Genomic DNA, 113,793 nt, shown 5'->3' on the forward strand with positions numbered 1-113,793 from the left:
GGGCAGGGGGACCGATGAGTCCCTCCTCCCTCCCCGGTCGGAAGCGTCAGACCCGCGCGGGACCGTGCGGGCACCCGACTCGGGAGCAGGGGGTGGGGCACGTGACCGCGTACGTCGGTGATGCGGCGCCGGTCGGTGGGCGGGCGCCCGGGAGCGACGGGGTCCCGGCGATCGAGGCCGTGGGCCTGGTCAAGCGCTTCGGCACCACGACGGCGGTCGCCGGGGTCGACCTGCTGATCCCGCGGGGCGGCGTGCACGGCTTCCTCGGCCCCAACGGGGCCGGCAAGACGACGACGATCCGCATGCTGGCCACCCTGCTCCCGCCCGACGGCGGCACCGCCCGGGTGTTCGGCCACGACGTCGTCACCGACGCCGACGCCGTCCGCGGGCGGGTGAGCCTGACCGGCCAGTTCGCCTCCCTGGACGAGGTGCTCAGCGGCGCGGAGAACCTGCTGCTGCTCGCCCGGCTGCTCGGCTACTCGCGGGCCGCCGCCCGCCAGCGCACCGACCAGCTGCTGTCGGCGTTCGGCCTCACCGAGGCCGCGGGCAAGCAGGTGAAGAACTACTCCGGCGGCATGCGGCGGCGGATCGACATCGCCGCGAGCATCGTCGTCCGGCCGGACCTGATCTTCCTCGACGAGCCGACCACCGGCCTGGACCCGCGCAGCCGCAACCAGGTGTGGGACGTCGTGCGGGCACTGGTCCGCGGCGGGACGACGGTGCTGCTGACCACCCAGTACCTCGACGAGGCCGACCAGCTCGCCGACCGCATCTCCGTCATCGACGCCGGCCGCGTCATCGCCGAGGGCACGCCGGGTGAGCTGAAAGCGTCGGTGGGGTCGGGCACGCTGCACGTGCGGGTCGGCGACCCGGCCCGCCGGGGCGCGGCCCGCGAGCTGCTCGAGCGGGTGCTGGCCGTGCCGGTGACCGAGGACGGCGACCCGGCGGCCCTCACCGCCGCCGTGCCCGACGCCGGGCCGGCCGCCCGGGCGCTCACCGAGCTGGAGGCCGCCGGCATCCCGCTGGCCCAGTTCGCCCTCGGGCAGCCGAGCCTCGACGAGGTCTTCCTCGCCCTCACCGGCCGGCCCGCCGAGACCGCCGCTCCGTCCGCCCCCGACCCGGAGGACCCGCGATGACCACCCTCGACAGCCCGTCGGCGGCGACTGCCTCCGCCGAGGTCACGGCCCCGGACACCGACGCGGTCCTCGCCGCCCTCGGCTCCGCGGAGCGCCCGCGGCCGCAGGGCCCGCTGGCGGCGTCGGCGACCTTCGGCCGGCGCACCCTGCTGCGGATCAAGTACGTCCCGGAGCAGCTGTTCGACGTCACCGTCTTCCCGGTGATGCTCACGCTGATCTTCACGTACCTGTTCGGCGGCGCCCTGGCCGGCTCGGTCGACCGCTACCTGCAGTTCTTCCTGCCCGGGATCCTCGTGCAGAGCATCCTCATGATCACGATGTACACCGGGGTGGCGCTCAACACCGACATCGAGAAGGGCGTCTTCGACCGCATCCGCTCGCTGCCGGTCTGGCGGCCCAGCGCGCTGGTCGGCGCGCTGCTCGGCGACGTCGTCCGGTTCACCCTGGCCTCGGCGGTGGTCGTCGGCCTGGGCCTCGCGCTCGGGTTCCGGCCGCAGGGCGGGCCGGGCGGGGTGCTGGCGGCCGTGGCGCTGCTGCTGGTCTTCGCCTTCGCGCTCGGCTGGATCTGGACCTACCTGGCGCTGGTCGTGCGCACGCCGAACGCGGTCATGGGCTGGAGCATGCTGGTCATCACGCCGCTGACGTTCGGCAGCAACATCTTCGTCGACCCCGCCACGATGCCCGGCTGGCTGCAGGCCGTCGTCGAGGTCAACCCGGTCAGCCACCTGGTCAGCGCGGTGCGCGGGCTGGTGCACGGCGAGGTCGCCGGCTCCGACGTCGTCCTCGTGCTGGTGTGGGCGGCCGCGCTGGTCGCCGTCCTCGGCCCGCTGACGATGCGCCGCTACCGCACCCGAAACTGACGTCGGCTACAACGGGAGGGTGCCCGACTCGCAGCCGATCCTCCGCACCGCACCCTTCGCCGAGCTCACCCCGTTCGAGGTGTACGCCCTCTGCCGGTTGCGGGTCGACGTCTTCGTCGTCGAGCAGGAGTGCCCGTACCCCGAGCTCGACGGCCGGGACACCGAGCCGGCCACGCGCCACCTGTGGTTCGAGGAGGACGGCGAGGTGCTGGCCACGATCCGCGTCCTCGACGACGGCGCGAGCCGGGCGATCGGCCGGGTCGCCACCGCCGCCTCCGCGCGCGGGCGAGGACTGGCCGCGCGGCTGATCGAGGCCGGGATCGAGCTGTGCGCGGGCGCCCCGATCACGCTGGGCGCGCAGGCGCACCTGCAGGGCTGGTACGAGCGCTTCGGCTTCCGGCTCAGCGGGCCCGGCTACGTCGAGGACGGCATCCCGCACGTGCCGATGCGCCGCGAGCCGGCCTGACCCGCGCTCAGACCGCCGTCGCCGGTGCCAGGTCGGCGGCACCGAACGCGGCGTCGAACCGGTCGCACCAGATGACGACGCTCGTCCAGCCGGTCGCGTCGACCCCCGCGGGCACGGCGTAGTTCTGGTCGCCGACGTTGCCCTTGAGCGGCCCCAGGTCGACGAACTCCGCGTCGAAGGCGGTCTCCTCGCCGGTGGCCGGGTTCTGCGACAGGTACACGTACAGCGCCGGGCCGTTGGAGGTCTCGAAGCCCTCCAGCCGGACGACGACCTGCCCGTCGGGGAGCCGCACCACCCGCGCGGTGCCGACGGTCTCGTGCTCGCGGGAGACGAACGTGCCGGTGGCGAGGTCGACCGGCCCGGGCGGCGCCACGGTGACGACCGCTCCCCCGCCGCCGGTCCCCGGGGTCTCCGCCGCGGCCGCCGACGGCAGGCTCTCGTCCACCCGGTCGTCGTAGAAGAGCTTCTGCGGCTGGAACCAGACGAGCGTGACGGCGGCCAGCGCCACCACCACGACCGCCGCCGCCAGCCAGATCCAGGTCCTCCGCCGCGCTGCCACGGCGGCGGACCCTAGCCGCGGCCCCGCCGACCGTGGGGCTCCGCGGGCGTGGCTGCCCGGTGAGCGGGTACCGCGCGCCCCATGGCAGACGACGGGACCCCCGGCGGGTTCGCCGGACGGCTCGGTGCGACGGTGGAGGACGCCGGCGACGGCGCCGCGACGCTGGCGTTCGAGGTCCGCGACGAGCACCTGAACCCGGCGGGCACGCTGCACGGCGGCGTCGTCGCGACGCTGGTGGACACGGTGATGGGCCAGGCGGTGCGCAGCACCACCGGCGACGGCGAGGTGCCCGCGACCAGTCAGCTCACCGTCACCTACCTGCGCCCGGGCAGGCCCGGCCCGCTCGAGGTCCGCGGCCGGGTGCGCACGCGCGGCGAGCACCTGACCATCTGCGAGGCCGACGTCGAGCAGGAGGGCAGGGCGCTGGCGCACGCCGTCGCGACGTTCGCGCTGCTCGAGCGCTGAGAACGCACGAGCGCCCCGCCGGCCGGGCCGGCGGGGCGCTCGCGTGGGGAGCTCGGATCAGGCGACGGGCTCGAGGCAGTAGACCGTGCCCTCGTCGCCGGTGTTGCCGTACCAGAGCGCCTCGGTGGCCGAGGCGAAGTCGATGCAGGTGTCGGGGTCGGCGAGGTACTCGCTCTCCGTCTGCTCCTCCTCCTCGACGCCGACCACCCGGAGCTCGGCCGCCGGGTCGTCGCAGTCGACGACGTCGACCTCCGACGAGCCGGTGGACTGGACGCAGTCGCCGACCTCGGGGGCGCCGAAGTCGACGAAGCGGAACGCGGCGATGCCGCCCGCGACGGCGACCGCGGCGACGACGCTGCCGATCCTCCTGCCCTTGCCCGGCTTCCCGGCCGGCACCGGGCCGCCGGAGGGACCCGGCTGACCGGGCCGGCCGGGACCGAACTGCCCCGGGACGCCGGGCTGGCCGAACGCGGGCTGACCGGGCTGGGCCTGACCGAACGGCGGCTGGCCGGGCTGGCCGTACGGCGGCTGGCCGGTCTGGGGCTGCCCCCACGCGCCGGGCTGCGGCGGACCGCCGGCGGGCGGCTGCCAACCCCCCGGCTGCGGGGCGCCCTGCGGCGGGACGGGCCGGCCGGGCTGCGGGCCCCCTGCCGGCGGCGGGGTGCCGGGCTGTCCCGGGTTCGTCATCACGTGCTCCTCGGTGCTCCGACCGGCGCCGGGGTGGCACGCGGTCCGACGGGCACCCTCACACACGGCGAACGCGCTGGTCAGGAGGACGCGCCGCGGCATCCCCCGCGCGGGTCAGGTCGCGACCGGGGCAGGGACGGGGTCCTCGAGCACGACGCTGACGCTCGCGGGGGCGCCGGACGGGTCGTCCTCGTACACCTCGTCGTCGTCCCCGGTGCCGCACTGGCTGACCAGCAGGATGAAGGCGAACACCAGCACGATCAGGCCGAGGAAGGTCCCGAAGAACATCGCCCGGCCGCGCTTGGGCCGCGGCTGCATGCCCCGCCGCGCGTCGTCGGGGTCGGGCGGACGGGCGGCCTGGGACATGGGCGGGCTCCTCGTGCAGGACGGACGGGGCGGCGTGTGCTGCGCCCTCTCTCCCCACACATGCCCAGCCCGCCCGCCGGTACGCCTGCGGGACGCGGCGGCGGGCGGCACGATCGCGGCATGACCACAGCCACGTGGAACGGGACCGTCGTCGCGGAGTCCGACGACGTCGTCGTCGTCGAGGGCAACGCCTACTTCCCGCGCGAGTCGGTCCGCGAGGACGTGCTGCGCCCGTCGGCGACGCACACCACCTGCCCGTGGAAGGGCCGGGCCTCCTACTTCTCCCTCGAGGTCGACGGGCGGACCAACCCCGACGCGGCCTGGTACTACCCCGAGCCGGAGGACGCGGCGGGGGATATCACGGGCCGGGTGGCATTGGGGGGGGGCGTCGAGGGCCGCGGACCCGCCGAGGGCCCGCCCGCCGCGGCGGCCGGGCCCTCGCGGCGGTCGATCAGGCGCCGGGGCGTCCGCCGGCGAGCTCGCGGGCGGAGGCGGCCTCGTCGGGCGCGAGGTCGGCGCTGCGCTCCTGGCGCTCGATGGCCCGGTGGTAGGCCTCCCAGGCCTGGTCCGGGGTGACGCCCAGTGCCGCGGCGATCTGCTCCCAGCTCGCCCCGCCGCGCAGCGCGGCGCGGAAGCCGATCAGCTGGCTGTCGTAGGCCTTGCGGGCGATGACCTCGCCGAGCGCGAGGATCTCCAGGGACTCCGGCACGTCGAGGGAGGTCTGCTCGCTCAGCAGCGAGGCCCAGTCGTCGTCGTTCCGGTCACGGACGGTGTTGAGAGTCGTCGCCCCGGAGTCCCGCCGGCTGAGGAAGTCGAGGCGGGTGGCGGCCGTCTGGAGCGAGAACTCCTGCTCCAGGGCCTCGGGAGTGATCTGCATGCCCCCACCTTCCCCGAGGAACCGGACGGTCGCGACCGGCTGCGACGCGGATCTCCCCCGGTCAGCGGAGGGCCCGCACCCAGGGTGGGTGCGGGCCCTCCGGAGCGTGTCAGCCCGGCGTCACTCGTCCTCGACGCCCACGGCCTCCTTGGCCACCGCGGCCAGCGCCACCTGCGCGGCGCTGATCACGTCCGACCGGTTCTTGTGCGTCTCCTCGTACCGGATGAGCACGTTGATCTGGCGCGGGTCGCGCAGGGCCTTGGCGGCCTCGGCGGCGTCCGGGGTCGACAGCGAGTCGAAGCCCTTGACGGGCAGCTCGTCGGCGGAGACGTCGCCGAGCTCCTCGCGGGCGGCCCGGGCGGCGTCGGCGGCCTCGCGGTTGCCCTCGCGGTCGGCGACCCGCTCGGCCCGGCGCAGCGCGGCGCTCCGGCCGGCCCCCAGGGTCTCGCGGACGGCGCCCGCGAAGCCGCTGGCCTTGCTGGCGGCCTGCCCGATCTCCTCGCCGACCTTCTGCCGCCGCTGCTCGGCGGTGTCCAGGGCCTCGTTCACCCGGCTGGCGACGAAGCGGTACGGGGCGACGACGGCCCGGCTCGCGGCGCCGGCGACCTGCTGGAAGGGCGTGGGCCGCAGCGCGGCGGGCCCGCCCAGCGCCTCCTCGGCCAGCACGACGCGCAGCCAGTCGACGGTCGCCTCGTGGGCGGTGACCAGGCCCTCGGCGAGCCGCACGACCTTCTCGAGGCCGGCCTTCTGGCCGAGCACCTTGAGGTACAGGGCGCGGTCGAGCAGCTGGTGCTCGAGCACGAGGTCCTGCAGCAGCGCCTCCTCGATGGGCGCGGCCTGCTCGAAGGTGGCCTTGAGGACGGCGCCCAGCCGGCCGAGGCTCGGGGTCACGACGTCCGGCACGCCACCGAGCTCGCGCAGCTCGGCGGTGATCAGGCGGGTCCGCTCGGCGGCGTTGTCGGCGTTCTGGGTCAGCTCGCGGCGGACGGCGTCGGTCCGGGCCTGCAGCACCCGGGTGCGGGCGATCTGCTCCTCGGTCTGGCTGAGCAGGACGAGCGCGCGGAGCTGGTTGACGATCTTGGCGTTGTCGTTGTCGGTCACGGCGGGGACTCCAGTGATCGGGGACGGCCTGACGCCCTCTTCCTGCCCCGTCACCGGACACTGCTAACAACAGCAAGCGGATTGCTAGCAGTGAGGCACGTCACGTCCCCGGCGGCACCCAGTCGGCCGAGATGCCCAGCTGCTCCCCGATCGCCCGCATCTCCGCCTCGAACAGCGGCGCGGCGTCGACCAGGGCGAACCTCAGGTGCCCGAAGACCTCCATGCAGACCAGTCCGTACAGGCGCACCCAGCAGGAGAGGAAGACCGCCATCACGCCCAGCGGGAGCTCGACCGGGAACGTGGCGCACCAGGTGCGCAGCTGGTCCCGGAAGTCGGGCTCGAGGTCGGCGTCGGCCGGGACCGGGAACGGCCGCTGGAGGTACACGGCCGCCAGGAGGGCGGCGAAGATCCCCCCGAAGCGGCGGCCGGCGACCGCGGCCGGCCCGTCGCCGGTCTCGTCGGGGACGACGCCGTCGGCCGCGGAGCCGAAGAGCAGCCCGAACTCGGGCGGGTGGCCGACCGCCCACGCACGGAAGGCGCGTGAGGTGACCAGCAGCTGCGCGCCGGGCCGGGGCGGGGCGACGGCGTCGCGCGCGGCCTCGAGGTGGTCGCACAGCTCGTCGTAGAGGTCGGCCACCACCTGCTCGACGAGCTCCTCGCGGCTGGCGTAGTAGCGGTACAGCGCGGGCGCGGTGAGCCCGACCTCGCGCGCGATCGCCCGCAGCGCCAGCCCGTCGGGCCCGTGCTCGACCAGCACGCGGCGGGCCGCGCTCCGGATGTCACGCAGCGTCTCGGCGCGCAGCCGCTCGCGCCTGCCTCCCGGCTCCGCCACGGCCGACCACCTCCCGGGGTTGACGTCAGTGAACGGTGTATGCAGAGTTATCGCCGTTCGCTAACAGTGTTCACCCAGCCTACCGGGAGAGGGAGGGGCTGCCGTGTTCGAGGCCCTCGGACGAGTGGTGTACCGACGGCGACGGTGGGTGCTGGCGCTCAGCGCCGTCGCCGTCGTCGTCGCGGGCGTGTGGGGCACGGGCGTCTTCGGCCGGCTGACCGGCGGCGGCTTCGAGGACCCGGGCAGCGAGAGCGCCCGGGCCGCCGCGCTGGCGGTCCGCGAGCTCGGCCGCGACGCCTCCGACGTCGTCGTCCTGTACCGCAGCGACGACCTGACCGTCGACGACCCCGCCTTCCGGGATGCGGTCGCCACGTCCCTGACCGGGCTCCCCGACGGCGTGGTCGAGCGGGCCACGACCTGGTTCGACACCGGCGCCGCGCCGCTGGTGAGCGAGGACCGCCGCTCCACCTACGCCGTGCTGCAACTGGCCGGGGACGCCGACGCGCGCACCGCGGCCGTCGACGTGGTCGAGGACCGGCTGTCCGCGCCCGGCCTGGAGACGTCGATCGGCGGCGCCACCACGGTGGAGCGCGACATCAACGAGCGGGTCAGCGCCGACATCGCCCGCGCCGAGGCGATCTCGCTGCCGGTGCTGGCGGTGCTGCTCGTCGTCGTGTTCGGCAGCCTGGCCGCCGCGAGCCTGCCGCTGGCCATCGGCGTCACCGCGATCCTCGGGGCGTTCACCGCGCTGCGGGTGGTCAGCCTGTTCACCGAGGTGTCGGTGTTCGCGGTCAACATCGTGACGATCCTCGGCCTGGGGCTGGCCATCGACTACGGCCTGTTCGTCGTCAGCCGGTTCCGCGAGGAGGTGCGCCGGCAGGCCACCGTCGAGGACGCGCTGGCGCGCACGATGGCGACGGCGGGCCGCACGGTCGCCGTCTCCGGGATCACCGTGGCGCTGTCGCTGGCCGGGCTGGTGGTGTTCCCGCAGGTGTTCCTCCGCTCGATGGGCTTCGGCGGGGTGAGCGCGGTGCTGGTCGCGATGCTCGCCGCGCTGACCCTGCTGCCCGCGCTGCTGGCGGTGCTCGGGACGCGGGTGGACGCGCTGTCGGTGCCGTGGCGCCGGCGGGCGCGGCACGCTGTGTCCGGCCGCGGCGCGTGGGAGCGCATCGCGCGCGGCGTCATGCGCCGGCCGGTGGTGGTGACCGTCGCCGTCGTCGGGCTGCTGCTGGTGCTGGCGCTGCCGTTCCTGCGGGTGCAGTTCGGCGCGATCGACGTCCGCGCGCTGCCCGCCGGCACGGAGAGCCGGGTGGTGGCCGAGACGATCGACCGCGACTTCCCACCGGCGCCGTCGGGCCCGGTGACCGCCGTGGTCGGCCTGCCCGACCCGGTCGACTCCCCCGCCGGCGCCGCCGCGCTCGAGGCCTACGTGGCTGACGTCGCCGCGCTGCCGGAGGTGGACGGCGCGACGGTGACCGGCGCGGCCGGCACGACCGCGCGGGTGGCGGTGGCCTACGACGGCGACCCGGTCGACGCCGGCGCCCGCGCGCTGGTCGCCGACGTCCGCGACGTGCCCGCCCCGCCGGGTGGCGAGGTGCTCGTCGGCGGCGAGAGCGCGGTGATGACCGACCTGCTGGACAGCCTCGGGTCGCTGCTGCCGTGGATGGCGCTGATCGTCGTCTCGACGACGTTCGTGCTGCTGTTCCTGGCCTTCGGGTCGGTGGTGCTGCCGGTCAAGGCGGTGCTGGTGAACGTGCTGTCGCTGGGCGCCTCGTTCGGCGCGCTGGTGTGGGTCTTCCAGGACGGCAACCTGTCCGGCGTCCTGGGCTTCACGCCGACCGGGTTCATCGAGGCGACCCAGCCGATCCTGGTGCTGGCCATCGTGTTCGGGCTGTCGATGGACTACGAGGTCTTCCTCATGTCCCGGATCCGCGAGCAGTACGACCTGACCGGCGACAACACCGCCGCCGTCGCCACCGGGCTGCAGCGCACCGGCGGGATCATCACCAGCGCGGCGCTGCTGCTGCTCGTGGTGATCGGGGCGTTCTCCACCTCGGGGATCACCTTCATCAAGATGATCGGCGTCGCGATGGCGATCGCGATCGTGCTGGACGCGACCGTCGTCCGGACCCTGCTGGTGCCGGCGACGATGCGGCTGCTGGGGCGGGCCAACTGGTGGGCGCCGGGGCCGCTGGGCCGGCTCTACGCCCGGTACGGCATCCGCGAGTCCGACGGCGGGGACCCGGGCGCCCCGGTGTCGCCGCCGCGGGTGCCGGAGCCGGCCGGCGTCGGGTGAAGTGGGGGTCGCACCGGCTCCGCGGGACCGCCGCGGAGCCGGTGCGGCGTCTCAGCGGGCCGGCGCCGGGGGGACCGGGGGCCGGCGGCGGGTCTCCAGCCGCAGCACCGGCTGGGTCAGCTGCGCCAGCGCGGCACAGCGGGCGCAGACCGGGCCGGGGTGCGTCTCGGCGGCGCAGGTGTCACACAGCACGCGGGTCTCCTCGCTCGGGGGTCCGTCAGGACCCGGGAGCCAGAACATGCCACCCACCTGCGACGTCGTGCCCGCCCGTGGGACGGGTGTGACGTCTCGTCAGCGATCCGTCATAGAAGCCGGCGACGACGGCGCGGCGGGACCGCTCCCCCACCCCGGGCGGCGGCGCACGACGGCGGTCGCGACGGGGCGGGACGCGGGCGGGCAGGTGCAGACCTGCGCGGGACAGCGGTGCGAGGAGCTCAACGGGACCTCCCGGGACGGTGGGCGCCGAGGATGACGGCGCCCCGTCCGCGGCGGGGGCCCGGGCGCGCCGGTGGGACGAGACGTCACCCGATCGACCCACCCCGTTCCCCCGTCCGGCACACCGGCCGCTGACGGGGCGCGCAGGCGCCGGGTGTCGACCTGCTGCTGCCTCAGCGGGCCGGAGACAGCAGCAGGTCGAGGACGGGCGGGAGGACGGACGGTCGGGTCCTCTCCTGCCCCGTGCCCCTCCTCCGTCCCACCTGCCTCACCGTCTGACACCAGAAGGTCACGGCGCGTCCGGGATCAGCGACACCGGCCGGTTCCCGACCTACTCTCCCCGGGGCCGGCGCGGAGAGCGCCCGGCACTGCACAGGAGGACGCCGCGCATGACGACCACGCTGGTGCGGGGCGCCAACGCACCGCTGCGCTCGGCATCGCAGCAGCCGGCCGCCCAGGTGCGGGTCGAGCTCGGCTGGCGCGGTGCCGGCGTGCCCGCCGTCCTGACCGCGGTCGCCTGCGACGACCGCGGCCGGGCACTGAGCCCGGCGCACCAGGTCACCTGGCAGCACCCGACGTCGACCGGCGACCGCGAGCGCTTCGAGGTGCTCGTCGACCTGCGCGCCACCCCGGACGACGTCGCCGGCGTCGTCCTCGCGCTGGACGTGCCCGGTCCCGGCGCGCGGGCGCTGACCGGCCTGACCGCGACCGTGCGCACCGCGTCCGGCGAGCCGCTGGCCGCCTACCCGGTGGAGGACCTGCCGGACGCCCCCGGACTGCTGGTGACCGAGGTGTACCGCCGCTCGGGCCAGTGGAAGGTCCGCGCGATCGGCCAGGGCCTCACCCAGGGCCGGGCGGGACTCCTGCGCTCGGTGGGCCTCCCGGGCTGACCGGGACAGACCACGGCCGCGGACGACTTCAGGCGTCGCCGCCGGGGCCGATACCGATACTCGACCGACCCGCACCCCGGTGTGGGGCCCACCGACGGGGGGAACCGATGCTCGTCCCTCGCGTGCCCACAGGCCCGCGGCCGACCGGCGGGAGCGCCGCGTGACCGGCCCCGGTGGAGCCGGCCCCTGGGGAGCCTGGCCGTCCGGACCCACGGGCAACGCGCCCGCGCCGGGCGGGTTCCCCTCGCCCGGCGGGTTCCCGTCGACGGGCGGGTTCCCGTCCCCCGGTGGGTTCCCGTCCCCCGGCGCACCCGCGCCGGGCCCGCTCGGGGGCACCGGCTCCCCGTGGGGTCCGACGCCCGCCGGGGCGCCGGCCGGGCGGGCGACGCCGCCGGTCGCCCTGCTGGCCGCGGCGCTGCTCGCCCCGCTGGTGACCGTGCCGCTGCTGTTCCTCGACGGGTGGGGCTGGCACGTCCTCGGCTGGGCGGTCGCCACCTTCGGCGCCGCCGCGCTGCTCATCGCCGCCACGCTCGCCGACACGCGGCGCCGGGCCTCCGCCTGGTACCTCGGCCGCGACGGCCTGGTGAGCGCGCTGCGGCTGGGCACCGTCGTCCTCGCCCTGCTCGCCGCCGGTGCGCACGCCTGGCTGTTCGCCGACTGGTTCTCCCGCCTCGAGGTGTTCGCGTGACCCTGCGAGCCATCAACACAGCACTCCCCCGCCGCGCGACCGCGCTCCTGCTGGTCTGCCTCGGCGCCGTCCTCGCGCTGACCGGCCTCGCCGTCCCGGCGGCCGCCGCGCCGTCCCCCGTGGGCACCGCCGCGCTGCAGGACCTCGGCGCCTGCCTCGCCGACCAGCAGCAGGCCGACGTCCTGCTGCTCGTGGACGAGAGCGGCAGCCTCGGCCGCACCGACCCCGACGACACCCGGGTCGCCGCCGCGCAGCTGCTGCTGGCCCGCCTCGCCGACACCGCCGCCCGCAGCGGCGCGACCGTCGACCTCGCTGTCAGCGGCTTCTCCGCCGGGGTCCGCGGGGCGCTGGACTGGTCGCCGCTGACCGAGGGCTCCCTGCCCGACGCCTCGGCCGCGGTCGCGGACTTCGCCGGCCGCGACGACGGCTTCGAGACCGACTACTGGACGGCGCTGACCACGGCCCGCCAGCAGCTGGTCGACCACCGCGACCCCGCGTCGACCCGCCCGTGCCAGGCGCTGGTGCTGTTCACCGACGGCCAGTACGAGCTGTCCGCCCGCGACACCGACGCCGAGCGCCGGCAGTACGGCGAGACCCTGCCGATCCCCGGCGCGGAGGGCGTCCCGATCACCTCGGACGACGCCGCCGCCCAGGTGGCCGAGGCCGGCCGGAGCGACCTCTGCCGGCCCGGCGGCGTGGCCGACCAGCTCCGCGAGGACCGCATCCTCCTCATCGCGCTGGGCCTGACCGGCGACGGCGTCGACCTGGGCCTGCTCGGAAGCATCGCCGAGTCCGCGCCGTCCCCGTGCGGCCAGGCCGCCCCCTACGGCCTGTTCCTCTCCGCCGACGACGTCCAGGACCTGGTGCTCGCCTTCGACGCCGTGGGCGACCCGGCCAACCCGCCGCAGCCGGTGGACGAGAAGGGCGTCTGCGTGGGCGCGGTCTGCCCGCAGCAGGCGCACACCTTCACCCTCGACGCCTCGATCACCTCCATCCACCTCGTGGGCACGTCCGACGCGGCGGGGATCGACGTCTTCGTCCAGCCGCCCGGCGTGCCGCAGCCGCAGCTGCTGCGCTACGACGCCGCCCGGCCCTCGGGCGTCCTCCCCGCCGGCGCGGTGGGCCTCGACTACACCTGGTACGCCGACGGCGCCTTCTCGGTCGACGCGTCGATCCCGGCCGGCGGCGCCAACTGGTCGGGCCCCTGGCGGGTCGTCTTCGTCGACCCGACCGGGCAGAACCCGGACGCCGTCACCCGCACCCAGCTGACCATCCAGGCCGACCTGGCCGCGGTCGTCGGCCCAGGGGCTCCCGTCGAGTGGCGGGTTGGCGAGGACCTCGGGCCGGTGCCGTTCGCGCTCGTCCGCTCGGACGGCACGCCGGCCGCGCTCGGCGACCCGGCGCCCACCCTCGCCCTCGACGTCGCGCTGCGCGCGGACGACGGCACCGAGGCCGTGCTGGCCACCGCCGTCCCCGGTCCGCAGCTGGGCGCCGTGCGGCTGACGGTGCCCGCGGACTTCCCGCCGGGCCCCGCCGAGCTGCGCACCTCGCTCGCGGTCACCACGGTCAGCGGCCAGGTGCTGCAGCCGCAGGTGCGCACCGCGCAGGTCGACGTCCTCCCGCCGCTGGGCTTCCCGGCCGTCTCCGCCGACCCGGTCGACTTCGGCCGGCTGGAGGGCACCGAGCCCAGCGACACCGTGACGATCCCGGTCACCGGCCCCGGCTGCGTGTGGGTGGGGTCCGCGACGCTCGACGTCCACCCCGCCGGGGTCGACGAGGTCACCGCGACCTCGCCGCACGGCAGCGCGGAGGAGTGCCTGGAGGTCGCCGAGGGCGACACCGGGGAGCTGACGGTGCAGCTGGAGAGCGGCGTCGTCGAGGCCGGTGACCTGCGGGGCGACCTGGTGCTGCGCGCCGCGCCCGAGGGCGTCGACGCCGGCGAGCGCGAGGCCCGCGCGGTCGACGTGCGGGTGGCCTACGCCGCCGAGCTCGTCCGCCCGGCCGACACCGGCGTGCTCATCGGTGTCTTCCTCGCCGCGCTCGTCGTCGGCATCGGCCTGCCGGTGCTGGTGTTCCTCCTCGGCCGCCGGATCGCCGCCAAGCTGCCCGACAAGCCGCTGCAGTCGACGCTGCTGGACGTGCGGGTGGGCCCGGGCGGGCTGTCCGGCGCCGCGCCGGACCGCACGTGGGACCCGGTCCCGCCGCCCGGCGGCGGCCGCAAGCAGGCCGTCCTCTCGGGCGTCCCGGTGCGGGCCCGCGCCGGCGTGAAGCTCACCGAGGCGGGCTACGCCGAGGTCGAGGACCCGGCGCGGGTCGGCGTGTCCGGCGCGCCGGGCGGCCGGGCGCCGAAGTCGCTCGCCGCGCGGCTGCCGCTGGCCCTGGCCGGCAGCTGGACGCTGCTGCTGGACCGGGCGACGGCGGCCTCCGACGCCGCCGAGGTCCCCGCCCGGCTGCTGCTCGTCGTCGACGCGGTGGCCACCGCGGAGCAGCGGGAGGCACTGCTGTCCCGTGTCCGCGCGGAGGGCCCCGGCGCCGTCGACAGCCTGCGGGCCGCGGCCCGGGAGAGCGCCGACGCCCCGACGGCTCCCCCGCCCCCGCCGGACCCGTTCGGCGGCCCCTCCGGCGGGAGCACCCCGCCCGGCGGCGGCCCGGCGCCGGACCCGTTCGGCGGCAGCCCCGCGCCGGCGTGGCCGGGCGGGGGCGGCTCGTGGCCGCCGGCGACCCCGGCGACCCCGGCGTCGCCGGCACCGCCGGCGCGCGACCCGTTCGCCGGGGGCGGCGGCTCCCCGTGGCCGTCCCCCTCCTCCGACCCGTTCCGGCGCTGACGGCGCCACGCACCCCGCACTGACCTGGAGACCCCGTGTACAAGATCTGCGTCGTCGGCCTGGGCGGCTCGGGCGGCAAGACCCTGCAGTTCCTCATGGACCAGCTGCGCTCGGAGCTGTCCGCGAAGGGCTGGACCGCCGACCACCTGCCCCGGTGCTGGGAGTTCGTGCACATCGACGTGCCCTCGGCACCCGACGGCGTCGGCCCCGGCCTGCCGCAGACCGTGCCGGCGCAGGGCGGCACGTACATCCCGGTGAGCAACCCCACCGACAGCTACGCCGTCCTCGACTCGGCGCTGCAGACCACCCTCTCCTCCCAGCCCACCGGCAGCCAGCTGCGCCAGCTGGCCCGCTGGCGCCCGGACCCGGGCAAGGTGACGACGCCGATCACCGAGGGCGCCGGTCAGTACCGGGCGGTGGGGCGGCTGCTGACCCTGGCCCGGGCCGGCCTGGTCTACGACCGGCTGGTCCCGGTGGCCGAGCGGCTCAACCAGGGCGCGGCCGACAGCGACCTGCGCACGCTGTCGAACCTGCTCAAGCTCGACGACAAGGGTTCCCAGGGCACGCTGGTCTTCGTCGTGTCGTCGCTGGCCGGCGGCACCGGCGCGTCCATGACCCTCGACGTCTGCAACCTGCTGCGCGCCGTCGGCGGGCAGGTGCCCAACTTCCCCGCCGAGCAGGCCCTGGCCTTCCTGTACACGCCGGACGTGTTCGAGCGGCTGCAGGCCAACCGCCGGGCCGGGGTGAACGCCAACGCCCTCGGCACGGTCGCCGAGCTCATGTCGTCGATGGCCGCCCGGCAGGCGCCGTGGACCCCCCAGGAGTGGTCGGTCTACGGCGGCGTCCCGCAGCCGGTGAAGCCCGGCCGCGGGCCGCTGCTGGCCTTCCCGGTCGGGGCCTACAACGGCATCACCGGTGCCCGGTTCGGCGACGGCGCCTCGGAGACCGTCTACCGCGGCTTCGCCCGGTCGCTGGCCTCGCTGTTCGTCTCCGAGGCCCAGCAGACCAGCCTCAAGGCCTACGCCATCGGCAACCTGGAGTCCGCGGCCACCTCCCTGCAGGACCGCACCCAGCTCAGCGTCCAGCCCGCCAGGCACGGCGCCGAGATCGAGACCACCGAGCCGCTGGTCTTCGGCTCGATCGGCTTCGCGTCCCTGGGCCTGGGGCGGGACCGGTACGCCGAGTACGCCGCCCAGCGGCTGGCCCGCCGCGGGCTCGAGCGGCTGCTCCGCGGCCACTGGGACGTCACGGTGCACAGCGGCGAGCGCAGCCCCCAGCAGGCGGTCGCCGCCACGGCGGCCGAGTACTACCCGCAGTTCCTGCAGTGGGCCGGCCTGCCGGACCTGCGCCTGCGGGACACCAGCTACCTGCGGCACCTGGTCGACGACGTCTGGACCGCCCAGGCACGCGAGACCCTCGCGGCGAACTCCACCTCCACCGCCGTCGCCCCGGCGATGGTGCCGGGCTACGCGGCGAAGGGCGCCCACTTCGCCCAGCAGCTGGCCGGGTTCATCACCTCGTCGTTCCAGAAGACCGTGGACGAGGCGGACGCCGAGCTGCGCGAGGCCGCCGCGAGGTGGGTGCAGGACATCCAGGTCCGGCTGGAGAAGGCGGTGCTCCTGGTCGCCGGCGAGCGCGGGCTGCCGGTGGCCGAGCGGGTGCTCGAGACGCTGGCCTCCGACCTCCAGGCGGCCGCCGACCAGCTGATCCGGAACTCCGCGACGACGCTGCACCCCCAGGAGATCGCCGCCGACGTCACCGCCGAGCTGCAGACGGTCACCTCGGCCATCGACGCCAACCACGGCGTCGTCGGCCGGGCCGTCACCCGCATCCGGCAGCACTTCGCCGACCTGTTCGTCCGCAAGGGCGCGGCCCTGGCCGGTGACCTGCTCGCCCAGCTCGGCACCGACCTGCTGCCGCCCCTGCGCACCGGCCTGCAGCACGCCCGCGAGGCGCTCGAGGCCGCCGAGCGGGCGACCGTCGGCGCCGCCCCGGTGTCGACCGTGGCGACGACGGAGGTGCAGCAGTGGCCGGTCGGTGACGACGTCCCCGGCCGCTTCGCCACCGCCGAGAACGAGGTCCTGCTCGAGGACATCGCCACCTACCCGCGGTCGTTCGCCGACCAGCTGGTGCAGACCTTCAACGGCTTCGCCCCCGGCGGCGGCACGGTGTCCGCCGAGCGCGCCGAGGAGCTCGCCGTCTTCGAGGCACTGACCTGGCTGCACGCCGACGTCCGCGGTGGCGTCCGCCCGGCCGAGCGGCTCACCGGCATCGACGTCAACGGCTCGCCGGTGCGGATCGGCCGCCGGTCGGAGTGGTGGCCGCAGGCGCTCGCCTCCCTCAACCCGTCCCGGCGGGCCACCTACCGCGTCGAGCTCGACGCGACGGCGCTGCTCGACGGCGCCCGCGTCTGGGTCAACCGGCCCGACCAGGTCATGGGCGGGTTCATCCAGCAGGGGCTCGACGCCTACCTCCGCCGCGAGGGGGCGGGGCTGCACGAGCGGGAGGCCCTCGCCCGCCACTTCGTCGACCGCTTCGAGGCGGCGCTGCAGCTGGCCGCCCCGCTCGTGGCCGTGGACACCGGGATGGTCCAGGCGGTCCACGACGTCCGGGTCGAGGTGACCTACCAGTTCGGCGAGGTGCCCCTGACGGCGCACCGGGACGTCGTCGAGCGGATGGCCGACGCGCTGCGCCGCGGCGCGAGCGACCACGACGCCGTCGAGCGGCTGCACCACGCGGTCACCGAGGGGCCGCAGAGCCGGATCGACATCCTGGGCAACTACGCCGGCATCTACAACCCGGTCGTCTTCTCGTCGCTGCAGCGTCCCATCCGGAAGCAGTGGACCGAGTCGAACTCCCCGCAGCTGCGCGGCAGCTTCTGGCGCTGGCGCCGCGGCCGGTCGCTGACCGACTTCGCCCCGGTGTCCCGCACCTGGCTGCAGGCCATGGTCACCGGCTGGCTGGTCGGCCGGCTCACCGGCGAGGTGCTCGTGCCCGGCGAGGGCCCGATCCTCGACGGCGGGGTCGCGGTGTGGTCGGAGGAACTGCGCACCTTCACCCGGCTGCCGCACCCGCTGCTCGGCGCCGAGGACCCCGCCCGCGACGCGCCCGGCTGGGGCCTGCTGGCCGCCGTCGTCGAGTCCCTGCCCCTGGCCCTGGCGCTGTGCGACGGCAACACCCAGCTGCCGGCGCTGCAGCCATACCAGGCCCTCTTCCAGCTCGGCCGGTTCCTGCAGTCGGCCGACGAGCGGCAGCCGAACGACGCGCTGCTCACCTGGATCCGGGACGGCCGGACCCGCAGCGGTGCGCTGCCCTGGGGCGAGGCCCCGGTCGTGGCGACGCCGGAGCAGCGGCTGGCCGAGGCCCGGGAGTGGTGCGCGTCGCTGGGTGAGGACGCCACGAGCCTGCTGCCGCCGGACGCGTCCGTGCCGGGCCCGCGCGGGGAGTTCAGCACCGTGAGCCCCCACAACTTCTGGAAGGTGCCGCGGGACTGGGAGATCGCGCCGCAGCTGCTCACCGCGAGCTCCCAGCTGCTGGCCAACCTGGAGCTGCCCGACTACACCGGGCTCTCCCTGGCGTCGCAGGCGTCCAGCGGCATCACCCGGACGCGCGCGTGACCGCCCCCGGCTCCGGCCCCACGACGGTCGTCCTCGGCAGGTTCGGCGGCGGCGCGGCGGCGGACGTCCGGGAGGTCGTCCGTGACTGGACCGCGGCCGACCTGCTCGGCCCGTCGGTGTGGATCGACCTGGACCAGCCGGCCGGGCCGCCGCAGCTGACCGTCGTCGACCGGGACGGCGCGCGCACGTCCCCGGCCGAGCAGTGGCTGGCCGTCTCGGGCATCACCGGGGCGCGCGTGGTGCTGGTGCAGGTCTTCACGGACGACGCCGGTACCGCGCCGCGGCCCGCCGTCCCGGCGACGACCGCGGCCCTGGCCCTGCTCGAGCGGATCGGCCTGGGCCACGCGCCGCTGGTCAACCTGCTCGTCCCCGCCACCGGTGCGACGCCCGTCCCCGAGGACGCCGTCGTCGGGTCCCGGCCCAACGTCCTGCTGCAGGCCCGAGACGGGCAGAGCCCGACCGCGGTGAGCCGGCCGGTGCCGGCCGGCGAGCTCGCCGCGCACGCCGCCTCGGGCCTGGCCACCGTCGCCGGGCTCTGGACGGCGATGGCCGAGGCGCCGTTCGACGGCACCCAGGTGTGGCCGGGCACGCAGGTGACCGTCGCCCGCGCCTACGCCCGCACCCTGGACTCGCAGGCGGTGTTCACCGGGCTGTCCGAGCAGGTGTACCGGGCCGAGGGGCCGCTCCCCCGGGCGCGCACGCCCCGCGGGGACCGGCTTCCCGACGTCCCTGACGTGCAGGCGCTGCCCGCCGCGGAGGCCGCGGCGACCGCGGTCCTGGAGCTGCACCGCGACCTGACCCGGTTCGCCGCCCCGCCGCCGTTCACGTCCGCGCCGCGCACCGGCGTCGGGCTGCTGCAGGCGGTCCGGATGTTCCTGTCCTTCCTGTGGGCGGCGATCCGGAACGCCCCCAAGGCGTGGGTCGAGGGGCTGGTGCACCGGACCGCCGGCGCGCTCGCCGGGTGGGCCAACGACCGGCTCTTCGGCGACCGGTCGGGCTACGAGGTGCTCGTGCTCGGCGTCCGGCCGGCCAACCGTCCGCCGCAGTCGGCCGACGAGGACGACATCAGCGTGCTCATCGACGAGGCGACGCGGCTGTCGGCCCAGGTGTCCCCGGGCAGCGAGGTCGCCACGGTCGACGCCGGCGCGTTCTGGAGCGAGGTCACGGCGGTCGGCGTCAGCCTGGCCGACGGGTCGGCGGTGCACCCCGGCGTGCGGATGCCCCAGTTCGGCCAGGACCGGCAGGTGCTCGACCGGCCGGAGCTCATCGTCCCGCCGCCGGACGAACCCGCGCACCGGCTGCCGGTCGGCGCGCTGCCGGAGGTCGGCGCCGTCGAGGTGCACCCCGACGACCCCTACCTCGCCGCCCAGGCCCACCGGCTGCTTACCGGCGAGCGCGACCGGCCCGCCGCGGGCGCGAACGACCCGTCCCGGTACGCCGTCCTCGACGGCACCCTGCGGTCGCTGGGCGCCTGGATGGCCCGGCAGCGCAGCTTCACCTGGGCGCTGGGCTCGTCGCTGTCCTGGGAGCTCGAGCAGGCCCGCCGGACGCTGAGCGAGGCGATCGGGACGGCCGGGGACACCGGCGGCGACGAGCCGCCGGCGCGCATCCTGGAGACCCAGCGGCGCACCCGCCGGTTCGTGCTCGGCGCCCTGGCCGCGGTGGTGGCCGCCCTGCTGCTGGTCGCCGGGCTGGTCGTCGGGGAGGTCCTCTCCGTCCTCGTCGGCTGCCTCGTCGGCGTCGGCCTGCTGGTCGCGTGGTTCGCCAGCTCCGCGCTGGTGTTCATGCGCCGGCAGAAGGAGCTGTTCACCTGGCTGCACGAGCGCGACGAGCAGCGGGCACGCCGGGAGTGGGCCCAGAGGCACGTCGCCCACGTGGCGCGCGAGGTGCAGCGGCTGGGCGTGCTGTACCGGCAGAGCCGGCTGTGGACCCGGGTGCTCTCCCGCGTCGTCCACGACCCGTTCGGCGCGACCGGGACCGCCGACGAGGAGTCGGCCTACCCGGCCGGCCTGTCCGGGACGCTGCCGTTGTCGCTCGCGGTCGGCTCCGCCGGCTTCTCGGCCGACGAGCACGTCCAGCTGGTGCACGAGGCCCGCCGGGCGCAGGTGCACGTCGGCTGGCTCGGCGCCCAGCTGCAGGCCCGCATCCAGGCCGCACTGGCCGCCCGCTCGCAGCGCTACGGCCGGGCCGAGCACTCCGCCGTCTGGAGCGACACCGGGTACTCCGACCAGGGCCCGCTTCCCGAGCTGGTGCGGACGCTGGGCACGCCCGAGGACCGGCACGCCGCCGCGGCCGCCGCCGACGCGCGGCTGGTCGACTGGCTCACCCGGCTGGGTGCGGAGCGCGGGCTGGAGTGGTCGCTGGCCGTCGTCCACCCGACGGTGACGGTGACCGCGGGCATGCGCGAGGAGACGGTGTCCGGCCCGGCGTTCCTCTCCCCCGTCCTCGGGAGCGCCGCCCACCTCGACCGGGAGGGCTTCAGCTCCACCGGCGCGGTGATGCTGGCCAACCAGGTCGAGTCCACCGTGCTCGCGGCGGTCGGCGTCCCGGTGCCCCCGGGGGCGGCCACCCAGCTGCGGGTCGTCCCGGCGGCCGGCCGGCGCAGCATGGACCGCTTCGTCGCCCGCCTCGACCTGACCCGCCAGCTCACGCTGGACCAGGTCGCGCACTTCACCCCGTCCACGCCCGAGGCGCCCGAGCCGCCGGCACCGGTGTCGCGCGGCATCGGCACGAGGAGCTGACCGCCGTGCTGTGGGACCTGCTGACGCTGACCGGCCAGCTCTTCCTGCTCATGTGGCTGGCCACCGCGCTCTTCTGGGGCCTGGCCGGCGCCGCGGCGGCCGCCGCGCTGGGCCGGCCGGCCTGGCAGGGCCTGCTGCTCGGAGCGGCGCTCCCCGGCATCGGCCCGGTCGTGCTGCTGGTGGTCGACGTCGTCCGCCGCGGCGGCGCCGCCGGCGTGCGCGCACGGCCGGCCGCGCCGTGGCGGGTGCGCGGCGCCCGGGAGGCGGCCGTCGCGCTCGCCGTCCTGGGCGCCGTCGCGGTCGTCGTGGTGACCGGTCTGCGCGACACCCGGCTGGCCGTGGTCACCGGCGAGGTGTCCTTCACCGTCCGCGACCTCGGCCTGACGACGGCCACCGGGGCCACCGTCCTCGTGCTGCTCGGCGCCGCCGTGCTGGCCTGGCGCCGGCCGAGCCGGATCGCCGCCGTCGCGGTCGCCTGGTGCGCCTCCTGGTGGCTGCTGTGGGCCGCCGGCGCGCTGCTGGTCGGCGACACGCTGCGGGTGCTCGCCGACTCCACCGGCCTGGCCGACGCCCTCGACGCGGCGGTCGAGGTCGGGACGTCGTGGTGGCTGCTGCTCGGTGTCGCGGTCGCGCTGCTCGCCTGGAGCACCGGACTGGTCGTCACCGGCGCCCGCGGCCGGGTGCCGGAGCCGCTGACGCCCGGCCTGCCCCGGCCCGGGCTGCCCCTGCCGCGGGCCGGCGCGGACCCGTTCGCGGACCCGTTCGCGCCGCGCAGCCCGTTCGCGGCGCCGGACCCCTCCGCCGGGCCGGCCGACCCGTTCGCGGGTCCCGGCCCGCGAACGGGCTCAGGAGGCTGGTGAGGCGTGCGCCAGCGCCCTGACCACCGCCGCCGCGTCGGGGCGGGGCTCCGGGACGACGACGGTGCCCAGGCCGCTCGCGGCCACGGTGCCACCCGGCTCGGGGGCGGCCAGCACCACGCGGTAGCCGGACGCCGCGGCGCCGCCCTCCTGGTCGGTCACGGTGACCACGACGCCCGGACGGCCGTCGCCGGCCGTGGTGACCGCCCGCGACCCGGTGCGCAGGCCGATCTCGGCGGTCCAGGCGCGGAGGAACTCCTCGGGGTCGTCGGCCAGGCCGAGCTGCCGCGGCGGCTGGGGGCGGTCGCTGACCGCCACCACCGTGACGGCGGGCTGGTCGGCGGCCGCGGCGAGGGCCTGGACGGCGCCCAGGACGCTGGCCACGGTGCCGGCCACCAGCCGCGGGCGCATGGACGCCGACAGGTCGAGCACCGCGGTCACCGGGACGCCGCTGGCGACCAGGCCGGCGTGCCCGGCCAGCGCCGTGGCCTCGCGCAGGGCCTGCGGGACCTCCACGTGCTTGGGCGCGGGTCCGCCGCCGCGCAGCCACGGGTCGCGGGTCGGGACGTAGGGCACCTGCTGCGGCAGGACGGCGTAGCCGGTGTCGGCCGGCGCCAGGCTCAGCGCCACGGTCGCGGTGCCCCCGACGGTGTCCAGGCCGGGGTGCTGGAAGGCCTCCTCCGTGCCGGCGCCCGGGCCGGTGCGCACGACCAGCGACAGCGACAGCGGGTGCGCCGTCGGCGCGGTGACCACCAGGTCCAGCCGCTGCCACCCCGCGGGCAGCGCGGCGGCGTCGAGCAGCCAGGTGTCGTCCGCCCAGGGCTGGCGTCGCAGCCCGGGGACCTCGTCGTCGGGGAAGCGCAGGTGCTGCCCGGAGGCGGTCACCAGGTGCGCGGCGACCTCGTCGCCGGGCCGCAGCCCCTGCCACTCGACCAGGCACTGGGCGCCCGGCAGCGGCTCGCGCTGGTTGACCGTCATGAGCACCGTCATCGGGTAGCTTCCCCCTCCGGATCCGGATCGTCCGTGTCCCGGCCACCCGGCCGGACGCCGCCGCAGTGTGACAGAGCGCCGGCCCGCCCGGGCTCGCTGCCGGCCCGTCCGCGCGTCCCCTCCGGGGCGGCCTCCCCCGCCGTCCCGTTCCCGCACCACACGAGGAGTCCCCGTGGCGTCCGCCCTCTACAGCGAGCTGCGCACCGCGCGTGACCAGCACGGCGTCGCTCCCGATGCGAGCGACGGCGTGCTGCTGCTCATCGCCCGGTCCCGCGTCGGGGACCCCGACCAGCTCGCCGGGCTGCTGCGGGACAAGGGCATCACCCTCGCGCCGTCGTCGGTGCAGGAGCTGGCCCGGCTGGTCCGCGAGAGCGGTGGCGGGACGCCCGCCCCTCCCCCGGCCGCCGCGCCCGCGTCCGGCGGCGCCATGGGCTTCCTGACCCGCGTCGACGACCAGCCGGCCGGCCGCGTCGTCGACAGCATCCCGCCGGTGCCGGCCGCGCCTCCGCAGGCGTCCTCCCGGCGCGACCGCGGCGGGCTGTCCCCCGAGCACGCGGCCTCCCGCAGCGCCGCGGGCACCCTCCCGCCCCCCGCCTACCCGGCGCCGGCGGCCGGGCCCGCCGCCGCTCCCGAGCCGGCCCCCGCCCCGCAGCGCCCGGCCGCCGCTGCCCCGCCGCCCCCGGCTCCCGTCCCGGCCCCGGAGCCCGAGCCCGAGCCCGCGCCGGTGGCCGAGGAGCCGGGCCTGCCCGGCCCCGAGGCGTTCTCCGACGACGTCGACCAGTGGGCGACCCGCGGCGACAAGGTGTCCACCCGCCGCGTCGACGACCGGACCGTCGACATCTCCTGGCCGGCGCTGGACGCGTCCGGCCAGTCGGTCGTCTACCTGCTCGTCGCCTCCTCCACCGGCATCCCGCCCCGCCCCAGCGCGGGCACCCGGGTGCTCGTGACCGACGAGCCGCGCGCGTCGGTCCCGGCCGGCACCGGACCGTTCGTCTCGGTGTTCAGCTACACGGCGGACACCGCCTGGAGCCTGCCGACGGTGCAGGCGGTGCACCACGCCGCCGGCCGGGTCGTGCCCGAGGTCGCCGACCTGCACGTGAGCGTCCACAACGACGCGGTGGTGCTGAGCTGGACCGCACCCCGGGGCGTCAGCCGCGTACGGGTGCTGCGCAGCCTCCCCGACGAGGCGCTGCCGCCCACCTTCGACGCCGCGCGGGAGATCGGCAGCACCCCCGCCTACGCCCGCGACACCGGCGTGCTCCCCGGCCGCCGCTACGAGTACCGGGTCCTCACCCAGTTCACCGAGGGCTCCGTGACCCACCTGTCGACGGGCATCGAGGCCGTCGCCACCATCCCGGCGGTCCCCCAGCCGGTGACCGACCTGGCCGCGACCGTCTCCGGCGAGACGGCGGTGGCGCGGGTCGAGCTGCGGTGGACCACGCCGGAGCTCGGCACCGTCGTCGTCTACGAGACCGGCGACAAGCCGGAGCACGCCGCCACCGGGCGGGTCATCAGCCGCGGCCAGCTCGACGTGCTGCCGCTGGGGCGGCCGGTGGGCGAGCCGGTGCTCTCCGAGGGGCCGGTGTCGATGGTGCCGGGCATCCCGTTCCGGCAGGCCGAGGGCGCCCGCCGCGCGTACACGCCGGTCACGCTCATCGGTGACCAGGCGGCGGTCGGGCCGGCGGCGGTCGTCGACCTGCTCGGCGCCCCGCGCGACGTCGCACTCACCGAGCGGGTGGGGTGGCAGCTGCTGCGCTTCGCCTGGCCGGTGGGCGCCACCTTCGTCGAGGTCGAGCGTGGCGGCATCGGCGGGCCCCCGGACGGCACCCCGGCGGTGCGCATCTCCGAGCAGGAGTACCGGCGGCTGGGCGGCATGCGCCTGGAGAACCTGCCGGTCAACGGCTGCGACCTGCACCTGCGCGGCTCGGTCCGGTCGGGCGGCGTGTGGACGCACGGCCCGACGACGGTGGTCACCTACCCCGGCCGCTGGGTCCTGTACTACAGGATCGACAAGGTCGGCCGGATCGGCCGCCGCCGGCAGCTGTCGCTCTACGTCGAGCGGCCGTGGCAGGACGCCGCACGGGTGGCGTTCGTGACCCGGCAGGACCGCATGCCGCTCAACCCGTGGGACCTGGAGCGCCCGCCCGACCACACCATCGACGTCCGCGGCAACACCCTCGTGCCGCACCAGTGGACGCCGGTGGGCGAGCTGCCGCCCGAGGGTCCCGGCTACACCCGGCTGTTCGCCCAGCACGAGCGGGCGGGCTGGCCGGCCGTCGTCCCGCCGCCGAGCGTGCCGCGCCCGCCGGGCCCGGCGCCCGCGCCCCTGGCGCCCGGCCAGCTGCGGTGCGTCACCTGCGGCACCACCCAGGACGCGCAGCCGACGCTGTTCCGCTGCACCGGCACCTGCCAGCCGGCGGTCGACCCGGTGCTCTCGGGCTTCCTCGGCGAGGCGACCGAGGACCGGCCGCTGTTCGCCGCCTCGGCGCCGGGCATGGACAGCGTCGCGTGCCCCAGGTGCAGCACGCCGTCCCGCGAGGTCGTCTGCAAGGCGTGCCACTCGCCGCTGCAGTCCCAGGCGGCGGCCACCGACCCGGTGACCGTCACCGTCGTCGGCGCGCGCGGCACCGGCAAGACGACGTTCCTGGTCCGGCTCTGCGACTGGGTCGAGAAGGTGTGGGGCCCGGCGACCGGCGCCCCGGCGACGCCGCTGGACTCCCACACCGTCGGCCGGCTGCAGGCCATGCGCGAGTCCCTCACGGACGGCCGCGCGCTGCCCTCCACGATGACCGTGGAGCAGAACCCCGACCTGCTCACCCCGATGCTGATGACGCTCGACCAGTGGGGTGGCCGCGCGCGCACCCTCGCGCTCTACGACGTCGCCGGGGAGGACACCGAGCGCCCCGGCGCCCTGGCGCCCTACGGCCCGACGATGGCGCGCAGCGACGCGCTGCTGTTCCTGCTCGACCCGCTGCAGATCGAGGACGTCCGCAACTTCCTCGAGGGGCAGATCCCGCTGCCGCCGGTGGCCGGCAACCCGCTCACCGTGCTGAACAACGTCATCACCGAGATCCGGCGGCGCACTCAGGAGACCGGGCCGCTCCGCATGCCGCTGATGGTCGCCGTCAGCAAGCTCGACGGGATCCACGAGGCGGTGGGGACGCCCGGCACCGACCTGTCCGAGCTGCTCAACGGCGGGTCCGCCCTGATGCACGACCCGACGGCGGGTGACTCGCTGGCCTTCGACCCGTACGACCGCTACCAGGTCCACGAGGAGACCCGCAGCCTCCTGCTGCGGCTCAACGCCATGCAGTTCCTCTCGCTCGCCGAGGGGTCCTTCTCGCGGGTCGAGTACTTCTCGCTGTCCGCGCTGGGCCACTCGCCGGCCGGCGCCACCCTCTCGGAGGCGGGCGTGTCCTCCTTCCGCGTGCCCGACCCGCTGCGCTGGCTGGTCGCCGGCCGCTGGCCGGGCCGCTGAGGGGAACGGGGATGCTGCGCGCGCAGTTCACGTACACGGCCTCCCGCCGGCCCGGTCCCTTCGACACCGGCGCCGGCTGGAAGGTGTCGGCCATCTCCAAGGTCGGGCCGGTGTCCGACGACGTCATCCGGGCGGCGGCCCGCAACGTCGGCGGGTTCGTGCCGCCGCCGCTGCCGGAGCTGGCCTCGAAGGCCGACGTCGACGCGCTGCCGCACTGCCTGCGGCTGGACGTGCTCGACGGGCCCGAGCCGCTGGCCTGCCTGAGCTCCATCGTGGCGGCCGGGCCGGACTACTCGGGGCGGCCGAACACCTTCGCCCACGGGCTGGTCGTCTCCGGCGACGGGCTGGCGGACGGGCGGGACCGTCCCCTGCGCCCCGCCGACCTGTGGGACGCCGCCCTGTGGCAGCGGCCGCTGGGCGCCCAGGCGGCCGAGGAGACCCTGCTCGACGAGCACCTGCGCGACCTCACCCGCGGCCCGCTCGACGACGCCGCCCTGGAGGCCTTCACCCGCGCCCACCCGGACCAGCGCGAGCTCGTGCTCGCCGCGGTCGAGCGGTTCCTGGGTGGCGCCGGCCCGCTGGTCGTCGTCGGTGACGGGTCGTTCTCCTCGGTGGCCACCTGGCTGCACCTGGCCGGGCGGCTCCTGCTGCCCACGTCGGCGTGGCGGCTGCCGTTCAGCACCTACGAGCGGCTTCGGGATCCCCGCACGGCCACCGGCTGGCGGTTCGCCGTCGTCGGTGTGCCGGCGGCCGACGCCGCGGCCGCCGCGGCCCTGCCGGGCAGCCGGTTCACCGTGCTCCGCGACGACGAGAAGCCGGTGCGCGCGGGCCTGGGGCGCTGGACCCTCCACGACGGCGCTCCCCTGACGGCGGGGCCCTGGGCGCGGCTGGCCGAGTCGGTCATCAGCGCCGAGTTCCTGCCGGTGGTGACCGACCAGGTGGAGGCCCTGGCCGCCGCGGTGGGGAACTCGACCGCCGACCGACCGATGTGGGCCCTGGGTGCCGCGGTCCTGCTCGACGACGACCTGGCGGAGTTCTTCGGCTCGGACGCCGCGGAGGTGGCCGCCGCGCACTGGCCGGCGCGCGTGGACGCCGAGGAGGTCCTCGAGCGGGTCCTGGAGTGCGTGGAGCGGCACGCCGCCCCCGGTTCCGACGCCGCCGCCCGCATCCGCGAGCGCCTCACGTCCGATCCCGACAGCCCGATGGCGCAGCGGGCGCTGCTCCGTCCGGTCCTCGCCGCACTCGAGACGCCGGCGGACTTCGAGCGGCTCGCGCACACGCTGCCGCAGCGGCCGATCGAGGTCGCTCCGGCGCTCCGGACGGATCTCGGCGGTGCCGTCGCCGACGCGCTCGGCCGTGTACCGCAGGCCGACGACCCGGTCGGGGCGCTCCTGGCGGTCGCCGCCGTGATGGACCACGTCTCCAGTCCCCTGGAGCTGCGGCTGCGGGCGGTCGAACTGGCCCGCGAACTGGTGGTGCCCAGGCTGGTCGAACCGGCGGCCGATCCGGTCCGCCGCGGCTGGCCGCCGGTGCCCTCCTGGCTGTGGGAATCGCTGACCCGGGAACTGGCCGCGACACCACAGCTGGAGCACGGCATCGAGCTGCCCGGCGAGAACCTGTCGGCGGCCACGCACGAGTGGCTCGGATCGCTCTCGCTGCCGGCCGGGGAGCTGACGGCCGAGGCGCTGCGCAGGACGGGACCGGTCGAGTGGGAACGCGCCGCCTACCGGCTGTACGTGCGCCGGGACCGGGACGTCACACCGCTGGAGCGGGCCGCGGCCTTCCTCGGCACCGTGCGTTCGGGCGCGGTCAACGACGGCACTGCCATCGACCGCTGGGCCAGTCGGGCTGCCGACGACGCGTATCCGCGCAACTCGCTCGACGTCCCCACCGCGACCGTCCTCATGGACGCGATACCGGGCGAGGTGCCGTTCGCCGTCGCGCTCGCCACCGTCCTGCAGCGCACCCCTCCCTCACCGGAGACCCGTGCGGCGGCCGTGCGCCTGCACGAACGCGAGGTGGTGCCCCGCAACGTCGAGCACGTGGTGGAGCGGCACCGGCGCTTCGAGGAGCCGGCCGCCACGTCGGTCCCCACGGGCGGGACGCCGGTCACCGTGGCCGGGCACCCGGCCGCGCCCTCGGCGGCTGCCATCCCTCCCGGTGAGGTGCTCGTCACCGACAGGGCCCAGCTCCTGCACCTGCTCACCGAGCCGCAACGGCTCGGCGCGCCCCGGTCGGCGTGGATCCCGGTCGCCGAGGCGCTGCTGCGCGTCGACGTCCGCGTGCTGCCGATGGAGAAGCTGCCACAGGCCACGTGGGAGGACGCCATGCCCTGGGGCGACGGCTGGGCCCGGCTCGACGCCGAGCAGACCGACCCCGGCTCGCGCACCCTCCTCGCTGCCCACCTGCTCTGCCGCGGAGCGCGGGCACGCTGGTGGCTGCGCGAGGACTGGGCGGCCGGCTGGCTGACGGAGAAGGGCGAGGAGCGGAACACCGTCTGGGCCGAGACGATCGCCGGCCGGTTGCTGCTCCGCGGCGACCCGCGGATCGGCATCGAGGACCTGGTCCGGGTCCTGACCGAGCAGGCGCCGCGCAAGCCGTCGGGGACGTTCTCCGACGGGGGGAAGCGCGATGACGCCTGGCGGGGGGACGCCCTCACCTGGGCACGCCGGCTGGCCGGGTCGAAGCCGCGTCCGTCACCGGTCCCGCGAGCGCGGTGAGCGCCCCCGTCCGCGGCCCCGTCGTCCAGGCGACGTGGCGGCCCGGGACGGCCGGGCCGGTGCGGTGGGAGCCGCAGGTGGTCTCCCGATCGCCCTGGCGGATCCGGTCGAGCGGAACGAGCGCGGGCGACCGCCGTCCCGTCGCCGGGTGTCGACCTGCTGCTGCCTCGGCGGGCCGGAGGCAGCAGCAGGTCGACGAGCGGCGCGAGGGTCAGCCGGCGAGCAGGTCCAGCAGCCGGTCGAGGTAGGGCACCTGGCCCTTCACCAGCTTGGCCCGCGCCTCGTCGACGCCGAACCAGGCGGCGCGGTCGATCTCGGGGAACTCCTGCAGCCGCCCCGACCGCGGCGGCCACTCGATCGTGAACGTGTTGCTGACGGCGGCGTCCGCGTCGAGATCGCCCTCGCCGGCCCACACGGTGAGGACCTTGCCGCTGGTCCGCAGCTCACCGAGCGGCACCAGCGACGTCGCCGGCACCGGGCTGCCGAGCTCCTCCTCGAACTCGCGGTGCGCGACCGCGAGCGGGTCCTCGCCGTCGGCGTACTCGCCCTTCGGGAACGACCAGGCGCCGTCGTCCTTCCTCGCCCAGAACGGCCCGCCCATGTGACCGAGCAGCACCTCCACGTGCGGCGCGCGCCGGTACAGCAGGACCCCCGCGCTCCGTCTCGGCACCGGCTCAGCCTGTCACGGGCAGCGCGGTCCCCGGTCGCCGTTGCCGCGGCCGTTGCCGCGGCCGTCCTGGCCCCGGCCGGGCGGGTCGTCGCAGGGGACCGGGGGCTCCGCGGTCGGGACGGGCGCGGCCGTCGTCGGAGCGGGCGTCGCCGCCGGGACGGCGGCCGGCACCCCGGCGACTCCCTCCGGGGCGGCGGCCGGGGAGGTCGGGGACGGCGGGGGCGCGGCCGACGACGGGTGCGGCGACGCGGGGCGCGCGACGGGGTCGCTCGGCGCGGCCGTCCGCACGACGGGCGGCGCCGCGTCCACCGCCGTCCCGCTCACGGCCGGCGCGACCAGTACCGCCAGGCCGCTGACGGCGAGCAGCACCGCGAGTGCACCGAGCACCGCGAGCCACCGCCGGCGCGACGGCGGCCGCGCCGCCCGGTGCCGCGAGGAGGTGGGCAGCCGGTCCGTGTCGAGCCCGTCGGAGAGCCCGTCCAGCAGACCGCCGGACGGGCCGTCGGGCGGGGGCTCGGGAGCGGTGCGCACCCGGCCGAACGTACGGACGGGACGACCCGGTTCCGGCCACCGACCCGCTCCCCCGTGCCCGCCCGGCAACGTCTCGGCGCTCCCGTCACACCCGCCCCAGACGCTCCACGCGGATGACCGGACCGGTCCGTCCGGGCCGGTAGACAGGACGCCATGAGCACCACGGACACCCGCCCGCATCCGCACGACGGGGTCCGGGCTGCCGTGGCGATCTCGGCCACCAGCACGCCGGTGCTCTCCTACGCCCTCGCGCACAACCGGGTGCCGGTCGTGTCGCGGCTGGCGTTCACCAACCACGGCGCGGCGGTCCGCGGCGCCACCGTGCGCCTGGGCGTCCAGGACGCCGAGGGCCCCATCGGCAGCCCGGTCGAGCTGCTGGTCGACCTCGACGCCGGCACCACGACCGTGCTCAGCGACGTCGGCCTGGTCATGGACCCCGCCGCGATGCTGCAGATCGAGGAGCAGCGGCCGGGGTCGATCGAGATCGACGTCGCCGTCGACGGCGTGGACGTCGCCGGCACCGCCGTCCCGGTGCAGGTGCTCGCCGCCAGCCAGTGGCTGGCCACCCCGGTGCCGCTGGCGCTGGAGATGCTCGCCGCGCACGTCCTGCCCAACCACCCCGCGGTGACCGCGCTGCTGGCCGAGGCCGCCGCGGTGCTCGAGGAGCGCACCGACGACCCGTCGGTGCAGGGCTACCAGGCCGGTCCCGAGCGGGTCGACGAGATCGTCGCCGCGATCGCCGCGGCCGTGCGCGCCCGCGGCATCCGCTACAGCGAGCCGCCGGCCAGCTGGGCCGACATCGGCCAGAAGGTGCGCACCCCCGGCGACGTGCTCGACGGCCGGGTGGGCACGTGCCTGGACACCGTCGTCGTGCTCGCCGCCGCGCTCGAGGCCGCCGGTGTGCGGCCGCTGCTGTGGGTGGCCGAGGGGCACGCCTTCCTCGGCTACTGGCGCGAGGAGCGCACCGCGGAGAGCGCGGCCACCACCGACGTCGCGCCGCTGGTCAACCTGGTCGACCTCGGCCTGGTGCGGCTGGTGGAGACGACGCTGCTGACCAGCCGCAGCGCCGAGGAGCCCGACGCCGACCGGCTGCACCGCGCCGCCTACGACGCCTGGCTGCCCGGCACCCTGGACCGCGTCGTCGGCGTCACCGACGTCCACCGCGCCCGCCGCGACGGCATCCTGCCGCTGCCCGCCCGCACCCGCGGCCCGGACGGCTCGGTGCAGGTCATCGAGTACCGCGCGGCCGAGCACGACCCCGCCGCCCGCCCGGCCGGCCGGCACGCCGCCCCGGTCGCGGGCGGCCGCCCCGGCGTGCCGCCGCGGGTGCAGCAGTGGAAGAACGCCCTGCTCGACCTCAGCCTGCGCAACCGGCTGATCAACTACACCGAGGGCGCCGGCCTGCCGCTGGTCGTCCCCGACGCCTACCTCGCCGGCCTCGCCGACCTGCTCACCGGCGACGACGCCCTCACCCTGCTGCCCAGCGACCGGCTGGCCGCCGTGCACGTCGAGCGCGGCGTGCGCTCGGCCCGCGAGCTGCCGGTCGGCCTGCTCGGCGAGACGCTGGTGGACCGCCGCGCGGTGCACGCCGACGTCACCGAGGGCGGCTACCTGCCCCGGCTGCGCGGGCTGGCGCACCGGGCGCGGACGGTCCGCGAGGAGACCGGCGCCAACAACCTCCACGTCGCGATCGGCAGCCTGGCCTGGGAGCTCGACGGCCGGGCGCTGCGCTCGCCGCTGGTGCTGCTGCCGGTGGTCCTCTCCCCCGCGGGCCGCACCGGCGCCTACCGGCTCACCGCCGACGAGTCCTCCGCCGCCAGCCCCAACTGGTGCCTGCTGGAGAAGCTGCGCCAGGTGCACGGCCTGACCGTGCCGGGGCTGGACGGCGAGGGCATCGACGTCGACACCGCGCTGACCGCCGTCCGCCAGGCGCTGGCCGACGCCGGGCTGCCGTTCCGCGTCGAGGCGACCGCCGACCTCGCCGTCCTGCAGTTCGCCAAGTACCGGCTGTGGCGCGACCTCGACGAGCACTGGGCCGAGCTCACCGCCAACCCGCTGGTGCACCACCTCGTGCACGCCCCGACCGAGGCGTTCGCCGACCCGGTGCCGGCGGCGGCCGCCGACGTCGACCTCGACGAGCTGGCCGCCCGCTGCCCCGTCCCCGCCGACGCCTCGCAGCTGCGCGCGGTGGCCGAGGGCGTCGCCGGGCGCACGTTCGTGCTGGAGGGCCCGCCCGGCACCGGCAAGTCGCAGACCATCACCAACCTGCTCACCCGCGCGGTCGCCGACGGCAAGCGGGTGCTGTTCGTCGCCGAGAAGCGGGCCGCGCTCGACGTCGTCGCCCGGCGGCTCGAGGCGGTCGGCATGGGCCCGTTCGCCCTCGACCTGCACGACCGGGGCGCCCGCGCCGCCGAGGTCCGCGCCCGGGTGCGCGCGGCGCTGGACCACGCCGTCGCCGTCGACGAGCAGGGCCTGGCCGCCGACGGCGACGACCTGCGCGCCGCCCGCCGCACGCTGGCCCGCTACGCCGACAGGCTGCACGCGCCGAACGCGGCCGGGCTGTCGTACTACTCCGCGCGGACGGCGCAGCTCGCGCTCGGCGACGACGTCCCGCAGCTGCCGGTGCCGCAGGCCTTCGCCGCCGCCGCGCCCGCGGCGACGCTGGCCGAGGTGCGCCGCGCGCTGGCGCTGCTGCCCGACGTCGCCGACCTGGTCCGCCCCTCGCCGCGGCACCCGTGGGCGTTCGTCGACACCGCGCGGGTCGACCTGCGCGCCGCCCAGGCCGCCGCCGCCGAGGTCGACGCCGCCATGCGGGCGCTGCCGGCCGAGGAGCACCTGGCGCGGGCGCTGCGCGAGGTGCGCACCCCCGGCGACCTCGACGACCTCGCCCACCTGCTGTCCGGTCCGGCGGTGGGCTCCACGATCGGCATGGACGTCCTCGACGAGGTGCCCACCGAGCGCTGGACGACCGCGACGACGACGGTGCTCGGCGAGGTCGCCGCGTTCACCTCCGCGGTCCACCCGGGGCTGGAGCTCGCGACCCCGGAGGCGCTGGCGCTGCCGCTGGCCGACCTCTACGTCGCCGCCCAGACCGCGCAGGCCGCCCGCTGGTGGACCCGCCGGCAGGGGCTGCGCGCGGTGCGCGCGCAGCTCGCGCCGATGCTGCGCCCGGGTGTGACGGTCAAGCTCCGCGACGTCGCCGAGCTCACCGCCTCGCTGTGGCGGCTGCAGACCGCCGCCACCGGGATCGCCGCCCGCGCCTCGGTCATCCCCGGTCTGTCGGTGCCGGCCGGGTGGAACCCGCTGCTGGAGCCCACGCTGCTCGACGGGCAGGTCGCCTGGCTGCGCCGCGCCGGCGCGGTCGTCGACAGCGCCCGCGAGTTCGCCGTCGCGCTGCGCCGCTACGTCGTCGCCGGGCCCGGGCCGGACGCCGCCGCGGCCGCCGCCGTCGTCCGGCTGCGCGACGGGCTCGACGCGCTGCTGCGGGTCTGCTCCAGCACCCCGGCCGCGCTGGCCGCCTGGTGCGGTGACGACGGCGTGGTGCTGCGCTGGGCGATGACCCGGCCCGAGCGCGGCGTCGAGCACAGCGGGCTGATCTCGCTGCGCCGCTGGGCGGAGTTCCTCGACACCCTCGAGCCGCTGCGCGCCGCCGGGCTCACCGAGGCCCGCGCCGCGCTGGTGTCGGGCCGGCTGCCCGCCGAGGACGCCCCGCGCGCGTTCGAGCACGGCCTGGCCGCCGCGTCGTCGGCCGAGCGCCGCGCCGCCACCGGGCTGGACGGCTTCGACGAGGCCGCGCACGGCAAGGCGATCACCCGCTTCACCGCCGCCTCCCGCGCGGTGCGCCGGCACCTGGCCGCCGCGCTGCCGGCCGAGGTGCTGGCCGGCCGGGACCTCGGCCTCGCCTCTGACGGCACCGCCGACGACCGGCTCGGCGCCCTGCAGCGCGAGCTCGGCCGCTCCCGCCGGGGCCTGGGCGTGCGCGCGCTGCTGGCCGAGTACGGCGACCTGGTCACCGCGGTCGTGCCGTGCGTGCTGGTCAGCCCCGACTCGGTGGCGCGGTTCTTCCCCGCGCGGGCCGGGCTGTTCGACCTGGTGGTCTTCGACGAGGCCTCGCAGATCCGCGTCGCCGACGCCGTCGGCGCGCTCGGCCGGGCCAAGGCCGCCGTGGTCGTCGGGGACAGCGAGCAGATGCCGCCGACGTCGTTCGCCGAGCCGGTGTCCGTCCTCGACGACGAGCTCGCCGAGCTGCTCGGCACCGCCGTCGAGGACGAGGAGTCGATCCTCTCCGAGTGCGTGCAGGCGCGGGTGCCGCGGCACTGGCTGTCCTGGCACTACCGCAGCCAGGACGAGTCGCTGATCGCGTTCAGCAACGCGCACTACTACGAGAACCGGCTGTCGTCGTTCCCGGCGCCCACCCACGGGCGGCCCTCGCCCGACGTCGACGGCCGCGGCATCTCGCTGGTCCGCGTGCAGGGCACCTTCCACCGCGCCGGCGCCGGCCGGCTGCTGCGCACCAACCCGATGGAGGCCAAGGCCGTCGTCGCCGAGGTCCGCCGCCGGTTCGACGCGGGTACGGGCGGGGATGCCACAGCGGTGCCGTCGATCGGCGTGGTCACCTTCAACACCCAGCAGCGGGCCTACATCGAGTCGCTGCTGCGCGACGCCGGCGACGAGCGGCTGACCGAGGCGCTGGACCGCACCGACGGCGAGGGCCTGTTCGTCAAGAACCTGGAGAACGTGCAGGGCGACGAGCGCGACGTCGTGCTGTTCTCCACCGGCTTCAGCCCCGACGACCGCGGCGTGCTGCCGCTGAACTTCGGCCCGCTCAACCGGGTGGGCGGCGAGCGCCGGCTCAACGTGGCGATCACCCGCGCCCGGCGGCAGGTCGTCGTCTTCTCCTCCTTCGACCCGTCGGCGCTGCGCGCGGAGCAGACGTCGTCGCTGGGCATCAAGCACCTGCGCGCCTACCTCGACCTGGCGGCGCTCGGCACCGACGCGCTGCCCCGCGAGGCCCGGCGGCCGTCGGTGCCCGACCGGCACCGCGAGGAGATCGCCGCGGCGCTGCGCAGGCGCGGGCTGGCGGTGCGCACCGACGTCGGCCTGTCGGAGTTCCGCGTCGACCTGTCCGTGGCCCGGGCCGCCACGCCGGACAGCCCGGTCATGGCGGTGCTGCTCGACGGCCCCGAGTGGGCGCGCCGCCGCACCGTCGGCGACCGCGACGGCCTCCCCGTCGAGGTGCTGTCCGGGATGCTCGGCTGGCCCGTCGTCGAGCGGGTGTGGCTGCCCTCGTGGCTGCGCGACCGCGACGCCGTCCTCGACCGCCTGGTCGCGGCGGTGGCCGCGGTCCCCGAGCCGGCACCCGCTCCCCCGGCCGCCGCCCTCACCGTGGTGGACGACGTCCCCGCCCCCGTCGTCGAGCTCCCCGTCGCCGAGCCGGAGCCGGAGACCGGGCCGCAGCCCGACCCCGAGCCGGAGTCCCGCGGGCTGCCGACGCTGCGCTCGATGGTGTCGGCCGCGGTCACCGCGCTGCCGGTGCCGCGGCACGCGCCGGTCGAGGCCCCGGTGGTGACGACGCCGGTGACCCCGGTGCCGCTGACCGTCGTCCCCGACCCCGTCGAGGAGCCCGCGCAGGAGCTGCGGTTCCGCGCGTGGGCGCCCAGGCCCGCGGGCGACCGCAAGGTCCTCGACGACCTGGCCGACCCGCGCAACGCCCGGCTCGTGCGGCGCGTCCTGACCGCCGGGGTCAAGGCGGAGGGGCCGGTGCACCGCGACCGCCTCGCGCGGCTGGCCGCCGGCGCGTTCGGGCTGACCCGGGTGAGCGAGGCCCGCCGCGACGCGCTGCTGGCCCTGCTGCCCGAGGGCTCGCTCGACGGCGACGTCGTCTGGCCCGGGACGCTGGACCGGGAGACCTGGACCGCGTTCCGCCGCCAGGTCACCAGCACCGCGCGCCCGCTCGAGCAGGTGCCGGTGCAGGAGGTCGGCAACGCGATGGTCGCCCTGTGCCGCGCGTCCGACGGCCTGACCCAGGACGAGCTGTTCCTGCGCACCGGCGAGGTGTTCGGCTACCGCCGCCGCACGCCGTCGCTGGCGCCGCTGCTGGCCCGGGCGCTGGCCCGCGTCACCGCCGCCGGGCGGGTCACCGCCGGCGACGACGGCCGGCTCACCGCCCGCTGACCTCTCCGCCACGCGGTCGTGCTCTGCACACAGGTGCAGGCAGAGCACGACCGTCCGCAGGAGCACCCCGGCTGCGGGGAGGATGGAGCACCGTGAGCACCGCCGGGACGACCGAGGCGACCGCGATCCGGGACTTCGCCGCCGACGTGCGCGACGCCGTCGGGCGGCTGGCCGGGGTCGCCGAGCGCACGCCGCTGCAGCGCAACGAGCGGCTCTCCGCACTCACCGGCGCCCACGTGTGGCTCAAGCGGGAGGACCTGCAGGTCGGCCGCTCGTACAAGGTCCGCGGCGCGTACAACACGATCAGCCGCCTCGACGACGCCGCCCGCGCCGCCGGCGTGGTCTGCGCGAGCGCCGGCAACCACGGCCAGGGCGTCGCGTACGCCTGCCGGGCGCTCGGCGTGCGCGGCGCGGTCTTCGTCCCCGGCACGACGCCGCGGCAGAAGCGCGCCCGCATCCAGGCCCTCGGCGGGGACACCGTCGAGCTCGTCGTCACCGGCGACACCTACGACGACGCCGCGGCCGCCGCCGCGGCGCACGCCCGCACGACCGGCGCCACGCTGGTCCCGGCGTTCGACGCCTGGCCGGTCGTCGTCGGGCAGGCGACCGTCGCGGTGGAGGTGCTCGACCAGCTCGGCGGCCGCGCGCCCGACGTCGTCGTCCTGCCGCTCGGAGGGGGCGGGCTGCTGGCCGGCTGCGGTACCTGGCTCGCGCAGGCCGCCCCCGGCACCCGGGTGGTCGGGGTGGAGCCGGCGGGCGCGGCGAGCATGGCCGCGGCCCTGGCCGCCGGGCGGCCGGTCGAGCTGGCGGAGATCGACACCTTCGTCGACGGCGCCGCGGTCCGGCGGGCCGGGGCGGTCACCCACCCGCTGGTGCGCGACTGCGGCGCCGAGCTGGTCGCCGTCCCCGAGGGCCGGGTCTGCACCGAGATGCTCGACCTGTACCAGGTCGACGGGATCATCGCCGAGCCCGCGGGCGCGCTGGCCTCCGCCGCGCTCACCGGCGGCACCGTGCGGGTCGAGCCGGGGCAGACGGTGGTCTGCGTGCTGTCCGGCGGCAACAACGACGTCAGCCGGTACGCCGAGGTCATCGAGCGCTCCCTGGTGCACCAGGGGCTCAAGCACTACTTCCTCGTGGAGTTCCCCCAGGAGCCCGGCGCGCTGCGCCGCTTCCTCGACGACGTGCTCGGTCCCGACGACGACATCGTGCTGTTCGAGTACGTCAAGCGGGACGAGCGGGAGACCGGCGCCGCGCTCACCGGCATCGAGCTCGGCACCGCCTCCGCGCTGCCCGGCCTGCTCGACCGGATCGCCGCGAACCCGCTGCGCATCCAGCACCTGGCGCCGGACTCCCCGGCCTACCGCTACCTCGTCCGCGGCGGCGCCCCCGGCTAGACCCGGGCCAGCCCCACCACGGTGACGTCGTCGGTGCCCGCGGGGTCCAGCGCCGCGACGACGCCGTCCACGACCTCCTGCGGCTCCCCGGCCAGGCCCGCCACCGTCGCGCGCACCGCCTCCAGGCCCTCGGGCAGCGGGCGGTCGCGCCGCTCGACCAGCCCGTCGCTGTAGAGCAGCAGCCGGTCGCCGGGGTCCAGCCGCAGCTCCACCTCGGGGAAGTCGGCGTCGTCGAGGAGGCCGAGCGCCGGCCCGCGGCCGTCGGTGACCAGCCGCGCGGCGCCGTCGTGCGCGTGCACGGCGGGCAGGTGCCCGGCGTTGGCCAGCGCCAGCGCGCCGCCGGCCGGGTCGAGCTGGACGACGAGGGCGGTCGCCATCTCCCCCGGCAGCAGCGCGGCGACCAGGCGGTTGAGCTCGGCCAGCGCCGCGGCCGGGCCCTCGTCGCGCAGCAGCGCGGCGCGCAGCGCGTGCCGCAGCTGGGCGGTCACCGACGCGGCGGTCAGGCCGTGCCCGGCGACGTCGCCGAGCACCACGGCCAGCCGGCCGCTGGGCAGCGGCACCAGGTCGTACCAGTCGCCGCCGACGACGTCGGCCTCGCTCGGCCGGTACCGCGCGCCGAGCGCGACGCCGGGCACCTTGGGCAGCTCCTCGAGCAACAGGGTGCGCTGCAGCGCGGCCGAGAGCCGGTCGTCCTCGCCGGCGCGGGCGAGCCGCGCCTCGCCGAGGTGGCCGGCCAGCGCGCGGGCGGCGGCGACCTCGTGCTCGCGCCACGGGCGGGCGGTGCCGCGCACGGTCTCGGTCCAGCGGGCGAACGACCGGCGCGGGGACAGCCGCCCGTCGGTGACCTTCGACGTGTGCGGGTCACCGCCCCAGCTGACCTCGCGCGGGGTCTCGGGGCGGAACCAGGCCAGGAAGTCGCCGCGCCCGCCGCCGACCTCGACGGCGAGCACGCCGCTGGCGTCGTCGGCGAGATCGTCGAAGCCGGGCAACGCGAGGGTGAGCCGGTCGGTCGCGCCGCCGGCCCGCAGCACCGCGGGGACGACGGCAGCGACCCGGTCGGCCGGCGGGGTGCGCCCGAGCAGGTGCAGCCGCCCGTCGAGGCGGATCGCGGCGCCGGCGGCGGGCAGCAGGTCCAGCGCGGTGAGGTCCCCGTCCACGAGCGCGGCCGCGGGCGTGCGCGGCGTGCGGCCGATCGCGGCCACCAGCTCCGCCTCCCGTTGCGCGACGGCGACCACCCGGTCGCGCTCGCCGGCCTCGACGGTGGTGTGCAGCAGCAGCGAGGCGGTGCGGCCGAGGAACTCCGCGGCGGTGCGGTCGGCGTAGGAGGGGCGGTGGGCGCCGCTGTAGCCGTGGCAGGCGACGAGTCCCCAGAGCTTCCCGCGGTCGATGAGCGACACCGACATCGACGCGGTGACGCCCATGTTGGCCAGGTACTCCAGGTGCACCGGCGAGACGCTGCGCAGCACCGCGCCGGACAGGTCCAGCGGCCGCCCCGTCCCCGGCACCAGCGGCGGCTCCAGCGGGACCGGCGTGTAGGTGGCGTCGGGGATCAGCCGCATCCAGTTGGTGGCGTAGAGGGCGCGGGCCTGGGCGGGGATGTCACCGGCCGGGTAGTGCAGGCCGAGGAAGGGCTCGAGGTCCGCCCGCCGGTCCTCGGCGACCACCTCGCCGTTCCACTCGGCGTCGAAGCGGTAGACCATCACCCGGTCGAAGCCGGTCAGCGCCCGCACCTCGCGGGCCAGGACGGCGGTCAGCCCCTCCAGCGACGTCGGCGCGGACAGCCGCTGCAGCACGGTCGGCAGCCGCCGGTGCCAGGCCGCGCCGGCCTGCCCGGCGCCGGCGACCGGCTCCCACTCGGTGACCAGCAGGTCGCCGCTGCGGGACAGCACCAGGTCCAGCTCGGTGCCGGCGGGCGCCACCCGCAGCGGGTCGGCCTCGGCGAGGTCCGCGGCCAGCGCCGCCCGCAGCCGGTCGAGCTCGGCGGGGGTCAGCAGGTCGGCCAGCGTGCGGCCGGTGGGGTCGGTGCCGAGGACGGCGGCGGCGTTGGCCGAGGCGACGACGACGGCGAGGTCGGGCTCGGTGACGGCGAGCAGCGCGCCGTGCGGCTGGATCGCGCCGGGGACGGCGATCGGCTCCTCGGCGCAGCGGGCGAGCGCCTCGTCGTCGACCACACGGCGGAGCGGGTCGGGAGCCGGGGACGGGAGGGTCGGGGCGGCGCTCATCGCGGCCGACCCTACGACCCGACCTCCCCGTCGGACAGGCTCGCCGACTCCACGACCGGCACCAGGCGGGACAGGTCCAGCAGGTCGATGACCAGGCGCACCGGCTGGTTGTCCCGCGGGCAGACGACCTGCAGCGCGGTCCCGGCCGCGGCGGCCTGCTTGGCGGCACGGACCAGCTGCCGGGCCCCGGAGGAGTCCATGAAGACGGTGGCGGTCAGGTCGATGACCAGGGATCGCGGGTGGGCGGCCAGCTCGTCGTCGACGTACGCGGCGAGGAGCGCCACCGTGGCGATGTCGAGTTCACCGCGTACCCTCAGCGCGGGCCGCCCGTTCACCGCCACGCGGTCGACGGCGAACAGCACGATCAGGCTCCCTCGGTACCCGGAACGGACCCGAGGAGCGTACGCGCCGTCACGGGAGGGGCTCGGCATGGACATCGCGTTCACCGTCCGGCTGCCCGTCGACGTGGACAGCGTGCCCTTCGTCCGCGGCCTGTGCCGGCAGGCGCTCGAGCACCTGCGGATCGAGCAGGCCGTCGTCGAGGAGACGACGCTCGCGCTCACCGAGGCCTGCGCGAACGTCGTCCAGCACGCCGGCGACCACGCCGAGTACCAGGTGTCGGTGGAGATCGACCGGGCGCTGTGCCGGATCACCGTCGTCGACGACGGCACCGGCTTCGACCCCGAGGAGGCGGCCACCCGGGCCGGCCTCGACGGCGAGCGCGGCGCGGGGCTCACGCTCATGCAGGCGCTGGTCGACCGGCTGGACTTCCGCCTCGACCCCGACGGCCGGCACTGCGTCAGCCTGGAGAAGCGGCTGAGCAGCCGCCCGTCGCTGCGCCTGCTCGACCGCAGCTGACGAAGGACCCCCTGCCCCCCACCGCTCGCAGGCTCGCGGCGGGCCCCTGCAGGCGGCCGGAGGGCGACTACCTGTCGAGCGGGTTGGCCCGGGCGCGGGCGGCGAAGCCGTTCGCCGAGAACCGGCCGGCCGGCGAGTCCGGCTTGCGGCGGGCCTGGTCCTCGAAGCAGGCGACGAACTCGCCGATGAGGCCCAGCCGCGGGTACTCCGCGAGGACGGCGGCGCGCAGGCCGGCGGGCCAGGCGTCCGGGTCGCGGCCGGAGATGTCGAGGCCGGTGGCCAGCTCCAGCAGGTGTCCCTCGGGGTCGGCGGCGACGTCGACCTCCGGCGCCATGTGCGCGACGACGACCTCCGCGACCCGGCGCCGCCGCGCGGCCGGCCAGCCCGCCCCCGCGGCGAACACCCAGCCGACCGCCCCGCCGGCCTCCTCGAACGGCACGGTCGCGCTGTCGAAGACCGGCACCAGCCCGATGTCGTGCACCATCGCCGCGACGAACAGCAGCTCCTCGTCGAACGCGATGCCGTGCCGGGCGGCGTGGTCGGCGGCCCACAGGTAGGAGCGCAGGCAGTGGTTCACCAGCGCCGGTGAGCTGAACTGCTCCGCCACCTCCCGCGCGAGGCGGCAGGCGGCGGTGTCGGGCAGGGCGGGGAGGGATGCGGTCACGGTCGGCGAGTGTGCCGCCGTCCGTCCGCTCCTCCCCCGCCCGCCGCGCACCCTGGCAGGTCCGTTGCGGAACCCGGCAGGGACGGCGTCCTGACGAGAGCCGTCACGCCGAGGGCTTGAGCTCCTTGACCCGCTCGATGAGCCCGCCGGCGCAGGCGTCGATGAACCCGTCGGGGTCCGGGCCGACGTTCTGCAGGACGAGGTGGTCGAAGCCGGCGTCGACGTAGGGCTGCGCCTGCTGCAGGTGCTTCTCCGGGTCCGGCCCGACGGAGAACTGCCCCCGGATGTCGTCCTCCCTCACCGTCTGACTGGCGGCGTCGAAGTTGACCGGGTTGGGCAGCTCGCTCATGACCTTCCAGCCGGTGAGCGCCCAGCGGCTGGTCCTCAGCGCCTCCTCGACGGCGGACTGCTCGTCCTGCGCCCACGCCATCGGCACCTCGGCGTAGAGCGGGCCCTTGCCGCCGGCGTCGCGGAAGGCGCCGACGAGGTCCTCGCGCGGCTCGGTGGCGAACAGCCCGTCGCCGTACTGGGCGGCCAGCTCCGACGCGTTGTGCCCGCCGCTGGCGACCGCGATGACCGGGAGCTCGTCGGGCAGGTCGAACACCCGGGCGTCCTCGAGCTGCAGGTACCTGCCCTCGAAGGTCTGGTAGCCGCCCTGCCAGAGCTGCCGGATGATCTGCAGCGCCTCGCGGAGCATCTCGTGCCGCACGTGCACCGCCGGCCAGCCGGTGCCGACGACGTGCTCGTTGAGCCGCTCACCGGCGCCGATGCCGAGGGTGAACCGGCCCTCGGCGAGGATCTGCACGGTGGCCGCGGCCTGGGCGATGACCGCCGGGTGGTACCGGATGATCGGGCAGGTCACGCCGGTGACCAGGCCGATCCGCTCGGTCTTCGCGGCCATCGCGCCGAGCATCGACCAGGTGAAGCCGCTGTGCCCCTGGACGTCGAGCCACGGGTGGTAGTGGTCGCTCATCTCGACGAAGTCGAAGCCCGCCTCCTCGGCCCGCACCGTCTGGCGGACGACCTCCTCGGGCGGGAAGGCCTCGGTGGCGAGCTTCAGTCCGACCTGCATCGCGGGCGTCCTCACTGTCGGGTCCAGCGGTCGCACGAGGGCTGCCCGGGCCCCGCGGAACGGAAACGGCACGCCGGGGTCCCACGGCTCAGCCGGGGACGACGTCCACCCGCAGGCCCAGCTGCTCGAAGAAGCCCTTCTGGTCGAAGTAGCCGACGACCCGCGTGATGCCGTCCGGCCCGACCTCGATCAGATCGACCCCCGGGACGTCGCACCGGCGCTGGGTCGGCGCCGGCAGTCCCGGCAGCACGCCGCTGTTGGTGCCCTGCAGGCGCCAGCTGAAGTACACCCGGGATCCCTCGCTGACCTGGTCCTCGACGGTGAGCACCAGGTCGGGGAAGGCCGAGACCAGGCCGTTTACGTACCCGGCGATCGCGGTCCTCGGCAGGGGTCCGGGCAGTGAGGGGTCGACGTAGGTCCCGTCGTCGGCGAAGCAGGCGGCGACCGCGTCGCCGTCGTGGTCGCTCCAGCCGCGCTGGTACCGCTCGGCCAGCTCGGCGGCGCTGAGTGTCGTCGTCATGTCGGTCTCCCCTCGGTCGGTGGACGGGCACCGCGGCGCGGACGGGGGCCGCCGCGCGCCACGGCGAGGTGGTCGCGCGAGGGTGCCGAGGCTAGTGCCGCGCCGCCCGGAAGCCGAGGGAGTTCCCCGCCGCGGGGTCCCCGGGTAATGCGGTCGCGGCGCGCGAGCCGAGCGCGTTGACTGCCCCGGCCCACCACGACGCCGCGGGGACCGGGCCCCGCACCCACAGAAGAGAAGGGACGATGGAGGAGATCAGCGAACGCCTGCTCAGCTGGGCGTCGATCCTCGAGGACGCGACCCGCGAGCAGGCCGAGCGCACCGCCTCGCTCCCGTTCATCCACCCGCACGTTGCGCTCATGCCCGATGCCCACCTGGGTCTGGGCGCGACCGTCGGCTCGGTCATCCCGACCGACGGGGCGATCATCCCGGCGGCGGTCGGGGTGGACATCGGCTGCGGGATGATGGCCGTGCGCACCCAGTTCACCGGCGACGACGTCCGCGGCCGCAACCTGGCCACGCTGCACGAGCAGATCTCGCGGGCGATCCCGCTGTCGGCCGGCCGCTACAACCGCAGGCTCCGCGACACGGCCGCGCCGCGGGTCGAGGAGCTCCGCGCACTCCCGGGCGCGGACCAGGCCGACGGCGTCGTGCGCGACTGGCCGCTGCAGCTGGGCTCGCTCGGCTCGGGCAACCACTTCATCGAGGTGTCCCTCGACGAGGCCGACCGGGTGTGGCTGTTCCTGCACTCGGGCTCGCGAGGCGTCGGCAACAAGCTGGCGTCGAAGCACATCCGGGTGGCGCAGGAGCGCACCCGGGCCCGCGGCGTCGTCGTCCCCGACCGCGACCTCGCCTACCTGGAGGAGGGCGAGCCGGAGTTCGACGCGTACATCGAGGCACTGCGCTGGGCGCAGCGGTTCGCCGCGCTCAACCGCGAGGAGATGATGGACCGCGTCGCCGACCAGGTGTCCCGGTTCATGAGTGGACAGGGCCTGACCGAGGAGGTCCGGCGCGAGCAGGTGGTCCAGTGCCACCACAACTACACCGAGCGGGAGACCCACTACGGCCGCCAGGTGTGGCTGTCCCGCAAGGGCGCGATCGCGGCGCGCCGGGGCCAGTGGGGGCTCATCCCGGGGTCGATGGGCGCGGCGTCCTACGTCGTCGTCGGCAAGGGCGACGCCGCGTCGCTGACCTCGGCGCCGCACGGTGCCGGGCGGGCGTTCTCCCGGTCGGCCGCGCGCAAGCGGTTCAGCCGGGCCGACCTCGACCGGCGGATGACCGGCATCGCCTGGGGCCGCTCGGACGCCTTCCTCGACGAGCACCCCGAGGCGTACAAGAGCATCGACGTCGTCATGGCCGACGCCGCCGACCTGGTCGAGGTCCGGCACACGCTGCGCCAGGTGGTGAACGTCAAGGGCGACTGAGGTCCCGCGCCCGCTCGTGCTCTGCCCCCGGTCGGGGGCAGAGCACGAGCACGCCGGCCGAGGAGCCTGCCGACTTTCGGTGCCACCTGGGCTCCAGCAGAGTGACGGCGTGACGACGTCGATCGAGGCCGCCGCGCTGCAGGAGGTGGCACCGGGCGTCTTCGCCTACGTGCAGCCCGACGGCAGCTGGATGATCAACAACACCGGCGTCGTCACCGGCGACGACGGCACGGGGCTGATGGTGGACACCACCTCGACCGAGGCCCGCAACCGCGCGCTGCTGGCCGCCGTCGCGTCGGTGGCGCCGGGCCGGCTGCGGGCGCTGGTGAACACCCACCACCACGGCGACCACACCTTCGGCAACTGGCTGGTCCCCGCCGACACCCCGGTCGTCGGGCACGTGCACGCGAGGGAGGACCAGCTCGCCGCCGGGCTGCTGGCCGCGCAGGTGCTCACCGGCCCGGACTACGGGCACCTGGAGGTGCGCCCGCCCGACCTCACGTTCACCGGCGCGCTGACCCTGCACCTCGGCGAGCGGGCGGTGGAGCTGCACGCGGTGGGGCCTGCGCACACCCGCGGCGACGTCGTCGTGTGGCTGCCGGCGCAGCGGGTGGCCTTCGCCGGCGACGTCGCCTTCGCCGGCGGCCAGCCGTTCCTCGCCGAGGGCAGCGTCGCCGGCTACCCGCGGGCGGTCGAGGCGCTGCGCGCGCTGCAGCCCGACGTGCTGGTGCCCGGGCACGGCCCGGTGTGCCGCGGCGACGAGGTCCCCCGGCTGCTCGACGACCTCGCCGGCTACGCCGCCTTCGTCGACGCGACCGCGCGCGAGGGGCACGCGGCCGGGTGGTCGCCGCTGGAGACCGCCCGCCGGCACGCGGACAACCCCTACGCCGGGTGGCAGGAGTCCGAGCGGCTGGTGGGCAACCTGCACCGCGCCTACGCCGAGCTCGACGGCCGGCCGCCGGGCGAGCGGCTGCCGCTGACCGGGATCTGGCCGGACATGGTGGCGTTCCACGGCGGCCCCATCGGCTGCCGGGCGTGAGGGAGGAGAGCTGATGCGCTGGGTCACCTACGTCTCGCCGTCCGACGGCGCGGAGCGGGCCGGGCTGCTGCGCGACGGGCAGGTGCACGGGTTCGACGCCGCGCTGGTCGACCTGCTGCCCGACCTCGCCGCGGCGGCGGAGCGCACCCCGGCCGAGGTGGTGCCGGAGGACGGGCTGGTGCTGCGCGCGCCGGTGCCGCGGCCACCGTCGGTCCGCGACTTCCTGTCCTTCGAGCAGCACGCGCGCAACGCCGCCGCCGCGTTCGGCCGGGAGGTCTCGCCGGTCTGGTTCCAGCAGCCGGTCTTCTACTTCACCAACCCCGCGGCGGTGCGCGGGACCGGCGAGCCGGTGCCCGTCTCCCCCGGCTCGGCGGCGTTCGACTACGAGGTGGAGGTCGCCGCGGTCGTCGGCCGGGGCGGGTCGGACCTCACGCCGGAGCAGGCCGAGGCCGCGATCACCGGCTACACGGTGTTCGTCGACTGGAGCGCCCGCGACGTGCAGGGCGTGGAGTCCCAGGTCGGCCTCGGCCCGGCCAAGGGCAAGGACGGCGCGACGACGCTCGGCCCGGTCCTGGTCACGCCCGACGAGCTCGAGCCGTACCGCTCCGGCGCCGGCTACGCGCTGCGCATGGCGGCCGCGGTCGACGGCGTCGAGCAGGGCGGCGGCAGCTGGGCTGACATCCACTGGTCGTTCGGGCAGATGCTCGCCTACGCCTCGCGCGGCACCGAGCTGCGGCCCGGTGACGTCGTCGGCAGCGGCACGGTCGGCACCGGGTGCCTGCTGGAGCTGCGGTCGCTGCACGGCGAGGACCAGCACCCGTGGCTGCGGCCGGGCGTGGAGGTCGCGGTGACGGTCGAGCGGATCGGCACGGTGACCGCACGCATCGTCGCCGGCCCCGACCCGGTGCCGCTGGGTCCCCCCGCGACGGCCGCGCGGGCCTAGGGCGGAGCGTGCCCGTGCTCCGCCCCACGGTGGAGCCGGAGCGCGGGCGCGCGCCGGTCAGTCCTCCGCCTGGCCCATCCCGGTGCCCTCGGCGGCGCCGGGGAAGCCGGGGCGGTCCCCGCTGCCCATGGGTCCCTGGGCAGCGCGGGGTCCCTGCTCGGGAGCGTCGTCGGCGACGCCGTTCTCGTCGGGGTGCTCACCGGGCAGCACGTGGTCGTCGGTGCGGCCGTCCGAGCCGCCGTTCGGCGGACCCTGGGTCATCGCGGACCTCCTCAGCCGTGCTCCGACCGGACGGCTGGGCTCACCCCGGTCGGGGCACGGGGTACCCGGCCCGCCGCCCCGGACACGGCTCGGGCGGTCGGCGTCCGCCCCGCGACGGGTGGTCAGGGGCAGCTCTCCTCGAGCTTCACGACGCCGAGGTCGATCGTCCCCTCCGCCGCGCCGGTGACCCGCTGGCCGGCCGGGACGTTCTGCGTGCAGACCCTCCAGTTGGCGTCGAGCACCTGGTTGCGGGTGCCGAGCAGGTCGTGGGACAGGCTGAGGAAGACGCCGTTGGCCTGGATCAGGTCCTGGGCGTCCTGCAGGGTCATCCCGACCACCGACGGCATGGCGAAGTCGACCACCGGCGCGGCCGGCGTGGTCGGGGCCGGGGTGCTCGGGGCGGCGCTGGTGCTCGGCACGACGGCCGGCGGCGGTGCGCTGGAGACGGGCGGGACGGCCGGCTGGGGGCTGGAGGTCGCCGTCACGGTCTCGGTGACCGTCGTGGTGCTCGCGGCGGCGGTCGCCGTCTCGTCGTCGCCACCGCCGAGCGCGGCGCCGACGGTTGCGACGACGAGGACCAGCGCGAGGACGGCGAACCAGGGACGCAGGTAGACCGGCGTCTCCTTCTTCTCCGGAGGCGGGGGCAGGAAGCCGGGCAGGGGGCCCTGCGGCGGCTGCCAGGGCTGGCCGGGCGGCGGTTGGGTCATGGGGACACCCCGTCGTGCTGGAGGGACCCGCGGCGGGTGCAGTCGCACCGCCGTCGCGGGAGGAACCGCGGGAGCGTGCCACGGCTGGACGGTGCTCCCCGGGACGTCTGGCACGGCGTCGTAGCGGGACGGTCACGAAGTGCCCCGGTCGCCTCGCCGGTCCCCCCGGACACGCCGCGGCCCCCGTCCCGGGTGGGGGACGGGGGCCGCGGTCGCGCTCGCAGGTCAGTAGCCGCGACCGGCCTGACCCTTGCCGCCCTTCGCGTTCTTGGCCTGGAAGTCGCGGATGAACTGCTTGATCTTGGCCTGGTTCTGCGGCTTCCGGAGCTCCTGGACGACCTTGGCGGCGACGCCCGAGGCGATCAGGTTCCTCATCATGCCCATGGGGGGACTCCCTCCTCTCGACTGCTGGTTCCGGTGCCCCGTCAACGGGCGGCGCAACCGTCGCGATCCCCGTGGCTTCCCCGCTCCCGTCGTGGTGGGCCGCTGACGCGCTGTGCGGACGCACCGCTGCGCCCTTTCTCGTCCGCCCCGGCGTGTCGGCGCCTGCGTGTCGGAGGTCGAGCGGCGGAGGGAACGGCTCCTGCGCTGGTGGGACGGGCGATTCGGATCCGCGGCCCGCGTCAAGTCCGCGGCTCGCGTCCGGGCGTGGCGCGGATGCGATCCGGTTGAACGCTGCAACACCCCTCCCTACCGTCGTCGCGGTCCGGCCGGCCCTCAGTCACCTCCCGTGTGACACCCGCCGGACACGCCGAACCAGGCGGCCGGCAGCCGGCCGGCGCCCGGACCGGGGACCCACGTGAGCACTGGGGTGAAGCGCGCTCCGTCGCGCCGGGCGACTCCTCCGCCCGAACCCGTCAGCTAACCCGGTAGGCGGTCGCGGAGAACAGGAGAACCGTCGTCGATGACGACTGCACGCACGTCCACCGCCCGTCGTTCGTTCCGCGGCATCGCCGTCGCGGCCATCGCCGGAGCCGGCATCGCCCTCTCACCTCTCCCGGCGTCGGCCGCCGCGGGCGACGGGGGTACCGCGACGGTCGCCGCCGCACCCGCGGCCGCTCCCAACGGCGCGGCCCAGACCGCCGTCGACACCGCCCTGGCCCAGGTCGGTGACCCGTACGTGTACGGCGCCACCGGCCCGAACTCGTTCGACTGCTCGGGCCTGACCAGCTACAGCTACCAGGCGGCGGGCGTCTCGATCCCGCGCACCTCGAAGGCCCAGTCGACGTTCGGCACCCCGGTGGCGAAGGCCGACCTGCAGCCGGGCGACCTGGTGTTCTTCTACAGCCCCGTGTCGCACGTGGGCATGTACATCGGCAACGGCCAGATGGTCCACGCCTCGACCGCCGGCAAGCCGGTGGCCGTCGTGAGCCTGGACTCGATGCCGGAGTACGTGGGCGCGCGCCGCGTCGCCTGACGCGCGGAACGGTGTCCCCGGCCGGCTCACCCGGCCGGGGGCACCGACCCGTCCTCGGGTGGTGTCCGCCGGCGATCCCGCCTGGCCGCGGCCGGCCGGCCCCGGGCCGGTGGTGGCGGTGGGCAAGCTCGTCGCCGACCAGCTGCTCGAGCTGTCCGCGCCGCTGGTGGCCGGCGGCCAGCAGCGGGTCGAGCGGACGACGACGGCCGGCGGCGCCCCCGCCAACGTCACCGCCGGCGTGGCCCGCCTGGGTGCGCCGGCGCGGTTCGCGGGCTGGGCCGGCGCCGACCCGCTGGCCGACGGGCTGCTGGCCGGTCTCGCTCGGAGGGGCGTCGAGCTCGCGGTGGTCCGCCGCGGGCGCGCGCCGCTGTCGACGGTGCTCGTGCACCCCGACGGCGAGCGCACGGTGCTGACCGACCGCGGCGAGGGCGGCCTGGAGCCGGCCGACGTCCGGCCGGAGTGGTTCGCCGGCGCCGCCGTCGTCCACCTCGACGGCTACGACCTGCTGCGCTTCCCCGATGCGGTGCGGGCCGCGGCCGGCACGGCGCACGACCTCGGCGTGCCGGTGAGCGCGGACGTCGCCGCGGCCGCCCGGATCGAGCGACACGGTGCCGATGGCTACGTGGAGCTGATCGCCGGGCTGCGTCCGGACGTGCTCTGCTGCAACGCCGCGGAGGCCACGGCCCTGGGCCTGGACGGCGCCCTGCCCGCCTGGGCGCCGCCGCTGGTGCTGGTGCACGCCGGCGCCCGGCCGACCCGGGTCGTCACAGCGGCGGGCACGGTGGAGGTCCCGGTGGAGCCGCTGCCGGCGGGCGGACCGCGCGACACGACAGGCTGCGGGGACGCGTTCGCGGCCGGGCTGCTGACCGGCTGGCGCGCGGGCGTGCCCGTGCTGGACGCCGTCCGGACCGGCCACGCGGCGGCCGCCGTGGTGGCGGGTGTCGTCGGCGGTCAGCCGCCACTGTCAGGCACCTGACCTGGGGATTCGTGCTGCGAAAGAGCCGGGGAGCGGTGACGTCCTCGACGACGTCGCCGCGCTGGTCGCCGAGCGCAACCGGATCGACGCCCGGCTGGCCCGCGCGGTCCGGGCCGCGGAGCTGTCCCAGGCGCCGGAGCGGGACGGCCTGACGTCGATGGCGTCGTGGCTGCGCGGGCACTGCCGGCTCTCCGGTGCCGCCGCCGCGCGGCTGGTGCGCACCGGGCGGGCGCTGGAGCACCTCCCGGCGCTGGCCGAGGCACACGACGCCGGACTGGCGACGTCGGAGCAGATGGCGAAGGCGGCCGAGGCGGTGACTCCCGAGCGGCTGGCCTCCGCCGTCGAGCAGGGCGTGGACCTGGCGGTGATCGACGCGGCGTTCACCGGCGTGGCGATCGAGCAGCCGCACGCCGACCTCGTCGCGGTGGTGCAGCACTACTGCAACGCCCTCGACCCGGACGGCCCGGAGCCCGACCCCACCGAGGGGCGGTCGTTGACGCTGGCCCGGCACGCCGACGGCTCCCTCACCATCCGCGGGCACCTGGACGCCGTGGGCGGGGAGAGGCTGCAGACGGCACTGGAGGCGCACGTGCAGGCCGACCGCCCCGCCGGCGATGAGCGCAGCCGCGCCCAGCGCCTCGGCGACGCGCTGGTGCAGGTCGCCGACAACGCCCTGGCCGCCGGGTCCCTGCCGACGCTGCGGGGGCACAGGCCGCAGGTCGCCGTCGTCGTGGACCTGGCGGACCTGGTCGATCCGGCCGGGCGGCCGAACGCCGGGCGGATGGGCTTCGGCGCCACCATCTCCGCCGCGAGAGCCCGCTGGCTGGCCTGCGACGGCGCGGTGTCCCGCGTGGTGTTCGGCCCCGACGGCGCACCGCTGGACCTGGGCCGGGAGCGGCGGCTGATGAGCCGCCACATCCGCAAGGCGGCCGAGCTGCGCGACGGCGGGTGCGTGTTCACCGGCTGCGGGGCGCCGACGTGGTGGTGCGACGTGCACCACCTGGTCCACTGGATCGACGGCGGCGACACCAGCCTCGACAACGCAGCGCTGCTGTGCGAGCGCCACCACACCAAGGTCCACCACGGCTTCCGGGTGGAACGACAACCGGACGGCCGATGGCGCACCTACCGACCGGACGGCACTGCGATCACCACCCCGGCGCCACTGCTCTCTCCTGCCGCCTGACTCAGGGCAGGTAGCGGCGGCGGAAGAGCGCTGCCCAGTCCTCGAACTCCGGCACCGCCGCCGCGGCGTCCGCGAGGTCGCCGTGTCCGCGGAAGAGCACGTGCGTCGGCAGGGCACCGCGGTCGGCATCGAGCCGGCGCACCACCTCGCGGGCGCCCTCGTCGTCGTCCCGAGCGAGGACCAGGGTCACCGCCGCGTCCCACTCCGGACCACTCGCGGAACCGCCGCGGCGCACGCTCTCGGTGAGCAGCACGTTCCGCAGCAGCTGCCGGGTCGGGTACTCGCCGAGGCAGTCGAAGGCGCCGTCGGCCATGCCGAACCGCTCGCAGTGCCGGCGGTAGTTGGCGTCCTTCTCCCGGCGCCGCCCGTCCTTCTCCGGACCGGGGTCCCGGCTGAAGCCGTCCACGTACTTGGTCTCGACGGCGACGAGCAGGCTCCGGCCGTCGGCCAGCCGGGCCGACAGCACGGCGTCGAAGGCAGACCCGTCCCCCAGGTGCTCGCGCGGGGCCGGCGCCCACTCGCACTCGATGCCGTCGATGACGCGGTCGCCGACGTCCACCCGCTCGAGTCCCGTCACCGGCAGGTCCAGGAGACGGCCGATCACGATCGCGGCTGCCTCACGGTGGGCGCGCAGGTGCCCGAAGACGCTGAACGCCAGCGGCATCGAGCTGAGCATGTTGGTGAACAGCCGCGAGCGCTCGAGCTGACCGCCCTCGTCGCGCACGACCTCGGCGCGTGCGCGCGCGTACCGCGCTGCCTCGGGTGAGAGGAAGTTGCGGTCGCCGTGCTCCTCGCGGAGGTGGTTCCCGAGCGGCCGGCCCTTCCACGTGCCGGCCGGCAGGCCGAGCACCTGCTCGCGGAAGTCCGACTGCCGCCGGCGCTCCCGCCGGGTGACCGGGCCGTCCGACCGGACGACGGAGATGACGCTGTCGGTCACGACGTCAGATCCGCGCCAGGAGTTCGGCCTTCTTGGCCTCGAAGTCCGCGATGGTGATGACGCCCGCGTCCCGCAGCTCGGCCAGCTGGCGCAACTGCTCGACGACCGCGGGGAAGCCGCCGTCACCGGCAGGGCCCGGCTGCGGAGCCGGGGCGGGCGCCTGCTTGACGAACGGGTCCGCCGGAGCCGCCTGCGCCGGCGGCACCAGCAGCGCACTGACCGCGGCGCGGACCTGGTCCACGAAGGGGCCGCCGTCCGCCTTCGGCACGGACGTGTAGGTGACCTTGCGGCCGCCGTCCTGCACGGTCAGCTTCCCCGTCAGGACACCGGCGTCCCACAGGATCGAGCCGAGGCGCAGCAGGGGGTACTCGTCGATGCTCGAGCCACCCCACCCGTCGCGGACGAAGAGGACGCGGCGGTCCGTGAGCGCGAGCAGACCCTGGCTGGTCCCGAGGACGGCGGGAGCGAGGGCTTCGACGCGCTCACCCGGCCACAGGTGGGCGGCGAGCCCGCGGATCTCCTTCTTCCTGCCCATCGTCGACGACATGCGCGCCGCCGCGGCGGCGATGTCGGGACGCAACTGCTCGGCCATGGTGCTCCTGTCCGCTCCGGCCCGCGTGGGCGCGGACTCCGGACGACGGTAAGGACGGATCCCCGGGCGCCGTGGGACCCGGTGGCGCGGTCCGGCACGTCTCCCCCGGCCGTCCCAGTCACCTCACGAGGAACCGCTGAGGGCGATCGGCCCCGCGTCGGTTCAGTACCGGACGCCGAGGTGGCGCTCCGCGCAGGTCGAGCAGAGCCCGGTGTTGTCGTGCACGTGCTCGCGGGCGTTGACCTGGCGGCACACCGGGCACCAGCGGAAGGTCCGCCGCCGCCTGCGGGCGACCTCCTCCGCCGCCTCGGCCAGCTCCGCGCGCTCGTACAGCACCTCGTCCGAGGAGAACCGGCGGTCGGCCACGAACTTCCACACCAGCTCGGCGGGTCCGGACCAGCGCGGCTCGGGACGGGCCAGCGTGAAGCCGAACCCGTCCCAGCCGACCGCGACCTGCGCCGGCTCCCCGCTCACGAACCACCGCTCGTGCGGCGGCCCAGGGACCTCCGTCCAGCCGTCGCCGAGCGCCCGCACCAGCACGTCGGGCGCCACCCCGACCAGGGCGGCGAGCTCCGCGGTGTCAGACACCGGCCATCTCGGCCAGCCGGCACATCGCGTTGACCTGGCGCAGCTGCTCCGGCGTCCGCACCTGGGCGTCGAGCAGCAACGGGCTCATCACCACCACCGCCAGCGCCTTCGCCCGCGACACCGCCACGTTGAGCCGGTTGAGGTCGTACAGGAACGACACCCCGCGCGGCGCCTCGTCGGCCGACGTCGACGTCGTCGAGTAGACGACCACCGGCGCCTCCTGGCCCTGGAACCGGTCGACCGTCCCCACCCGCGCGCCGTCGGGCAGCAGCGAGCGGATCAGCGCCACCTGGTTGTTGTACGGCGCGACGACGAGCACGTCGTCCGGGCCGATCGGCCGCTCGGCGCCCTCGGCGTCCACCCAGCCGACGCCCTGCAGCGACTCCCAGACGGCGGCCACCTCGGCCGCCTCCTCCGTCGACGACGCCGACGCGGCCACCGTGTGCTCCACGAACCGCACCGCCGGCCCGGCCCCCGACACCAGCCCGCCGGGCCGGACGGTGATCCGCTCCCGCAGCGCCGCCGACTCCAGCCGGCCCTCGTACGCCAGGTCGGACACGAACGCGGTCAGCGCCGGGTGCATCCGGTAGGTCGTGTCCAGGAAGATCCCGCGGCCCTCCGGCACGGTGGGGTGCCCCTCGAGCAGGTGCTCCAGCGCGGACAGCCCCGAGTCGCCGGGGTGCACCGCCTGGGTCGGCTGGGCCAGCTGCTGCGGGTCGCCGAGCAGCACGAGCGACCTCGCCGCCCGCGCCACCGCGAGGGCGTTGGCCAGCGCGAACTGGCCCGCCTCGTCGACGACGAGCACGTCGACGGCCTCGGCGAGGTCGGGCTGCGTCCAGAACCACGCCGTCCCGCCGACCAGCGACACGTCGCCGTCGAGCAGCCGCGAGGCGACCTCCTTGCCGTCCCGCGACCACTCCACGCCCGGCGCGCCGCAGGCCTGCTTCTCCTCGCACTTCTGCAGCGCGGGCCGGCCGACGGCGGACAGCACGTTGCCGATGACGGCGTGCGAGGTCGCCGTGACGCCGACCTTCTTGCCGGCGTCGAGCAGCGCCCGGATCAGCCGCGATGCCGCCCGGGTCTTGCCGCTGCCGGGCGGGCCCTGCACGGCGAGCACCTCGCCGTCGAGCCGCAGCCCGAGCCGGACGACGGCGTCGCCGGCCTCCTCCCCCGGCAGCCGCCGGCAGTCCGCGGGCACCCGCCGCTCCAGCAGCGCCTGGCCGAGGCAGTCGCGGCCGGCGAGCACGTCGAGGGCGGTCGCGGCGATCGCCTCGCGCATGCCCTTGTCGTCGATCGGCCCCTCCGGGCCGAGGGCGCGCGGCGTGGGTTCCTTCGTCGACTTGACGACGAGTCGACCCTCGACGGCGTCGAGCTCGCGGATCTCCCCGACGCGCGTGCGGGTGTCGACGTCGACCACCTTCGACCCCACCGACAGCTTCGTGTCCTGCGTCGGGAACGAGAACGCGTAGAGCTTCGACCGCTTCTCGGTGCCGACCTCGACCGGCGCCGACAGCCCGCCGAGCACCGTGCCGTCCTCGACCAGGGCGGCGTCGTCGAGGTCCTTGCGGGCGAAGAACTCCCACCAGCCGGGGCGCGCCTCGCGGCGGTGCCACTGCACGAGGTCGCCGAGCAGGCCGTGGCCGGCCGCCTGCAGCCGCTCGACCAGCGCGAGCTCCTCGGTCTCGGCCTCCGACCGCTCGGCCGGGCCGGTCGTCTCGGACAGCACCGGCCGCGTCTGGCCGCCGAACTCCCGCTCGAGCTCCTCGCGCTGGGTCTCCAGCCAGTCGTGCAGCTCGCGGGTCGAGTCGACGTCGTCCTTGTTGTAGAGCTCGATGTCCACGAGGCGCTGCGGGTCACGGTCGGCGAGCCACTTCTCGTAGGCGATGACGCTGCCCATGGCGTCGGCGACGTCGCCGGTGTGCTCGCGGCCGTAGAACGCCTCGACCTTCTTGATCGAGTACGAGCCCTTGCTGATCCGCATCGACTGCTTGACGACCGGATAGAGGTCGACGAACCGCTCGGCGCGCAGCAGCTGGTCCAGCTCCGCCTCGCGGACGCCGTACCGGCCGGTGAGCCGCTTGAGGGCGCTGACCTCGTAGGCGGCGTAGTGGTAGACGTGCATGCCGGGGTCGGCGCGCCAGGCGTCCAGGACCAGGTCGATCAGGTCGGCGACCATCCGCTTCTCGGCGGCGGGGTCGTGCGCCCACAGCGCGGTGAAGCTGCCGTCGCACCGCCCGACGCCGGCGAGGTACTCCAGGCCCGCGCCGTCGGCGGAGTGCGGGTCGCCCTCGAAGTCGAGGTAGAGGTCGCCGTCGCTGGGCTCGGGCAGCCGCAGCAGACCGAGGTCCTTCGCCGGCGGGAGCAGGGTGCGGCTGGGGACGCCGGTGCGGCGCTCGTCGAGCTGCTGGCGCGCCTGCTCCTGCAGCCGGGCGCGGGTGGCCGCGCCGATGCGGGCGGCCTCCAGCGTCTCGGGCGGGGCCTCGGCGAGCTGCTCGAGGGTGGTGACGCCGGCGGCGCGCAGGGCGTCGCGGGTGTCGCGGCGCATGCCGGCGACGAGGGAGAGGTCGTCGGCCTCCTGCAGCTCGGCGTCGCACTTGGGCTTCCACGTGCACTGGCTGCAGTAGGGGCCGGGGACGGGCTCGGTGGCCGGCGGGTCGGCGACGAAGGCGGTCAGCCGGGCGCGGGCGCGGCGGGCGTAGGCGGCGACGTCGACCAGCCGCCACGGGTTGGTGACGCCGTCGCCGGTGACGACGCAGATCCGGTCGGGCTGCCTGCCCTGCAGGACGGCGAGGCGCTCGGCGTAGGTGGCCATCTGCAGCAGGGCGGGCACCTTGACGCGGCGGGCGAGCTTGGCGTCGGCGACCTCGTACGACCAGCTCCCGAGGGCCGACGGCGTGGGCACCTTCAGGAGGAAGTCGGCCGCGCCGCCCCAGACCCCGTCGAAGAAGGCGGCCTGCGAGATGACGTCGACGCCGGCGCGCATGGCCTGCAGGGTCATCGCCTCGGCCTCGCGGCGGCCGGCGGCGTCGAAGCGGGCCGGGATGCGGACGACGCTGCGCCCCTCGGCCTCGAGCGCGTCGAGGTAGCGCATCTCGTGCTCGGTGCCGAGGTCGGCGATGAGCGCGGCGTGGTCGCCCGGGCCCTCGGCGAGCGGCTCGAGCCGGCCGTCGGCGACGGCGAGGTCGAGCGTCGTGAGGTGTGCGCAGGCCTGGTGGCGGGTCAGGTCGGTGGGGCTCAGGACCAGGGAGCCGTCGGTGCGGTACATCGAGACGGGACGGTCTCACGTGACGGCGCCACCGAGGACTCCCCGCGCCGTAGCGGGCGGCACGTCCGTCCCACGGACCTCATCGCACTCCCCGGACTGCCGGCGGCCACACGCCGGCTCGGTCCCGCGTCGCCCATGCAGCGCCGGTCGGGGCAGGTAACTTCCGGCGACCGAGGGGAGCGGACGGTGCGGAAGAGGCACGTGGCGGGACACGTCCTGGGTGGGTTGCTGCTGGCGCTGGGGACGTGGGTGGGAGTCCTGCCGCGACGCGTCCGCGGCGACCTCGGCGACGTGGCGACCTGCGGGACGGCGTGGTTCCCGGCCGGCGCACGGCCTCATCCGGGCGACCTGTTCGACCCCGCCCACGCCTGCTCGTCCTTCCTCGAGCAGTACCGGGCCATCTCGCTGGGTCTCCTGGCGGCCGGCGTGCTCGTCGTCGCGGGGACGTGGCTGCTGGCGCGCTCCGCCCGCCGCTGGGCCGCGGGCGCCACCGTCTGAGGTCCCGGGCGGGGCACACGCCTCCTCCGCGACACCGCCGGCACGTCCGTCCCAGCTCCATCACGGGGTGCGGCGGGTGGGCGTGTCCGGGCGGGCCTGGCGGCCGCGGCTGTGACGATCCCGCGCGCACGGCGGGGGCTGCACCCGCCGGCGGTCGACGGGGGTCGAGATGAGCCAGCCCGGATCGTGGGACCCGTTCGCCGGCGCGGCGACGCCGTGGCCACCGGCCCAGCCGGAGCCGCCCGCGCCGGCGGGCCCCCGGAGGTGGCGCGGCCTCGCGGTCGGCGGGGTCGTCCTGCTGCTGCTCGGCGTGCTCGTGCTCGGCGCCGGCATCGGCTGGACTACGCACGCCGCGGTCGACCGGCCCGACCTCGCCGACACCACGGTGCAGGTGGTCGACGCGCCGACCGACGACGCGGGCACCGCCGCCGAGGTGCCCGACGTCCGCGGCCTGGCGCTGGTCGACGCCCGCCAGGCGCTGGCCGACGCCGGCCTCGACCCCGCCGCGCTGTCCACCGTGGACACGCCGTCGGCGCTGCCCGCGGGCAGCGTGGTGCGGCAGGACCCGGTCGGTGGCAGCCCGGGCGCCGGACCGGTCACCCTCTACGTCGCCGTCTCAGGCACCGTGCCGGCGCTCGTGGCCACCGACGGCGACGCCGCCGTCGCCACGCTGACCGAACTCGGCGTCGCCGCGCGGGTCGTGCGGACCTACGACCCCGCCGTCGCCGAGGGCACCGTGCTCGCGCTCGACCCGCCGGCCGGCAGCCCGCTGCCGAAGGAGCTGCAGCTCACCGTGGCCGGGCCGCCGTCGAGCGTGTTCCTCACCGACCTCGACGCCGAGGGCGGCTGCGGCACCGGCGAGGCCGCCAGCAACGGCACCACGTACGGGCACGCGCTGTCCTGCTCGGCCGGCTCCTCCCCGCGGCGGACGACCTACCTGCTCGACCGGCTGGGCACCACGGTCGAGGGCACCGTCGGCGTCCTCGACCGCGGCGACGCCGGCTTCACCGGCTCGGTGGTGGTCCGCGGCGACGGGCGGGAGCTGTTCCGCGCCGACGTCCGCTTCAGCGCCGCCACCCCGTTCGCCGTGCCGGTCGGCGGGGTGCTGCAGCTGACCGTCGAGGTGGTGGCGACCTCCACCACGAGCGGGACGGTCGTCCTCGGCGACCCGCGCGTCGTGGGCGCCCCCGACGCCATCGACACCCTGGCCGGCTCGTGAGGACGCTGCGCGCGGCCGCCGTCGCACTGCTGCTCGTCCTCGCCGGCGCCGGCCCGGCGGCCGCCGCACCTGCCGACCGCTCGACCCTGCCGGTCGACGCCCCGGTGATGCTGGTCGTGGACACGTCGGGGTCGATGGCGGAGTCCGACGACGAGGGGACGGTGAAGATCGAGGGCGCGAAGACCGCGATCCTCGAACTGCTCGAGGAGCTGCCGCCGTCGAGCCGGATCGGCATGCGCACCTACCCCGCCGGCGCCGGCGACTGCGGCACCGGGCACCTCGACGTCGACGTTGCGCAGCGGGACCCGGGCGCGATGAGCGCGGTGGTGCGGGCGCTGCGGGCCGACGGTGGCACGCCCACCGCCGAGGCGCTGCAGGCGTCGGCCGACGACGTCCGCGACGCCGGCTTCGGCGCGGCGACGATCGTGCTGGTCAGCGACGGCGAGAGCACCTGCGACCCGCCGTGCCCGGTCGCGCAGCGGCTGGTCGACGAGGGCTTCGACCTGACGGTCAACACCGTCGGCTTCCGCATCGACGACGCCGGCGCCGACGAACTGCGCTGCATCGCCGACGCCACCGGCGGCACCTACACCGACGTCCGGGACTCCGCGGAGCTCGGCGAGCGGCTGGCCGCCACACAGGCGCCGCGGCTGACCCTCGACGTCGACGCCCCGGCCACGTACTCGCCGTCGTCCAGCGCGGCGATCACGGTCACCGCGACCGTCGCCAACGCCTCCGCCGTCCTCGCGCGCGACGTCCGGGCGTCGCTGGTCTTCGACCCCGGCGCCGACGGCGGCAGCCCGACGGTGCTGCGGCCGCTGCGGGTGCTCGGCAACGTCGCCGCCGGCGGCACGACGACGGTGTCGTGGACGGCGTACCCCTCGCTGGACGGCGGCGGCGGGCCCACGCAGTTCGACTGGACGCTGCGGGTGTCCGGCGCGCAGGTCCGGCCGCAGCAGCAGGCGGGCAGCATCTCGGTGCGCGAGTTCTCGCTCGCCGACGCGGCACCGTGGCTGCAGGACACCCGGCACGCCGTCGTCCTGGGCGACTCCTACAGCTCCGGCGAGGGCGCCGGCGACTACGACCGCGGTGCCGGCCGCTGCCACCGCAGCCCGCACACCTACGCCGAGCAGCTGCTGCCCGACGCGGAGGTCACCAACCTCGCCTGCTCGGCCGCCGTGATCCAGGACTACCGGGAGCCGCAGGCCGACCGCGACGTCCGGTCGCAGGCCGCCCAGCTCGTCGACGTCGACGACTACGACCTGGTGCTGATGACGATGGGCGGCAACGACATCGGCTTCGAGGACATCGTGGTCGACTGCGCGGCGGAGGAGCACTGCGGCGGCCGGCTCGGCGACCGGGGCTGGTGGACCCAGCGGCTGGCCGACCTGCAGACCGACCTGCGGTACCTCTACGAGGAGGTGCTCGCCGACACCGGCGTCGCGCCCCTGGTGGTGCTCCCCTACGTCGGCGTGGTGCCCACGGGCGCCGTGGGCACCGGGTGCAGCGGCACGACGGCCACCGTCTACGGGGTCAAGAGCCTGCGGTTCGACGAGGACGAGCTGCGGTCGGTGCAGTGGCTGCTCGGCGCGCTCAACGGCGCCATCGAGGGGGCGGTGCGAGCGGTCGGCGACTCGCGACTGCAGTACGCGGCCGACGTCGTCGAGGCGGTGCGCCCGGCCCACACGATCTGCTCCGAGGACCGCTGGATCGTCGGCCTCCCCGACCGGGGCAGCAACGCGTTGTCGGGCCTGGCCGCCGAGGCCAAGCAGGAGCTCGTGCACCCGACCGCGGACGGCTACCGCGCGATCGCGGCGGCGCTCGCCCGCTGGTCGCACTCGGTGCCCGACCCGCGCGAGGGGGCGCGGCCGCGGGAGCACCACCACACCTGGGTGGACGGCGTGGCCCGGCTCTACGACGGCTGGTTCGCGCAGGACGGGTCAGTGGACCTGCAGGACGGCGCCGACCCGTTCACCGTCGACCCGGGTGCGGAGCTGAGGGTGCGGTCGGGCGGGTACGAGCCGAACACGCCGGTGCTGGTGGTGGTGCGCTCGACGGCGCAGACCCTGGCCTCGGTGTGGTCCGACGACCAGGGCGCGGTGGACGTCGTCGTCAGGGTGCCGCGGACGCTGGCGCCCGGCGACGACCACACGCTGACCGTCTCGGGGACCGCCGCCGACGGGACGCCGCTGGAGCGGTCGGTCGGGATGACCGTCGGGTCGCCGCCCCTGGCGCCGGGCCTGCTGCTGGCTGGGTTCGGGCTGGTGCTCGCCGCGACCGGTGCGCTGGTGGTGCGGCGGGCGCTGCGCCGCCGTCGCGCAGACTGAGCCCGTGACCGCAGGACTGCACCGCTCCCACCGCGTGGCCGGCGCGCTGGTCGGCTCGGCCGTGGGCGACGCGCTCGGGGCGCCGTTCGAGTTCGGCCCGGCCGGGGCGTTCTCCGCCCGCTTCCCCACGGACGCGCGTGGGTCCACCACCGAGATGTGCGGCGGTGGGTCGCTGGGGTGGGAGCCGGGCGAGTTCACCGACGACACGCAGATGGCGCTGCTCGTGGCGCAGTCGCTGGTCGAGCGGGACGGGCTCGACGAGGCCGACGTCTTCGACCGGTTCGCGGCCTGGGCGGCGGCCGGTCCGCCGGACGTCGGCGTGCAGACCCGGGCGGTGTTCGACTCCGGGCTGCCCTGGGACCGCGCGGCGGCCGAGCACTTCGCGCGCACCGGACGCGCGGCCGGCAACGGCTCGCTCATGCGGACGACACCCGCGGCCATCTGGTTCTCCCGGTCCGGCACCGCCGCCACGGTGGACGCCGCCCGGCGGCTCTCGGCGCTCACCCACGGCGACCCGGCGGCCGGCGAGGGCTGCGCGGTCTTCCACGAGCTCGTGCGGGTGGCGCTCGACGGCGGCGACCCGCTGGCCGCCGTCCCCGCGGCGCTCGCGCTCGTCGCGGACGAGCACCGCGACCGCTGGGCCGCCGTCCTGGCGCCGGACTGGGAGCCGTCGATGGCGACCGAGTCCAACGGCGCGGTGTGGCCGACGCTCGGCCAGGCGCTGTGGGCGCTGCGGCACGGGCGGGACTTCGCGCACGTGCTGCGGCTGGTGGTCGACCTCGGCGGCGACACCGACACGGTCGCCTGCGTGGCCGGCGGGCTGGCCGGCGCGGTGTACGGGATGGGCGGCATCCCGATGCGGTGGGCGTCGGTGGTGCACGGCCGGGTGCCCGGGCACGGGGACCGCGTGTGGCGGCTGCCCGACCTGCTGCCGCTGGCCGCCGCGCTCGACGGCAAGGAGTTCTTCCAGGCGGAGACGGGCGTCATCCCGCGGATCGGCCCGGCCGAGGTGCTGCCGGGCATCTGGGCGGGCAACCTCGACGGCGCGCGGTACTCCGACGAGGACTTCGCCGTCATCAGCCTGTGCCGGCTGGCCGAGCCGTTCCCGCACACGCTGCACCGGATGGCCTACATCGCCGACAACAGCCACAACGTCGACGTCGACGTCGTCCTGGCCGACGTACTCGACGACCTCGCCGCGCTGCGCGCCGAGGGCCACCGGGTGCTCGTGCACTGCCACGGCGGGGCGTCGCGGACCGGGCTGGTGCTGCGCGCCTGGCTGGTGCGCGAGCACGGGATGACGCCGGAGCAGGCGACGGCGCACGTCGCCGAGCGCTGGCCGCACCTCGGGCTGTGGAACGAGTCGTTCACCGCCGCACTGGAACGCCTCGCGGCTCAGCGGTAGTCAGACGTCGGTGACCCGGATGGCCAGCAGGTCGCCCACCTCGACGGGACGACCGGCGTCGACGACCAGCTCCAGCCGGTGCCGGCCCGGCCGGTGCACGAGGCGCGGACCCGCGTAGCAGGGGACGTCCGCCGCGGCGGGACCGGCGTGGTGCACGCACTGGAGGGCACCCGCCGGCGAGGCGGACCCGGCGGGTCGACGGGGCGGGAGGTCGAGCACGAAGACCAGGGGACGTGCGGGGTGGCGCTCGTCGTCGCGGTGCACCCAGATCGGGAAGCCGAGGTCGGCGTACGGCCGGAAGGCGGGCTCCTGCTCCGGCGGGAGTCGTCCGCGGAGCCCGATCCCGAACGGGCTGGCACCCGTCGTGGCCCAGTCCGCCCGGCGGTCCAGCCGCAGCGGGTTGTCCCGCGCCTCGGCACGGTCCTCGACCCACGCCAGCTCCAGGTAGTGCCCGGCGAGGAGGAGCCGCCGGTTGCGGGTGCCCTGACCCGGGTGCGCCGTCCCGGCGTCGAGCTCCCAGCCGGCTGCGGTCAGCCGCGGCGCCCAGGTGTCCTCCGGACCGACCATGCAGAGCACGTGGTCGAGCTCGAGCACCGTCCCAGTGTGCTGCCGCGCCGCGCGGGGAGCGTCATCCCCCGCGGACGACACCCTCCCGCCCCCTTCGGCCGACCTGGCTCGGCGGACGCCGGATGGGACAGATCAGCGCGGTGGCTGAGCGGGTCAGGCGGGTGGGGCGGTGTGGGGAAGTGGTCGGCCGGCGTCCTCCACCTGCATCCGGGCCGGCGCAGCGCGTCCGCCACCTTGGCACGCCGAGGGCCCGGGACCCCGGCGTCAGTCCGTGCCGGACGGCGCAGGAGGTCCGTAGACGTCGGAGCGGTGCACGATCCGGACCACGAGGATCTGCCGCCGGGCCTCGTCGACCTCGATGAGGACCCGGTAGTCCCCTCGCCGGGCGCTGCGCAGTCCGGTCAGCTCCCCGGTGAGGGGCTTGCTGAGCCGCACCGGGTTCTCGGGCAGGACGACGGTCAGGAACTCGACGACAGCCATGGCCACCTTGGCGGGCAGGCGGCCGAGCTGGCGCCGCGCCGCCGAGGAGACACGGAGCCCGTACGGCGCGGTCACCCGTCGAGGCCGAACTCGGCTCTCAGCTGCTCACCAGGGGTGGTCTCGTCACTCTCGTCCTCGGCGCGGGCCCGCTCGACGTCCTCGCGGACGCCGGGCTGCGAGAGCCAGTACAGCGTCTCGTGCAGCGAGTCGAGGTCCTCCTTCGCCATGAGGACGGCGGCCTCCCGTCCGTGACGGGTGATGGTCACGATCTCGTGGGTCTTCTCGGCCGCCTCGACCAGCGCCGACAGCCGGTCCTTGGCCTCGCTGAGCGGGATGGTCGTCACGGATCGACTCTAGCCCGAAGTCTGGCCAGAACGCCTCGGATGGTTCACGGCCCCCGATCAGACGCCGGAGGTGGCCCGGCCGGCCGGGCGGCGGGTCGGGCGGATCGTGCGCGCGGCCGAGCGGGCCAGGCGGATCGGCCCGGTGTCCCAGATCTTCTGCACCGGCTCGTCGACCGGAGCCGCGGGCTGCGGCACCGGGCGGGCGGCCTCCTCGGCCTCCACCTGCGCCTGGGCGAGCGCGGCCAGGTGGCGGGCGCGGATGGCGGCCTTCTGCCGGTCCAGCCGCTCCTGCTCGGCCATGACCAGCATCTCCTCCTTGGCCTCGGCCACCGTGCGCCGCGACTGCTGCTGCATCTCCTCGATGTCCACGTCGCCGCTGTCGCGCAGCGCGGCGAGCTTGTCGTAGGCGGTCGGCGGACCGAAGTTGAGCAGCACCTTCATGAGCACCGGGAGGATCTCGACGCACATGAACAGCAGCGACAGCATGAACTTCGCCGCGGCGAGCGTGGCGTTGCGGTCGCTGAGCCGGTCGAGCGCCTCCAGCCGCAGCAGGATGCCGCCGGAGCCCTCGTTGGTGGCGTCGAACGCGGCCTGCAGCCGGTCCAGCTCGGCGGTGAGCCGGGCCAGCTCGGCGGAGTCGGTGGCGAGGGAGGCGGCGGCGAGGTCGGCACTGCGCGACTCGGCGTCGGACGCCGCGTCCTGCGCGTCGTCCAGGGCCGCACGGGCCGAGGCGACGACGCCGGCCTGCGCGTCGGCGGCCGCGCGGGCCTGCACGTAGGCGTCGCCGGTGCCCGGGTCGCCGGTGCCGCAGGTGCCGTCGAGCTCGCACTGGGCGCGCGCCTCGAGGTCGCGCTGGGTGGCCAGGGCGGCGTCGTAGGCGGACTGCTTCGCCGCGACGTCGGCCTGCACCGCGGCCAGCGCCGGGTCGCTCTGCCCGCCCGTGGCGACGACGTCCTGCCCCTGCGTCACCCGCTCCTGCAGCTCGTCGAGGCCGGCGAAGCGCGCATCGGCCTCCAGCGACTGCCGGTACGCGTCCGCGGCCTCGGCCTGCATGACGGTGATCTCGGCGTCGATCTCCTTGTGGAACACCTGCAGCGTCAGGGGCGTCGCGACGACGACCCCGAGGATCAGCGCCAGCCCCACGCGCGGGACGGCGAGGGCGAGGTTCCGCTTGAGCGAGGCGTCGTGCGCCATGCCGACGAGCAGCATCCGGTCGAGGTTGACCACGACGGCGCCCCAGCCGAGGCCGAGCACCAGCGCGAACGGCCACCAGACGCCCAGGGCCATGTGCAGCGCGAACGACGCCGAGGCGACGGCGAGGCCGCCGGTGCTGAGCAGGACCCCGCCGAGCGCGGCGAACCGCGGCCGCGCGCCGGGCGCCGCCTCGAGCAGGTCGGGCCGCGCGCCGCCGAGGACCGCGAGGCGGTCCTGGAGCCGTCGTCGTCCAGCCATGTCGTGCACTCCCCGAGCGCCGGGGGTCGTGGTTCGTCCGCCGCTCCCCCGAGGCATCGGCAGTCCCGCCGGTGGTCAGGACCCGGTCGTCACACGCGTCCCACGCCGCCCCCGACGGCGCGGAGCAGGACCGTGGTGACGCCGGCACCGCGGGCCACCACCACGCCGTCGCGCACGAGATGCCCGACGGGCTCACCGGCCGTCGGCTCGCCCGCGAACCGGAGGCGGAGGTGGTGCTCGAGGACGTCGACCGCCGTCGTCATGAGGGTCGGCGGGTCCGGGACGGAGTAGTCGTTGCCCTCCCACACGTGCCACACGCCGCCGACCCGGGTGAGGCGGGGCCCGTTCCGGACGTCGTCGAGGGGGACCTCGCAGCGGTACTCGTCGAGGGCGAGCGGGCGGACGTCGCGCAGCCGGTCGACCAGGGCGCGCGTCTCGTCGTCGACCGGCGGCACCCACCCCCCGTAGCCGACCCGCGGCGGCGTGACGACCAGCTCCGCCGGCGTCAGGGCGGCGAAGCCGGAGAAGACGCGGGCGCCGTGCAGGTCGGCGAAGGTGGCCCGCAGGCGGCCGTCCTGGCGGACCTCGACGCGGCCGTCGGCTCGTTGCACGAGGTCGAAGCGCCAGGCGTCGGGGTGACGGTGCAGCGAGGAGCCGAAGCGTTCGGCGATCAGGAGCTCGATCTCGGCGAGCGCCTCCGCCTCCATCTCGAACCACTGCTCCCCCCGGTCGAAGCGGTCGACCTGGTAGAGCCCGTCGTCGCGCCGGAAGACGACGCTGCGGGCCTCGATGTCGCCGAGGTGGATCTCCCGCCCCTGCACGACCACCACCGTCGCCCCGCGCTCGACGTGGTCGCCGTACCGCTCCACGAGGGCCGTGAGCTGCGGGTCCGGCGTCTCCATGCCGCCACGCTACGGAACGATCCGACTCCGTCCTGGCGTGTCGTCAGGCGCCGGGACCCGCTACGACCATCGGGTCGACCAGCAGGACGTCATCGATGTCGTCCTCGAGCGCGCCGGCGACGAGGCCGACGAGATCGAGTTCGTCACCCTCCAACGCCCTCCCGAGGAGGGCCGTCCCGCAGCGGGCGGTCGCCGCGGCAGGACGGCCTGTGTCATGTCGCTCTGGTATCACCGGTGGTACCTCTGGGTGTGGCCATGACACTGCGCCTGACCGAGCAGGAGACCGAGGCTCTGCGACGTCGAGCAGAACTCGAGGGCCGGTCGATGCAGGACGTCGCGCGGCAGGCGGTCCGCGACTACGTCGAGCGGAACAGCAAGCGTGAGCTGCTCGACCGAGTCCTCGACCGGGAACTCCCCCGCTATGCCGAAGCCCTGGAGCGGCTCGGCCGGTGATCCACCTCGACCTCGACGATCTGCTCCACATCGCCGGGCGAACACTCGGCGCCTTCGAGGTCCGCGACATCGGTCTGCTGGAGGCGGCGGCTGCCAGACCGAAGGCGACGACGTTCGGCGAGGACGCCTACCCGTCCATCCACGACAAGGCGGCTGCGCTGCTGCACTCGATCGCCCGCAACCACCCGCTGGTCGACGGCAACGAGCGGCTCTCGCTCGCCGCGACCATCGCCTTCTACGGCCTCAACGGCATGCAACTGACCCTGTCGAACGACGATGCCTACGAGCTCGTGATGGCCATCGCCTCGGGGCAGCTCGACGACGTCGAGCCGATCTCCGGACGTCTCCGGGCGGGCACAGCTCCCTGGACGTGACGGCCCGAACGCGGGGTTCGGTTCGTCCCACTGCGGCTCACCACCGCGGCGGGACGGCCTCCGTCATGTCCGGGGCAGGACGACGTCGGCCGTGTAGGCCGCGTGGTCGCTCAGGTCCTTGTCGTCGCGCCAGGTCGGCCGGTGCACCTCGGCCGGGCCACGCGCGATCTCCCGGCTCACTGCGAGATGGTCGATGGACGGATAGGCCTCGTTGAGCCGTTCCGCGTCCTCGGTGAGCACGACGAGACCGAGTTCCTCGAAGGCTGATCGCAGCGCCGCAGCGCCCATGGGCGTGCCACCCGAGTAGAGGGGCGCGAGCTCCTGGGTGAAGTCCCCGCCCCAGATGACCTGCTCGTCAGGGCGGCGTGCATCGCGGATGCGGTCGGCGTGGTGGTCGAGGACGAAGCGGAACTGCGCGAAGCGATCTTCGGGGAGCCCCCGCCAGTTCTCACCGGATCCCTCGATGGGCAGGACCGAGCAAGCCACGAGCACCTCCACGCCCTCGTACTCGACTCGGGCGAGAGCTAACCCCTCCTCTCCTGGATGGCGGTCGTCCCCGGCCGTGAGCAGCTGTGTCGCCGGCAGGTGGGTCTCGATGGCCGCCCATCTCTGCAGGTCCGGCCCCCAGCTCCGCTGCGGCGAGACGATGAGCCCGTCTCCCCGCGCGTGCCAGCCACTGTGGACCTCGGTGAGCAACCAGAGGTCAGCCCCGAGCTTGCTCAGCCACGCTGAGATGTCGGAGGCGCGGTCTGACTCCCGATGTACGCGATTCACGTTCCAGGTACCGATGCGCACGGAGCTCCTCAGGTGGTCAGTTCACCGACACCCTGACGCGTCCTGATACCGGAACGGCGTCGGCGCGCGGTGCGTGTCACCCGCGTTGGCGAGACGCAAGGGCGCCGTGATCGCGGCAGCCGAGGGTGTGGGCAACAGCCCAGGCACCCCAGGAGCTCTTCCCCATGCGCTCGTCCCGTGCCGGCGCCATCGCGCTCGCCTCTGCGTCCTCGCGGCCGGCCGCTCCACCGCCGTCGTCGGCGTAGCCGAGCCGGCCGGGCCTCCCGTGGCTGGACGGGGGACCGTGGCCGGCCTGCCGGCCGCTGGTCGAGTGGGCGGTCCGCCTGCTGCCAGCCGCCCACCACGGCTGTCAGCGGCCGGAGTAGGACGATCCCGATGGGCCGTGCCTGGATGGACGACCTGTCCGCGGCGATCCCACTGGACGACGGGATCCCGCGGACGGTCGCCGCTGACTCACCTGCGGAGGGCGCTGTCCTCGGCTCACCTGACGGCGGTCCGCTGCCAGCGGCTCAAGGTTGGGTGGGACGGCCGACCGAGGCCTCCAACTGACCGTCCACCGTGACCGATCCCGCGCATGCGGATCGCATGTAGCCTCAGTGGATGGGCAAGATGCTGCAGGTCCGCAACGTGCCCGACGACCTGCACGCCGAGCTGCGCCGCCGCGCAGCCGCCGCGGGGATGTCGCTGTCCGACTACGTGCTGCGCGAACTGCGCCGCGTCGGTGAGCGGTCGCCGATGGCCGAGGTCCTCGCCCGCTCCGCGGCGCTGCGGATCCCGCTGCCGATGGACGAGGTGGTCGAGGGCATCCGGGCCGACCGCGACGGCCGGTGATCGTGGTCGACGCCTCGACGGTCGTCGCGGCGCTCCTGGACGCCGGCTCGGGTGGGCAGGCCGCCCGCGACGCGCTGCTCGGGGACGAGCCCCACGCCCCGCACCTCCTCGACGTCGAGGTGCTCTCGGCCGTCCGTCGGCACGCGCTGAGTGGGCGGTTGAGCGACGCCGCCGCACGCGGTGCGGTCGACGCGGTGCGCGAGCTGCCGGTGGTCCGGCACGGACACGACCCGCTGCTCGACCGGGCGCTGGAGCTCCGCCACGCGGTGACCGCCTACGACGGGGTCTACGTCGCGCTCGCGGAGATCCTCGGGGCCGGCCTGGTCACCGGCGACCGCCGGCTGGCGCGCGCACCGGGCCTGCGGTGTCCGGTGACGACGATCGGCTGACGTCCGCGCGGGAGGCCGGACGCAAGGGGCCCGCAAGGGCGGGGCCGGAGGGTGCGGGCAACAGCCCACGCACCCCAGGAGCTCTCCCCCATGCGCTCGTCCCGTCCCGGCGCCGCCGCGCTGCTCGCCTCCGCCGTCGTCGCGGCCGGCTGCTCCATCCCCGTCGTCGGCGTCGCCGAGCCGGCCGGGCCGGCCGCCGCCGGACCGCTCACCGAGGTCCTCGGCCGGGTGGAGGTCGACGCGGACGTCGAGGGGCACGTGCGCCTCTCCGACGTCGCCGCGACCCCGGACGGCGGCTTCGTCGTCCTCATGACCGGCGACCTCGCCGGCAACCACCGCAGCGTCCTGGTCGAGCTCGTCCCGGGCGACGGCGGCCTGACCGTCGCTCAGGTGACCGAGGGCCCGCCCGCCCTCGACCTCGGCGAGGTGCACGTCGCGCCCGACGGCACGGTGGTCGCCCTCGCGCCGATCGTGCCCGCCGACACCAGCGGCGGCGGCCGCGAGCAGGACCTCGCGCTCGCCGTCCTCGAACCGGGCGGCGACGAACCGGACGTCCGGCGAATCGCCGCCGAAGCCGAGCTCGGCACGCCCGACACCGGCACCGGCGTCCTCTCCCCCGACGGCACGACGCTGCACGCGAGCCTGCAGTGGTACGTCGACGGGGACACGGTCAGCCGGCTGGCCACCGTCGACGTCGCCACCGGCGAGGTCACCGCGAGCGCGCCGCTGCAGGTCGAGACGCCGGGCCGGGCGGTCGCGCGGGACGTCGCCCTGCGTCCCGACGGCGGCCTGGCGGCACTGGTGACCGTCGACCGCGACGCGGAGGGTGACGTCGACGGCGTCGTGCTGGCGCAGTACGACGCCGACCTGCTGCCCGCCGGCCAGCCGGTGGAGCTGGTCGAGGAGGAGCAGAGCACCGGTTACGCGCTGGCCGTGCTCGCCGACGGGACGGCGGTCGCATCGGTCGTCGCGGGCGAGTGGGACACCGGCGAGCCGCGGCTGGTGACCGTCCGGGACGGCGCCGTGCAGGCCACCGCGGTCCTGCCCGGCTCGGGCACCGACCTCGTCGTCGAGCCGGGCGGGCGGCACGTGTACCTCGTGCACGGGCGGCCGGGGGCCGGCGTCGGCCTGGCCACCGTCGAGCTCGCTACTGGCGAGACCGTCGCCGACGTCGAGCTGTGCGCCGACGGGAGCCCCGCGCCCTTGGCGCTCGCCGCGGACGGGCGCACGGTCGCCGCCACCGTCGCCTGCGAGCAGGACGAGAGCCTCGCCGCCGACCTCGCCGTCCTCGTCGGCTGAGGACGCCGGTGCCCCGGCCGCGCGAGGCGGCCGGGGCACCGGGTCGTGCAGGGGAGGCGGTCAGACCGAGACGGTCTCCCGCTCGGGCTGCGGGTCCTCGTCGGACGACGCCGCGGGGACCTCGCGGGCGTCCTCCCGCCGCTGCGCGACGACGCTGGCGACGACCGCCGCGACGATGAACAGCAGGCCGGTGAGGCCGGTGACGTACTCGCTGATGTGGAACCGCAGCTCCAGGATCATGATCGTCGCGAGCACACCGATCGCCCACATCGCGCCGTGCTCGAGGTAGCGGTACTGCTCGAGCGTGCCGCGGTCGACCATGAAGATCGTCAGCGACCGCACCCAGAAGGCGCCGATGCCGAGGCCCAGGGCGATGATCAGGATGTCGCTGCTGATGGCGAACGCGCCGATGACGCCGTCGAAGCTGAACGACGCGTCGAGCACCTCCAGGTAGAGGAAGGCGGCGGCACCGGCGCCCGCGACCGCCTTGGTGGCGGTGCCGGTGGCCGACGGCGTCGACTCCTCGTCCTCGTCGTCGTCGGACTCCATGAGCTCGTTGAGCCCGCCGATCAGCAGGTAGGTGAACAGGCCGGCGAGGCCGGAGAGCAGGACGGTGCCGTACTTGTCGTCGTCGGCCATCTGCGAGCCGGTGTAGATGACCGCGAGCGCGATGACGATCGACAGGTAGGGCAGCTTGCCGGCCTTGGCCAGCGGCTTCTCCAGCCAGGCGAGCCAGTGGACGTCGCGCTCCTCGTCGAACGCGAAGTTCAGGAAGATCATCAGCAGGAAGATCCCGCCGAAGGTGTAGATCGCCTCGGCGGACGCCTCGACGTTCTCCGCGTAGGCCTCCTGGTCGGTGAGCGCCAGGTCCCACACCTCGGGGATGGACAGCTGCGCCGTCACCGAGACGAGCAGGATCGGCAGCAGCAGCCGCATGCCGAACACGGCGATGAAGATGCCGACGTAGAGGAACAGCTTCCGCCACAGCGGGCTCATGTTCCGGAGGACCTTGGCGTTGACGACGGCGTTGTCGAAGGACAGGCAGACCTCGAGGACGCCGAGGACGGCGACGGCGAGGAGCGCGGCGGGACCGCCGAAGAGCACGGCGGTGACGAGGGCGGCCGCCGTCAGGAAGACGGAGAAGCCGAAGTAGCGGATCAAGGGACGCCTTTCAGGGAACCGCGGCGGAGGCGGTCGCGGGTGGGAGGAGGGAGTCGGGTTACTTGCTGCCGGCCGTCCAGCGCAGGCCCCAGCCGTACGCCTGGTCCAGGTGGCGCTGGCTGCCCTGCAGGTAGCGCATCTCGCGCTGCACGTGCAGCTCGCCCCGCTGGTTGGTCAGCATGGCGATGGCGCAGAAGCGCGCGTTGTCGGCGTGCTCGTCGAGGTCGACGGTGATCTCACTGTCGTTCTGGGCGGACAGCGTCACGACACCTCGAGCCGCGGCCCAGTTGGGGGCGCCGTCGTAGATGTACGCGAACACCAGGATCCGCCTGATCTCGTCGAGGTGGTCGAGGTTGACGATGAGGTTCTCGCCACCGGCGTTCCTGCCCGAGCGGTCGTCGCCGTCGAGGAGGACGTGGGGCGGGGAGTCGAGGTCCCCGAACGCGTTGCCGAGCGCCTGGACGACGCCCTTGTTCCCGTCGGTGGTCTCCCAGAGGCAGCCGAGGTCGAGGTCGACCGCCTCCGCCTTGCCGAAGAACCCACGTCCCGGGCGCTGGTCCCAGTTGAGGTTGACGCGCATCCGCCCGCGGGCGCCCTGCGCCTTGGACAGCGAGACGGACGGCGCCGCCTTGGTCAGCGTGACCTTGCCGAGGGAGACCCCGGCCGGCTTCTGCTTCGGCGGGCGGGTGTAGTCGATCATGACCTGCCTGTTCTGAGGAGGAAGGGCTCAGGCCGGCGGTCCGGCCCCGCGCTCGTCGCCGCGGGGCCGGACTGCCGAGGGCCGGGTCAGGCGACGTTGACGCCGAAGTCCTGCGCGATGCCGCGCAGGCCGGAGGCGTAGCCCTGGCCGACGGCGCGGAACTTCCAGTCGCCGTTGTGCCGGTAGAGCTCGCCGAAGACCATGGCGGTCTCCATGGAGGCGTCCTCGGTGAGGTCGTAGCGGGTGATCTCCCGGCCGGTGACCTGGTCGACGACGCGGATGAACGCGTTGCGGACGCCGCCGAAGTTCTGCCGGCGGTTGTCGGCGTCGTGGATGGAGACCGGGAAGACGATCTTCTGGACGAACTGCGGGACGGCCGTCAGGTCGACCTGGATCATCTCGTCGTCCCCGTCGCCCTCACCGGTCAGGTTGTCGCCGGTGTGGAGGACGGAGCCGTCGGGGCTGCGCAGGTTGTTGTAGAAGACGAAGCCCGAGTCGTCCGGGGTCACCCGGCCGCTGGCGTCGAGCATGATCGCCGAGGCGTCGAGGTCGTACTCGAAGTCGGAGAACGTGTTGACGTCCCACCCGAGACCCACGTTGACGGCGCGGAGGCCCGGGGCCTCCTTGGACAGCGAGACGTTCCCACCCTTGGCGAGGACGACGGTCATGGTGTTCTTCTCCCGTGGTGTTCGCGGCTGCTGAAGCGGCGGGGCACCGCACCCCGCGTCGCGGAGCCGGTCGATCCGGAACGGTGGCGGACCGGGTCGGGATGCTGCCGCACCGTGACCGGTAGCACCACGACCTCCCGCCCCGCAGGGGTGATCGCGGGACGCCTGTGACTCGTGCGCACGGACCGAGAGCCGGACGAGACGAACGGGGTGTGGACGGCGCCGAGGACCGGAAGCATCCCCTGACACCAGGTACGGGAACCCCCACCCGCGGGGACGTCGCACTCGCCGGTATTGCGCTCGAGTGGCAACGGCGCGCCGGAATGCGGAGGAGGCACTTGCTCGCGCGATTATCAGCGCCACCTCGCCGGCGCAAGACATTGCGTGACGGCATTCCCGCATCGGCATGCGGACAACACTTCAGGCGAGCCGGCGGAGGCCCTTCCGGAAATGCTTGTCGGCGGTGACCTGGTGCGCTTCACTGTCCGCCGCGCCGGGCCGCGGACGCATTTCGGCGCCGCGGTGGACCGGGCGACGACACGATACGGGGGCACCGCCATGACCGTTCGACACCACCGCACCATCGCCGTTCTCGGGCTGGTCCTCGTCCCCGTGGCGGGCCTGACCGGCTGCAGCAGCACCGGGGACCTCACCTGCGGGGAGTTCAACGCCCAGGGGCTCGTGGAGCAGACGGAGACGCTCTCCGACCTGCTCGACGAGCACGACCTGGACACGGTCGACCCCGGCAACATCCAGGGCGTCACCCAGGCGGTGTCCCAGCTGTGCTCGTCGGACTCCGGGGCCGTGCTCGACGACGCCACGGACTGGGACTCGGCCTACTGGTGAGGACCGGCCCGGTCATCCGCTGCCGAGCGGGGATCCGTGGCCGCGCGCCACGGATCCCCGCTCGGCTGCTGCTCCGGTCGGCAGCCGACGGGCGGTACGACGGGATCCCTCAGAGGTGGCCCGCCACGGTCGGCAGCAGGTCCTGGAAGGTCCGGCCGTTGGCCACGGCACCGATGGCGGTCATGCTCCAGGACCCGCCGTTCCGGCTGAGCTTGGCCATCACCTGGCTGTTGTGCGTCCCCGACCCGGAGAGGTCGTAGCGCGCGAGCTCGGCGTCGTGGGCGGTGGAGTCGACGAGCCGGCAGAACGCGTTGGTGATCTGGCTGAAGTCCTGGCCGGTGAACGAGTTGACCACGAAGACGATCTGGCTGACGTTCCCGGGCACGCGCTGGAGGTCGACCAGGATCGACTCGTCGTCCCCCTCCCCCTCGCCGGTCAGGTTGTCCCCCGTGTGCTGCACCGATCCGTCCCTGCTGCGCAGCTGCTGGAACCACACCTGGTCGACCAGCCGGCCTCCCGTGTCGAAGAGGAGGGCCGACGCGTCCAGGTCGATCGACTGGCTCTTCGCCTTGCCGAACAGGCCCCGTCGCGGGGCGGCGTCCCAGCCCAGCCCCATGCGCACCTGCGTCAGCGACCCTCCGCCCCGCTTCTGCAGCGAGACCGTCTGACCCTTGCTGAGGTTGACCACTCCGACACGTCTCCTTCGTTCCCTGTGGGTGTCCTGACCCGCAACGGCGTCCTCCGTCAGTTCGTCGGCGGAGGACCGCAGTTGTCGAGGGTGTACTGGTTGACCCGCTGCTCTGCGCCGCTGGTCGACAACCCGGCCGCGAACGCACCGGCCAGGGCCCCCAGCGGGTTGTCCACGAGCTCGCCCGCCTGGCTCCCCAGGGAGTCCGCCTGCTCCTGGAACGCGTCGCGCAGCGCCGCCACGTCCGGCTCGATCTCGTCGGGAGCGACCTCCGCGAGCCGACCGAAGAAGATCGCGAGGTCGCGGGGAGCGGAGAACACGGCCGCCATGCCCGCCAGCGGGTCATCGGTGTTGCCGGCCCGGGTCCAGGCGTCCCGCAGTTCCTGACCCTCGCCGTAGAAGACGTCGCAGTACGCCTCCACGAAACGTCCCTGACCGCACGCCGTCAATGTCGCGGAAACGGCGACGAGTCCCACGAACGTCACGACGGAACGCCTCGTCGGCACATTGCCCCGAATGCGCACAGCGACCACGGGAGACTCCTTTGTCGGCGGCCCCGGGAGTAAAGCGGAGGGAGTGCCCGGGCGCCATACCGACTCGCTGCGCCGTCGTCGAAAATGTGCGGACCCGTGATGTCCGCGGGCGTCGATCCCTCGTGCCGGCGGAGCCGGGCTCCGGCGCCCTCCCGGCCACCGGGGTACCGCCGTCCCGACCGCACGTCCGTCGCCGGGGGTAGGAACCGCCCATGGGCTCGACCGGGGACCGTCCGATCCTGCTGCTCGACGTCGACGGCGTGCTCAACGCGCCCGTCCGCACGCTGCCCGACGGCTGGAGGCGGGGCACGTTCAACGGGTTCGTGCTGTCCTGGGACCCCACCGTCACCGCCCGCCTGCGGGAGCTGCACGAGTCGGGCCGGGTCGAGATCCAGTGGCTGACCACCTGGACCACCGACGCCGACCGACTGCTGGCCGAGCCGATGGGCCTGCCGCGCGGGCTGAAGGTGCACGCCCGCACCGACTCCGCGCCGACCGGCTTCCTCGGCCCGCTCTGGGGGGAGTCGGGCTGGTGGAAGCTGGCCGTCGCCCAGGAGGTGGCCGCGGCCGAGCCGGACCGGCGGATCGTGTGGATCGACGACGACCTCGCCGAACAGGCGGAGGACACCGGCGACTGGCTGGCCGCCCACCCCCACGTCCTGGTGGTCGCCCCGGACCTCTACGTCGGGCTCACCCACGCGCAGCTGGACGCGATCGAGGCGTGGCTGTGACCGCTCACCGGCGCGGCCGCAGCTCCAGGGGCAGGTCGGAGGGGACGTCGACGTCGCCGGCGTGCCCGTCGAGCCGGGCCAGGCCGTGCCGCAGGAGCAGCCCCTGCGGGGCGGAGCGGGCGACGTCGCCGGCGGCCGGGTGCTCCGGACACGGGGCGAGCGGCACCTGCGCCGGCCGGTCGCACAGCGCGCGCCACTCCTCGGCGACGGCGGCCAGCGCCGCGAGGGGGTCCGTGTTCCCGCCGGCAGCGAGCACGGTGACGGGACCGCCCTCACGGCCGACGACGACCGGCCGCCACGGGCCGAACGCCGGGCCGAAGGTGCGGTGGACGGCGTCGTAGTCGTGCACGGGGACGGCGGGGTAGCCGGCCGCGGCCAGCGCCCACAGCGTCCGCTCGGTCAGGGTCATCAGGTCTCCTGTCAGTTCTGGGTCCCGACCGGCCACGGGTCGGGTCGCGGGCCGGGACGCGGCTGCTTGACGAAGCTCGTGCCGAGCCCGGTGCTGCCGGCCGGGGTGAGCTGCTGGTCCTTCCAGCGCTCGACGCCCTGCCGGGTCACCTCGAGCTGCGTCTCCAGCACCAGCCCGGTGGCCCGGGACTCGGCCTCCAGCGTGCGGGCCGCCCGCGCCTCGGCGGCCGCGAGCGCCGACTTCGCCAGCACCTCGGCCTCCTCGTACTCGGTCTGCATCCGCAGCCGGACCCGCTCCTCGACCTTCTCCTCCCCCAGCGCGAGCAGCCGCTCGTAGAGGGACGGCGGGGCGAGCGCGAGCATCGTCTTGAACAGGATCGGCAGGCACTCGAGCGCGGTGAGGAACGCGAACAGCAGCGCGTGCGCCGTCGCGAGCGTCGGCTCGTCGTCCTGGATGCGCTCCATCGCGGTCATCCGGGCGAGGATGCCGTCGCTGTCGTCGACGGCCGCGTCGTGCGCCGCGACGTCGGCGGCGCGCTGCTCCTCGGCGTCGGCGACCAGCACCTGCAGCTCCTCGAGGTCCGCCTGCTGGTCGACGGTGTTCTGCGCCTCCTCGGCGAGCAGCTGCTCGTAGGTCTGGGCCTCCAGCGCCTCGAGCTCCGCGGCGACGTCGTCCCGCTCGGCGCGGAGCCGGTCGCGGTCGCCCTGCCGGGCCGTCGTCGCCGGGCCGTAGCCGCGCTGGCCGGTGCCGCCGGACCCGTCGAGCTCGGCGTTGTAGGCCGCCTCCGCGGCGTTGTAGCGCGCGTCGACGTCGTCGAAGCGGGCCTGCAGGGTGGCGACGGCGGGGTCCTCGGCGACGTCGGCCTGGGTGACGCCGTCGGCGATGTCGGCCTGCAGCGCCGCGATCCGCTCGCGCTGCGCGGGCAGGTCGGCGTAGCGGGTGTCCTCGGCGAGCTGCTGCGTGAACTCGTCCTCGGCCTCGGCCGCCATCACCTCGACCTCGGTGTCGATCTCGGCGCTGAAGACGGCGAGCGTGAGCGGCGTCGAGACGACCGCGCCGATGAGCACGGCGAGGGCCACGCGCGGCAGCGCCATGGCGATCGTGCCGACCTTGCTCGTCAGCCGCGGCGTGGAAACGACCAGCCAGCGGTCGAGGTTGAGGATGACCAGGCCCCAGGCGAGGCCACCGAGGACCGCGACGGGCACCCACAGGTGCAGCGCGACGTACAGCGCGTAGCTCGCCGAGACCGCGGCGAGGGCTGCGGTGCAGACGAGCACCGCGCCCATCGCGACCTGCTTGCCGCGCTCCTTGGGGGCGTCCTGCAGGACCTCGCGGTTGGCGCCGGCGACGGTGAGCAGCTGCTCGCCGAGGACGGCGCGGAGGGACCGGCGGCGGCTCACGGGGTGTCCTTCCTTCCGGCACGCCGGAGGCTGTCGATGAGGGCGTCGGGCACGCCGACGAGGCGCGGCGACACCTCGATCCGGGGGCGGAGGGCGTCCTGGGTGGCCCAGAAGGCGTCGAGCCGGTCGGTGACGGGCGAGGGTGCGCCGACGGTGGCGGCGACGTCGGCGCGGAGGGACACCGGCGGCGGAGCGGTGGTGCTCGGCAGGTCGAGCTGCGGAACGGCCACGGCGGCGACGACGGGGGTGGCCGCGGGCGTCGTCGTGAAGCGGTTGCGGCCGGTGACGTCGACCCGCCGGCTGGCGTCGATGCGGACGAGCGCCTCGCCGCACGGCGGGTACCCGGGGTGGCCGTCGACGAGGACGTCGCGAGCGTGCTCGAAGCACCAGGTGACGAGGACCTCCGAGCCCGGCCGGACGATCGTGTGGCTGACCGAGATCGCGCGCAGGACGGGCGCCTGGCCGTCGAGCACCGGACCGGCGGGGACGCCGTGCCGGCAGGCCAGCAGCTGGGGCTCGCCGTCGCCGGCCGGGCGGCCCTGGGCCGCCTCCTGGCGCCAGTCGCGGATCCAGCGGTCGGTCCACGGCAGGGCGGACCGGGGCTGCTCGGGCTTCGGGTGCGTGGGGGCCGGGGCAGCGCCGAACCAGCCCTTGGTGCGCAGCCAGGCGAGGAGGAGCAGGAGGAAGAAGGACCAGAGGAACGCCGTGGCGAGGTCGATGAGGAAACCGGCGACACGCTCGGGCTCGACGGAGCCGCTCCACTCGGTGTTGGCGTTGAGCGCGACGAAGGCGGCCAGCAGCAGGACCACGGCCCAGCCGACGACGAGCGGATCGCGGCGCAGCGGTTGGCGGAACATCTCTCCCCGTGTGCGGGTCGCACCCGCCTGTCAGCACGTCGTCGGACCAACGGAACCGATCGGATCGGAGTCCTCGGGATTGGTACCGGGCGGCACCGACGAAAGGCAGCGGCGCCTCACCCGTCCGGGTCAGGCAGGTGCCCGCTCCCTCAAGGAGTCGTGCGCGACATCACCGTCGCGGCCGGCTGCCGACCACGATGACGGCCCCCTGGTCCATGCATGGTCCGACTCCCCGGCCCTACCCGGTCGTTCGGTGGGACCGGCGACCGGTCCGGGGCGCGGCTCCCTCTGCGGACCGGTGCGGAGCGAGGTGCGACAGGACCACGCAGACGTGTCGCGTGAACACACCGTGTCAACGGTGCCGTTTACCCTCGCCGCAGCCATGTCCAGCAAGGGGAGTTCGATGACAGCCGGCACGAGCGAACAGGTCGACCAGCTCTACCCGGTCTTCCTGCAGTTCACCCAGTCGATGACGCCGCACGACGCCGTGAAGAACCTGCAGCTGTTCGGTGCGGACGAGTCGATCATCCGCGCCGTCCGGGAACGGCACGAGGCGGAGAGTCTCAAGATCCGCAATCTCGACGAGCCGGCATCGGTGTTCCTCGACGGTCGGCGGACCTGGTACACGGGCCCCGACATGGAGAACGACCGCAACTGGCCGGCGCTCGAGGCGTCGATGCGGCGCAAGGGGTTCGGCGACGCCAACATCGCGTCCATCGACAAGTCCTCGACGAAGATCGTCGCGCTCCTCGACCACCCCAAGCAGGACAGCTTCCGGACCCGCGGCCTGGTCGTCGGGTTCGTCCAGTCCGGCAAGACCACGAACTTCACAGCCGTGATGGCCAAGGCTGCGGACCGCGGCTACAAGCTGTTCATCGTCCTCTCGGGGATCCACAACACCCTGCGTCGGCAGACTCAGATTCGCCTCGTCAAGGACCTCGTCGAGGCCAACCCGGGACAGTGGCACCAGGTCACGAGCGAGACCCACGACTTCGTGCCACCGCCGAACCCCAAGGCGTTCTTCGCCTCGTCCGACCAGCACCTCCTCCTCGTGGTGAAGAAGAACGCCGCTGTTCTCCGGAAGCTGCGGAGATGGCTCGGTAATGCGGGCGAGTACCTGGAGAACTGTCCGACCCTGATCATCGACGACGAGGCGGATCAGTCGACGGTCGCGACGGCGAAGATCAATCCGCTGCTCTTCGACGTCCTGAGCAAGTTCCCCAAGGTCGGGTACGTCGGGTACACGGCGACGCCGTTCGCCAACCTCCTGATCGACCCGTCCGTCGACGAGGACTTCTATCCCCGGGACTTCATCGTCAACCTCCCTCAGCCGCAGGGTTACCACGGCACCGAGGTCCTCTTCGGACGAGACCTCCTCGACGGGGAGGACCCGGCCGACCTGCCCGGCGGCTACGACATGGTGCGGATCGTTCCCGACGACGAGGTGGACGACCTCAAGCCGCGCAACAAGAAGGAGGCCGCGACCTTCCAGCCCGCGGTGACCCGCTCGTTGCAGGCAGCGGTGGAGTGGTTCTGGCTCGCGACCGCCGCCCGACGGGCGCGGGGCGGCGGCAACCCCCACTCGACGATGCTGGTGCACACCACGACCGAGACCGCGGTCCACGAGGCGTTCAAGGAGCCCCTGCTCCAGCTCCGCACCACGCTGGCGGACCGGCTCCGTACCGGCGACCGACGCACGGTGGATCGTCTCCGCGCAACCTGGGAACGCGAGACCCGCCTGGTGCGGGCCATGGACTTCGACGAGACGACGGTGCCGTTCGACGTGGTGCTGGAGCACCTGTCGACCGTCGTCCACGAGACGAAGGTCGTGATCGACAACTACCGCAGCACGGATCGTCTCAACTACGAGTCGGGCCCGGTCACCGCGATCGCGGTGGGCGGGAACACCCTGTCCCGCGGCCTGACCCTCGAGGGCCTGGTGTCCAGCCTCTTCGTCCGGGCAGTGTCGGCCTACGACACGTTGCTGCAGATGGGACGGTGGTTCGGCTACCGGGACAGGTACGCCGACCTGCCCCGGATCTGGATGACCCAGGAACTCGCCGAGTGGTTCAGCCACCTCGCGACGGTCGAGGCCGACATGCGGCGCGACATCGAGCGCTACATGCACAACCCGGCGGAGACGCCCCTGACCTTCGCGGTCCGGCTGCGCTCGCACCCGAAGATGAGCATCACCTCCAAGGCGAAGATGAAGTCCGCTGTCCTCGCCCATGCGGCATACGGCGGGACGCTCGTGGAGAGCCGCTTCTTCGATGTCTCGGCCGGCGGCAAGGCCCGTCTGGAGACCAATGCCGCCGCTGCCAGGGCGCTTATCAGCGCCGCGGACCGGCACGGCCACCCGCAGGAACCACCGCGTGCGGAGACCGCCGTCTTCACGCAGGTTCCTCACGAGGACGTCACCGCGTTCCTGAGCACGTACTCGTTCCACGAGCGCTCGGAGGACGGGGACCGCAGCCGCCTCCTGGACTACATCGGCAAGCGGGTCCGGAACGGCGCCCTGGCGCAGTGGAGCGTCGCGGTCGTGGGCAACTCCTCGCCGGGCGCCAAGACCGAGCGCTGCGACTTGGGCAGCGGGGTGCAGGTGCGGATGGTGAAGCGTGCCCGCCTCGGCCAGGAGTCCGATGCCCTCCTCGACGGGGTCGCCGACATCAAAACGCTCAGCAGCCGCCGGGACGAGACCATCGATTTGGACGTCGCCGGCAAGAGCCTGAGCAACCGGGACGAGATCCTCGGCCTGCGCAGCGCGCAGCGCCCTGGGCAGGGGCTGCTCCTCCTCTACCCGATCGAGCCTGAGTCACGGACCGACACTCAGGGGCGCCGTCCGTTGAACGCCCCGACCGACGACGTCGTCATCGGTGTGGCGCTGGTCTTCCCCCGGCCGCTGCCCGGAACGTCCGACTCGGACGTCGAGTACTGGAGTGCGGACCTGTCCGGGGTCGCCGTAGAGGAAGAGGACGCCTCGGTGCTGGACTACGACGACGAGGCCGCGTGACGGTCGACGGCGAGAAGCTCGAACGGCTCTGGACCGCGGTGGCGGCACGACCCGTCGTCTCCGCGTTCCGGACCGCGGCCGTCGGGGTCGACACGGCGCAGGGTCCGGTCCTCGCCGGCATCGATGCGCAGGGTCACCGCCACCTCCTCGTGCCGATCACGTCCAGGCACACCCTGCGGGAGGAGTTGGAAGGCAAGGCCGTCCTCCTGCGACGCCGCGCCCTCGAGGACGACCGCCGGTACCAGGAGTACGCGTCACTCGAGCTCGTGGACCAACGGCTGGACGTTCTCTTCACGGCTCTCTGCGTCGAGGTGTCGGATCGCGTCGCCGCCGATCCCGACCGAGCGGTCGGCGCTCTCCGGGAAGCACTGAAGGACTGGAAGGCCCTGCTTGCCGGAAACCACGAGGTCCTCACCACCTCGGCTCTCGCCGGCCTCTTCGGGGAGCTCCAGGTCCTGCGATCGCTGCTCGAACGGGATCCCGGCGCCGTCGCGTTCTGGACGGGACCGACCGGCTCGGCGCAGGACTTCCACCGTGGTCCGGACGCCGTCGAGGTCAAGACCACGACGTCCCCCGAGGGCAGCACCGTAACCGTCCATGGCACCGACCAACTCGACGTCACGCCACCCGGACGTCTGCTCCTCCACTGGTCGCGGCTGCAGACCGGCGAAGGGGTGTCCGTGCCCGAACTGGTGGAGCAGGTCCTCGGGCTGACGGACGACAGCGCGCGTTTCCGGGCGCTCCTGCGCAAGATTGAGTACCACGAGATTCACAGCGGGCTGTACGCCGGACAACGCTTCGAGGTCATCGAGCAGTGCACCTACCTCGTGGGTCCCGGCTTCCCTCGCGTCGTGCCCGCCGGCCTGTCGGGGGACGCCGTCCTGGCCGGCGTCGGGACGATCGACTACACGGTCGACCTCAGCACCGCCGGGGTCGAGGCCCACCGCACCGATCTAGACCCCGCGTCCTTCCTGCTGGAGCAGCCGTGACGACGCCCCGCTGGTGGTCACAGCCCTTCCCTCCGACCGGCGCCATTGCCTCCGAGGGCATCCGCAACCAGCTCGGCCGACCACCGGTCGACCCGCTGACGGTCTTCGTCCGGGAGACGGCGCAGAACTCGTGGGACGCCCGCGTGCCCGGTGTGGAGACGGTCTACCGACTGGAACTGACCACCGTCGCGCCGACCCATCGGCCGACTTGGGAGCGGCTACTCACCCCGCCGGCCGGTGCGCAGGAGCACCTGGGCGTCGGCCGTGCGGTGAGGACGTCCAACCTCCGACTGCTCTCCGTCGTCGACCGCGGGACGAAGGGACTCGGAGGACCCACGCGGGCGGACCAGCTCGCGGCGGGCCGTCGTGACTGGATCTCCTTCGTCCTCAACGTGGGCGAGAAGCGGGACACGGAGATGGGTGGCGGCACCTACGGCTACGGCAAGGCCGTGCTGTACCGCCTTTCCCGTGTCGGGACGGTCCTCGTCTACACGAGGACCCTGGAGGAGGACTCCGGTCGACTGTCCTCGCGACTCATCGGCATCGCCCTGGGCAGCTCCTTCGACAGCCACGCGCGGGTCGACGCCGACAGCCGACCCTTCACCGGGCGTCATTGGTGGGGCGACGTCCGCGAGGACCACGTCGAGCCCCTGGTCGGGAGCGAAGCGGACGACGTCGCCCGTGCACTGGGCCTGACCCCGTTCCGCCCGGAGGAATCCGGGACGACCCTCGTCGTCATCGATCCCGATCTGGACGAGTTCGAGAGCACCGACGACGCCGCGCAACACCTCGCCGAGACCATCGCCTGGCAGCTGTGGCCGATCATGCTCTCCGAGCGAGGCTCTGAGCGCCTCGTCCCCGGCGTGGTCGCCGGCGGGCGGTCCTTCCCCGTGCCGGACCCGGCCCAGCAGTACCCGCTGCGGATGTTCGTGAACGCCTACCGCCGGCTGCCGACGGACTCTGCGACGACGTTGGAGAGTGGGAACCCGCGCAAGCGCCTCGGCCGCTTCGCGCTGGAGAAGGCGGTCGTCGTCCCCATGCCCCCGAGCGCGGTGTCGGCTGCCGCCAGTTACGCCGGCGTGGACGGGGATCCCCACCACGTGTGCCTGATGCGGTCACCTGAGCTGGTCGTCCGCTACCACGAGGGGCCGACGACGAGCTCGGTGCACAGCGTCTACGCGGGCGTCTTCCGGGCCGACGACGAACTCGATGCCGTCTACGCCCGATCGGAGCCACCCACTCACGACAACTGGGTCCACGAGCAACTGACAGGGCACGAGCGCACCTTCGTCAAGGTTACGTTCACCCGGATCCGCGAGCAGCTGGCGGTCTTCCGCGCCCCGGTGCAGCAAGCGCTGTCGACCAGATCCCGCGCCACTCTGGGTGCCGCGAGCAACTACCTGGGCGGCCTGGTGGCCGCGGCGTTCAGCGGGGTCGCCGGGAACGGCACCAGCGGGTCGACCGCGATCCGTCCGGGCGGCTCCAGAACGGCGGCCGCCGGGAGTCGGGACGGCGCGGACGACAGCGGGCGGCCGTCCCGAGGCGCTTCGGGCTCATCGGGTCGTGCGCGGGTCACGGTGCTCGACGAACCCCACGTCGAGGAGTCGGACGGGGGCATCGTCCTGGCCGCGCGGTACGGAGTGGTGGACGAAGGTCCCGTACGCCTGGACGCACGCCTGTCGATCGCGGCGTGGGAGGGCCGAGAGAACGATCCTCCGGCCGGCGCCGCGCAACCGCGGGTCCTGCACTGGCAGGCCGGACGGGCCAGGTTCACCGGCGACACCTGCACCGTCGACGGTCCTGTCGAGGTGGATCTCGTGGTCCTCCCGGTCCCGGACACCGCGACGGAGATGAGGGTCGTCGCCACACCCGTGATGGACCTCGACCCGGAGGACGCCCCGTGACCCTCGTCTTCCCATACCGACGGCCCCCGGGCGACGTCGTCACCGCCGGGCCCTGGTCGCGTCTCACGCCGGACGGCAGCGAACTCCTCCCGGACACCCTCCTCGACTGGGACTACAGCACCACGTTGTCCCTGCACCGCCCGACATCCGTGGACGGCCTCCGGCTGCGGCGTCTCAGCGGACTGAGCGAGGACGCGGAGGTCGACCTGAGCGTGCAGTGGCAAGCCTCCGGCTCGCTGCTGCGTGGTCAAGCCTGGCGGCTGGCCCTGCCCGCCGAGGACGCCTTCGAGGCGACGGTCGACTTCCGGCTCCCGGGGGACGACCTTGGAGGCACCCTCGAGTTGGTGACGAACGTCGTCCTGCGCTCGCCGGGTTCCGGACGGTCACAGGCGGCGGCCCGGAGGCCGGGGAGCGTGCTCTGGTCCGACCGCCAGCGCGTACTCCTCGAGGGCGACAACACACTGTTCCCCATCGCGACCGCCGACTTCCACGACCTGCCCTATCCCACCGGTGCCGGCTGGTACCTGCACGTCGACGAGGACCTCGAGGGTGCGGCGCTGGGTTCGATCCTCCTGCTGGTCAACGAACGTCACGAGGTGGTTCTCCGCGCCGTGGAAGCCGCCGGGTCACCCACGGAGGCGGACCGTCGGGTCCTCTCGACCCTGAGAACGGACGTGCTGAGGTCGCTGGTGGAACGAGCCCTCACCGACGAGGACCTCACGGAGGAGACCGACTACCCGGTGGGATCCCTGGGAGCGCTCCTGACCACCGTCGTGCGAAATGCGTTCCCTGCGTTCTCCCTGGAGGCCCTGCGCCGGGAGCGGCAGACCTCACCTGCTCTCTTCAGCAGCCGGTTGCAGGAGACCTCACAGCTGTTGATCGAGCCATGAGCGTCCTCTATCCCCGGCTGCTCGGTGACACCGCACGCCAGTTGCACCAGGAGTACCTCCACCTGTCGGTGTCCGAGCTCGGCGGCCGACACGACGTGCGGCACCCGTCCGCGGTGTTCGCCGCGACGGGAGGACGGCGTGTCACCCCGGATGAGCTGAATCGCCTGCGCGGTGACGTGCTCGACGTCGCGGAGCGAGCAGGCTTCCCCGGCGAGGGCCGGCGACAGGACCGCGTCACCTTCGACCTGGAGATCGCCCAACTGCTGCACGAGCGATGCGGACTGGTCGCCGGCGAAGCGGCCGTGCGGCCGATCTGGGCCTTCCTCGCGCTCGTCCTGCTGCCCGATGTCTCGTACTGGAGGTACCCGCGCCCGCCGGGGGACCGCGTCCTCGGGACGGACATCACCCGGCACGTCTGGGGCCGGCTGTGGTGGCGCGCGCACCTGCTGGCGGTCCCTCAGCAGTACCGGCGATACCGACTCCTCGACACGTTCGGCGAAGCGGAATTCGACCAAATCTTCGCGCGTCGGCGAGTGTTCGGCGGAAGCCGCGCCCTGGTCCGGATGCTCGCCGAGGTGTGGCCGTCGATTGATCGTGGCGGAGTGGCTGATCGCGATGTGCTCAGAGATGCTCTGAAGCGCCTAGGACGCCTGGGAGCTGTCATCGACTTCGAGTCCCTCGACTTCGACGAGCTCCGTCGTCAGGTCCACGAGGTGGCGGCCGAGTCCGCCGCCCTGTTGCGCGCCCAGGGCCTGAGGAGCGGACCTCGTCACGCCGGCGGCTGACCGGACGCAGCCGGCTCGGCCATGTCCTCAAGGTCTGATAGCAGGTGGACCGCTTGCCCTAATAGGCGTCGGACACGAGCAGGCGGGCCTGGAGTGGGCGACGAGCACGCGTAGTCACGTAGTACTCGACGCCAACCAGGCGTCCGGTAGCCGAGGAGGGCTGACGTCAGAGGCGGCGCTCAGGAAGCTGCAAGACGATGAGCGATGACCTCGGCCACGGTCCGCGCGAGCGGAGGTGGGACGGCGTTCCCGATTTGACGGGCGATGTCCGGCTTAGTGCCGCACCAGAGGTGGCGGTCGTCGAATCCCTGGACGACCGCCGCCTCCGCGTGGGTGAGCGCACGGTTGACCTGCTCGCCGCCGTTCTCCCACTGCGGGTGCAGGAAACGTCCCTTCTCGGGCCGAAAGAACTCGGTGCGGATGGTCACCGCGGGCTCGTCCCAGCGCAGCCGGCCGAGGACGTCGCTGGCTCCCCTGGTGTGCCGGCGCCAGCAGGGATATTGGAGCTCCTCGGGCAGGTCGAACCGCCCCTGTCCCGGCGCGATGTGCGCGTAGCGGATCTCCGAGATCAGCTCGTGGTTACGGGTCACGTGCAGGTCCCGGAGCTTGAAGGTCCCGGGGACCTCGTGCCCCTGGAACTCGACGGCGCTCTCGGGGAGCCACACCTCACGGACGCCGGGTTCCAGCACGACCGGCCCATCAAGGAACGCCTCCCGCAGGCTGACCCACCGCTCCAGGTCCCCCGTGGGTGTCTTCGCGTGCGTCCGCCGGGGCTCGTCCACCGGACCGACGCGTGATCCCACGACGATGGTGCGGATGCGCTTCTGCGGGACGCCGTAGTCGGCAGCGTTGAGCCGGAAGGCCTGGGTGTCGAAGTCGGCCAGCTCGCCGTCCTCACTCGCGGCCTGCCGGAGCAGCTGGAACTCCGGGGTCTTGGCGAACCGGTCGACGTTCTCGAAGACGAACATCCGCGCGTCGGACTCACGGACGACCCTCACGAACTCGCGCCAGAGCTGGTTGCGCACATCCGCGGGGTCACGCTTGCCGAGGGCGGAGAAGCCCTGACACGGTGGCCCCCCGATGACGAGGTCGACGCGCGGGACGTCGGTGTACCCCGTGATGTCCCCGGCGTGGGTGTGCTCCCCCGTGAGGTCGAAGTTCGCGGCGTAGGTGGCGGCCGCCGCCCGGTCGATCTCCACCGCCCCGACACTCGTGAAACTCCCCTGGTCGAGAAAACCCCGGGTCATCCCCCCGCAGCCGGCGAACAGGTCGAGCAACGTGAAGCCATCCCCCCGCACCGCCTCACGCTAGCCGGCGTCACCGACAGTCATCCCCGCCGACTCGCCGTGCTCCCGTCACGCTGACTCTCCAGCGCTCGGAGCACCCGCTCCAGGGCCTCCTCAGGTGACTCGTGCTCCCACACCTCCACGATCGTCCAGCCGAGGTCCTCGAGATGATGGCGAGTCTCCTCGTCCCGGAGCCTGTTCCTCTCGATCTTCTGCCGCCACCAGGCGGCGTTCGAGGCCGGCCAGGTGGCATGGACCGGGCATCCGTGCCAGAAGCAGCCGTGGACGTTGACCGCGACGTGCGCCTTGATGAAGGCGATGTCGAGCTTGCGCCTCGGCATACCGGGTACCGGCCAGCCGACTCGGTAGCGCTTCCCCCTGCTGTGCAGAAGCCGTCGCAGGGCCAGCTCAGGGCCGGTGTCCGCACGCGCCTGCTTGCTCATCCGGGCGGCTACGCCCGGTGAGCTGGCGCCCGGTCGCTCGGCGCTTCCTTTAGTCACAACCCCGAGGATCGAGCAACGAGTGCAGGTGCAGCGCGATGGCCTTGGCGAGCCCGGGTGGTACCGCGTTGCCGATCTGCCGAGCGATCTCGACGCGGTTTCCCACGAACTCGAAGTCGTCGGGGAAGGACTGCAGTCGGGTCGCTTCGCGATGGGTGATCGGACGGTGCGCCTCGGGGTGTAGGTAGCGCCCCTTCTCCGGCTTGTAGAACTCAGTGCGGATGGTGCCGCTCGGCCGTTCCCACCACATGCGCCCCATGACGTCCGTGGTCCCCGTCGGCTTCTCCAGCCAACACCGTGGCGTAATTTCGGGTGCGTTGCGCATCAGGTCAAAGCGATTGCCCCCGGGTGGGATGTGCGCATACCGCTCGAGAGAGATCGCGCGGACGTTCCTGCCGAAGTGCAGGTCCTGTCGCCCGTCGGAGTCGACACCCACATCGGTCCGCTCGGGTGTCCAGGAGAGGTCGTGGAAGGCCTCCTCCACGGTGGCGTAGGGCAGCTGCGCCTTCGACTTGGGACCGTGCGTCGCAGGGGGCGGCCACGGCACCGCTCCTACTCCCTTGACCGCCATGAAGATGCCGCGGCGTCGGAGCTGCGGGACGCCGTAATCAGCGGCATTGAGGACGCCGTAGGCAAACTGGTACTCGCGCAGGTCCTCGTCCGTCATCATCAGCCGCAGCAGCTCCGCGAACTGAGCTGACTTCTGGAATTGCGGGACGTTCTCGATGACGAAGGCGCGCGGTTTCACAAGCCGCACCGCCCGTAGGTACTGCTCCCAGAGCGCGTTGAGTCGAGCGCGGGAGTCGGGGTTGCCATTCTTGCCCAGCGGCGAGAACCCCTGGCAGGGAGGACCGCCGAGGATGACGTCGGCCTCCTCGAAGTCGGACAACTCCTCTATCGGGCCGTCGTGTACCGGGCAGTCGAAGTTCTGCTTGAACGTGCGCGCAGCCGCCTGATCGACCTCGACGGCCTGGACGGGCACAAAGCCCTTTTGCGCCAGAGCGAAGCCGAGGCTCAGCCCCCCCGCCCCTGCAAACAGGTCGAGTGTGCGGATCTCATCCGGCGTCTCGCTCACCAGGCTCCCTTCGGTACAACAGTCAGAGCCTAGGTTGCCCGCGGGGTATGACGGTCTCGACCCGCCGGCGGTCAGTCACGCGCCGCCGACCTCACACGCATGTGCTGTGCGTCGGGCGTTCAGCCTCGCTGCGGCGCTCGACTCCGATGAGCGTCTGGAGGAAGCGCTCCTCGTTGACCGCGATCTTCGCCCGTGCCGCGGCGGCCAGATCGACACCCACGAGGTCAGCCAGGCGGAGGAGGTAGAGGAGCACGTCGGCCATCTCCTCCCCCAGCCGGTCCTGCAGTGGCTGCTGACGGACGGCCGCCATCTATTCGTCCGCGGCGAGCCACTGCAGCAGCTCGGCCAGCTCCCCCACCTCGCCGACCAACGCGAGAGCCAACGACTTCGGGTCGTGGAACCGTTTCCACTCCCGGGCCTCGGTGAAGGCGCGCATCCGCCGGGTCAGGTCCTCGATGTCCGACACAGGTCGAGTATCGGGACGAAGCCGGACCGGGACGGCAGCTACTGTCCAGAGACGCGGCCCGACAGGCTTCCGGACTCCGGACACGCCTCCACCCGCACGAGTCGATTCGTGCTGCCCGGAGACTGTCCTTGCCCCTGTTGCGCACCTCCGCGCGAGGTCTGGCCGACCTCGTCCGCGACGGCCGCCTTGGCGCCGTCCTCGCCGAGCAGATGTCGTTCCAGATAAAGCGCCGGGCCTCGGCGTCCGAGATCCGCTCCTGGGACGCCAGCCTCCGCGTCCTCGCCGACGACCTGCTCCAAGCCGGTCTCGACCGGGTCGAGGTGTTGCTCGAGCACCAACTGCCGCTGAGCAGCAAGCGGATCGACGTCGTCCTGGCCGGCCGGCACGCGCACCGGGACGGGCCGTCCTACGTCGTAGTCGAGCTCAAGCAGTGGACCGAGGCTGACCGGTTCGAGGACGACGTCGAGCTCGTCGTCCAGCCGTCCTATGGCCCTCACCCGGTGCTGCACCCGGTGGCTCAGGTCCGGGCCTACGGCGAGTACCTGCTGGACTTCACGTCCGTCCTGCACGGCACGACGGACGTCCTCGCCGGCGTGGCCTATCTGCACAACGCGACGACGTCCCGCGTCGGCAGCCTGTTCGACTACCCGCAGGACGAGCTCGGCCGGTTGTTCACCGGTCAGAACCGCGGTGAGTGGCTGAACTTCCTGCGCAGCCGCCTCGCCCCCGTTGACGGCAGCGTCTTCGCCGATCGGCTGCTGCACTCGGCGATCGCCCCGAGCAAGCAGCTGATGGCCGTTGCGGCCGAGGAGGTCCGCCGCCGGGAGCAGTTCGTCCTGCTCGACGAGCAGCGCGTCGCCTTCGACCTCGTCATGCACGAGGTGGAGAAGGCTCGCACCGGCGACCACAAGAGCGTGGTGGTTGTCTCCGGAGGACCCGGAAGCGGGAAGAGCGTCATCGCACTGTCGTTGCTCGGTGAGCTCAATCGTCGCGGCCGATCGGCCATCCACGCGACCGGCTCGCGGTCATTCACCCAGACGCTGCGACGGGTAGCCGGCGCCGGGTCACGACAGGTGCAGTCACTGTTCAAGTACTTCAACAGCTTCATGGACGCCGACAAGAACGGCTTCGACGTCTTAATCGCAGATGAAGCGCACCGGCTCCGTGAGACCTCCGCCAACCGCTGGACGAAGGCGGAGCACCGCACCGGCAAGGCCCAGGTGGACGAGCTCATCGACGCCGCCCGAGTGCCGGTGTTCCTGCTGGACCAGAACCAGGTCGTTCGCCCCGGGGAGCTCGGGACGGTGGAGGACATCGAGGCAGCAGCACGGAAACGCGGTCTAGAGGTGCACCACGTCGACCTGAGCGCGCAGTACCGCTGCGGCGGGTCCGAGGCCTACATCGACTGGGTCGAGCGGCTGCTCGGGCTACGCCCTGGCGGACCGGTTCCGTGGGACGGCGATCCCAACTTCGAGGTGCACGTCGTCGAGTCGCCATCGGCCATGGAGGCCGCGCTGGCCGCCCGGCTCGAGGAGCACTACGGCGCCCGCATGGCGGCTGGCTACTGCTGGCCGTGGAGCGACCCGCGCAAGGACGGAACCCTCGTCCCTGATGTGCAGATCGGCGACTGGGCGCGGCCGTGGAACCTCAAGGGTGACCGGTCGGTCGGGGGCGCTCCCCCGTCGGCGCTGTGGGCCAGCGAGCCGGGCGGCTTCGGGCAGGTCGGCTGCGTCTACACCGCCCAAGGCTTCGAGTACGACTGGAACGGCGTCCTGATCGGCCCCGACCTGGTGTGGCGGAATGACCGGTGGGTCACCGTCCGCTCTGCCAACCGGGACCCCGACTTTCGCAACACCAAGCGGGTCAGCGACTCAGAATTCGACGCGCTCGTCCGCAACGTCTACAAGGTCCTGCTCAGCCGGGGCATGCGTGGGACGCTACTTTATTCGACCGACGCTCAAACGCACACCCTCCTCCGCTCACTCATTAAGGCCCCTTTCCCAAAGGACCCTAGTCGGGCCTGAAGCGCACCCTTCAACAGTCAGGCTCCCGCAGCGGCCGTTGCAGAACACGCGTCGCGCTCGGGAGAGACGCGCTTGTTCAGCTCGGTAGGCCACCCGTCGCAGCCTTGACGTCAGCCTCTGCCTGGCGAAGGCGACCGGAGGCCTCCCCGTAACGGCGTGCGGCGTCCTTGGCGGCACGCTGATCCGACTGAGCCGCATCAGAGAGGGCCCGCGCGCTTCGGCGAATCGCTTCTAATGCTCTGCGCCGCCTCTCATCGAACTCCCTCTCGAGTCGTTCCACCGCATCCCGAGACACGGCGCGCGAGGGGTCATAGACGAAGGCGCGCTCGACGTTTCGCCGCCAGCCCATGAGTCGACCGGCCATAACGTCGCCGAAGCTTGGGACCTGCCTGATCCGTGCGTATTCGACATCTGCAGCGGTGGTGATACCGAAGGAAGCGAGGGTTGCGGCTCGCGACGGGCCTATGCCTTGGATACGAGCGCCTCGAATCGACTTGGCGTCAAGGAATCTACGGAGCTGCTCCTCCCGTTTGCCTTGCTCTAGCTCTCGACTCTGCAGGGCTCGCCACCGCGGCAGTTCATCCCATGCTCGAGCAGCTCGCTGGACTTCCTCTTGAGCACGGACATAGGAAGGAAAACGGTTCGCTGTCACGAAGGCGCCGCTCGCCGCATCAAAGTCACTCTTGGCCATGCGGTACGCCTCAATCCAAGGTGTCTTCTTCGCCTGGTGACTGTTATGCCCGACAACAAGGAGTACAACGCCGATGATGACCAGCACCAAGCCCGCCGGCATGAGCACCAAGCCACCTGGGATCGCCAAGGCCCCAAACGTGAAGAGAAGAACGGTTGGAAACCGTACGCGGGATGCTGCCTCAGCGGACCGGCTTGCATTCACGTTTGGTGCTTGCGCGACGCTCACAGGTACGGGAACCTGAACTGCAGCGATCGCAGCCATCAGTCCGGCGTATTCATTACCCGCCTGAGACGCCCCTGAGCCTGCCGGCGGGGACCCGAAAGGCGTTACCTTCGTCTTCCGTTCGAACTGACACCAAGGACACTGCTGTAGCGACCTCGCGTACTGGTGCGTCGGATTTCGGCCGCATCTGACAAGCTCTTGCCCGAGGCGATCGAGTGCACGAACCCATTGGGCGGCCTCTGGCCTACCCCGACGCGGCGCTCTAGCGGAGAATGCCCACTCGAAGTACTGGGCCACATAGTCGGGCAGGATGTTCAGACCGACCGCGTTGGGCGGTGGCGCCATCTTCCGACTCTTGGCAGCGGATCCGTAAGCAAATCTGTGCTCAACGATAGCCTTCTCGATGGGCATGTCACCTGAGCCGGCGTATACACCTGCGTAGGGGTGCCGCCCCAGCAACAGCAATTGGAAGAGCAGGACAGCCAGTCCAAAACCATCGTGGTGCGACGTCCGAACAAGACTCTCGAATGAGACTCCATGCAGCTCTGGCGGCGTGAACAGCGAAACGCCGACGGTACACAACAGCGGAGAAGCTCCAGGGACAGGGACTTGAAAACTGTCCACATCTATCAGCCGCACCGTGCCATTTCGTGCGACCAGCACCGATCCGTGGTTAACATCCCCGATGACTAGCCCTTTCGCGTGCACGGCGGCGAAGGCACGAGCGAGGTTTGCTGCTACGTGGACGAGGAACCGCCAGTCCGCGTCCGGAAAGGCCTTCCGCCTGCTACCGGGCGTGTACAGATTGTGCACGTCCTTAGCCTGCTCGACGACCGGAAGCAGGAGGCCCCGCGCCCGGCCAGCCCTGTCTCGAACAAGTCCAATTGGCCACGCCGTGAACGTCTGGACGTCGGGTCCGGCCGACGCAGCGAGAAGCTCGATCTTGCGGGCACGGTCGCCGGCCAGCGGAGAGCCATAGACCTTGATCGCAATGTCCCGCCGATTCGCGAGGCGGAACACCGTCCCCTCTCCACCCTTGCCCAGCTGCTCCCCTATGCGAAGCGGTCGGCCGTGGACGTCAACGAGCTCGTCCAACACTCACCCCACGTCGCGCCGAGAAGCCATGACGAGCGTGAGATCATCATCCGCACGAGCAGCGACTGTGGGACTGCGCAGGTACTCGTCAAGGCCCTTGCTGAGCGCCCTGTCTTCACCTGAGACTTCGGAGGTGCGAACAGGTCCGAACATACGCTCAAAGAACGGACTGTGCACCGCCTGGTCCGCATAGTGCAGAACGAGGTGCTGGAGGCCGTCGGTGAAAGCTGCCACTTCGTCAAGCCCCTCGCCCATCGCATCAACTTGCAACGACGCGAGCGCTGAGGCGTCGGTCAAGAAGGTGGTTGAGTTTGCGTACTCTCCCCTCTCGGGCCAGAACATCCAAGCCCACTCATCAGTGCCCTGTTCAGACACGACGATGGCGCCGTCTCCTACTTGGGCGAACACCGACCATTGCGGCGCCAGCACAGCGCAAAGCAACGTCGCGGCGAACTCGCGCGGCAGCAGTTCCTGTTCCTCCGCATGGGCGATCAGGGCGCCACGCGTTTGCGCGATGCAGTCTCGCAGCCACTCCAGACAATCAACCTCCGCCTGGGGCGTCGAGGTTGCCTCCAAACGGCGCACGAGGTCATCGCAGATGAAGGTGGATCCGTCCCCACCTCGCGCGGCGCTGCCGGCACCGTCGCTCACCGCGACGATGAGAACTGGCCCGTCGGGGGTCTCCTTGACCGAACAGCGGTGGGCGTCCTGGCCTGGCCGGCCGTCACGTACGTGGCTGGTGCCCTCGACACTTGCCGCTGCGTAGCGCCACCTCACACCATCGCCCAGCCGTCCGGCACCGCCGGGTTGGAGAGCGCGACTGCGTCACCTGGTTGCGACTGCGAGACCGAGCTCATGGAGTTGGACAGCCACGTGAAGAGTCCGCGGAAGTCCAGACCACGAAGCCCTAGCGGCTTACGCGAGCTGAGCTGTGACAGGACGCTCATGTCAGCACCTTCGACCCCTACGGCGAAGAAGCTGAAGGACTTGGTCTCCTCCCCGTTGTGCACCCGTGTCGCCGCCTCGCGCCACGAATCCGTCGGAGCCCCGTCAGTAATGAGAAAGATCCAAGGACGGTAGTAGCTGATTCCCTGCGACCTGTAGAGCGCCTTCCGACTCTCGACGAGGTCCAGGCCCGTGACGACGGCTTCACCGAGAGGCGTACCACCGTGCGCGTTGAGCACGGGGGGCAAGAAGCTGTCCGCGGTGACGAAGTCGGACTCGACCTGAACAGGCCCGAAGGAGACGACCGCGACCTCAACGCGCTTCGCTGCGAGGTCGTCAGACGTCAGCTGCGAGGCGAACGTGCGGAGCCCTTCATTGAGCTCCTGGATCGGCTGCCCCTGCATGGACCCCGACGTGTCGAGGAGGAGAAGACACGGACAACGTGGCTCGGGGTTGTCCACGAACTCACTAGCGTCGAACGGGACTTGTGCAAACTCGCTCACTTCATTCCTCTCTAATCTTGGTGCAGGGGTCTACCACCTGGTTCGCCGAGTAGCGGCACTGTCGGCGGCAGCGTGCGGGTGAGGGCTGCGCCTTCTCGGGCTACGGCTCCCAGACATGTCAGGCCTCCTAGACCGGAGGGTTCAACTCGGGGACGTTAACTGACGACCAGGACGGCACGTCTGAATCGAAACAGTCCGTAACCAAATCGAGGCGAAGCGCCGCCGCCCGCTCCTCGATCGATCAGGGAGGCGAGCCATCTGGGGCTCGACTGAGTGACGACTTCCCAGCTCACATCGTCGTTGTTAGCCGCGTAGAGGTCGCTCATCGCCAGCCGGACAGCTCCGGGTCGGCGGTCACGCGAAGGGCTGGCATGGACGCCAGTCGGGGCTCTAGCGCGATCTCGGCTGGTCCCCGGCGTCGACCATGTGCAGGACACCACGGCCGCGCTCCTTGGCGCCGTACATCGCGCGGTCCGCCAGCGAGAGGACCTCGTCCAGCGTCGTCCCGGCCGCAGCCATCGCCAGCCCGATTGAAGCCGACACCCGTACCGTCCGCCGTCCCACCTCGACCTCGTCCACCAGGACAGCGGCCAGCCCATGGCCGATGGCCTCCGCGGTGGCAGCGTCCACTCCCGGCAGCACCGCCACGAACTCGTCCCCGCCGAGCCGGCCGACCACAGCCCCCGGCAGCTCCCGCTCCACGTGCCGGCGCAGCCGGTCGGCGAGCCGTACGAGCAGTTGGTCCCCCACCGCGTGCCCGCCGCGGTCGTTGACCTCCTTGAACCGGTCGACGTCCACGAACAGCACCGCTCCCCCGACCGCCAGCGCCGCCCGGCCGGTATCGAGCAGGTGGCTGCGGTTGGCCAGCCCGGTCAGCGGGTCCTGCCGGGCCGACCGCAGCAGCGCCTGCCGCCAGCCGTCGGCCTTGGTCGCCACCGCGGTCAGCCGGTCCACCGTCTCCTGCAGCCGCACTGCCTTGTCGGCGTCCGCGTCCTCGGCCAGCCCCGCCGTCGACGAGGCCAGCGTCTCGAGCACCGTCTCCAGCGGCAGCCCGGCTGCCACCGCCTCCAGCGTCCGGCCCTGCGCGGCCAGCAGCTCGCCGTCCCACCGGTGCGCGGCCACCTGACGCCGCAGCGACAACACGCTGCGCACCAGCCGCACCTGGTTCTCCAGCAGCTCCTGCTCGGCCGACGAGAACGCCCGCGGCTCGTCGTCGAAGACGCCGAGCGAGCCGAGGACGAAGCCGTCCTCGTCGATCAGCGGCACCCCGAGGTAGGAGCGGATCGCGCCGGCCGCCACGGCCGGGTTGTCGCGGAAGACCGGGTGGTCGAGCGCGTCGGCCACCTGCAGCGGCGTCCGCAGCGCCACCACGTACGCGCAGAACGACAACTCGTCGGGCACGTGTGAGTACGGCGCGCCCGCGCCCCGCTCGGCCGGGAAGCACTGCTCGTCCGGGCCGACCAGGTTGATGACCGCGATCGGCGCCTCCACCGTCTCCGCCATGTACGCGACGACGGCGTCGAGGTCGGACACCCCGGCGTGCCCGCCCAGCCGGTAGCTGGCGATCGCGGCCAGCCGGGCCGCCTCGGCGACGGCCGCCCGCGGATCGGGCAGCGGGACGCCGGCCGGCGCGAAGTCGGGCAGGCGGGGCGTCGGGACGGCGGCGGTCACGCGCGGCGACGCTAGCGGCCGAGCGTCACCGACGGAACACGCTGCGGCACCGGGACACCTCGACGTCGAGGCGCCGAGCCGGCCCTCCCCGATGGTGGCCTCGAGCTCGGCGGGACCGCGCCCTCCTGCGGCCCCAGGGCCGTCCGCCTCTGTCGCCGCACAACCCGTCGTCGCGACGCTCCGGGTCCCACCCGGATCGGGAGGTCGGCACCGTGTACGTCACCCAGGGTCTGCACCGCCACGTCCAGCAGCGCGCGGACGAGATCGCCACCGTCTGCGCCGGCCGCACCCGGACTCACGCCGAGTCCGTCGACCGGATCGCCCGCCTGGCCGCCGCTCTCCAGCAGCTCGGGATCCGGGACGGCGAGCGCGCGGCCGTCCTGTCCCTGAACTCCGACCGCTACCACGAGTTCCTCGGCGCGACGCTGTGGGCCGGGGGCGTCGTCGTCCCGGTCAACATCCGGTGGAGCGTCCCCGAGATCGCCGACTCCCTCGCCGAGGTCGACGCCCGGGTCCTCGTCGTCGACGACGTCTTCGCCGCGTACACCGAGCCCATCCGGGCGGCCCACCCGCGCCTGGAGCACGTCGTCCACGCCGGCGACGGCCCGACCCCCGACGGCATGCTCGCCTTCGAGGAGCTGGTCGCGACGTCCGAACCGGTCGAGGACGTCCGCCGCGGGGGCGACGCCCTCGCCGGCGTCTTCTACACCGGCGGCACCACCGGCCGGTCCAAGGGCGTCATGCTCAGCCACGACAACCTGCTGACGTCGTCCATGGGTGGGCTGGCCACCGACCACTTCCCGCCCGGCCGGGTGGGCCTGCACTCGGCGCCGATGTTCCACCTCGCCGCCTTCTCCAACTGGGTCGGCGCCGTCGTGGTCGGCGGGACGCAGGTGATGATCCCGGTGTTCGACCCGGTCGCCGTGCTGACCGCCGTCCAGGAGCACGGCGTCACCGACTTGCTGCTGGTCCCCACGATGATCCAGCTCGTGGTCGACCACCCGCGGGTCGACGAGTTCGACCTGACCAGCGTCCGCCGGGTGATGTACGGCGCCTCCCCCATGTCCGACGCCCTGCTCGGCCGGACGATGAAGGCGCTGCCCAACGCCCGGTTCATGCAGGCCTACGGCATGACCGAGCTCGCCCCGGCGGCCACCGTGCTCACCCCCGACGACCACCAGGACCCCGCGCACCGGCGCTCCGTCGGGCGCGCCGCGCCGCACGCCGAGGTGCGCGTCGTCGGCCCGGACGACGTCGAGCTGCCCCGCCGCGAGGTCGGGGAGATCGTGGTCCGCGGGGGCCACGTGATGCTCGGCTACTGGGACCGGCCGGAGGAGACCGCCGAGGCGCTGCGCGGCGGCTGGATGCACACCGGCGACGCCGGCTGGATGGACGACGAGGGCTACCTGTACCTCACCGACCGCATCAAGGACATGATCATCTCCGGCGGGGAGAACGTGTACTCGGTCGAGGTGGAGAGCGTCCTCGCCCAGCACCCGGCGGTGGCCACCTGCGCGGTCATCGGCGTCCCCGACGAGACGTGGGGCGAGCGCGTGCACGCCGTCGTCGTCCCGGCGGCCGGCGCCGCCGTCACCCTCGAGGAGCTGCGGGCCTTCTGCGCCGACCAGCTCGCCGGGTACAAGACGCCGCGGTCGATGGACGTCGTCGACGCGCTGCCGCTCTCCCCCGTCGGCAAGGTGCTCAAGCGCGAGTTGCGCCGGCCCTACTGGGCCGGGCAGGAGCGCGCCGTCCACTGACGTGGACCGGCCCGGGGAGGCTGCCCGACGGCTGGGCCATTGCCTCGCGCACCGTGCGTCGACAGGCTGAGCCGTGACGCCGCAGGGGCGTCCCCGCCAGGTCAGGAGAGCGGCGCATGCACGCACGGTCCACGAGCATCCGCGGCAACACGGCCGGTATCGACGCCGCCATCGCGTACGTGCGCGACGACGTCCTGCCGACGGTCCAGGACACCGACGGCTGCGTCGGCCTCTCCATGCTCGCCGACCGCGACAGCGGCCGCTGCATCGTCGCGACCGCCTGGAGGGACGAGCAGGCCATGCGCGCCACCGCCGCCGAGGACCGCACGGTGCAGCACCGCCTGGTGCACGTCCTCGGCGGCGGGCACGCCGACGTCCGGGAGTGGGACATCGCGGTCCTCCACCGGGACCGTCCGGCCGGGGACGGCGCCGGGGCGCAGGTCACCTGGGCCCGCATCGCGCCGAACCACCTCGACGACCTGCTCGACGCCTACCGGCACAACCTGCTGCCCAAGCTGCAGGAGCTGCCCGGCTTCTGCAGCGTCAGCATGCTGGTCGACCGGCGCCTCGGCCGGACGGTCAGCGTCACCAGCTTCGAGGACCGCGACGCCGCGGGGCTGGTGCGCCGGCACGCCCGCTCGCTGCGGGAGCAGTTCGCGCAGGCCCTGGGCGCCAAGATCGTGGACGTCGCCGAGATGGACCTCGTCCTCGCCCACCTGCACGTCCCCGAGGCGGTGTGAGCGGTCTCAGTCCTTGGCGGATCGGCGCATCGACCACATCTGCGCGGGGCGCTCGAACTGGGTGGCGACCTCCCAGCTCACCGCGCCGTTGACGACCTCCCTGCGGAAGTTGCCCACGGCCACGCGGGCGAGCTCCGGGTCGGCGGCCACGCGGCGGGCCAGCTCGAGCGCGCGGTCCTCGACGGCGGCGTCGTCCACCGACTCCCACGCCAGGCCCAGCTCCACGGCCTTCGTGCCGTTGATCTCCTCGCCGAACAGCGCCATCGCCGCGGCGGCCTCGCGGCCGATCAGCCGGGACAGGATGACGAAGTGCCCACCGCCGGGGTGCAGGCCGCGCTTGAGGAAGCCGGCCAGCAGCCGGGCGTCGTCCGCGACGATCCGCAGGTCGGCGGCCAGCAGCATGTTCATCCCGGCGCCGACGGCGGACCCGCGGACGGCCGCGATCGTCGGCACCTTGACCTGTCCCAGCCGGTAGAAGGAGTCGTAGATCCGGCCCATGCCCTCGTAGGCGTCGGGCGCGGCCGGGTCCTTGCCGGCGTTCGTCAGGGTCGCGACGTCGCCGCCCGCGCAGAACGACTTCCCCACCGCCCGGACGACGAGCGCCCCGACCTCCGGCTTGGCATCGACCTCGTCGAACACGTCGATCAGCTCGCCGGCCATCTGCGGCGTCAGCGCGTTGCGGCGGTCGGGCGCGTTGAGCGTCACCACCGCCACGCCGCCGTCGACCTCGAGCAGGACCTCGGCGTCAGCCACGAGCGCACCTCCGGATCGGGGCCCGCGGGCCCGGGGGACCATCCGCAGGCATCAGACCACGACGCCGTGTTGCCGCCCTGCGCGGGCCGGTCCCACACTCGGCTCCCCACCTCCGGAGCCTTCGCATGCCCGCCCGCCGCGCCGCCGTTCTCGCTCTTGTCGCGCTGATGGCTGCGGGCTGCACCGGCGTCGAGGGCGACCCCAGCCCCGCGCCGACGACGTTCACCGAGCTCCTCGGCACCGCCGACCTCGACGCCGTCGCGCCCTCCGGCGTGGACGTCCTCGACCTGGCGGCCGGTCCGGACGGCGCGCTCGTCCTCCTCGCCGACAGCGCCGACCCGTCGGTCACCTACCTGGCGCCGGTCGGTGAGGACGGCGTCGGCGACGTGCAGCGGCTGGACGGCCCCGGCGAGCAGCTGTTCGTGGGACCCGACGGCGCCGTCCTCGTCCTCGGCCCGGGCCGGCTGACCACCGTGGGCGGCGGCACCGTCGAGCTGGGCGTCGACGGGGACACCGCCGCGCTCTCCCCCGACGGCCGCCGTCTGTACGTCACCGGCGGGGGTCGGCTGGCCGCGCTCGACCCGGCCACCGGCGCGGTGCAGGCAACCACCGACCTCGACCCCGGCCTCACGGTCGAGACCCTCGCCGCCGGACCCGACGGGCCGGTCGCGCTCATGAGCGACGCCCGCGCGCTCGACCTGGCCGACGTCGCCGTCCTGGGCACCTGGGCCGAGGACCTGGGACAGGCGGAGCTCGTCGAGCTGGCCTCCGACCGCCCGGCGAGCATCCCGTCCGCGCTGCGGCTGACCGACGACGGCGACGCGGTCGTCACGCTCACCGTCCACGGCGACGACCCGTTCCGCGTGACGGTCGTCGAGGACGGCGAGGTGACCGCCGCGCACCCCATCCCCGGCACCGACCGCGCCCCGGCCGACCTGGCCCTCTCCCCCGACGGGCGGGTCGCCTACCTGGCGGTGGCCGGGTTCGAGGTGGAGTCCGGCCTGGTCACGCTCGACCTGTCCAGCGGCGAGCAGCTCGCGGCCGGCCGGCTGTGCGAGGGGCAGGGCACCTTCGGCCGGGTGGCGCTCACCGGCGACCGGCTGACCGTCATCGGCGCGTGCGTCGGAGGGGACAACTCGTCGACCACCGCGTTCGTGCTCGGGTAGCCGTTCGGGTGGGTTGTCCCCAGGGTGCGATCCGGAGCGGTGCTGTTCTGGTTATCGTCCGCGATCGTGCGGAACCCCGGCACCGGACGGACGAGCCTCATCGCAGTGGTCGTCGGCGCGGCGCTGCTGCTGCCCGCCTGCGCGGTTAGTGACGACGACGAGGCGCCGAGCACGAGCCTGCCGACGACGTCGGCGCCCGCGAGCACCACCGAAGCCCTGCCCGTGGTGGGCCCGGCCGACTTCCCGGTGCCGCCCGAGGCCCGCACCCAGGACGCCGCCGGCGCCGAGGCCTTCCTCCGTTACTGGATCGAGCTGCTCAACCGGCAGCAGGCGATTCCTGCGGGCCAGCCTCTCCGTGACCTAGGTCCGGACTGCGACGAGTGTCAGCGCATCGCCAACGTCTACGACGAGACGGCAGCTGCTGGCGAACGCTATGTCGGCGGTGAGCTCGCGCTGAACGATGTGCCGCCGCCCGTCGTCAGTGGGGACGAGGCAGAGATTGTGTTCGGCGCCCGCCAGGAGGCCGTGTCAATCATCGATCGAGCAGGAAACGTCATCGACCCGGGATACCCCGCCGAGCCCAACCTGGGGTCTGGGATCGGATTGATTTGGTCCGACGCGAGTCACTCTTGGCTTGTTGTTGGATTCAACCTGGGATGAGACGTCTCGCTTGGCGCCTACTGGTTCTAGCGCTGCTCACACCCGCCCTTGTTGCGATCGATGGCCTGGCAGCCAGCGCCGACTGCCGATTCCGCACTTGTCCCGGCGCAGGCTTGAATGACGGCGCAGCGACGGTCGAGTACTCGGGCGGTGCAGTCACAGCACTCGTGAGCGGCGGCGGTACGGCAGCTGTCGACTTCGTATGGCGGCTGGTGGCGCCGTGCGTCGTCTCCGACGAGGCGGAGGGCTCCTGCAACGGCAGCGACTTTCAGGTGTGCCCGGCCGAACCGGGACAGTCGGTGCGCTATCTCTCCGTCCAGCAGCGACCAGTGGTGCGCCCAGACGGGACAGCTGTGGTTGACGTCCCTGCTGGATTCGGGCCAGGGGACCTGCTCGGGCGGTGGGCCACGCTTCGCACGGCGTGCATCGACATCACGGCGCTCAACCCGCCGCCGTCGCCGGAGGAGGTGTTCGCCTACTTCCAGCGGCTGCCGTTGCCGCAGCTGACCACCTCGCACGCGCCGCCGGGCCGGGGCCTGGCCGGTCTGCCGGTCGTCTTCTGGACCGACGCTCCGACCACCCAGACCTTCACCGTCGACGTCCGCGGCTACGCCGTCGTCATCGTCGCCGAGGCGCAGCGCTACACCTGGCGCACCGGCGACCCCGCCGCGCCCACGCTCACCACGACCGTCCCCGGCGGCGCCTATCCCGAGCAGGCCACCGAGCACCTCTACCGCTCGGGCACGTACACCGCGTCGCTCACCGTCACGTGGGGCGCGACGTTCACCGTCGACGGCAGCGCGCCGGCCGACGTCCCCGGCACAACCACGACCGATGGCCCGCCGGTGACGTTCGACGTCGTCGAGGCCGCCGCCGTCCTCACGAACCCCTACGACTGACCAGCTCGTCGGACAGCCGCCGCAGCCTTTCGCGCGCGAAAGGCTCGCGCGTCCGGCCGCGTCGCGACTGCTTGTCGCGCCCGTGGGCCCCGGTCACACTCTGCCGGCATGCGCCCCAGCCCCGGGCTCGTGCTCGCCGCTCTCCTGCTGACCGGCTGTGGCGGGGCGATCGCGGGCACGGCGATCCCGGGGCCGACGACGGTGTCGCTGGCCGACGTCGCGGGCGCGGACGCCGAGGTGCTCGACGTGGCCGCCACCGCCGACGGCCGGTCGGTCGCGCTGCTGGCGCTGCCCGGCGACCCGCTCACCCTCGCCGACGTCGCCGCCGACGGCACCGTCACCGCCGTCCCGCTCCGCGGCCTCGACTCGGAGCGGCCCGGCCTCACCCGCATCGCCGCGGACGGCGAGGGCGTGGTGGTCGTCGGGTTCGCCGCCGGGCGCGTCGCCCTCGTCGAGGCGGACCTGCGGCGCGCCGACGCGCCCGAGCCGGTCGGCACACTCGGGGCCGCCGATGTCTCGGCGCTCGACGCCGTCGTTCTGGACGGCGTGCTGCTCCTCTCGCTCAGCGGCATCGACGGCGCGCACCGGCTGGTCGCCGTCGACCCCGAGAGCGGCGTCGTCCGCGACGAGGTGGCGCTGCCCGGCACGCCCCGCGACCTTCACGTCTCGGGGGACGGCATGGTCGTCGTCGCCACGGACACCGGGCGCAGCGCCTCCGTCGTCATCGTCGACGCCGCGCTGCAGATGATCGGCGAGGTGCCGACCGGCCCGGGTGCCGCCGGCCCGCTGACCGTCGTCGACGGCGACGTGTACGCGACCGTCGGCGGGTCCGGCGACGTCTCCATCACCCGCGGCTCCGAGGTGCTGGCCACCGTGCCCGGTGACCTGCCGGCGCTGGTGACGGTCGACGGGGACAGGGCCACGCTCGTCGACACCGTGGCCGACGGCGAGGTGCCGCGGGTGCTGCAGCGCAGCGTCGACCTGGCGGCGGGCGAGGTGGTCGCCGAGGTGGAGCTGTGCGACGGCGGCGCGGTCGACGGGTCCGACGTCGACGGGTCCGGCCGCGCCTCGGTGGTCAGCGACTGCCGCGGCGAGCCGGTGCTCTGGCGGTTCGGCTAGGCCGGCGGCTTCCAGCCCGGGTCGCGGCCGGTGACGCCGAGCAGCCGGTCGAGCGCGGGGGCGTCGGCGGGCACCGGCACGACCGGGCCGTACAGGTCCGGCGGGCGGTCGTCGCCGAAGGACTCGGCGAACGCACGGCAGGTGTCGGCGTCCGCGTCGGCGACCTCGTAGCGCTGACCGGTGGCGGCGGCGAGGTCCCAGCCGTGGACGACGACCTCGTCGAGCGCGACGACGGCCGCCACCTCCCCCGGCATGTCCACCCCGCCCGCCGCCGTCATGCCCTCGTGCGCCGCGGGGTCGCGCCAGGCCGCGGCCAGCGCGTCGAGCTGCGCGGGGACGAAGGTGCGCCAGTCGGCGGGCAGGTGCGCGGGGTCGGTGGAGGCGGTGCCGTCGACGGGCGTCTTCTCCGCGGCCATGCGGAAGGCGTAGGCGAGCCCGGCGAGGTGGCCGAGCAGCCCGGCCACGGTCGTCCCGTCGCACGGGGTGGGGGCGGTGAGCTGGTCGTCGCGGATCCCGGCCACGACCCCCGCCGTGGCGGCCGCTGCGGGTCCCAGGTCGATCGTCATGCCAGGGCAGACCGCCGCCGTCCCCGGGAATGAGCGGCGCGCCGAGGTACGACCGACTCCCCGGCGCGCGTCCTCCCGCTTCGGCCGCGCCGAGCCGCGGACGGAGTTGAATGGGCCCGTGTCGGTCGGACCGGACGCGGCTGCCCTCGTGCTCCCGAGCGCGGGGCCCGACCCGATCCCGCTGGCCACCGCGCTGGCCGCCGTCCTGGGGTACGCGCGCGGGCGCCGTCCGCTGTTCTTCCGCTCCCCGAGCGTGCCGCAGGGCCGGTGGGTGCAGGTGCTCGCCTACGCCTTCGACCGCTTCGACGGGCAGCCGCCCGCGACCGGCGACGGCCCCACCGACCGCGACGTCCTGCTCGCCGAGGGCCTGCACGGCCGGCTCGACCCGGCGGGGTGGCGGGAGGTGCGCGGCCGGCTCGACGACGTCTGGCCGGACTACGCCGCGGCGCTCGCGCGGGCGAACGGGCGACCGCTGTGGGAGCTGCCCGCCGACGAGTTCTCGGTGCTGATGGAACCGGGCACCGTCGGGGCGTCGCTCCGGTCGGTGGCGGAGGGGCCGGGGGCGCGGCACGTCGTCGCCGCGCTGCACCACCGCTCCCCCGCGCTGGTGCCGCTGACCGACGGGCACACCCGCCGTCAGCTGTGGGGCCACCTGCGCGAGGGCGACAGCGGAGCCGCGGCGATCGTCCACCGCGAGCTCACCGCCAACGCCGGCGCGTTCGCCGCACTGGAGACGGCGACGGCGCGGCTGCTCGGCCGCCCGCTCGGCCGGGTGCGGCTGCACGACATCCTGCTGTGGCTGGCCGGGTCGCTGCGGATGACCCACGCGGTCGCCGTCGGCCGCGCGATCGCCGCCGACTCCGAGCAGGGCCTGGAGGCACTGCTCCCGGCGTGACCGTCGGACGCGTCAGGCAGGGTGCCGTGCGTGCTCACGCTCGATGACCTGCTGCGCCTCGTCGACGACCCCCGCGCGGTGGACGACCTCGTCGCCTACTACGAGCCGGGTCGCCCGCCGCGCCGGATGCCGACCTACTCCGGCAGCCGGTTCGAGTTCCTCGCCGGCGGTGGCGACCGGCCCGACACCGCCGACCGGATCACCTACGAGGACCTGGTGGCGGTGACGATGCTGGAGGTCGACGTCCCCGGCGACGTCGCGCTCGCGCTGCTGGAGGGCGACCTCGGCCTGTCCGTCTCGGACCACCTGTCGCACATCCCCACCGACGTCGCGATCAGCGATCCGCGGGCCGTCGAGCTGTTCGCGACCGCGTCCCACGCCCGCGTCGTCTGGGACCTGCTGGAGGAACCACACGGCATGGGCTGGGTGATCACGGGCAAGCTGCTAGCCCGCAAGCGACCGAGGCTCATCCCCGTGTACGACCGCGTGGTCCGGTGCGCGTTCGGGCGGCCGGCCGGTGTGTGGAACTGGTTGCTCGGCCTCTTCGCGGAGGACGGCGGGGTGCTGGGCGAGCGCCTGAGCGCGGCCCGGGAGGCGTCGGGCATCCCGTCGGGGGTGACCGACCTGCGCACCCTCGACGTCATCACCTGGATGCGGCACCACCGCGAGCACACGCAGACGAACTGCGCCGGCCTCCGGTTGCCGCCGACGCAGCAGCGGCGGGCGACCGCCGTGACGGCACCCGGCCTCCGCGCCGACGCCCCGACTTTGGACGCGCTCCCCGATCTCGGGGTCGCGGCCGACGAGATCACCGCCGGACAGGACGCGGACCGCTCGGCCAGGTGAGACGGCCGCGCCTCTTCCCAGCCAGTTGATCATCGGCTGCGTGCACGCGACACGCGCTGACACGCCGGCGTGAGCGGCACGCGGACGATGATCAACTGTAGCACCGGCGCGCCGTTCCGCATGAGGGCCGGCCTGCCGATACGAGTAGGGAACGGGCGCGACCATGCCCCCGGAACGAGAGGACCGCATGCACCCCCGCACCCGGCTCCAGACGGTCATGGCCGCTCCCCTCACCACCGGGAACCTGCTGGCCGACTGCGAGCGCTGGTGCCGCGACGTCCTCCCGCCCCGGGGAACCGGTCCCGCCGCCGTCCCCGCCCCGCGCCTCGTTCCGGCCGAACGACGGAGCGCACCCGAGCGGGTGGAGCGGCGCCGCGTCCCGGTCACCGGCGCCGCGCTGCGGGCCATCGCCCGGACGCTCACCGAGGCGGCCGCGGCCTCCCGCGAGGCGCAGGCCGGCGCTGCCTGACCGGCGGTACGACGTCTGCCCGGGGACCGTGCGCGGTCGCCCAGCGAGGCGGCGGAGACCGGCCGAGGCGCCGCGACGGGCTCCAGCCGACGTCCTGACAACCGTCCGGTCGCGGTTTCGTCAACCCGAGCCCGCTGTCGCTCCCGGACGGAGCCGGGCCGTTTTCCTAGCCTCCTACGTGACCGTCACCTCACTAGGAGTGATCATGCGCATCCGCAGCACCGTTGCTGCCGCCGTCCTGGCGGCCGGCTTCTCCGTCGTCCTCTCCGGCACCGCGTCCGCGGCCCCGGACCGCGACTGCCCCGACTTCGCGTCCCAGGCCGAGGCTCAGGCCGCCTTCGACGCCGTCCCCGGTGACCCCGAGCGTCTCGACGACGACAACGACGGCATCGCCTGCGAGAGCTACGCCTACGCCGCCACCGGCGCGGGTGCGCCGGCCGCCGTCACCCCGGCTCCCGCGACCAGCGGCGGTCAGGTCGCCACCCGCCCGGCCGGCGCCGTGGCCGCCGGTGACGGCAGCTCGTCCGACGAGGGCAGCAGCCTGCCGTTCGTCCTCGGCGGCGTCGCGTTCGCCGCTGCCGGTGGGGCCGCCGTCGCCGCGCGCCGCACCGCCCGCACCCGGGCCTGACTCCGTCAGTGCCGCCCCGCGCAGCGGCCGCTCCCGCCGAGGCCTCCGAGGCCTGGGCGGGAGCGGCCGCTGCGCTGTTGGTGGTCGGCGCACTGACGACGGGGCTCTCGGCCCAGCAGGGCGACGGCGGCACGCACCGCGTCTCCGCGGCGCCGGTCACCGTGTCGGAGGCCGCGTCCTCGTCTCCGGGCGGGCGGGTGCTCCACCTCGACCTCCCCGTGCGGCCGATCCCCGCCGACGCGCGCAGGCTGGTGCTGCCGCCGTCCGAGCCGACCCGCGTCTCCATCCCCGCGCTCGACATGACCTCCCGGCTCATGGACCTGGGACTGGAACGCGACGGGACCATGGAGGTCCCGCCGGGCGCCTACCCGGCCGGCTGGTACGACGGGTCGCCGACGCCGGGCGAGCTCGGCCCGGCGATCCTCGCCGCGCACGTCGACTGGGCCGGTGAACCGGGCGCGTTCTCCGGCATCGACGAGCTCCTGCCCGGCGACGAGGTCGTCGTCGACCGGGCCGACGGGACCTCCGCCGTCTTCACCGTCGACCGCGTCGAGGAGCACCCGAAGGACGAGTTCCCCACCGACGAGGTCTACGGCGACATCGACCACGCCGGGCTGCGGCTGATCACCTGCGGCGGCGCGTTCGACGAGGAGTCGGGCGACTACCTCGACAACGTCGTCGTCTTCGCCCGGCTCACCGACTGGGGTCCCTGACGCGCCTACCGCGGGACGGGCGTCCAGTCGGTCGTCGCGCGCAGCGGGTGCTTGAGCACCTTCCCGCCGGCGTTGCGCGGCAGCGGCGCGTCGAGGATCTTCACGAACTGCGGCACCTTGAAGTCCGCCAGCCGCTCGCGCGCGAACGGCGCCAGGGAGGCGACCAGGTCCTCGGCCGAGACGCCGGCACGGGGCTGGACGACCGCGCCGACCTTCTCCCCCATCACCGGGTCGGGCACGCCCACCACGGCCACCTCGACGACGTCCGGGTGCTCGGCCAGCGCGTTCTCCACCTCGACCGAGTACACGTTCTCGCCGCCGCGGTTGATCATGTCCTTCGCGCGGTCGACGATCCGCACCATCCCGTCGGTCACCCGCGCCAGGTCGCCGGTGCGCAGCCACCCGTCTCCGAACGTCTCCGCCGTCCGCGCCGGGTCGCCCCAGTAGCCGGCGACGACGTTCGGCCCGCGCACCAGCAGCTCCCCCACGCCGGTGTCCGGGTCGGGCCGGTCCACCCGGACGTCGTCCACCGGCACCGCGAAGCCCACCGAGTCGGCGTGCTCGAGCGCGAACTCGTGCGGCAGGTAGGTCGCCAGCGCCGCGGTCTCGGTCAGCCCGAAGCCGTTGCCCACCCGCGCGTTCGGGAACGCCGCCATCAGCCGGTGCACCAGCTCCGGCGCGATCGGCGCCCCGCCGTAGCTGAGCACCCGCACGCCGCTGACGTCGGTCGAGGCGAACGAGGGGTGCCGCAGCAGCAGCTCGAAGATCGTCGGCACGCTGGTCAGCAGGCTGACACCGAACGCCGGGATCGCCTCCAGCACCGCGGCCGGGCTGAACCGCGGCATCACGACGACGGTGTTGCCGATCGCCGTCTGCCCGAGCAGCTGCGAGTTGCACCCGGTGACGTGGAACAGCGGCACCGAGATCAGCGACGTCTCGCCGCCCTCGCGCGACAGCCCGAGCACGCGGCGCATGTTCTCCGCCGCGGTCGCGAAGTTCTCGTGCGTCGTCATCGCGCCCTTGGGCCGGCCGGTCGTGCCGGACGTGTAGAACAGCGCGGCGACGTCGGTGGGCGCGGCGTCGTGCGGCTCGACGGGCTCCCCGGCCGGCAGCGGAGCACCCGGCTCCACCACGTAGGCGGCACCGCAGTCGTCGAGGACGAACCGCGCCTCGGGCTCCGACAGCCGGGTGTTCAGCGGCACGACGACGCCGCCGGCCAGCTGCGTCCCCCAGAACGCGAGCACCCAGTCCAGGCCGTTGCCGATGCGCAGCGCCACCCGGTCGCCGACCCCGACGCCGGCCGCGCGCAGCCCGCCGGCCACGACCCGGGCGCGCTCCTCCAGCTCGGCGTAGGTCACCGACGGCCCGCCCGGCTCGACGACGGCGGTGCGGCCGGGGACCCGGGCGGCGGTGGCGGACAGCAGCGCGGGCAGGGTCGGCGCCAGGCCGGTGTAGCGGCGCATGCCGTCGGGGCCGGTCTCGATGCCGGTGCTGTCGAAGACGGTCGAGCTCACGTACGCCGATCGTCCTCCTGTGAGCGCGGCCACCCGGGTGTCGCCCGGACCCGGGCCGGGCACCGGCGACCCGTGACCGGCACCGCGCGATCCACCGCCCGCCCGATGCCCGGCATCCCGCCCGCGCCCGAGGACTCCGGCGTCGACCCGGACCGCACCGAGGTCCCGCGCCCCGGCGCCGTCCGCGTGGACAGCCTGCGCTGGGGCGCCGGCGAGGACTCGGCGGTCACCGAGCGCGACGACCTCGGCTACGCCGACCTGCGCACCTACGCCGCCATCGGCGACGGCCGCACCCTCGCCCTGGTCGCCCGCGACGGCCGGATCGACTGGCTGCCGCTGCCGGAGATGGACGGCCCGCCGGTGTTCGGCGCGCTGCTGGACACCGACAACGGCGGCTGCCTGGAGCTGTGCCCCGAGGGCGAGTTCACCGTCAGCCGCGGCTACGCCGGCGACACGAACGTCCTGCGGACGACGTTCAGCACGCCCACCGGCCGGGTCCGCGTCACCGACGCGCTGACCACCGGCGTCGCCGGGCGGCTGCCGTGGTCGGAGCTGGCCCGCCGCGTCGAGGGGCTGGAGGGCACGGTGCGCATGCGCGCCGCCGTCCGCCCCGGCACCTGCCTGAACACCGTGGCCCCGTGGGTGCACGAGACCGCGCACGGACCGGTGCTGCGCGTCGCCGGGCTCACCCTCGCCGTCCGCACGACGGGCGCCGACGACGTCACCGCCGACAACCGCCGACACCACCCCGGGAGACGACCGATGACCTCCTCCGCGGACGACCCGTACCGGCTGGCCCGCTTCGTGGAGGCGCAGACCGACACGTACGCGCAGGCGCTCACCGAGCTGCGCGCCGGGCACAAGACCAGCCACTGGATGTGGTTCGTCTTCCCGCAGGTCGCCGGCCTCGGCCGCAGCGCGACGGCGCAGCGGTTCGCGATCTCCGGCCTCGACGAGGCCCGCGCCTACCTCGCCCACCCGGTGCTCGGCCCGCGGCTGGTCGAGTCCGCGCAGGCGCTCACCGAGCTGCCCGGCTCCGACGCCGCCGCGGTGCTCGGGCCGGTCGACGCGGTGAAGCTGCGCTCGTCGATGACGCTGTTCGCGCACGCCGACCCCGGGCAGCCGGTGTTCCGCGCCGTCCTGGAGCAGTACTTCGGCGGCGAGGAGGACGACGCGACGACGTCCCGGCTGTAGTCCCGCGCGCAGTCGTGCCCTGCCCACAGGTGTGTGCAGTGCGCGAGTCAGGGCGGGAGAGGTCGGTCAGGCGGTCAGCTCGTCGACGTCGACGACGTCGAGCAGCGCCTGCAGGCCCGGCTGGCCGGTGAGGTCGAGCGGCCGCAGCTCCTTGGCCTTGACGTCGACCAGCAGCTCCGCGGCGGTGTCCCGGGCGATCGTGGAGGCGTCCGCCGTGGACCACTGCACGCCGGTGAGGGCGGCGCGGGTCCAGTGGCCGGCGAGCAGGCAGTCGAGCCGGGGGCGGCCGTAGGCGTCGGTGCCCGCGGCGCGCAGCGCGACCACCCGGGCCGAGCGGATCGCGGGCGCGACCGCGAGCGCCTCCTTGAGCGTCACCAGCACGTGCCCCATCACGGCCTCGGTGTAGAGCTGCGCCCGCTCGCCCTTGGGCAGCTTGCGCAGGCTGAGGTTGCCCGCCTGGGTGGTGGCCGGCATGCGCTCGGGGACGACGGTCTCCGGCGGCGCGAGGACGACCAGGGCCACCTCGTCGCCGTCGACACCGAGAGGTGCCGCGGCGGCCTCGTTGTCCTCGAACGCCTCGGCGAGTGCGGCGATCACCGTGTCCGGGTCGTTGGTGGACAGCGCCCACCACCACTCGTCGAGACGGGCCTGCAGGTCGGCCTGCTGCCGCTGCGCCTCCTGCCGCAGGGCCGCGATCTCGGCCTCCGCAGCGACGTCCGCCTGCCGGCGTGCCGCCTCCTTCGCGGCCCGCTGGAACAGGCCGAGGCCGGCGGTCGCCGCCTCGCGGTGCCGTGCGCGGACGGCGTCGACGTCGGGCTCGGGGGCCGGCGGCGCGACCGGGTGCCGCGTCCGGTCGAACTCGGCGCGGTGCACGCTCAGCAACTCCGCGAACATCGCCGCCAGTCGCCGGGCCTCCTCCTCCTTCGCCGCCTCCTCGGCCGCCCTCGCCGCGGCCGCGAGCTGCCGCTGGTACGCGGCCGGTGAGGGACGGCCGGCCGTCGAGCGTCTGCGGCTGCCGCCTCCCGCCGACGTGGAGTAGGTGAACGGCCCGGCGCCGGTGGAGAAGGACGTGCGCCCCCCTCCCACGTGCACGCGCGCCGCTCTCGGCCCGATGCTGGTCCGCACGCCCCGGCTGGAGGCGCGCACCCGGACACCCGGCGCCAGCTTGACCGAGAAGCTCAGTCCCATGTCCCACCTGTCGTCGTCCGTGGACCGTTCCGTTCCGGATGCCATCACGGGGACGGGACGGAACCGGGCAGGGGACGACCGCGTCGTCACCGGGTGGGACGGGTGGGACCGGAGTGCCGGTCCGCAGGAGGCGCGGCCCCAGGCGGCACAGGAGTTGCGGGTCACCCCGGTCCGCCGGGCGGTGGGAGGCGCGGTCGGCGAGAGTTGATCGTGTGAGCGACGACCAGGGATCCGGCTACGTCAGCAGCGGCCAGGAGTACACGCGGGACACCAACTACATCACCGACCGGATCACCGCCGACGGCTCGAGCCCCTGGCCGGCCGAGCCGGGCCGCTACCGGCTGGTCATCGCCCGCGCCTGCCCCTGGGCCAACCGCGCCGCGATCGTGCGCCGGTTGCTGGGGCTGGAGCCGGCGTTCTCGATGGGCATCTGCGGGCCCACGCACGACGAGCGCAGCTGGACCTTCGACCTCGACCCGGGCGGGCGCGACCCGGTGCTCGGCTACGAGCGGCTGCAGGAGGCGTTCTTCGCCCGCGACCCGGAGTACCCGCGCGGGATCACGGTGCCGGCGATGGTCGACGTCCCGACCAAGGCCGTCGTCACCAACGACTTCATGCAGATGACGCTCGACTTCTCCACGCAGTGGACGGCCCACCACCGCGACGGCGCCCCCGACCTCTACCCCGAGCACCTGCGGGACGAGATGGACGAGGTGATGCAGCGCGTCTACACCGAGGTCAACAACGGCGTGTACCGCTGCGGGTTCGCGGGCTCGCAGCGCGCCTACGACAAGGCCTACGAGCGGCTGTGGACGGCGCTGGACTGGCTCGAGGAGCGGCTGACGACGCGGCGGTACCTCATGGGCGACACGATCACCGAGGCCGACGTCCGGCTGTTCACCACGCTGGCCCGCTTCGACGCCGTCTACCACGGCCACTTCAAGTGCAACCGGCAGAAGCTGACCGAGATGCCGGCGCTGTGGGGCTACGCGCGCGACCTGTTCCAGACGCCGGGGTTCGGCGACACCACCGACTTCCCGCAGATCAAGGAGCACTACTACGTCGTCCACGCGGACATCAACCCGACGCAGGTCATCCCGATGGGGCCGGACACGTCGAACTGGCTGACCCCGCACGGGCGCGAGGAGCTCGGCGGCGCCCCCTTCGGCGACGGGACCCCGCCCGGGCCCGTGGCCGCCGGCGAGGAGGTGCCGGCGTCGCACGGTCCCGGCGGCATCGGGCACCGGCCCGACGACGAGCGCCGGCCCTAGGGGCCGGTCACGGACGGGCCGGCGCGGGCCCGGAGGTCGGGGTCAGCAGCCCCCGCCGCCGCCGTCGCCGGCGCAGCCGCCGTCGAAGCCGCCGCCCGCGTCGGTGCCGGCGATGAACCCACCGGCGGTGACGACGCCGGGGCCGTGCGCGCGACCGGTGCGCCCCCCGACGGTGCCACGGCTCTCGGCTCCTGCTCGGGAGCGCTGCATCGCGTAGGCCATGAGGAAGACGGCTGCCACCACGACGGCGAGCACGGCCAGGGCTGTCATGCGTGAACTGTGGACCGGCGCGGGCCGCGGCGCCAGCTCTCGCCGCAGGAGCTCATCCGGTCAGTCCCCGCCGCCGCCTCCGCCGCCGCCGTCTCCCCCACCGCCGCCGGAGTCGCCGCCCTGCCGCCGCCGTCGTGGTGGCCGTGGTGTCCGCCGCCGGAGTCACCGCTCCAGCTGCCGCCGTCGCCGTACCAGCCTCCGCCGTCACCGCCGGAGCGCCGGCCGCCACCCCGCCGAGCGGCGCGTACGGCGGCCGTGAACATCGCGGTGAAGACGAGCAGGACCAGGGCGATCACGATCCACGGGAGCACGAGCGGCACCGTGCCCGACAGGTCGACCGAGCGCCAGTGATCTCCGCGCCTCAGCTCGCCGCGCGGACCTCGACCCGCTCCACCTCGGCCGCACACCGGGCCGTCGCCGCGGCGGTGGCGAGGGTGTCCCGGTCGAGCCACTCGAGCAGGAAACGGGACCCGTACACGTCGACGACCGTGGCGCGGTCCGGTAGCGGGCGCAGCACGCACGGAGTCGTCATGACGTCATGACTAACACACGGACGTGTCGTGCACGTGGCCGTTCGGCGTCCTGCGGATGTCACGGTCGGATCGGTCGACGGGGGCGGGGCGCCGGTGTCGCCACCGCCCCCGTCGTCCGGAGTGTCGGGCGGGGAGGTCAGGGGTGCCGCGACCGCTCGGTGCGCGGAACCCCCAGCCCCGATACCTCCCCGCCCGGTGGCCCCGGCCCAGCGGTGGCCAGGTCGGGGTCACGCCCGGGAAGGCAGCGCCCAGTCGGCGGTGCGGTGCGGGAGGGTCCCCGACCTCGGCCGGCGGCTGGTGCGCGCCTGGCAGGGAGGTCAGTCGGGAGAGAAGGACGGGTCGCGCAGGACGGCGGCGGCGACGGCGGGGGCCGATGCCGGTGCCGGGACGGTGCAGAGAGCGGTGGCCGGCACGCCCGACGGGCAGATCGCGGCCAGGGTGGTCAGCCAGGTGGAGGCCGACATGGTGGGCGCCGGGGGCGCGATCGGCCTCGGCTCGGGCGCCACCGGCGCCGTGGGCTCGGTGGGGAGGTCGTTCCCGCGCGGCGGGGCGGCGGGCCGGGGAGCGGCGGAGTGCTGCCGCTGCGTGGTCCTGGCCGTCGGGGCCGCGGTGGCCTCGTCGGCCGCGTCGCACTCGGCCCGCGGGGCGGTCAGCAGGACGGCCACGGTCGCCGGGGCGACGGCGAGCCCGGTGGCCCGCGCGGTCTGGGTGGTCGCGGTCCCGACCGCGGGGGCGGTCCCGGCGACCGGAGCTGAGGACGAGGTCGTGACCTGCGCGGTGGCGGTGCCGGCGGCCGCCGTGGCCACCGCCTCGGCGGCCGGCTCCGTCACCGGCGTGACGGCCTCCGCCACTGGGGCAGCGACCTCCGTCGCCGGCGCGACAGCCTCCGCCACCGCCACGGA

General features: G+C 74.4%; 105 protein-coding genes, 1 pseudogene and 1 riboswitch (1 of these 107 running past the window's edge). Of the genes and pseudogenes, 53 read left to right on the top strand and 53 right to left on the bottom strand.

Going from position 1 to position 113,793, the window contains the following annotated elements:
* Positions 1–101 precede the first annotated feature (101 nt).
* From ACI79Z_RS04570 to ACI79Z_RS04580, 3 genes are read left to right on the top strand one after another with little or no spacing between them, the layout of a single operon-like run.
* Positions 102–1,136 carry an ATP-binding cassette domain-containing protein gene (locus ACI79Z_RS04570; protein ID WP_387988824.1) on the top strand — a complete coding sequence of 345 codons (1,035 nt, stop codon included), beginning with the start codon at positions 102–104 and terminating at the stop codon, positions 1,134–1,136.
* Complete coding sequence (locus ACI79Z_RS04575; RefSeq protein ID WP_456901833.1) at positions 1,133–1,996, top strand: ABC transporter permease; 864 nt, start codon at positions 1,133–1,135, stop codon at positions 1,994–1,996. Before ACI79Z_RS04570 ends, ACI79Z_RS04575 begins: the two co-directional genes overlap by 4 nt.
* Positions 1,997–2,015: 19 nt before the next feature.
* Positions 2,016–2,462 carry a GNAT family N-acetyltransferase gene (locus ACI79Z_RS04580; RefSeq protein ID WP_387988822.1) on the top strand — a complete coding sequence of 149 codons (447 nt, stop codon included), beginning with the start codon at positions 2,016–2,018 and terminating at the stop codon, positions 2,460–2,462.
* A gap of 7 nt (positions 2,463–2,469) precedes the next feature.
* Here the strand turns inward: ACI79Z_RS04580 and ACI79Z_RS04585 are convergent, their stop codons facing one another.
* Positions 2,470–3,021 carry a DM13 domain-containing protein gene (locus ACI79Z_RS04585; RefSeq protein WP_456901834.1) on the bottom strand — a complete coding sequence of 184 codons (552 nt, stop codon included), beginning with the start codon at positions 3,019–3,021 and terminating at the stop codon, positions 2,470–2,472.
* 81 nt (positions 3,022–3,102) lie between these two features.
* On the opposite strand from ACI79Z_RS04585, the gene ACI79Z_RS04590 reads away from it, so the two are divergent.
* On the top strand, positions 3,103–3,486 hold the full coding sequence (locus tag ACI79Z_RS04590) for a PaaI family thioesterase (protein ID WP_387988820.1): 384 nt from the start codon (positions 3,103–3,105) through the stop codon (positions 3,484–3,486).
* A 57-nt stretch (positions 3,487–3,543) separates the two neighbouring features.
* On the opposite strand, the gene ACI79Z_RS04595 is transcribed toward ACI79Z_RS04590, so the two are convergent.
* Both ACI79Z_RS04595 and ACI79Z_RS04600 read right to left on the bottom strand, forming a co-directional pair.
* Positions 3,544–4,173: an LppU/SCO3897 family protein gene (locus tag ACI79Z_RS04595; RefSeq protein ID WP_456901835.1), complete on the bottom strand. Its 630-nt coding sequence runs from the start codon at positions 4,171–4,173 to the stop codon at positions 3,544–3,546.
* A 114-nt stretch (positions 4,174–4,287) separates the two neighbouring features.
* A complete protein-coding gene (locus ACI79Z_RS04600) occupies positions 4,288–4,539 on the bottom strand; it encodes a hypothetical protein (protein WP_387988818.1) in 252 nt (83 codons plus the stop codon).
* Positions 4,540–4,659: 120 nt separating this feature from the next.
* Here ACI79Z_RS04600 and ACI79Z_RS04605 point away from each other — a divergent pair.
* Positions 4,660–4,905 (top strand): annotated as a pseudogene (locus tag ACI79Z_RS04605) (DUF427 domain-containing protein); the annotation flags it as partial.
* 85 nt (positions 4,906–4,990) lie between these two features.
* Here ACI79Z_RS04605 and ACI79Z_RS04610 read toward each other — a convergent pair.
* The 3 genes from ACI79Z_RS04610 to ACI79Z_RS04620 form a co-directional block, all read right to left on the bottom strand.
* Entirely contained in the window at positions 4,991–5,416 is a 426-nt protein-coding gene (locus ACI79Z_RS04610) for a hypothetical protein (RefSeq protein ID WP_456901836.1), read from the bottom strand.
* A 120-nt stretch (positions 5,417–5,536) separates the two neighbouring features.
* Positions 5,537–6,517, bottom strand: coding sequence for a ferritin-like domain-containing protein (locus ACI79Z_RS04615; protein WP_387988815.1), 981 nt, complete (start codon positions 6,515–6,517; stop codon positions 5,537–5,539).
* A gap of 100 nt (positions 6,518–6,617) precedes the next feature.
* Positions 6,618–7,349, bottom strand: coding sequence for a TetR/AcrR family transcriptional regulator (locus tag ACI79Z_RS04620; protein ID WP_387988814.1), 732 nt, complete (start codon positions 7,347–7,349; stop codon positions 6,618–6,620).
* Positions 7,350–7,452: 103 nt separating this feature from the next.
* Here ACI79Z_RS04620 and ACI79Z_RS04625 point away from each other — a divergent pair, with 103 nt between their 5' ends.
* Positions 7,453–9,645, top strand: a complete 2,193-nt coding sequence (locus ACI79Z_RS04625; RefSeq protein WP_456901837.1) for an MMPL family transporter — start codon at positions 7,453–7,455, stop codon at positions 9,643–9,645.
* 51 nt (positions 9,646–9,696) lie between these two features.
* Here the strand turns inward: ACI79Z_RS04625 and ACI79Z_RS04630 are convergent, their stop codons facing one another.
* Positions 9,697–9,837, bottom strand: a complete 141-nt coding sequence (locus tag ACI79Z_RS04630) for a hypothetical protein (protein WP_387988812.1) — start codon at positions 9,835–9,837, stop codon at positions 9,697–9,699.
* Positions 9,838–10,469: 632 nt separating this feature from the next.
* Between ACI79Z_RS04630 and ACI79Z_RS04635 the strand changes: the two genes are divergently transcribed.
* The 6 genes from ACI79Z_RS04635 to ACI79Z_RS04660 all read left to right on the top strand — a co-directional run bounded on the left by ACI79Z_RS04635 (position 10,470) and on the right by ACI79Z_RS04660 (position 21,701).
* Positions 10,470–10,970, top strand: a complete 501-nt coding sequence (locus ACI79Z_RS04635; RefSeq protein ID WP_387988811.1) for a TerD family protein — start codon at positions 10,470–10,472, stop codon at positions 10,968–10,970.
* 160 nt (positions 10,971–11,130) lie between these two features.
* Positions 11,131–11,658 carry a hypothetical protein gene (locus tag ACI79Z_RS04640; protein WP_387988810.1) on the top strand — a complete coding sequence of 176 codons (528 nt, stop codon included), beginning with the start codon at positions 11,131–11,133 and terminating at the stop codon, positions 11,656–11,658.
* Positions 11,655–14,483 (top strand): vWA domain-containing protein, encoded by a 2,829-nt coding sequence (locus tag ACI79Z_RS04645; protein ID WP_456901838.1) that lies wholly within the window; start codon positions 11,655–11,657, stop codon positions 14,481–14,483. Before ACI79Z_RS04640 ends, ACI79Z_RS04645 begins: the two co-directional genes overlap by 4 nt.
* A 35-nt stretch (positions 14,484–14,518) precedes the next feature.
* Entirely contained in the window at positions 14,519–18,100 is a 3,582-nt protein-coding gene (locus tag ACI79Z_RS04650) for a tubulin-like doman-containing protein (protein ID WP_387988808.1), read from the top strand.
* Positions 18,097–20,841: a hypothetical protein gene (locus ACI79Z_RS04655; protein ID WP_456901839.1), complete on the top strand. Its 2,745-nt coding sequence runs from the start codon at positions 18,097–18,099 to the stop codon at positions 20,839–20,841. The genes ACI79Z_RS04650 and ACI79Z_RS04655 overlap by 4 nt, the downstream gene beginning before the upstream one ends.
* A 5-nt stretch (positions 20,842–20,846) precedes the next feature.
* A complete protein-coding gene (locus ACI79Z_RS04660) occupies positions 20,847–21,701 on the top strand; it encodes a hypothetical protein (RefSeq protein WP_456901840.1) in 855 nt (284 codons plus the stop codon).
* Here ACI79Z_RS04660 and ACI79Z_RS04665 read toward each other — a convergent pair.
* The gene (locus ACI79Z_RS04665; protein WP_387988805.1) at positions 21,687–22,688 is read right to left on the bottom strand and encodes a hypothetical protein; all 1,002 of its coding nucleotides are present in this window, start codon (positions 22,686–22,688) and stop codon (positions 21,687–21,689) included. The two genes, ACI79Z_RS04660 and ACI79Z_RS04665, sit on opposite strands and share 15 nt — an antisense overlap.
* A 172-nt stretch (positions 22,689–22,860) precedes the next feature.
* On the opposite strand from ACI79Z_RS04665, the gene ACI79Z_RS04670 reads away from it, so the two are divergent.
* Together ACI79Z_RS04670 and ACI79Z_RS04675 are read left to right on the top strand one after the other, a co-directional pair.
* Complete coding sequence (locus ACI79Z_RS04670) at positions 22,861–26,166, top strand: hypothetical protein (protein ID WP_456901841.1); 3,306 nt, start codon at positions 22,861–22,863, stop codon at positions 26,164–26,166.
* A gap of 11 nt (positions 26,167–26,177) precedes the next feature.
* Complete coding sequence (locus ACI79Z_RS04675; RefSeq protein WP_456901842.1) at positions 26,178–28,886, top strand: GAP1-N2 domain-containing protein; 2,709 nt, start codon at positions 26,178–26,180, stop codon at positions 28,884–28,886.
* A gap of 211 nt (positions 28,887–29,097) precedes the next feature.
* Here ACI79Z_RS04675 and ACI79Z_RS04680 read toward each other — a convergent pair whose 3' ends face one another.
* Both ACI79Z_RS04680 and ACI79Z_RS04685 read right to left on the bottom strand, forming a co-directional pair.
* Complete coding sequence (locus ACI79Z_RS04680) at positions 29,098–29,556, bottom strand: NUDIX domain-containing protein (RefSeq protein WP_456901843.1); 459 nt, start codon at positions 29,554–29,556, stop codon at positions 29,098–29,100.
* A 12-nt stretch (positions 29,557–29,568) separates the two neighbouring features.
* The gene (locus ACI79Z_RS04685) at positions 29,569–30,087 is read right to left on the bottom strand and encodes a hypothetical protein (RefSeq protein WP_456901844.1); all 519 of its coding nucleotides are present in this window, start codon (positions 30,085–30,087) and stop codon (positions 29,569–29,571) included.
* 153 nt (positions 30,088–30,240) lie between these two features.
* Between ACI79Z_RS04685 and ACI79Z_RS04690 the strand changes: the two genes are divergently transcribed.
* Together ACI79Z_RS04690 and ilvA are read left to right on the top strand one after the other, a co-directional pair.
* A complete protein-coding gene (locus ACI79Z_RS04690; RefSeq protein WP_456901845.1) occupies positions 30,241–36,261 on the top strand; it encodes a DUF3320 domain-containing protein in 6,021 nt (2,006 codons plus the stop codon).
* A 92-nt stretch (positions 36,262–36,353) separates the two neighbouring features.
* A complete protein-coding gene (gene ilvA, locus ACI79Z_RS04695) occupies positions 36,354–37,655 on the top strand; it encodes a threonine ammonia-lyase IlvA (protein WP_387988798.1) in 1,302 nt (433 codons plus the stop codon).
* Here the strand turns inward: ilvA and ACI79Z_RS04700 are convergent.
* Positions 37,652–39,877, bottom strand: coding sequence for a SpoIIE family protein phosphatase (locus tag ACI79Z_RS04700; protein ID WP_456901846.1), 2,226 nt, complete (start codon positions 39,875–39,877; stop codon positions 37,652–37,654). The two genes, ilvA and ACI79Z_RS04700, sit on opposite strands and share 4 nt — an antisense overlap.
* 11 nt (positions 39,878–39,888) lie before the next feature.
* A complete protein-coding gene (locus ACI79Z_RS04705) occupies positions 39,889–40,239 on the bottom strand; it encodes an STAS domain-containing protein (protein ID WP_456901847.1) in 351 nt (116 codons plus the stop codon).
* Positions 40,240–40,306: 67 nt separating this feature from the next.
* Here ACI79Z_RS04705 and ACI79Z_RS04710 point away from each other — a divergent pair, with 67 nt between their 5' ends.
* Positions 40,307–40,735 (top strand): ATP-binding protein, encoded by a 429-nt coding sequence (locus ACI79Z_RS04710; protein WP_387988795.1) that lies wholly within the window; start codon positions 40,307–40,309, stop codon positions 40,733–40,735.
* Between the two features lie 67 nt (positions 40,736–40,802).
* Here ACI79Z_RS04710 and ACI79Z_RS04715 read toward each other — a convergent pair whose 3' ends face one another.
* From ACI79Z_RS04715 to ACI79Z_RS04725, 3 genes are all read right to left on the bottom strand, one after another.
* The gene (locus tag ACI79Z_RS04715; protein ID WP_387988794.1) at positions 40,803–41,399 is read right to left on the bottom strand and encodes an HD domain-containing protein; all 597 of its coding nucleotides are present in this window, start codon (positions 41,397–41,399) and stop codon (positions 40,803–40,805) included.
* Between the two features lie 103 nt (positions 41,400–41,502).
* Complete coding sequence (locus ACI79Z_RS04720; protein ID WP_387988793.1) at positions 41,503–42,471, bottom strand: TIGR03557 family F420-dependent LLM class oxidoreductase; 969 nt, start codon at positions 42,469–42,471, stop codon at positions 41,503–41,505.
* An 88-nt stretch (positions 42,472–42,559) separates the two neighbouring features.
* Positions 42,560–42,991: an ester cyclase gene (locus ACI79Z_RS04725; protein ID WP_387988792.1), complete on the bottom strand. Its 432-nt coding sequence runs from the start codon at positions 42,989–42,991 to the stop codon at positions 42,560–42,562.
* 242 nt (positions 42,992–43,233) lie between these two features.
* On the opposite strand from ACI79Z_RS04725, the gene ACI79Z_RS04730 reads away from it, so the two are divergent.
* The 3 genes from ACI79Z_RS04730 (at position 43,234) to ACI79Z_RS04740 (ending at position 46,394) form a co-directional block, all read left to right on the top strand.
* Positions 43,234–44,412: an RtcB family protein gene (locus ACI79Z_RS04730; protein WP_387988791.1), complete on the top strand. Its 1,179-nt coding sequence runs from the start codon at positions 43,234–43,236 to the stop codon at positions 44,410–44,412.
* 109 nt (positions 44,413–44,521) lie between these two features.
* Positions 44,522–45,451: an MBL fold metallo-hydrolase gene (locus ACI79Z_RS04735; protein ID WP_456901848.1), complete on the top strand. Its 930-nt coding sequence runs from the start codon at positions 44,522–44,524 to the stop codon at positions 45,449–45,451.
* 13 nt (positions 45,452–45,464) lie between these two features.
* Complete coding sequence (locus ACI79Z_RS04740; protein WP_456901849.1) at positions 45,465–46,394, top strand: fumarylacetoacetate hydrolase family protein; 930 nt, start codon at positions 45,465–45,467, stop codon at positions 46,392–46,394.
* Positions 46,395–46,451: 57 nt separating this feature from the next.
* Here ACI79Z_RS04740 and ACI79Z_RS04745 read toward each other — a convergent pair whose 3' ends face one another.
* The 3 genes from ACI79Z_RS04745 to ACI79Z_RS04755 all read right to left on the bottom strand — a co-directional run bounded on the left by ACI79Z_RS04745 (position 46,452) and on the right by ACI79Z_RS04755 (position 47,746).
* A complete protein-coding gene (locus tag ACI79Z_RS04745; protein WP_387988788.1) occupies positions 46,452–46,655 on the bottom strand; it encodes a hypothetical protein in 204 nt (67 codons plus the stop codon).
* A 122-nt stretch (positions 46,656–46,777) separates the two neighbouring features.
* On the bottom strand, positions 46,778–47,362 hold the full coding sequence (locus ACI79Z_RS04750) for a PASTA domain-containing protein (RefSeq protein WP_456901850.1): 585 nt from the start codon (positions 47,360–47,362) through the stop codon (positions 46,778–46,780).
* A 225-nt stretch (positions 47,363–47,587) separates the two neighbouring features.
* Positions 47,588–47,746 carry a hypothetical protein gene (locus tag ACI79Z_RS04755; protein ID WP_387988786.1) on the bottom strand — a complete coding sequence of 53 codons (159 nt, stop codon included), beginning with the start codon at positions 47,744–47,746 and terminating at the stop codon, positions 47,588–47,590.
* Between the two features lie 402 nt (positions 47,747–48,148).
* A riboswitch (cyclic di-AMP (ydaO/yuaA leader) is annotated at positions 48,149–48,233 on the top strand.
* A 33-nt stretch (positions 48,234–48,266) separates the two neighbouring features.
* Here ACI79Z_RS04755 and ACI79Z_RS04760 point away from each other — a divergent pair.
* The 3 genes from ACI79Z_RS04760 to ACI79Z_RS04770 all read left to right on the top strand — a co-directional run bounded on the left by ACI79Z_RS04760 (position 48,267) and on the right by ACI79Z_RS04770 (position 50,941).
* Positions 48,267–48,779, top strand: a complete 513-nt coding sequence (locus tag ACI79Z_RS04760) for a C40 family peptidase (protein ID WP_387988785.1) — start codon at positions 48,267–48,269, stop codon at positions 48,777–48,779.
* 61 nt (positions 48,780–48,840) lie between these two features.
* Positions 48,841–49,755: a carbohydrate kinase family protein gene (locus tag ACI79Z_RS04765; RefSeq protein WP_456901851.1), complete on the top strand. Its 915-nt coding sequence runs from the start codon at positions 48,841–48,843 to the stop codon at positions 49,753–49,755.
* Positions 49,718–50,941, top strand: coding sequence for a DUF222 domain-containing protein (locus tag ACI79Z_RS04770; RefSeq protein ID WP_456901852.1), 1,224 nt, complete (start codon positions 49,718–49,720; stop codon positions 50,939–50,941). Before ACI79Z_RS04765 ends, ACI79Z_RS04770 begins: the two co-directional genes overlap by 38 nt.
* Before the next feature lies 1 nt (position 50,942).
* On the opposite strand, the gene ACI79Z_RS04775 is transcribed toward ACI79Z_RS04770, so the two are convergent.
* From ACI79Z_RS04775 to ACI79Z_RS04790, 4 genes are all read right to left on the bottom strand, one after another.
* On the bottom strand, positions 50,943–51,878 hold the full coding sequence (locus ACI79Z_RS04775) for a PGN_0703 family putative restriction endonuclease (protein ID WP_456901853.1): 936 nt from the start codon (positions 51,876–51,878) through the stop codon (positions 50,943–50,945).
* Positions 51,879–51,882: 4 nt separating this feature from the next.
* The gene (locus ACI79Z_RS04780) at positions 51,883–52,470 is read right to left on the bottom strand and encodes an SHOCT domain-containing protein (protein WP_456901854.1); all 588 of its coding nucleotides are present in this window, start codon (positions 52,468–52,470) and stop codon (positions 51,883–51,885) included.
* Between the two features lie 162 nt (positions 52,471–52,632).
* Positions 52,633–53,058, bottom strand: a complete 426-nt coding sequence (locus ACI79Z_RS04785; RefSeq protein WP_456901855.1) for a hypothetical protein — start codon at positions 53,056–53,058, stop codon at positions 52,633–52,635.
* On the bottom strand, positions 53,051–56,323 hold the full coding sequence (locus ACI79Z_RS04790) for a TM0106 family RecB-like putative nuclease (protein ID WP_456901857.1): 3,273 nt from the start codon (positions 56,321–56,323) through the stop codon (positions 53,051–53,053). Before ACI79Z_RS04790 ends, ACI79Z_RS04785 begins: the two co-directional genes overlap by 8 nt.
* 201 nt (positions 56,324–56,524) lie before the next feature.
* On the opposite strand from ACI79Z_RS04790, the gene ACI79Z_RS04795 reads away from it, so the two are divergent.
* From ACI79Z_RS04795 to ACI79Z_RS04810, 4 genes are all read left to right on the top strand, one after another.
* The gene (locus tag ACI79Z_RS04795) at positions 56,525–56,821 is read left to right on the top strand and encodes a hypothetical protein (RefSeq protein WP_387988779.1); all 297 of its coding nucleotides are present in this window, start codon (positions 56,525–56,527) and stop codon (positions 56,819–56,821) included.
* A 169-nt stretch (positions 56,822–56,990) separates the two neighbouring features.
* Entirely contained in the window at positions 56,991–58,040 is a 1,050-nt protein-coding gene (locus tag ACI79Z_RS04800; protein WP_456901858.1) for a PASTA domain-containing protein, read from the top strand.
* Positions 58,037–60,367, top strand: a complete 2,331-nt coding sequence (locus ACI79Z_RS04805; protein ID WP_456901859.1) for a GDSL-type esterase/lipase family protein — start codon at positions 58,037–58,039, stop codon at positions 60,365–60,367. Before ACI79Z_RS04800 ends, ACI79Z_RS04805 begins: the two co-directional genes overlap by 4 nt.
* Positions 60,368–60,371: 4 nt before the next feature.
* Positions 60,372–61,772 carry an ADP-ribosylglycohydrolase family protein gene (locus tag ACI79Z_RS04810; RefSeq protein WP_456901860.1) on the top strand — a complete coding sequence of 467 codons (1,401 nt, stop codon included), beginning with the start codon at positions 60,372–60,374 and terminating at the stop codon, positions 61,770–61,772.
* Here the strand turns inward: ACI79Z_RS04810 and ACI79Z_RS04815 are convergent, their stop codons facing one another.
* From ACI79Z_RS04815 to ACI79Z_RS04835, 5 genes are all read right to left on the bottom strand, one after another.
* On the bottom strand, positions 61,773–62,366 hold the full coding sequence (locus tag ACI79Z_RS04815; RefSeq protein ID WP_456901861.1) for a VOC family protein: 594 nt from the start codon (positions 62,364–62,366) through the stop codon (positions 61,773–61,775).
* A 237-nt stretch (positions 62,367–62,603) separates the two neighbouring features.
* Entirely contained in the window at positions 62,604–62,894 is a 291-nt protein-coding gene (locus tag ACI79Z_RS04820) for a type II toxin-antitoxin system RelE family toxin (RefSeq protein ID WP_456901862.1), read from the bottom strand.
* Positions 62,891–63,163 (bottom strand): type II toxin-antitoxin system Phd/YefM family antitoxin, encoded by a 273-nt coding sequence (locus ACI79Z_RS04825; protein ID WP_456901863.1) that lies wholly within the window; start codon positions 63,161–63,163, stop codon positions 62,891–62,893. The genes ACI79Z_RS04820 and ACI79Z_RS04825 overlap by 4 nt, the downstream gene beginning before the upstream one ends.
* Before the next feature lie 57 nt (positions 63,164–63,220).
* Positions 63,221–64,615, bottom strand: coding sequence for a DUF4407 domain-containing protein (locus ACI79Z_RS04830; RefSeq protein ID WP_456901864.1), 1,395 nt, complete (start codon positions 64,613–64,615; stop codon positions 63,221–63,223).
* Positions 64,616–64,704: 89 nt separating this feature from the next.
* Entirely contained in the window at positions 64,705–65,517 is an 813-nt protein-coding gene (locus ACI79Z_RS04835) for a hypothetical protein (protein WP_456901865.1), read from the bottom strand.
* 255 nt (positions 65,518–65,772) lie between these two features.
* Between ACI79Z_RS04835 and ACI79Z_RS04840 the strand changes: the two genes are divergently transcribed.
* Complete coding sequence (locus ACI79Z_RS04840; RefSeq protein ID WP_456901866.1) at positions 65,773–65,970, top strand: ribbon-helix-helix protein, CopG family; 198 nt, start codon at positions 65,773–65,775, stop codon at positions 65,968–65,970.
* Complete coding sequence (locus ACI79Z_RS04845) at positions 65,967–66,344, top strand: type II toxin-antitoxin system death-on-curing family toxin (protein WP_456901867.1); 378 nt, start codon at positions 65,967–65,969, stop codon at positions 66,342–66,344. Before ACI79Z_RS04840 ends, ACI79Z_RS04845 begins: the two co-directional genes overlap by 4 nt.
* A 63-nt stretch (positions 66,345–66,407) precedes the next feature.
* Here ACI79Z_RS04845 and ACI79Z_RS04850 read toward each other — a convergent pair whose 3' ends face one another.
* The gene (locus ACI79Z_RS04850) at positions 66,408–67,139 is read right to left on the bottom strand and encodes an endonuclease/exonuclease/phosphatase family protein (protein ID WP_456901868.1); all 732 of its coding nucleotides are present in this window, start codon (positions 67,137–67,139) and stop codon (positions 66,408–66,410) included.
* Between the two features lie 600 nt (positions 67,140–67,739).
* Here ACI79Z_RS04850 and ACI79Z_RS04855 point away from each other — a divergent pair.
* From ACI79Z_RS04855 to ACI79Z_RS04865, 3 genes are all read left to right on the top strand, one after another.
* Positions 67,740–67,970, top strand: a complete 231-nt coding sequence (locus tag ACI79Z_RS04855; protein ID WP_387988767.1) for a FitA-like ribbon-helix-helix domain-containing protein — start codon at positions 67,740–67,742, stop codon at positions 67,968–67,970.
* Positions 67,967–68,359, top strand: a complete 393-nt coding sequence (locus ACI79Z_RS04860; RefSeq protein WP_456901869.1) for a type II toxin-antitoxin system VapC family toxin — start codon at positions 67,967–67,969, stop codon at positions 68,357–68,359. Before ACI79Z_RS04855 ends, ACI79Z_RS04860 begins: the two co-directional genes overlap by 4 nt.
* Positions 68,360–68,449: 90 nt before the next feature.
* Entirely contained in the window at positions 68,450–69,658 is a 1,209-nt protein-coding gene (locus ACI79Z_RS04865) for a hypothetical protein (RefSeq protein WP_456901870.1), read from the top strand.
* Between the two features lie 60 nt (positions 69,659–69,718).
* Here the strand turns inward: ACI79Z_RS04865 and ACI79Z_RS04870 are convergent, their stop codons facing one another.
* The 3 genes from ACI79Z_RS04870 to ACI79Z_RS04880 form a co-directional block, all read right to left on the bottom strand.
* Positions 69,719–70,819 (bottom strand): DUF475 domain-containing protein, encoded by a 1,101-nt coding sequence (locus ACI79Z_RS04870; protein ID WP_456901871.1) that lies wholly within the window; start codon positions 70,817–70,819, stop codon positions 69,719–69,721.
* Positions 70,820–70,877: 58 nt separating this feature from the next.
* Entirely contained in the window at positions 70,878–71,519 is a 642-nt protein-coding gene (locus ACI79Z_RS04875; RefSeq protein WP_456901872.1) for a TerD family protein, read from the bottom strand.
* An 86-nt stretch (positions 71,520–71,605) separates the two neighbouring features.
* A complete protein-coding gene (locus tag ACI79Z_RS04880; RefSeq protein WP_387988761.1) occupies positions 71,606–72,187 on the bottom strand; it encodes a TerD family protein in 582 nt (193 codons plus the stop codon).
* Positions 72,188–72,745: 558 nt separating this feature from the next.
* Here ACI79Z_RS04880 and ACI79Z_RS04885 point away from each other — a divergent pair.
* Positions 72,746–73,033, top strand: coding sequence for a hypothetical protein (locus ACI79Z_RS04885; protein ID WP_456901873.1), 288 nt, complete (start codon positions 72,746–72,748; stop codon positions 73,031–73,033).
* A 109-nt stretch (positions 73,034–73,142) separates the two neighbouring features.
* Here ACI79Z_RS04885 and ACI79Z_RS04890 read toward each other — a convergent pair whose 3' ends face one another.
* Both ACI79Z_RS04890 and ACI79Z_RS04895 read right to left on the bottom strand, forming a co-directional pair.
* Positions 73,143–73,721, bottom strand: a complete 579-nt coding sequence (locus ACI79Z_RS04890) for a TerD family protein (RefSeq protein WP_456901874.1) — start codon at positions 73,719–73,721, stop codon at positions 73,143–73,145.
* A gap of 56 nt (positions 73,722–73,777) precedes the next feature.
* On the bottom strand, positions 73,778–74,206 hold the full coding sequence (locus tag ACI79Z_RS04895) for a hypothetical protein (protein ID WP_456901875.1): 429 nt from the start codon (positions 74,204–74,206) through the stop codon (positions 73,778–73,780).
* A gap of 260 nt (positions 74,207–74,466) precedes the next feature.
* Between ACI79Z_RS04895 and ACI79Z_RS04900 the strand changes: the two genes are divergently transcribed.
* Positions 74,467–74,985 carry an HAD domain-containing protein gene (locus ACI79Z_RS04900; protein ID WP_456901876.1) on the top strand — a complete coding sequence of 173 codons (519 nt, stop codon included), beginning with the start codon at positions 74,467–74,469 and terminating at the stop codon, positions 74,983–74,985.
* 4 nt (positions 74,986–74,989) lie between these two features.
* Here ACI79Z_RS04900 and ACI79Z_RS04905 read toward each other — a convergent pair whose 3' ends face one another.
* The 3 genes from ACI79Z_RS04905 to ACI79Z_RS04915 are packed head-to-tail and all read right to left on the bottom strand — an operon-like array spanning position 74,990 to position 77,651.
* Complete coding sequence (locus ACI79Z_RS04905) at positions 74,990–75,394, bottom strand: hypothetical protein (protein WP_456901877.1); 405 nt, start codon at positions 75,392–75,394, stop codon at positions 74,990–74,992.
* A gap of 11 nt (positions 75,395–75,405) precedes the next feature.
* Entirely contained in the window at positions 75,406–76,794 is a 1,389-nt protein-coding gene (locus tag ACI79Z_RS04910) for a DUF4407 domain-containing protein (RefSeq protein WP_456901878.1), read from the bottom strand.
* Entirely contained in the window at positions 76,791–77,651 is an 861-nt protein-coding gene (locus tag ACI79Z_RS04915; RefSeq protein ID WP_456901879.1) for a hypothetical protein, read from the bottom strand. The genes ACI79Z_RS04910 and ACI79Z_RS04915 overlap by 4 nt, the downstream gene beginning before the upstream one ends.
* Before the next feature lie 358 nt (positions 77,652–78,009).
* Here ACI79Z_RS04915 and ACI79Z_RS04920 point away from each other — a divergent pair, with 358 nt between their 5' ends.
* The 5 genes from ACI79Z_RS04920 (at position 78,010) to ACI79Z_RS04940 (ending at position 85,229) form a co-directional block, all read left to right on the top strand.
* Entirely contained in the window at positions 78,010–80,661 is a 2,652-nt protein-coding gene (locus ACI79Z_RS04920; protein WP_456901880.1) for a Z1 domain-containing protein, read from the top strand.
* A complete protein-coding gene (locus ACI79Z_RS04925; RefSeq protein ID WP_456901881.1) occupies positions 80,658–81,650 on the top strand; it encodes a PD-(D/E)XK motif protein in 993 nt (330 codons plus the stop codon). The genes ACI79Z_RS04920 and ACI79Z_RS04925 overlap by 4 nt, the downstream gene beginning before the upstream one ends.
* Before the next feature lie 152 nt (positions 81,651–81,802).
* Entirely contained in the window at positions 81,803–83,554 is a 1,752-nt protein-coding gene (locus ACI79Z_RS04930; protein WP_456901882.1) for a hypothetical protein, read from the top strand.
* Positions 83,551–84,444, top strand: coding sequence for a hypothetical protein (locus tag ACI79Z_RS04935; RefSeq protein ID WP_456901883.1), 894 nt, complete (start codon positions 83,551–83,553; stop codon positions 84,442–84,444). The genes ACI79Z_RS04930 and ACI79Z_RS04935 overlap by 4 nt, the downstream gene beginning before the upstream one ends.
* A complete protein-coding gene (locus tag ACI79Z_RS04940) occupies positions 84,441–85,229 on the top strand; it encodes a DUF6339 family protein (protein WP_456901884.1) in 789 nt (262 codons plus the stop codon). Before ACI79Z_RS04935 ends, ACI79Z_RS04940 begins: the two co-directional genes overlap by 4 nt.
* Before the next feature lie 179 nt (positions 85,230–85,408).
* Here ACI79Z_RS04940 and ACI79Z_RS04945 read toward each other — a convergent pair whose 3' ends face one another.
* The 5 genes from ACI79Z_RS04945 to ACI79Z_RS04965 form a co-directional block, all read right to left on the bottom strand.
* Positions 85,409–86,527 (bottom strand): DNA cytosine methyltransferase, encoded by a 1,119-nt coding sequence (locus ACI79Z_RS04945; protein ID WP_456901885.1) that lies wholly within the window; start codon positions 86,525–86,527, stop codon positions 85,409–85,411.
* 29 nt (positions 86,528–86,556) lie between these two features.
* Positions 86,557–86,958, bottom strand: a complete 402-nt coding sequence (locus ACI79Z_RS04950) for a very short patch repair endonuclease (RefSeq protein ID WP_456901886.1) — start codon at positions 86,956–86,958, stop codon at positions 86,557–86,559.
* A gap of 49 nt (positions 86,959–87,007) precedes the next feature.
* Positions 87,008–88,090 carry a DNA cytosine methyltransferase gene (locus tag ACI79Z_RS04955; protein WP_456901887.1) on the bottom strand — a complete coding sequence of 361 codons (1,083 nt, stop codon included), beginning with the start codon at positions 88,088–88,090 and terminating at the stop codon, positions 87,008–87,010.
* A 91-nt stretch (positions 88,091–88,181) separates the two neighbouring features.
* Positions 88,182–88,400, bottom strand: a complete 219-nt coding sequence (locus ACI79Z_RS04960) for a hypothetical protein (RefSeq protein ID WP_456901888.1) — start codon at positions 88,398–88,400, stop codon at positions 88,182–88,184.
* Entirely contained in the window at positions 88,401–88,556 is a 156-nt protein-coding gene (locus ACI79Z_RS04965; RefSeq protein ID WP_456901889.1) for a hypothetical protein, read from the bottom strand. It abuts the gene before it with no gap.
* 137 nt (positions 88,557–88,693) lie between these two features.
* On the opposite strand from ACI79Z_RS04965, the gene ACI79Z_RS04970 reads away from it, so the two are divergent.
* Positions 88,694–90,580, top strand: coding sequence for a DNA/RNA helicase domain-containing protein (locus ACI79Z_RS04970; RefSeq protein ID WP_456901890.1), 1,887 nt, complete (start codon positions 88,694–88,696; stop codon positions 90,578–90,580).
* A 76-nt stretch (positions 90,581–90,656) separates the two neighbouring features.
* Here ACI79Z_RS04970 and ACI79Z_RS04975 read toward each other — a convergent pair whose 3' ends face one another.
* The 4 genes from ACI79Z_RS04975 to ACI79Z_RS04990 all read right to left on the bottom strand — a co-directional run bounded on the left by ACI79Z_RS04975 (position 90,657) and on the right by ACI79Z_RS04990 (position 95,710).
* Positions 90,657–92,594: a hypothetical protein gene (locus ACI79Z_RS04975; protein WP_456901891.1), complete on the bottom strand. Its 1,938-nt coding sequence runs from the start codon at positions 92,592–92,594 to the stop codon at positions 90,657–90,659.
* Complete coding sequence (locus ACI79Z_RS04980) at positions 92,595–93,368, bottom strand: PP2C family serine/threonine-protein phosphatase (RefSeq protein WP_456901892.1); 774 nt, start codon at positions 93,366–93,368, stop codon at positions 92,595–92,597.
* Entirely contained in the window at positions 93,365–94,039 is a 675-nt protein-coding gene (locus ACI79Z_RS04985; RefSeq protein ID WP_456901893.1) for a vWA domain-containing protein, read from the bottom strand. Before ACI79Z_RS04985 ends, ACI79Z_RS04980 begins: the two co-directional genes overlap by 4 nt.
* Positions 94,040–94,429: 390 nt before the next feature.
* Positions 94,430–95,710, bottom strand: coding sequence for a diguanylate cyclase domain-containing protein (locus tag ACI79Z_RS04990; RefSeq protein ID WP_456901894.1), 1,281 nt, complete (start codon positions 95,708–95,710; stop codon positions 94,430–94,432).
* 212 nt (positions 95,711–95,922) lie between these two features.
* Between ACI79Z_RS04990 and ACI79Z_RS04995 the strand changes: the two genes are divergently transcribed.
* Both ACI79Z_RS04995 and ACI79Z_RS05000 read left to right on the top strand, forming a co-directional pair.
* Positions 95,923–97,467, top strand: a complete 1,545-nt coding sequence (locus tag ACI79Z_RS04995) for an acyl-CoA synthetase (RefSeq protein WP_456901895.1) — start codon at positions 95,923–95,925, stop codon at positions 97,465–97,467.
* A 116-nt stretch (positions 97,468–97,583) separates the two neighbouring features.
* Entirely contained in the window at positions 97,584–98,207 is a 624-nt protein-coding gene (locus tag ACI79Z_RS05000) for a hypothetical protein (RefSeq protein ID WP_456901896.1), read from the top strand.
* A 6-nt stretch (positions 98,208–98,213) separates the two neighbouring features.
* Here ACI79Z_RS05000 and ACI79Z_RS05005 read toward each other — a convergent pair whose 3' ends face one another.
* On the bottom strand, positions 98,214–98,960 hold the full coding sequence (locus ACI79Z_RS05005; RefSeq protein WP_387988744.1) for an enoyl-CoA hydratase-related protein: 747 nt from the start codon (positions 98,958–98,960) through the stop codon (positions 98,214–98,216).
* A 125-nt stretch (positions 98,961–99,085) separates the two neighbouring features.
* Here ACI79Z_RS05005 and ACI79Z_RS05010 point away from each other — a divergent pair, with 125 nt between their 5' ends.
* From ACI79Z_RS05010 to ACI79Z_RS05025, 4 genes are all read left to right on the top strand, one after another.
* Entirely contained in the window at positions 99,086–100,126 is a 1,041-nt protein-coding gene (locus ACI79Z_RS05010; protein ID WP_456901898.1) for a hypothetical protein, read from the top strand.
* 39 nt (positions 100,127–100,165) lie between these two features.
* Positions 100,166–100,786 (top strand): hypothetical protein, encoded by a 621-nt coding sequence (locus ACI79Z_RS05015; RefSeq protein WP_456901899.1) that lies wholly within the window; start codon positions 100,166–100,168, stop codon positions 100,784–100,786.
* A 353-nt stretch (positions 100,787–101,139) separates the two neighbouring features.
* On the top strand, positions 101,140–101,685 hold the full coding sequence (locus ACI79Z_RS05020; protein WP_456901900.1) for a hypothetical protein: 546 nt from the start codon (positions 101,140–101,142) through the stop codon (positions 101,683–101,685).
* A 108-nt stretch (positions 101,686–101,793) separates the two neighbouring features.
* A complete protein-coding gene (locus ACI79Z_RS05025; RefSeq protein ID WP_456901901.1) occupies positions 101,794–102,804 on the top strand; it encodes a hypothetical protein in 1,011 nt (336 codons plus the stop codon).
* On the opposite strand, the gene ACI79Z_RS05030 is transcribed toward ACI79Z_RS05025, so the two are convergent.
* Complete coding sequence (locus ACI79Z_RS05030) at positions 102,801–103,370, bottom strand: TIGR03086 family metal-binding protein (RefSeq protein WP_387988739.1); 570 nt, start codon at positions 103,368–103,370, stop codon at positions 102,801–102,803. The two genes, ACI79Z_RS05025 and ACI79Z_RS05030, sit on opposite strands and share 4 nt — an antisense overlap.
* A gap of 118 nt (positions 103,371–103,488) precedes the next feature.
* On the opposite strand from ACI79Z_RS05030, the gene ACI79Z_RS05035 reads away from it, so the two are divergent.
* The 5 genes from ACI79Z_RS05035 (at position 103,489) to ACI79Z_RS05055 (ending at position 106,921) form a co-directional block, all read left to right on the top strand.
* Entirely contained in the window at positions 103,489–104,265 is a 777-nt protein-coding gene (locus tag ACI79Z_RS05035; protein WP_456901902.1) for a hypothetical protein, read from the top strand.
* Positions 104,266–104,295: 30 nt separating this feature from the next.
* Positions 104,296–105,111 (top strand): DUF6308 family protein, encoded by an 816-nt coding sequence (locus ACI79Z_RS05040; RefSeq protein WP_456901903.1) that lies wholly within the window; start codon positions 104,296–104,298, stop codon positions 105,109–105,111.
* Positions 105,112–105,298: 187 nt separating this feature from the next.
* Positions 105,299–105,580 carry a hypothetical protein gene (locus tag ACI79Z_RS05045; protein ID WP_456901904.1) on the top strand — a complete coding sequence of 94 codons (282 nt, stop codon included), beginning with the start codon at positions 105,299–105,301 and terminating at the stop codon, positions 105,578–105,580.
* A gap of 205 nt (positions 105,581–105,785) precedes the next feature.
* On the top strand, positions 105,786–106,208 hold the full coding sequence (locus tag ACI79Z_RS05050) for an excalibur calcium-binding domain-containing protein (protein ID WP_456901905.1): 423 nt from the start codon (positions 105,786–105,788) through the stop codon (positions 106,206–106,208).
* An 8-nt stretch (positions 106,209–106,216) separates the two neighbouring features.
* The gene (locus tag ACI79Z_RS05055) at positions 106,217–106,921 is read left to right on the top strand and encodes a class F sortase (protein ID WP_456901906.1); all 705 of its coding nucleotides are present in this window, start codon (positions 106,217–106,219) and stop codon (positions 106,919–106,921) included.
* 5 nt (positions 106,922–106,926) lie between these two features.
* Here ACI79Z_RS05055 and ACI79Z_RS05060 read toward each other — a convergent pair whose 3' ends face one another.
* The gene (locus ACI79Z_RS05060; protein ID WP_456901908.1) at positions 106,927–108,435 is read right to left on the bottom strand and encodes a class I adenylate-forming enzyme family protein; all 1,509 of its coding nucleotides are present in this window, start codon (positions 108,433–108,435) and stop codon (positions 106,927–106,929) included.
* A 72-nt stretch (positions 108,436–108,507) separates the two neighbouring features.
* Between ACI79Z_RS05060 and ACI79Z_RS05065 the strand changes: the two genes are divergently transcribed.
* On the top strand, positions 108,508–109,629 hold the full coding sequence (locus ACI79Z_RS05065; RefSeq protein ID WP_456901909.1) for a DUF1810 family protein: 1,122 nt from the start codon (positions 108,508–108,510) through the stop codon (positions 109,627–109,629).
* Between the two features lie 66 nt (positions 109,630–109,695).
* Here the strand turns inward: ACI79Z_RS05065 and ACI79Z_RS05070 are convergent, their stop codons facing one another.
* Complete coding sequence (locus ACI79Z_RS05070; protein WP_456901910.1) at positions 109,696–110,817, bottom strand: DUF4236 domain-containing protein; 1,122 nt, start codon at positions 110,815–110,817, stop codon at positions 109,696–109,698.
* 212 nt (positions 110,818–111,029) lie between these two features.
* Between ACI79Z_RS05070 and ACI79Z_RS05075 the strand changes: the two genes are divergently transcribed.
* A complete protein-coding gene (locus ACI79Z_RS05075) occupies positions 111,030–112,088 on the top strand; it encodes a glutathione S-transferase family protein (protein ID WP_456901911.1) in 1,059 nt (352 codons plus the stop codon).
* Between the two features lie 42 nt (positions 112,089–112,130).
* Here the strand turns inward: ACI79Z_RS05075 and ACI79Z_RS05080 are convergent, their stop codons facing one another.
* The 4 genes from ACI79Z_RS05080 to ACI79Z_RS05095 all read right to left on the bottom strand — a co-directional run.
* Positions 112,131–112,358, bottom strand: coding sequence for a hypothetical protein (locus ACI79Z_RS05080; protein ID WP_387988728.1), 228 nt, complete (start codon positions 112,356–112,358; stop codon positions 112,131–112,133).
* The gene (locus ACI79Z_RS05085; RefSeq protein ID WP_456901912.1) at positions 112,355–112,669 is read right to left on the bottom strand and encodes a hypothetical protein; all 315 of its coding nucleotides are present in this window, start codon (positions 112,667–112,669) and stop codon (positions 112,355–112,357) included. Before ACI79Z_RS05085 ends, ACI79Z_RS05080 begins: the two co-directional genes overlap by 4 nt.
* Before the next feature lie 50 nt (positions 112,670–112,719).
* Positions 112,720–112,890: a hypothetical protein gene (locus ACI79Z_RS05090; RefSeq protein ID WP_387988726.1), complete on the bottom strand. Its 171-nt coding sequence runs from the start codon at positions 112,888–112,890 to the stop codon at positions 112,720–112,722.
* A 318-nt stretch (positions 112,891–113,208) separates the two neighbouring features.
* Positions 113,209–113,793: the 3' portion of a hypothetical protein gene (locus tag ACI79Z_RS05095; protein ID WP_456901913.1), read on the bottom strand. Its footprint extends 1,731 nt past the window's final position; 585 of the gene's 2,316 nt are visible here — the last part of the coding sequence; the start codon falls outside the window, past its right edge — the gene reads right to left on this strand; it ends in the stop codon at positions 113,209–113,211.

The organism is Geodermatophilus sp. SYSU D00663 (assembly GCF_054050655.1).

What these genes read in the sequence shown, in the direction of transcription:
- ACI79Z_RS04865 (WP_456901870.1), top strand. Translation starts at nt 68,450, where the DNA reads ATGCGCTCGTCCCGTCCCGGCGCCGCCGCGCTGCTCGCCTCCGCCGTC.
- ACI79Z_RS04755 (WP_387988786.1), bottom strand. Translation starts at nt 47,746, where the DNA reads ATGGGCATGATGAGGAACCTGATCGCCTCGGGCGTCGCCGCCAAGGTC.
- ACI79Z_RS04725 (WP_387988792.1), bottom strand. Translation starts at nt 42,991, where the DNA reads ATGACGACGACACTCAGCGCCGCCGAGCTGGCCGAGCGGTACCAGCGC.
- ACI79Z_RS04940 (WP_456901884.1), top strand. Translation starts at nt 84,441, where the DNA reads ATGAGCGTCCTCTATCCCCGGCTGCTCGGTGACACCGCACGCCAGTTG.
- ACI79Z_RS04675 (WP_456901842.1), top strand. Translation starts at nt 26,178, where the DNA reads ATGCTGCGCGCGCAGTTCACGTACACGGCCTCCCGCCGGCCCGGTCCC.
- ACI79Z_RS04900 (WP_456901876.1), top strand. Translation starts at nt 74,467, where the DNA reads ATGGGCTCGACCGGGGACCGTCCGATCCTGCTGCTCGACGTCGACGGC.
- ACI79Z_RS04790 (WP_456901857.1), bottom strand. Translation starts at nt 56,323, where the DNA reads ATGTACCGCACCGACGGCTCCCTGGTCCTGAGCCCCACCGACCTGACC.
- ACI79Z_RS05030 (WP_387988739.1), bottom strand. Translation starts at nt 103,370, where the DNA reads ATGACGATCGACCTGGGACCCGCAGCGGCCGCCACGGCGGGGGTCGTG.
- ACI79Z_RS04950 (WP_456901886.1), bottom strand. Translation starts at nt 86,958, where the DNA reads ATGAGCAAGCAGGCGCGTGCGGACACCGGCCCTGAGCTGGCCCTGCGA.
- ACI79Z_RS04700 (WP_456901846.1), bottom strand. Translation starts at nt 39,877, where the DNA reads ATGAGCGCCGCCCCGACCCTCCCGTCCCCGGCTCCCGACCCGCTCCGC.
- ACI79Z_RS04635 (WP_387988811.1), top strand. Translation starts at nt 10,470, where the DNA reads ATGACGACCACGCTGGTGCGGGGCGCCAACGCACCGCTGCGCTCGGCA.
- ACI79Z_RS05045 (WP_456901904.1), top strand. Translation starts at nt 105,299, where the DNA reads ATGCACCCCCGCACCCGGCTCCAGACGGTCATGGCCGCTCCCCTCACC.
- ACI79Z_RS04880 (WP_387988761.1), bottom strand. Translation starts at nt 72,187, where the DNA reads ATGACCGTCGTCCTCGCCAAGGGTGGGAACGTCTCGCTGTCCAAGGAG.
- ACI79Z_RS04960 (WP_456901888.1), bottom strand. Translation starts at nt 88,400, where the DNA reads ATGGCGGCCGTCCGTCAGCAGCCACTGCAGGACCGGCTGGGGGAGGAG.
- ACI79Z_RS04750 (WP_456901850.1), bottom strand. Translation starts at nt 47,362, where the DNA reads ATGACCCAACCGCCGCCCGGCCAGCCCTGGCAGCCGCCGCAGGGCCCC.
- ACI79Z_RS04800 (WP_456901858.1), top strand. Translation starts at nt 56,991, where the DNA reads ATGAGCCAGCCCGGATCGTGGGACCCGTTCGCCGGCGCGGCGACGCCG.
- ACI79Z_RS05010 (WP_456901898.1), top strand. Translation starts at nt 99,086, where the DNA reads ATGCCCGCCCGCCGCGCCGCCGTTCTCGCTCTTGTCGCGCTGATGGCT.
- ACI79Z_RS04875 (WP_456901872.1), bottom strand. Translation starts at nt 71,519, where the DNA reads ATGATCGACTACACCCGCCCGCCGAAGCAGAAGCCGGCCGGGGTCTCC.
- ACI79Z_RS04690 (WP_456901845.1), top strand. Translation starts at nt 30,241, where the DNA reads ATGAGCACCACGGACACCCGCCCGCATCCGCACGACGGGGTCCGGGCT.
- ACI79Z_RS04720 (WP_387988793.1), bottom strand. Translation starts at nt 42,471, where the DNA reads ATGCAGGTCGGACTGAAGCTCGCCACCGAGGCCTTCCCGCCCGAGGAG.
- ACI79Z_RS04575 (WP_456901833.1), top strand. Translation starts at nt 1,133, where the DNA reads ATGACCACCCTCGACAGCCCGTCGGCGGCGACTGCCTCCGCCGAGGTC.
- ACI79Z_RS05000 (WP_456901896.1), top strand. Translation starts at nt 97,584, where the DNA reads ATGCACGCACGGTCCACGAGCATCCGCGGCAACACGGCCGGTATCGAC.
- ACI79Z_RS04905 (WP_456901877.1), bottom strand. Translation starts at nt 75,394, where the DNA reads ATGACCCTGACCGAGCGGACGCTGTGGGCGCTGGCCGCGGCCGGCTAC.
- ACI79Z_RS04710 (WP_387988795.1), top strand. Translation starts at nt 40,307, where the DNA reads ATGGACATCGCGTTCACCGTCCGGCTGCCCGTCGACGTGGACAGCGTG.
- ACI79Z_RS04915 (WP_456901879.1), bottom strand. Translation starts at nt 77,651, where the DNA reads ATGTTCCGCCAACCGCTGCGCCGCGATCCGCTCGTCGTCGGCTGGGCC.
- ACI79Z_RS04835 (WP_456901865.1), bottom strand. Translation starts at nt 65,517, where the DNA reads ATGGAGACGCCGGACCCGCAGCTCACGGCCCTCGTGGAGCGGTACGGC.
- ACI79Z_RS05070 (WP_456901910.1), bottom strand. Translation starts at nt 110,817, where the DNA reads ATGGGACTGAGCTTCTCGGTCAAGCTGGCGCCGGGTGTCCGGGTGCGC.
- ACI79Z_RS04855 (WP_387988767.1), top strand. Translation starts at nt 67,740, where the DNA reads ATGGGCAAGATGCTGCAGGTCCGCAACGTGCCCGACGACCTGCACGCC.
- ACI79Z_RS04730 (WP_387988791.1), top strand. Translation starts at nt 43,234, where the DNA reads ATGGAGGAGATCAGCGAACGCCTGCTCAGCTGGGCGTCGATCCTCGAG.
- ACI79Z_RS04760 (WP_387988785.1), top strand. Translation starts at nt 48,267, where the DNA reads ATGACGACTGCACGCACGTCCACCGCCCGTCGTTCGTTCCGCGGCATC.
- ACI79Z_RS04665 (WP_387988805.1), bottom strand. Translation starts at nt 22,688, where the DNA reads ATGACGGTGCTCATGACGGTCAACCAGCGCGAGCCGCTGCCGGGCGCC.
- ACI79Z_RS04840 (WP_456901866.1), top strand. Translation starts at nt 65,773, where the DNA reads ATGACACTGCGCCTGACCGAGCAGGAGACCGAGGCTCTGCGACGTCGA.
- ACI79Z_RS05050 (WP_456901905.1), top strand. Translation starts at nt 105,786, where the DNA reads ATGCGCATCCGCAGCACCGTTGCTGCCGCCGTCCTGGCGGCCGGCTTC.
- ACI79Z_RS04610 (WP_456901836.1), bottom strand. Translation starts at nt 5,416, where the DNA reads ATGCAGATCACTCCCGAGGCCCTGGAGCAGGAGTTCTCGCTCCAGACG.
- ACI79Z_RS04830 (WP_456901864.1), bottom strand. Translation starts at nt 64,615, where the DNA reads ATGGCTGGACGACGACGGCTCCAGGACCGCCTCGCGGTCCTCGGCGGC.
- ACI79Z_RS04885 (WP_456901873.1), top strand. Translation starts at nt 72,746, where the DNA reads ATGACCGTTCGACACCACCGCACCATCGCCGTTCTCGGGCTGGTCCTC.
- ACI79Z_RS04745 (WP_387988788.1), bottom strand. Translation starts at nt 46,655, where the DNA reads ATGACCCAGGGTCCGCCGAACGGCGGCTCGGACGGCCGCACCGACGAC.
- ACI79Z_RS04600 (WP_387988818.1), bottom strand. Translation starts at nt 4,539, where the DNA reads ATGTCCCAGGCCGCCCGTCCGCCCGACCCCGACGACGCGCGGCGGGGC.
- ACI79Z_RS04590 (WP_387988820.1), top strand. Translation starts at nt 3,103, where the DNA reads ATGGCAGACGACGGGACCCCCGGCGGGTTCGCCGGACGGCTCGGTGCG.
- ACI79Z_RS05090 (WP_387988726.1), bottom strand. Translation starts at nt 112,890, where the DNA reads ATGACGACTCCGTGCGTGCTGCGCCCGCTACCGGACCGCGCCACGGTC.
- ACI79Z_RS04780 (WP_456901854.1), bottom strand. Translation starts at nt 52,470, where the DNA reads ATGGCCGAGCAGTTGCGTCCCGACATCGCCGCCGCGGCGGCGCGCATG.
- ACI79Z_RS05080 (WP_387988728.1), bottom strand. Translation starts at nt 112,358, where the DNA reads ATGACAGCCCTGGCCGTGCTCGCCGTCGTGGTGGCAGCCGTCTTCCTC.
- ACI79Z_RS05025 (WP_456901901.1), top strand. Translation starts at nt 101,794, where the DNA reads ATGCGCCCCAGCCCCGGGCTCGTGCTCGCCGCTCTCCTGCTGACCGGC.
- ACI79Z_RS04595 (WP_456901835.1), bottom strand. Translation starts at nt 4,173, where the DNA reads ATGACGAACCCGGGACAGCCCGGCACCCCGCCGCCGGCAGGGGGCCCG.
- ACI79Z_RS04740 (WP_456901849.1), top strand. Translation starts at nt 45,465, where the DNA reads ATGCGCTGGGTCACCTACGTCTCGCCGTCCGACGGCGCGGAGCGGGCC.